Raw genomic sequence first — 113230 nt, 5'->3', positions numbered from 1 at the left:
CTCGACCTTGTCCGCGATCCCCTGGGCCGTCAGCTCGGAGCTTTTTGCAAGCACGGTGACCGCGCGCGTCTGGTTCACTCGCTGGATTGAAGACAGCTGCGGCGCCAACCGAAGCTTGGCCACCTGGCCCAGGGGCACGCTTCCGCTGCCATCCGCCTTCTGGATCGGGAGTGCCTCAAGCTGGCCGATATCCGTGCGCAGTGCCGCCTCTCCGCGGAGGATGACCGGGAGAACGGTGTCGCCCTCACGATAACGGGAGATCGTTGCGCCGGTCAGCAGCATGTCCATGCTCTTGGCGATGTCCGCGCTGCTGATGCCTGCGGCCTGGGCCTTGGGCTGATCGACGTCCACATCAAGCTGGACGACCTGGCGTTCGGCATCGCTGGATACATCCACCATCCCTGGTGTGTCCTGCAGCGTGCGCAGCAGCTTCTCGGCAGCAATCCGATGTGCGCCGTCGCTGCTGGAGATGCGGAACGTCGCAACGCCGGCATCCGAAGACCCCATCGAGAACCGCTTGGGCTCCACCCGCACATCCGGGAAGTGTGTTGCCATCACAGAACGCAGCCGCTCAATGGCCGCTTCATGCTTTACGCCCTTCGCAAGTGACAGCACGGCATACGCGCGGTGTCCTGCAGGAGTAGGGGGATTGAGTGCCAGAATGAAGCGTGGGCCACCATCGCCCATGTACAGGGCGTGGCTGGAGATCTCCGGAACGAGCTTCTCGTCCGCCAGTACCTTGCTGATCTGGTGAGCAACCGCCATCGTATTGGCCGGACTGGAATCCGGGGACAGCTCGATGGCCATCTGCAGCTGATGGCGCTCGGACGGCGGCATCAGCTCGTTGGGGACGGTGGTGAACAACCAGCCGGAGGTTGCCAGCAGTGCAACCATTACGCCGATGTAGATGGCCTTGTGCCCCAGGATCCAGCGGACCTTGCTGCGGTACCAGCCCGTCAGCCGCTCGACCGCGCGTGCGGTGCGGCTGAGTTCGGCATGGTGATGGGCAAAGTACTTGCACAGCAGCGGAATCAGGGTAACGCCGATGACCAGCGACAATAGCAGCGCGATGGCCATCACGATGCCGAGGCTGCGCAGATACTCGCCGGTTTCCGTGCTGGAGATGGCCAGCGGCATGAACGCGAGGATGATCGCGAGCGAAGAAACCAGAAGCGGCACGAACATCGTGCTGCCTGCGTGAGCGGCAGCCTGGTCCGGCGACTCACCCAGCGAGAGCCGCCGCTCCATGTCCTCGGCAACCACGATCGCGTTGTCAACGAACAGACCCAGGGCAATGATGATTGCACCCACCGAGATCATGTGCAGATCGATGTTCAGGATCTTCATGATTGCCATCGTCCCCAGCACCGTGGTCGGCACGATGGCGCTCACGATCAGGCCGGTCCTCATTCCAAGGAACAGCACGACGACCGCCATGACGATGGCCAGGGTCTCCAGGAAAACCTTGGCAACACGCAGCAGCTGGGTGGAAACAACCTCGGCCTGATCCGTGATCTGGACAAGCTGCATGCCGGCCGGCAGCGTTTCCGAAAGCCGTTCAACGTCGCCGCGCAGCAGATCTGCGAAGCTGACTACGTTGAGTCCTGGCGCCATGGAGACCGCTATCACCACGGCCGGCGTGCCATTGACGAATGCACCCGTCATCGGCGGGTCCTGGGTCACCCGTTCCACTCGCGCAAGGGCACCCAGCGGCACCGAGCCACCCTTCGGCAGCGGTATCGGCGTGCTCTTCAGCTGGGAGGGGTTGTCGGCGTCACCGCTCACGTTGAGCGTGATCTCCGAACCTCCGATCTCGACGTAGCCCGCCGGCGCAATGACATTGCGCCTGGAAACCGCATCGGCAATCACATTGGGGTTGAGCCCACGCGCAGCCAGGGAAGGCACGTCCAGGATGATCTGGACCTGCTCGTCCCTCACGCCGTGCAGCGAGACACGTTCCACCCCGGGCAGCCGGAACAGTTCATCGCGCAGGCGGCGGGCTTCTGCCCGGAGCTCGCCTGCGTTATAGCCATCGCCGATCAGGCCCATGGTCATCACCGCAACCCGACCGAATTCGTCGTCCACGACCGGGCCAATCGTTCCCTCGGGAAGCTGGCTCTGGATGTCCCCCATGCGTGAGCGCAACCGTTGCCACACGATGGGAATTTTCTCCGATTCCACGGTGGGATAGAGATCAACGTAGGTGAACGCAAAGCCTGGACGGACAGTCGTCCGGATCCGCTTGACCTCCGGCATGCCACGAATGCTCTCCTCGATCGGGCGAGCGACCAGCTGCTCGACCCGGTCCACGCCGGCGCCCGGCATGAAGCTGAGTACCGTCGCCGTGCGAATGGTGATGGGGGGCTCTTCAGTGGACGGGAAGTCCAGCGCCAGAATGAGGCCGGTGAGGACGATCGCTACGATCGCCAGCAGGGTCAGGCGGGGACGCGCCAATGAGAATGACGAGAGGCTCATTGTTCTGATCCCATCTTCATGTCGACCGGTTTGATCTGCGTGCCCGGGCGGATGGCCTTGGCACCCGCAACCACGACGCGCTGACCGGCGGAAATCTGCCCGCTCACCTCGATCCAGTCACCGTGATACTGACCCAGATCTACTTCCGCCAGCTCGGTCGTCTTGCCATCCTTTGCCAGCCGAAGCACCTGGCCCTTGCCGCCAACGGCAGACGGCAGAACAGCCCGAAATGGCACTTGAAGCCTGGCTGGGCCTGTATCCGTTCCAGTGATCCGGACCGACCAGGTCGAACCCACGGTCGCCGCCTCGGGCACTGCGATGTATGCGGTACGCACGCCGCCTGCATCAACGCGGCCGTCGACACGGAGCACCTTGCTCGCCACGGTGTCCGAGCCGCTGATCAGATTGACCAGCTGCCCAACAGCCAGGGGAGCTGTGCCCGGAATCGCGACAGACAGCTCGCGGCCCGCACCATCGACCTGGATGGCGACAGCGCCCGGGCCCACGGACTGTCCAACCTCAACGTTTCGGGCAGCCACGACTCCGTCAAACGTTGCCTTCAGCGTGGCTTCCCCTTGTGACCAGCCGGCGAGCTCGTGCTGCGCGCGGGCATTGCGGACGGCCGCATTCGCAGCCGCCAGTTCGGCCTTCGCGGCGGTCATCTCCGCCGGGCTGAGCGCATCAGCCTTCTGCGCAACATCCAGTCGCTCGACGCGTCGCTGGACCTCGTCCAGTGCGGCCTGCGCGCGTGCGACGTCGCCGGCAGCGGACGCCTCCTGCGCTGCAAAGGGGACCGGATCCAGTCGAGCAAGCACCTGTCCCTTGCGTACAACGTCACCCGGTTCAACAAGTACCGCGGAGACCTTTCCGGAGACCGGGAAGGACAGCTGTCCTCGCTGCGTGGCACGCACGGTGCCGATGTAAGCGCGCTGATCGCCAGCAGCCTGTCGAACGGAGGCGACATACGCGGTGCGGGCTTCTGCCGTCCCGCTCTCTGGTGTATCGGAACATCCCGTCATCGCGGACAGGGCAATGGCCAGCGCGCTGAGACGAGGCACCAATGACCAGGTCATATGGGTTTTCACGTTCGATTCCTTGTATGGGTGGTCAGTTCCACAGACCAGCGCGGTGTGGTCAGGTCTGCAGGCGGCGTAAATTTAGGGGGACACCTGGACCACGAACAGGACACTTCCGGACATGCCGGGGCTCGTACAGGTCATCTGGGACAGGCGGCGCACTCAAAGCGGCCATCCGGACAACGCAGTCCCACCTGAAGCCAGTCAGTCACATCGACGCTGGATCATCATCCGGACCCATCAGGAGCATTACCGGACACGCGGGGGGCCGTTTAGGCCACGCGCGGTCTCCTGCATTGAAATCAGTCCCCCACGGGATGACTATGGGGACTGCGAAACGCCCCTTCGAAAACGTGATGGCTGCCATCTCCAAGAATCTGCCGACCTCCATGGACTGGCGTGAGCCCGGTGAGGAACTCGCGTTGGACGCGACGTCTCTGAACCCCTCCGACGATCCAGGCTCAACGCACGAATCGCAGATCGCAGAAATCGTGCCGACCGGAGCCAGGGCCATCCTTGGGCTTGTTGAAGAACGGGGTTTCTCGCCGGAAGAGCTGTGCCGCGGGCTTGGTTTCACGTACCGCGATCTCTCGATGAGAGATGTAAGGCTGTCCTACAGGCAGATGCGCAAGCTGTTCATGCGCGCAGAACGATTGCTGGACGAACCTGCATTGGGCCTCGCCCTGGGAGCCCGGCAGACACCCATCTCCTGGGGTGTTCCCGGCCTGGCGATGCTCACCTGCGAGACCTATGGGGAAGCCCTGAACTATGGGCTCAGCCACCAGCAGGCAATCGGCGCCATGCTGATTCACACGATCGAGGAAGCGGGTCGTGAAATCCGGATGGAGGTCCGATTCCGGCGCTTTGATATCCAGCTGGAATCCGTTCTTGTGGAGGATGCATTCGCTGGGTTCGTCGCCGTCAGCAGGTACCTTATTGGCCCCTCGTTTGCGCCGCTACGGGTCGACTTTTCCCTACCCAAGCCCTCCGATCCGGACGTCTACCGGCGGTTCTTCCAGTGCCCGGTGCGCTTTGATGCAGGGATCAACCGCCTGACCTTCGACTCACACTGGTTGAGTGTGCGGCTGCCAGGCTTCGACCGGATCAACTCGAAGATCGTACGCGACCAGCTCGACACGCTGCTGCCAATGCGGGGCGTGCGCAATGAAATTGTCGAGTCGCTGTCGAGCCACCTGCGGTGTGACATCGAGACGACCACCCGGCAGAGCGAACTCGCAAGCCTGATCAATGTAAGCGAGAGAACGCTCAGGCGCCGGCTCAATCGCCAGGATTCGAGTTATCGGGAACTCCGCGATGAGGCCCGGTATGAGCGGGCCCGCGATCTCCTGCTGAACTCAGAGTTGAGCATCGCCGAAATTGCAGACGCGGTTGGATACTCCGACGCCCGTGCATTCCGCCGCGCATTCAAGCGTTGGGCGGGTTGCCTGCCAACCGAGTTCCGGGAATCCAGGTAGACAGCATCCACCCTGGTTCCAGCACGGCGGGTAGCCATCGGTAGAGACCGGGCCACCCAATGACGTCGGGGCTGCCGCCGGGCCGTGCTGCCGGTGGTGGTTGCGCGTCTGTAGTCCATTGCACCAGTGCGTGTGCAGTCCTCTCCAGCCACCCCTCCTTCACCTGGGTAGAACCATGAAGCGCATACGGCTGTTTGAATCGAAACTCGCGGCGAGATTCCTTGAGGTCGATCGATTGGCGCGGGAAGGCGCCACGTTGAAGAACGTGGCTGAGAACATGCGCACGATCACCATTGCGGTGACGATGCTGATCGTGGTGGGGCTTCTGATGGACGTTCCGGCGTCCGTCATTCGTGTGGCGGCCATCGCATGGGGGTGCTGGGCACTGGTCTATGCGCTGCTTGCCGCAGCACAAGCAGGACTTCTCTTTGTCCTTCTGCTTGGCGAGGTGACCCTGTTGAAGCACATCCTCATCCGGATTGGATTTCTCAGAGGCGCCATTGCCACAGGATTCGCGGTGCTTGTCGTGATCATCATGGCAGTGTCGTGCGTGCTGTTCGATCCGAAGCACATGTTGCATTGGTGATTGCCGACATCCTGCCGACACCCTGCAATCGTCGGGCCCGTCATTCCGGACCGGCCAAGGCGAGCCCCGCACATGGGGGATGTTCGACCTCGATTGATTCCGTTCCACTCAACCTGCGAAAGTCATGCACTCTGCAATTCCCTGCTGCCGTAGTCATTCATCAGGCGGCGATCGAACTGCCACTCTGGCCAGAACATCCGGTTCCGGACGCGCCGCGAAAGGCTGCTTGTCGCGGCGGGTTCCGCGGCTCCTCGCAGGAGTGGGAATGCTGTTGCTGGCCGCATGCAGTCCGGTGCATGTGGTCAGGTCAAACCAGGCCAGGACCTATGCGGGTCTCAGCATCCACGGGGAGCGTCGGATGGAGATCGTGCCAGCGGGTAGCACGCACGGGCACTTCCAGACGGTGACTCTCGCCCCCGTCCTGCTGATGCCAGAGGTAGCTGCAACGCTGAGCCCGGGCGTCGGTGATCGCCTCAAGGCTGCCGTAAGCAGTCAGCTGCAGCGGCAGATCGACAGGCGCCTGGGCTGGAGTGGGGCAGGGCGGCCGGGAACGGGGCTGTTGCTGCTTGCAAGGATCACCTCGGTGAAGGAGGTGTCTGTCGGCCTGAACATTGCCACATCGGTCCTGATGGGACCGGTGAGCAAGGGGCAGCTTTCCCTCGAGATCGAGGCGATCGACGCAGGCACTGGCAGGCAGGTAGCACTGCTGCTGCTCGCCGACGAAGCCGATATGAGGGACATCCGGAAAAGCTACACCCCGGACGGTCACGCCAAGGCGATTGCAGGCCGGTTCGCGATTGAGGCGGTGGAGTTCATCGCGCCAATGGTGCGATCACGGCAGCTTCCCGGAGGGCGCAACTGCCGTGCGCTTCACCCCGGTTCCCAGGCCTCATCCGAACCGCGGCTGCAGGAAAGGGAGGGGGTAGGGAGTTCCAATTGCAAATGCCTCTCACTACACTTGCGGCATCCCACCCCTTCCGCCGCCTATGGCGGCCAGAACTCCGGCTCCCGACGTGAATTCCCCGCCCCACCTGTGCAGACCGCTGGCATTTGCCCTGAGGGTGATGTGTCCACGCTAGGCCGGGGCACGGGCAGCAACGCGGATCGGGCCTCGTCCACGGAGGCGGGCATTCCGGAAGACGCCTCGCCAATGGGCGGGAACCTCCTTGCGAAAGCCTATGCCCGCTGGCGCGGGCCCATTCTGCGCAGCCTTGCGCGTGTCAGAGGTGCGGACGGCGAGGACGCCCTGCACGACGGTGCAGTCAAATGGCTGGCGGCAAACCCTGCACTGGCCTCGTGCGACCAGCAAGGCGCCTATTTCCGGCGAACGGTGATGAACACCGTGGCCGATGAGTATCGTGAGCACACCGCAGGCCGCCGTCTCCAGACCCTGCCACTGGCAGATGCCGAGGATGCGGGCCAGGCCATCACCAGCGATGAATCACAGTGCCCGTTGCAGCTCAGCGCCCAGCGGCAGCGCCTGGAGCGCCTGCGAGAAGCGCTGGCCGAGCTGCCGGAACGTCAACGCGAGGCCTTCGTGCTCTGCCGCTTCGATGGCCTGACCCAGGAGGACGTGGCCGCTCGCATGCAGATCTCCCGCCGCATGGTGGTCAAGCACCTGTCGCGAGCGGTTGCCTACTGCGAAGTGCGGGTACGCTATGCGTCTCTGGCACAGATGCAGGAACTGCATCGTCCGACCAAGGCGGGCGAGGCGTTGGCGCCTGCCATCGATGCTGATTTTCCCTGCCGATGACCGATCTCCCTTCTCCCGCAGATTCCGACCCGTTTGCCCTGCATGAGGCGGCGGCCGCGTGGCTGGGACGGCGGCAGGATGCGGACTGGCAACCGAAGGACGAGGCGGCCCTGCAGCACTGGCTGGCCGGGAGCGAAGCACATCGACAGGCGTTCGCCGATGTGACCAGAACCTGGCACGACCTGGGCCAGCTGCCACGCCCCGTACTGGCCTCGGACGCGCATGCGGTGATCACCCCAGCAGTACCTGCACCTGCCGCTCTACGGCGGGGCAGGGCGGCGCGGCGTGCACGCTCGTGGCGCCTGCCACGCGTTGCGGCGGCTGCGGCCGTGGCGATGCTGGCCTTGGGGTACGTCGGCTACGGTTGGTACGCCGCGCCCAGCTACGTACAGGACGTGGCCACCGGCGCGGGCGAGATACGTGATCTGCAATTGCCGGACGGCTCACGGATTTCGCTCAATGCACGCAGCACGCTGGCCGTGCATTTCTATCGATCCCGCCGTGAAGTGGTGCTCAACCAGGGCGAGGCGTTCTTCGAGGTCGCCCCGGCGGCCGACCGGCCCTTCACCGTTGATGCCCAGCGCAGCCGGGTGACGGTGGTCGGCACGGCCTTCAATGTGCGCAATGGGCCGGGCGAAGTCGTGGTCAAGGTGCTGCATGGGCACGTGCGAGTACAGCCGGATCGCGCCGAAGGTGCCGCGCCGGTCAGCCTGCGCGCCGAACAGGGCCTGGCCGTTACCACGCTCACCGCTGCTTATCGCCCCATCGCCGCAAGCGCAGACAGCATTGGCGGTTGGCGCAATGGACGCCTGGTGTTCCGGCGCACCCCGCTGGACGAAGTGGCGCAGGAGGTCGGGCAGTATCTGGGCCATCCCGTCACGTTGGGCCAGCCAGGGCTGAAGTTCCTGCCGGTCTCCGGCTACGCAGCCACCGATGCCCCGGCCACCTTCCTGGAAGCGCTGCCGGATCTGTTGCCCGTGCAGGTGACCCGCAATGCGCAGGGCGGCTATCGCATCGACGAACGGCCTGTTGCCCGCTGACGCCGGAACGAAAATTTCTTCCGGCGCGGGTTCCCACCCCATCGCCATTTTCCGTTTACCCCAGTGAGGCCAGTAGCGGCCAAGCATGATGGAGCGGTAATGGGGTACATGAAGATCAAGCGCGCACTTGTTGCTGGCGCGTTCTCTACGGGGGTACACGCCAAGCGGCTGCCGTTGCTGGCGCTGTGCATTTCCAGCGCGCTGGCAGCGCCGGCCATTGCACAGTCGCAGCCGGCTGCACGCGTACAGTTCAATATTCCGGCGCAACCGCTGGATGCCGCACTGCGCCGCTTTTCCGAGCAGTCCCGGCAGCAGGTGCTGTTCAGCGAATCGGCGGTGGCGGGCCGTCGCGCCCCGGCCTTGACCGGCAGCTACACGCCGCAGGAGGCACTGGCGCGCCTGCTGGAGGGCAGTGGCGTGCGTGTCAATGCCACCCGTCCGGGCGTGTTCACCCTGGCGCAGGAAGCAGCAGCGCCTGCGCGCAGCAAGGATGCCCAGACCACCCTGCAGACGGTGAACGTGACCGCCAATGCCCCAAGCGATGGCGCTTACACGGCACGTGAGCTGAGCCTGGGCAAGCTGGGGCAGAGCATCCGCCAGACCCCGCAGTCGGTCAGCGTGATCACCCGCCAGCAGCTGGACGACCGCAACCTCACCACGCTGGACGAAGCGCTGGCACAGACCACCGGCGTGACCAAGACCGCCCGCAACTTCGGCAACCACAAGTTCTCGATCCGCAGCTTCACCGTGGACGACAGCAACTATCTGGTCGATGGCGTGGCCGGCATTGTCTATGCCCCGGTGGGCTGGCTGCCGATCGACACCGCCGTGCTGGAACGGGTTGAAGTGCTGCGCGGTGCCGGTGGCATGATGCTCGGCGCGGCCGACCCCAGCGGGGCGATCAACATGGTGCGCAAGCGCCCGCGCGACCAGGCCCATCTGGATCTGGCGGCCACGCTGGGCTCGTGGGACAACTACCGCGTCGAGGTGGATGGCGGTGGCCCGCTCAATGCTGCCGGCAGCGTGCGCGGCCGACTGGTCGCCGCCTATCAGGACCGCGACTACTTCCAGCGGGGCACCTCATCGAAGACGCCGGTGGCCTATGGGGTGATCGATGCCAATCTGGGCACGGATACCACGCTGACCTTCGGCCTGCGCCATCAGGCCAGTGACACCGACGGCTACTGGCTGTTCGGCCTGCCGCGCTACACCGATGGCGGTGCGCTGGACATCAAGCGTTCCACCTCGCTCATCCAGGACTGGAACCGGCAGGAGGGCTCCGTCGACGAAGCCTTTGCAGAGGCGGAGCACCGCTTCAACGAACGCTGGAAGGCACGCCTGTCGGTGAACCGCACCGAGTCGGACCTGGACCAGCGTGTCGCGGTTCCGCTGGGTGGGGTGGACCGCGCCACCGGCATCGGTTCGCGCTTCTATGACATCTATTTCAACCGCTCGCGCGTGCGTAGTGATGGCATCGACCTGCACACCACCGGCAGTTTCGACGCCTTCGGCCGCAGCCATCAGCTGCTGCTGGGCGCGATGTGGTCGCGCCAGCGTACCCGCCAGAGCTCGGCGGACCTGGCCATCGACGTGCCGATTGATGTCTACGCACCCGACCACAGCGCCATCGCGCAGCCGCTGCAGCCCGCGTGGGACTGGTCAGAAAACGCCCGCGCCCAGCAGAGCGGCGTGTACAGCAACCTGCGCCTGCAGCTGGCAGAACCGCTGCACCTCACGCTGGGTGGCCGGCTGAGCTGGGTGAAGTACCAGTCCAGCGATGGCTTCACCGGCGCCAAGAGCCGCGACTACGAACAGAAGCACGAATTCACCCCGTACGCCGGCCTCGTCTACGACCTGGGCCCGCAATGGTCGGTCTATGCCAGCTACGCCGATACCTTCCAGCCGCAGAGCTCGTACGTCACCGCGTCCGGCTCGGTGCTGGATCCGGCCATCGGCGCCAACTACGAGCTGGGCGTAAAGGGTGAGTTGAACGATGGCCGCCTGAATGTCTCCGCCGCAGTGTTCTCCATCCGCAAGACCGGCAACGCCGTGGTGGACGAATCCGACCCGGGCAGCTGCCGTGGCTCGCTGGCGTCGTCCGATTGCTACCGCAATGGCGGCAAGCTGCGCAGCAAGGGCTTTGAGCTGGAGGCCAGCGGCGAACTGGCGCCGGGCTGGCAGATGATGGCGGGCTATACCCACGTCACCAGCCGCGACGATGAGGGCGCGACCATCAGCGCCGAGACGCCCCGCCACCTGCTGCGCCTGTCGACGTCCTACCAGCTGCCGGGCAAGTGGAACGCGTTCTCCGTGGGCGGGGGTGTATCGGCACAGAGCAGCTATTCCTATCCGGCCTACGACGACCCGGACTGGCGCATGGGCGCAGCGGGACGTGCCGTGTGGGACCTGCGCGCCGGCTACCGGATCAATCCGCGCTGGAGCGTAGGCGTCAACGTGGCCAACCTGTTCGACACCCGCTACTACGCGATGATCAGCCAGATCCGCCGCGGCAACTTCTTTGGCGAACCCCGCAATGTGATGCTGACGCTGCGCGGCTCGCTGTGATCTTCCGCAGCCGGCGGGGCAACGGCCTGCCCGCCACGAGGCAGGCATGAAAGCGGGCTTCCGGCAGAGCATGTCGTGGCTGCACACCTGGTGCGGCCTCACCTGTGGCTGGCTGTTGTGCGCGATCTTCCTGACCGGCACGCTCAGCGTATTCCGCGAGCCGATCACGCGATGGATGGAGGCCGGCCCCGTGTCGGTCTCCTCGCCAGCGGTGGACACCGCAACGCAGGCGGTGCGTGCGCAGCACTGGCTGGCCGCCAACGCCGCCGATGCCCGGGCATGGCAGATCCGTTGGCCTGCGCAGCACGGCTGGCCCCTGGAGCTGTCATGGGAGGATGGCGACGGCACTGCGCACGAACGCTGGGTGGATGCCGGCGCCGGCATGCCACAGCCTCCACCTCGTCTTCGGGAAACCGAAGGCGGGCGCCACTTCATGTCCTTCCATTACACCCTGCACGGCGGCATGGCCGGCTACTGGCTGGTCGGCTGGATCACGGCCTGCATGCTGCTGGCGCTGGTGTCCGGCGTGGTGGTGCATAAACGCATCTTCAAGGACTTCTTCACCTTCCGCCCGGGCAAGGGACAGCGCAGTTGGCTGGATGCGCACAACCTGAGTGCCGTGCTGACCCTGCCGTTCCTGTTCATGATCGGCTACACCGGGCTGACCTTCTTCTACAGCAGCTATCTGCCGTGGCCGGTGCATGCGGCCTATGGCGATGCCGATGACGCCTATGCGCGCTACGAAGCCGAGCTGGCGCCTGTGCAGCCAGCTCCGCCAGGCATCCTGGTATCCACCGCGCAACTGCCGGACCTGCAGCAACTGCTGGCACGCGCGCACGCCATCAGCGGGCAGCCACCGGCACTGATCGTGATCCAGGCGCCCGGCACCGTGCACAGCGTGGTGGAGGTGATCGGTCGCAAGCCCGTGGGGCGCGCAGACAGGCATCTGCTGACCGAGGCCAGCCGGGCGGCGTTCGATGCTGCCAGCGGCGCGCTGCTGCAACAGCATGGTGCACATCCGCATGTCATTGGCGCCGTACAGGTGCACGAAACCATCGAAGCACTGCACAAGGCCGATTTCGGCGGCTGGCCGATGAAGTGGCTGTACTTCATCAGCGGCCTGCTGGGCACGGCGATGATCGCCATCGGCACGCTGCTGTTCTCCATCAAGCGGCGCAAGCGCAGCGAGCATGAGTTCGGCGCGGCCACGGCGGGCATCTACCGCTGCGTGGAAGCCTTCAACGTGGCATCGCTGGCCGGGGTGGCGCTGGCAAGCATCGTCTACCTGCATGGCAATCGGTTGCTGCCATTGGGAATGAGCGATCGCAGCGCATGGGAAATACGCATTTTTCTTGCTGCCTGCGCTGCCTCGGTGCTGCACGCGCTGTGGCGCCCACCGCGCCTGGCCTGGATCGAGCAGTTGTGGCTGGCTGCAGCACTGTGCCTGGCGCTGCCGCTGGTGAACATGGCAACCACCGGGCAGGGGCTGCTGATGTATCTGCAGCGGGGCGCGTGGCAGCAGGCCGGCGTGGAGCTGGTCGCACTGGCATTCGGGTTGATGCTGGCAAGAATGGCCCTGATGCTGCAGCGCCGCTGGCCCCGGGCACCGGAGGCGGCGCGTACGACCAAGCCTCCGGCCGGGCGAGAAGCGGCCTATCGCTGGCAGGTGGCGAGCCGTGTGCTGGCCGCCTCGCTGGGCGGCTACGTGTTCACCGCCGTTACCGCTGCGGCACTGGCGTTGTTGCTGCCCGCGCTGGTGGGGGTAAGGACGTCCGTTTCGGTCCTGGCCAGTTCACTGCTGGGGTTCGTGCTGTTCATTGCCGTTGCTGCGGGCGTCTTCAGTGCCCGCAGTGTTGGGAGGGTGTGGCTGAGTCTGGCGGCGGGGAGTGCCCTGATGGGGTTGCTGGTGGCGATGCTGCGGACGGGGTGAGGCCAGGGGGGGCGTTGGCCTGTCACATGCTTCCGTCCAGGCTCTTCCGGAAGAACGCTCCCAGCGCTGCAAACGGAATCAGATCGGTGCGGTCGTACAGATCCACATGGCCTGCACCCTTCACCCACAGCAGTTCCTTCGGCTGTCCCGCCAGCCGGTAGGCCTCCTCACTGAATTCCTTTGAATGCGCCTGATCACCCGCAATGAACAACATCGGACGCGGGGAGATGGTCTCGATGTCGTTGAACGGATAGAAGTTCATGAACTTCACGTTGCTGGTCAGCGTCGGGTGGGTGGTGAGCTGCGGTGATGAACCAGTCGGCGTGAACTCGCCGCGCGAAGTGCGGTAGAAGTCGTAGAACTCGCGCTGGATCGGATGAGTATCTGCCTCAAGCCTATGCACCGTGCCGGAGGTGTACTGTGCGGCGCCGCCCTCGGCTTCGACCCAACGCTGGCGCGCGGCAGCAGCAATCACGGCCTTGCGCTGCTCGACGCTCTGCGAGCGGTTGAGGGCACTACGGTTCGCAGCGCCCATGTCGTACATGCTGACGGTAGCAATGGCTTTCATGCGCGGGTCGATCTTGGCCGCACTGATCACGAAACTGCCACTGCCGCAGATGCCAAGCACGCCGATCCGTTCGCGATCCACCTGTGGCTGCGTGCCCAGGTAATCGACGGCTGCACTGAAGGCCTCGGCATAGATGTCCGGCGCAACTGCATTGCGGGGCTCGCCCGCACTTTCACCCCAGAATGACTGGTCGATAGCCAGGGTCACGAAGCCTTGTTCAGCCAGCTTCTGTGCGTAGAGATCCGCACTCTGCTCCTTCACCGCGCCCATGGGATGGCCCACGATGATCGCGGGCAATGCTTGCCCAGGCCTGCGGTTCTTCGGTACGTACAGATTGCCGACGATCTGCATGTGGTACTGGTTGTTGAAGCGCACCTTCTCGCTGGTGAGCTGGGTGCTGCGATAGAAGTTGTCCGCGCCGTGGGCCATGTCCTGTCCAACTGCAGTGAGGGGGATGGCCGCGAGGACCAGAGAAAGCATCAGCGTCTTCATTCGCGCATCTCCGAATACTGTTCGTCGCTTACTTTCTCCAGCCACGTCACCGGGCTGCCATCCACCGCCTCGGCAATCGCGATGTGGGTCATCGCCACTGTGGCACTTGCACCATGCCAATGCTTCACGCCCGGGGCGATCCACACGGTGTCCCCCGGACGGATCTGCTGGCGTGGCTGACCCCACTGCTGCACCCAGCCCACGCCTGCGGTCACGATGAGGGTCTGGCCCAGCGGGTGGGTGTGCCAGGCCGTGCGTGCGCCGCGCTCAAAGGTGACCGTTGCACCTCCTACGCGTGCCGGCGCAGGGCGTTGGAACCCGCCATCGATGCGCACGTTGCCAGTGAAGTAGTCAGCGGGGCCCGCCACGGACGATGCGCTGCCAGCAGGCGTTATGCTCAGATCATCGCTGGCCGGGCCGCCGCCGGTCGCAGGCGCAGCCATGGATATCAACGTACCGAGAAGCATGGACATGGGGAGCACTCCAGGAGTTGGGGGATTACCAGGCGTAGGCATTGGGCGCCTCGCCACCGGGGCCAGGCCAGATCGCATCCAGTCGAGCCAGTGAAACATCTGAGAGCTTCAGCGCAGGGGCCTTCAGGTTCTGCAAAAGCTGGTCCACCGTGCGCGGCCCGCTCAGCGCGGTGGTCACCACCGGGTTGTGCAGCAGCCAGGCCAGCGCCACGTCGGCGGGCGCCTCACCCAGTTCATCGCAGAACGCTTCATACGCTTCCAGCTGCGGGCGCAGCTGTTCGATACGCTGCAGGAGGTGCGGGGTAGCGCGTCGGCCATTGGCGACATTCTTCAGCACGCCGCCCAGCAGGCCCATGCCGATCGGGCTCCAGGGGATCAGGCCGAGCCCGTGGTAGCGCAGGGCCGGGATCACTTCCAGCTCCACCGTGCGCTGGGTCAGGTTGTACAGGCTCTGCTCGGCCACCAGGCCGAAGGTGTGCCGCGCGGTGGCCACGCCCTGTGCGGTGGCGATGTCCCAGCCGGCAAAGTTGCTGCTGCCCACGTAGGTGATCTTGCCTTCGCGGATCAGCTGTTCCATGGCCTGCCAGATTTCTTCCCATGGCGTGGCCCGGTCCACATGGTGCATCTGGTACAGATCGATGTGGTCGGTCTGCAGTCGGCGCAGGCTGGCCTCGCAGGCGCGGCGGATGTGGTACGCCGACAACCGGCGATCATTCGGGCCCAGCCCCATCGGCTGGTACACCTTGGTCGCCAGTACCAGACCATCACGCTTGCCACTGCGCTTGAGCCAGCGCCCAATGATCTCTTCGGAGAGGCCGAAGCCCTGCGCCATGTCCGGCGACTGCGGTCCGCCGTAGACGTCGGCGCTGTCGAAGAAGTTGATGCCTGCATCCACGGCGGCATCCATGATGGCGAAGCTGGTCGGCTCGTCGGCAAGCTCGCCGAAGTTCATGGTGCCAAGACCCAGCCGGCTGATCTTCAGGCCCGAGCGGCCCAGAGAGGTGTAGTGCATGGGGAACTCCTTCAGGAATGGACAGGCAGGCGATGGTGCTGCGCCGAGCGCGCAGCGATGCAAGACGTGACCACCGAGCCCAGCAGCAGGACAGCGCTGAACCAGAACGTGGCGCGGTAGCCCTGGTGGTCCAGCAGCAGGCCGCCCACGGTCGCACCGATGGCGATGGCCATCTGCACCACGGCTACCATCAGGCCGCCACCGGCCTCGCCGTCATCGGGCAGGGTGCGGGCCAGCCACGACCACCAGGCCACGGGCGCCGACGTGCCAAGCAGGCCCCACAGGGCGAACAACACCGCCACCCTCGGCAGCGTGTTGCCGAGCAGGATCATGCACGCCGCCACCACGGCCATCAGTGCGGGCAGCAGCACCAGTGTGCGGAAGAGTGCCTTGTGCACGAAGGGCTCGATCAACAACGTGCCGGCCAGGCCCGCAGCACCCATCAACAGCAGCAACAGCGACAACGTCGAAGGTGATACGTGCAGCGTGCCTTCCACGAACGGGCGCAGGTAGGTGAACAGCGAGAACTGGCCCATGAAGAACAGGCTCACGCCCGCCATGCCCCACGCCACCGGCGGGCGCTTCAACAGCGCGAACACATTCCAGGAAGCGCGACCGGCGGTCGCCTTCATCGATGGCAGCGCGGCGATCTTCCACAGCAGGGCCACCACAGCCACCGGCACCAGCGAGAAGAACGCACCGCGCCAACCGATGATGGCGCCGAAGTAACTGCCCATCGGCGCCGCAATGACGGTGGCAAGCGCGTTGCCGCCGTTGACGATGGCCAGTGCGCGGGGCACCTGGTGCGAAGGAACCAGGCGCATGGCGGTGGCCGCCGACATGGCCCAGAAGCCACCGATGGCCACGCCGATCAGCGCACGGCCCAGCATGAACACCGGGAAGCTGGGCGCCAGTGCCGCCAGCGTGCCCGAGAGGATCATTGCGGTAGTGAGGCCCAGCAGCAGCCATTTGCGGTCCAGCTGTCCGGCCAGTGGCGAGACCAGCAGGCTGGTGACCAGGGCGAACCCGCCGGACACCGCGATGGCCTGTCCGGCCTGGCCTTCACTGACCCGCAGGTCCGTGGCGATGGGCGTCAGCAGGCTGACCGGCATGAATTCGGAAGCGACCAGCGCGAAGGCGCCGAGTGACAGGGCCAGCACGGCACCCCATTCCCTGGGAGATGCCGAGCGGACAGGCGCGGCCGTGCTCGCCCCGGTCGGGGGGAGATTGAGTGAACACATGAAGGTTTCCAGGCCCCAAAAGGGCGATGACGGCGGAAAGCTCCGGCGGCCGGAGCTCCCCTGGTGGGGAAGGGGGCCAGTCTGGACCACGCAGAGGTACTTGATTAGATAATCAATTGTGAATGGGTCAATTAGTTGCGCTAATTAATTCCTGTGACACACTGCACGCATGGCACGACGCAACTTCAATGACCTGCTGGCTTTCGTGACCGTAGCGCGGGAGGGCAGCTTTACCCGCGCGGCGGGCGTGCTGGGAGTTACCCAGTCCGCACTGAGCCAGGCCATCAAGACCCTGGAAGAGAGTCTCGGCATCCGGCTGCTGACCCGCACGACGCGCAGCGTTTCGCCGACCACGGCAGGCGAGCGCCTGCTGCAGTCGATCGGCAACCACTTCGACGACATCGAAATGGAGCTCGAAGCCCTTACTGCATTGAGGGACACGCCAGCCGGGCAGGTCAGGATCACCAGCGGCGACCACGTACTGCGCACAGTGCTGCTGCCCAAGCTGATGCCGCTGCTGCACCGCTATCCGGACATCCGCATCGAGTTCGACGTCAGCTATGCACTGCGTGACATCGTTGCCGACCGCTTCGACGCCGGTGTTCGCCTTGGCGAATCCATCGACAAGGACATGGTCGCCCTGCCCATCGGCCCACGCCTGCGCATGGCCACCGCAGGGACGCCGGGCTACTTCGCTGCGTACGGAATGCCGAAGGTGCCGGGCGATCTGACTGGTCACCGGTGCATCAACATCCGTCTTCCCACCAGCGGTGGACTGTATGTGTGGGAGTACGAGAAGAAGGGTCGCGAGATCAATGTGCGCGTGGATGGCCCGCTGGTGTTCAGCACGTCACCGCACATGATCGATGCCGCGCTTGACGGCCTGGGCCTGGTGCATCTGCCCGTTGATGAGCTGGCCCCCCATCTGGAAAGCGGCCGCCTGGTGCGGGTACTGGAGGACTGGTGCCCGCTGTTCCCCGGCTATCATCTGTATTACCCGAGCAGGCGGCAGCCTTCCCCGGCGTTCAGCCTGGTGCTGGAGGCATTGCGGGTCTAGGTCGATGTTGCCTCGATGACCGTCCGGCATCACAGCCGCGATGGGCTCACTGGAACAGGATCGCCGCCCTGCAGCCGGCCCTCGCGTGCGGGTTCTTCGCTACCGATCCGGAAACGTGCCGCATCCCAACCGATGCAGAACACGGCAAGAGTTTGACCAGGCGGAACGCACGCCTGGACAGCCCACCCGTCAACTGGGCGGCGCACGTTCTAGAGTACCTTGCAATGCGTATTCTGGACCTTCTGGACACACTGCGTTCACGGTCACCGACACCCGCGCTCACCACACTGCACCTTCCTTACGCACGAAGAGGTGCCACATGGCCACCTGTGATGTATGCGGCAACAACTACGACAAGAGTTTCACCCTGCAGCAGGGCGGACGCAGCGGAACCTTCGATTCGTTCGAGTGCGCGATTCATGCATTCGCGCCGCGCTGTGCACATTGCGACTGCGCGGTGATCGGGCATGGCGTTGAAGGAAAGGGCCAGATCTTCTGCTGTGCACATTGCGCCGGTCATGCCGGTGTACAGGGTGTAGCGGACCGGGCCTGAACTGCCTCGATTTGATCCTGCCGATTACGCAGAGACCAGCGACGAAAGTCGGACGACCCGGGCTGCGCCCGAGTCTGCCAGCACTGCCAGTGCACGCCGTTTCTGCGAGGGCATCGCCGCCACAGCTTCCAATGCCACCACGACCTCGAACTCCCTGGCGTTGGCGTCCAGCGCCGTGGCCAGGACACACGAGTCGGCCGTCATGCCAGTGAGGCAAAGACGGCGTACTCCCAGCTTGGCCACCAGAATCGGCAAGGGACTGGCGAGGAACGCCGAGTGCTTGGGCTTGAGCACGAAATAGTGGCCGGGCAGGGGGGAGAGGGATGTGGCAATTCGGGCAGCCGTCCCCCGTCCCGCTGGCACTGCTCCACTTGCTGGCGGAAGTCCCGCTTCCAATCTGAGAAGTTGTCATTGGCATAGATGACTGGCCACCCTTGGTCATCGAAGTGGTCTCTCAGGCGGCGGATCTGCCGGGCCGCGTTCTCTGCCGCTGGCGCCAGCGCGTCTGCACCTGGGAAGTCGAAACGACTGAACATGTCGATGATCAGCAGGGCGGTAGAAGGGCGGCGTGCCATGCCTCAATCTCCTGTCTGCGCATGCGGCGCTTCGACCGGCTTGGACTGTGGCGAATCCTTCTGGCGCAGGAAGATGGTCAGCACAACCAGAGACAGCACGGCCAGAAACTCACTTTGCCAGTTCTGCATCGATTCGAACCAGAACGTGCTGCTGGCCAAGTGCTCGAGAAAGCCCGGCACTGGCAAGCCCTGCAGCCGCTGCTCGGCCTGCTCGGCTCGCCAGCTTCCCAATGCGTGCAGCGTAAAGCTGGCCAGGAACAACAGGCCGAAGGCGATGGCAAGCGAATGGCCATAGATGATTTTCCATGCGCCACCACGCCTCACGGGCCAGGGCGTGGGCCCCGGCTCGACGCGATTCTGTTCCTGCGCAGGGTCCAAGGGCCGCGATTCGGCCGAACCGCGCTGGCGAAGGCTCACTGTCAGAAGGACATACATCCCCATCTGCAGGAATTCGCTCTCCCAGTTCTCGAATGTGGCGCTGACGAAATGCCCGGTTGCCAGGTAGTGCCAGAGATCGATCGGCGTGCGTCCGTGCTGCAGCAGCTCCTGGTTGTGCACGTGATGTCCCGCAATTGCCTGCCCACCAATGAATACAACGGTGAGCACAAGCAGCACCAGCGAGAGACCGTTGCGCTTCCACATGCAACACCTCGTTCAGTCTGTTCCAGAGGCCATGCATGAAGCTTGCGCGGTCGCAGCGCCGTGACTTGTGATTGCTGCGCATCCAGAATGTGATGTGGTCTCAACGTTTCCCTGTTGGATCGGGATCAGGACGCTCGTAGTCCTCGGGTACAGCCTTGGGGCCATCGCCATCGTCGGGCATGTCGTGCTCCTTCCATTTGGCTCGATCATTGCGCCGCTTGTCAGGCGTATGGGCCTTCGACTGATCATCCACGTCCGTGGTCGGATTGAAGGGAAGCTTGTCGGTCATGGGTCGCTCCTGCAGCAGGAGGTTGAAGCGTGCGGCCAGTGCGGTTAACACGATGACGTCGCGAAATGAACACCATGCACACCGGGATGTCACCGCAGGGGGAGGGGGGTGTTGCGATGCTGGAACCCCCTCTTGCTGGAGAACCGCGATGCAGGCATTGACCTACCACGGCCGCAAGGATGTACGCGTCGAGACCGTGCCGGACCCGGTACTGGCGGCTGATGACGACCTGATCCTGCGTGTTACCGCTACCGCCATCTGCGGCTCGGACCTGCATCTCTATCGGGGCAAGATTCCGGATCTGCACGACGGCGATGTGCTGGGCCACGAATTCATGGGCGTCGTGGAAGAGGTCGGCAGCGGCGTTACCCAAGTGAAGCCGGGGGATCGGGTGGTGATTCCCTTCGTGATCGCCTGTGGTGAGTGCTTCCACTGTCGGCTGGCCGAGTATGCCGCTTGCGAAACCACCAATACCGGCAGGGGCGCGGCGCTGAATCAGAAGAGCCTTCTGCCGCCGGCCGCGCTGTTCGGCTACAGCCATTTGTATGGTGGGGTTGCCGGTGGCCAAGCGGAGTTCGTGCGCGTGCCCAAGGCGAATGTGGGCCCGCTACGTATTCCGGAAGGCGTGGCCGACGAGCAGGTCCTGTTCCTGTCCGACATCCTGCCCACCGGCTACCAGGCCGCGCTGAACGCAGGGGTGAAGCCGGGCTCAACGGTGGCCATCTTCGGTGCGGGCCCGGTCGGGCTGATGAGCGCGGCCTGCTGCCGCCTGCTGGGGGCCGAGACCATCTTCATGATCGATCATCTTCGCTACCGCCTTGATTATGCGCGCCGCGCCTATGGGGTGACCCCCATTGATTTCAACGAGATCGAAGACCCAGCCGATTTCATCCTCGCCCAGACCAGTGGGCGGGGCGTAGATGCCTGCATCGAGGCGGTAGGTTTCGAGGCCGAGGGCAGTGCGCTGGAGTCAGCATTGACCGCCGTGAAACTGGAAGGCAGCAGCGGCGTGGCGATCCGGCAGTGCATCGCGGCAGCGCGCCGTGGCGGGGTGGTCAGCATCCCAGGCGTCTACGCCGGCTTCATCCATGGCTTCCTGCTGGGTGACGCGTTCGACAAGGGGCTGACGTTCAAGATGGGGCAGACCCACGTGCAGGGACTGATGCCGGAACTGCTCGACGCAATCATGGAAGGAAAGCTGGACCCGGGTGACATCATCTCGCACCGGATGCGCCTGGCCGATGCAGCGCAAGGCTACGCGATGTTTGATGCCAAGGACGACGACTGCCGCAAGATCGTATTGACACCCTGAGCATGCCGCAATGAGCGCGATCGTCATGGCATGTGTCTATGCGCTCTGGTTGGCCGCCGGTTGGCTCGACTTCCACTTCCACCGGCGTACCGACCTGCCGCACACCTCAGCGTTGCGGGAAAGCGCATTGCACGGGCTGCAGCTACTGCTGATTGGCAGTGGCGTGCTGGCATGGCTCCTGCTGGAGAATACCCGGTCACTCGTCGCGCTCTTGGCGCTTCTGGTCATCGCACACGCGATCACCGGCTATTTCGACACCGTCAGCGCGGACGGTCGCCGGCGTATCAGTCCAGCGGAGCAGCACGTGCACAGCGTGCTCGATGCCGCGCCTTGGGTTCTGCTGGGCTGGGTCGGCTGGCACGCGCAGCCGCGGTGGTCGCTGAGCGTGGATCCTGCGGTGCTTGAGGCCTGGTGGCTCGTTCTGTTGCCGGCGGTGGTACTGGTGGTGCTGCCATGGCTTTGGGAATTGCAGCAGTGCCTGCGCGTGAGGCAGCAACGGCGTGGGACAGGTGCGTGAGGATCACTGCGCAGGGCATTCATGTGCCCGCCACACCTCCAAGACAGTGATGTGACCGCCTGCCGCCTACGTTCATGACATGTCTTCATTGCAGAAGCCCTCATGCCGGATGTGACGCCGCCATCATCGTTGATCAACCGCGCCCGCCAATTACTCGTCCAGCAGCCTGAACTGCCATTACCGGGATGCGGGCAGACACTGGATCGTTGGAGGGCGCTTGCGGCGTTGGGGGGCGAAGATCTCTGCCTGGCCAAGGTGCTGGAGGCACACTACGACGCGCAGGCGATCATCGCCGAGTTGAAGGCCCCGTCGGCTGCTGAAGGCCGACTGTGGGCGGTGTGGGCCGCAGAGGGCCCGGCGAGCACACTCCGCATCGATGCCGAGGGCAGGCTGCGCGGGGACAAGCCCTGGTGTTCGGGCAGCGCCTGGGTGGATGCAGCATTGGTCACGGTTCGCAGTGCTCAGGGGGTGTGGCTATGCCAGGTGGCAGCGGAGCACTGGAGGACGCTGTCGGGTGAACCATGGCCCGCCGTCGGCATGGCCGGGATTCCGTCCACCACCGTGCGCTTTGACGCTGCGCCGATGGTGATACTGGGCGCACGCGATGACTATCTGCAGCGACCTGGCTTCTGGCATGGAGGCGCGGGTATTGCGGCGGTCTGGTTTGGCGCAGCGGTCGCGCTGGCCGAGCGCATGCGATCAGCCTGCACCGAGGGAAATCGCGCACGTCTACTGGGTGAAGTGGACCTCGCGTTGGCGCCGGCCGCGGCGCTGCTTCGCGAGCTGGCGACACGCATCGATGTCGAGCCCGAATCGGCGCATCGCGAGGACGTGGTGCGGGTACGTTGCGTGGTCGAGCGTGCAGCTACGCGCGTGCTGGATCTGGCGGGCCGGGCCCTGGGCCCGGCCCCCATGTGCCTGGAAGACGCCCATGCCCACCGCTGCGCGGACCTGGCCGTGTTCCTTCGCCAGAACCACGCCGACCGCGATTGGGAGTGGTTGGGTGGGCAGCGGGCGGCCCAGGAGGCGACATGGGCGCTGTAGCCAAAGCACCGCTGCAAGGCGAAGGAACCCAGGAGCAGGCATGGCTGCGCTGTAATTGGCTCTGGCAGCAGCCGATCACACCGGCAAGCGCGCTGTGCACCGGGCATGACCGCCTGGTGGTGGTCGCGCCGCACCCGGACGACGAGATCCTCGGCTGTGGCGGACTGCTCCATCACGCAGTGGGGCAGGGCATGGAGGTGAGCGTCGTTGCAGTGACGGACGGCGAAGCATGCTATCCGGGCGAGCCGTGGTGGACGCCAGCGCGCTTGCGGTCGGCACGACGGGCGGAGCTTGCCGCGGCACTTGGCGAACTCGGCATCCCGGCCGGTTGCATATTTCACCTGGGTATCGCCGACGGCGCGGTCAGCGCGCACGAACAGGGCCTGGAAAGCTGGCTGCAACAGCATCTGCAGCCCCGCGACCTGGTCCTGGCACCATGGCGGTTTGATGGCCACCCCGACCACGAAGCGGCAGGGCGTGCTGCCTGCCGCGCCGCCCGGTCGGTGGGGTGCCGCCGCCTGGAGTACCCGGTCTGGGGATGGCACTGGCTGGATCCGGCCTGTGCACATATGGCGTGGGAGGTGCCCAGGCTGGTCGACATTTCAGCAGTAGCGGCCGCGAAACGAAACGCGATCGCGCATTTCCGTACGCAGACGGGCGACGTGCCGGGCTTGAACAGCCCTCCGGTGCTGCCCGCGCATGTACTGACCCGATTCTTCCGAAACTACGAGGTATTCCTGGCATGAGCGCGCAACCGTACTTCGATGACCTGCATGAGCAGGAGGACCCGTTCGGCTACCGAAGCCGATGGTATGAAGAACGCAAGCGTGCGTTGCTGCTGGCAAGCCTGAGCCAGCGGCATTTCAACCGTGGCTGGGAGCTGGGTTGCTCCAATGGCGTACTGACCGAGGCCCTGGCCGCCCGTTGCGAGCGCCTTCTGGCAACCGACATCAGCCCGCGTGCTGCGTTCCAGGCGCGCCGCAACCTGGCCCACCTGCCGCACGTGCAGGTCCACTGCGCCAGCCATCCCGAGCAATGGCCGCCGGGCCGCTTCGATCTGATCGTCTGCGGCGAAATGGGCTACTACCTGGGAGCCGGCGCGCTGCGCGAACTGCGCGCCGGTATCGGGGAAGCGCTTCGCGATGACGGGCTGCTGGTGGCTTGCCACTGGCTGCCCTCGTTCCCGGGGCGCGCGAGCCGCACCGAGGTCGTGCATCGATGCCTGGGTGAAGGCCTGCAGGAGGCCTTCCACTATCGCGACGCGGACTTCGTACTGCAGGGCTGGACGCGCGGCGCGATGTCGTTGGCCCGACTGGAGGGCCTGCGGTGATAGGCGTGCTGGTTCCGGCCCACAACGAGGCCGCCAGCATGGAGCGGTGCCTGCAGTCGATCCGGAGGGCGGCCCTGAATCCCGGGCTGGGTGGCGAAGCGGTGGAGGTGATTGTTGCGCTGGACGATTGTTCGGACGCCACGGAATCCATCTGCGCCCAGCAACGGGTTGATACGCTGCGGTTGGATGCACGCTGCGTCGGCATCGCCCGGGCCGCCGCCGCCGCCGAGCTGCTGGGCCGGGGTGCAAGATGGCTGGCGAGCACGGACGCGGACAGCGAGGTACCTCCTGAGTGGCTGGTCGCACAGCTTGAGGGACGCCAGGACGTCTTCTGCGGGCTGGTGGACATCGCAACGAACTGCAGCGCCGAGGAGCGCCTGCGCAAGGCGTTCCGGAGGCGGCAGCAATGGGGGGACGATCATGGGCGTATCCACGGTGCGAACCTGGGTGTTTCCGCCCAGGCCTATCGTGCGGCAGGCGGCTTTTCGCCACTGCACTGCGGGGAGGACGTCCAGCTGGTGAGGACATTGCAGCGTCTCGGCGCTGATGTACGGTGGGCGGGGGCGCCGCTCGTCATGACCAGTGCCCGCCTGGCAGGGCGCGCGACAGGCGGGTTTTCAGCCTATCTGGCGGAGATGGGCGGGTTGGGCGCCGCACCGGCGGCGGGCCAGCCGATCCTGTTGGCTTGAAAATCAGCCGCTTCGGCGCGCCATGGCGGGATGCAACGGAAATGCTGTTAAAAACACCGGTTCGCCGGGCGATATGTGACCAATTCACGTTTGGCGTTTACGGTCTCTCAACGACACCAGCCTTAGATTGAGCGACCGGGAGAGCAGGAGCGCCACCATGCCGAACAGAGCCATTGTCTATGTCAGCGAAGCCGTCGCTGGATTCACGTCCGCGCGCTTGGAAGCACTGATGGAAGATGCGGCCCGCTTCAACCGATCAGCGGGTGTGACCGGCGTGCTTCTATTCGACGGCCGGCACTTCCTGCAATACATGGAGGGCCCCGCCGACGGGCTGGATGTGGCCTTCTCCCGCGTCAGTGGCGCCGGCAGTCACACCGACCTGATGGAGCTTGCTCGCGGGCGTGTCGGGCAACGGCGGTTGCCGTTCTGGCCAATGCGCTGCCTGCCAGTCAGTGCGGATGAGCTGCGGATGATCGCCCTTGCTGACTGGACCAGTTTCATCCAGCGGGCGGCGACGAACCAGGCGGGAGCTACCGCGATGGAAAAGCTCCTCTCGATCGTCGAACCCTATGCTAAAGCGGCCTGACTGGTCGATGCGTTGCTGTAGGCCGACCCTCCCGAATTTCGCAGGGCGGCGCAGGACAAGTGAAATGGGTTTTCCCTTGCTGACACACCACTGAGTTGACTGCGACGCAGGATCAGTGCGTGGTCAAGGGCGTGCAGGCATCGCCCATCACGCGTTGGACGGCCTGCTGCAACTGGGCGATGTGGAACGGTTTGGCCACGAAGGCCGCGCTTCGGTGGCGCTGCGGCACCAGTTGGTCATAGACCGCAGACACAAACAGGAACGGGATGCCAAGCTCGGCCAAGCGATCGGCAACCGAAAAGACCACGCCGTCACGAAGCTCCACATCCAGCACGGCGCCATCGAACGTCTGCTTCTCCAACAGCCCCATCGCATCAAACACGCTATACGCATGGGTTACCTGGCCCCCTCCGTCTTCGAGCGCCTGCTCCATCAGTGCGGCCAGATCGAACTGATCTTCCACCAGCAGCAGGTTGCACCTGCGCCAGCTCATATCGGGTTGCATGCGCGCATGCCTGTATTGCCTCGGGAACTGCAGTGTGTGCTGTGCTGCATCAACGCTGCGCGTGTGGAATGTCAGCCCGGTGCGAAGCTGGGAAGGTGTCGCCAATGCTGTCGAGGTGGCGTGGAAAGAGCGCGGCGTTCCTTGACGGCATTTTGGCAGCGGCCATGGATTATTGCCGCCATCTTCGACACTGGAGCTTCTGCCATGCATCGACCTGGAACCGATCCCGCTTCGCCACGCGTGCTGCGTGTCGAGAGCATGTCCCTGGACTGCGGTGGCACCGCCGTTGTTGTAGAGCTTGACCGCACACCCGAACGGGTGTGGATGAAGTCGCTGAAGCGAGCCGTTCAGGCCAACACCGCCCTGGAGGGGGCGCAGGCCAAGTTCGATGGCCGTTTTGTGTATTTCGTGGGCATGGAGGAGAGTGGGAATCGCGTCCAGCATCACGTGATGCAGGCGCTGATTTCGGCGGAACCGGGCCGCGACCCGGCCAGGCCCAAGGGTTTCCCGGGCGCAGCACTCTCCAGCTCGATGACCGCCTGAGTGCGACCTGGGCCGATACGGCATTCCGCCTTGATTGCCACTGTCAGCCCATGCCGGCCGCCCTCGCGGCTGAAGCCCGCCATGTGCTGGCACGCGTGCGCACATCTGAAGCGCACGTTGCTTGTAGACGCGATGCGCAGCGGCCACGCCACAGCTCGACGCAACCTCCACACCGGTGTCACCGCGCGTACGATGCGCGTCGCTAAGGTAGGGCTGTCTGCAACAGCCGGTGGTGTCATGCCTCTTCGCGCAATTGCCTATGTAAGTGAAGCGTCCGACAGCCTGACTGCGGAACGACTGCAGCAGCTTGTGATGGACGCGGTGCTGTTCAATGAATCCGCCGATGTCACCGGTACGCTGTTATTTGATGGCAGCCGCTTCCTGCAGTACCTCGAAGGCCCCGAGGCTGGGGTCAACGGCGCGTACAAGCGGATCCTGGCAGCCGGCAGCCACAGCGGCGTGGTTGAGCTCAACCGGGGGAGGGTGGGGCGGCGGCAGTTCCCCCATTGGCGGATGTGCTGCGTGCGGGTGGATGAACTGGCGCTGGGAAAGATCGCCATCTCCGACTGGACAGGCTTCGTGCGCAGCGCATCGGCGCTGGCTTCAGGCACCAGCGCGCTCGATCGCCTGTTGTGGGTGACGCAATCAAATCTGGAAGGCGTTGCCAGCCGCGCTATCGAACCTGACGGCTGGGTGGCGCGATGAATACAACTCCGTCGCCGTCTGGTCCGGTACGCATCGGTTGTGCCGGCTGGTCCCTGTCCCGGTCGGCGCAGGAAGCCTTTGGGCAGGGCAATAGCGTTCTTCAACGCTATGCCACCCGCCTGCCCATGGTCGAGATCAACTCCTCGTCCTATCGTCCGCACTTGCCCAGTACCTATGCGCGGTGGGCTGCGAGCGTACCGGACCATTTCCGTTTCGCAGTGAAGATGCCGCGCTCGATCAGCCATGAACATCGGCTTCGCGATGCAATGCCGCCGCTGCAGCGGTTCCTTGATGGGGTGCTGGCACTGGGTGACAGGTTGGGTCCGCTGTTGCTCCAGTTGCCACCCAGCCTGGCATACGAACCGGCGACGGCGGAGAGCTTTCTGCAGGGTCTGCGCGAACGCGTCCAGGTCGATGTGGCCTGTGAGCCGCGCCATCCCAGTTGGTTCACTACGGAAGCGGACGCCCTGCTGAGCGACCATGGTGTTGCACGGGTTGCCGCGGACCCGGCACGGGCGCCCTCAGCCGCGATTCCTGGCGGGGACCGCTCCTGGAGCTATTGGCGCTGGCACGGCCAGCCACAGATCTATCGCAGTGCGTACTGTGAACAGACCCTGGCGGAGTTGGCGCAACGGCTGCGGCGCGAAGCCGACACGCAACGATCAGTCTGGTTCGTACTGGACAATACCGCGCTGGGCCACGCCACAAGCAACGCCCTGCGCCTGCACGCCTTGCTGCAGGAGGACGAGCATGCCTGAGGGCCCATCCATTGTCCTGCTGTGCGAGGCTGCGAGGCATTTCAAAGGGCACGTCGTCCGCGCGGTTTCAGGGAACAGCCGGATCGATCTGTCGCCACTTCAAGGACGCAGGGTGAAAGCCGTTCGAAGCTGGGGCAAGCATTTCCTGTTGGAGTTCAGCCACCAGACCCTGCGCATCCATCTGATGATGTTCGGCAGCTGGCGCATCGACGAACGGAAGCCAACCCCTGCGCGGGTGTCCCTGGGGTTCGACAATGGCGAGCTGAACTTCTATGCCTGTTCCGTAAAGCTCATTGGCGAGCCATTGGACGACGTCTATGATTGGCGCGCGGATGTGTTGAACGATGCCTGGGATCCGAAGCTGGCCCGGCGCAAGCTGAAGGCAATGCCGGACGTCCTGGTCTGTGACGCGCTTCTGGACCAGACTGTCTTCGCCGGCGTCGGCAACATCATCAAGAACGAGGTGCTGTTCCGCATAGGCGTGCACCCGGCCACTCGCTTGGGTAACCTCCCGCCGCGCGAGCTCACCGCCTTGATCACGCAGGCACGCACCTACAGCTTCGATTTCCTGGAGTGGAAGCGCCGCTTCGAGCTGAAGAAGCACTGGCAGGTACACACGCGCAGGATCTGCCCGGTCTGCGGTGGCCCGATCAGCAAGCTGTACATGGGCACCACCCGGCGGCGCACCTTCTTCTGCCCGAACGACCAGGTGCTGTACGAACCCTGAGGCCGCCTTCCATGGCGGCCGGGCTGCATTCCACGCGGCTCAGGCAGCCTGCGCGGCCTTGGCGTTGCCGCCGCCCTTGGCCAGCAGGGTGAGCTTTTCATCGGTCGCCTTCTCTTCCTCCAGCGTCTCCAGCAGCAAGGGGAGGGCATCCTTGTAGCCCAGCTGTTTGGCCAGCGCGGCGATGGTGCCGTAGGACGCAATTTCGTAATGCTCGACCTTCTGCGCGCCACCAATCAGCGCGGCATCACGCACAGGGCCCATGTCGATGCTGTCAATCACCTCCTTGCCTTCCTCTACAAGACCCTCCATCGCCGCGCACTTGATGCGCTTCAGGCGGATGCCAAGCACCTCCACCACCTGGTCGATGCGCTCGATCTGGCCCTGGGTTTCTTCCAGATGCGTTTCGAACGCCGCCGCCAGATCCGGGTTCTCGGCCGCACGGGCCAGGCGCGGGAGGGCCTTGGTCAGCTGCTTCTCGGCGCTGTAGATGTCCGAGAGTTCGTGGATGAACAGGTCTTCCGCCGTCTTGATAGCCATAGTGGACTCCGCGTTGAGTGGAGCGCTCAGCGTAGGCGTCGCCCGGTTGCGCCAAAGCAGGGGCCAGGTGAAGGCTGCATGGGAACGTCAGCAGAAAGCCTGCGCGCCGTCTTCACGAAGCGGCGCCCGTCACCGTGTGTGGCTGCATTTCGCTGCCGGCAGGCCTTCGGCATGGCTTCACGATGGCATCGCAGCTTGGGACTGCTTGCGTCCCCGGTCGATGGCCTCCGTCGGAACAGCCCTGCAAGGCCCTGCCAGGCAGTGCCTTGCACCAGGACATCCCCACGCGGGTCTGCCGTCGTCGCGGCGCCTTTCAGGCCTCGGCGGCCGCGTCCACCTCGCAGGGCATGCAACGCTCTTTCTTGAACTTGATGTCTGCAGCGGTCTTCGCCAGTGCCTCGTAACGCTGGCGTATCTCTTCAAGGTGAGCGGGCTCCATCGATTCCAGGTTCAACAGCTCCTGGTTGGCATCCTTGCTGACCCGGATCAGTTCATCCAGCTTGATGTGCAGCGCGGCCGTATCGGCGTTCTGCGTGTGCTGGATCAGGAACACCATCAGGAAGGTCACGATGGTCGTCCCCGTATTCACCACCAGCTGCCACGTATCATTGAAGTGGAAGGCCGGCCCGCTGGCGGCCCAGGTGATGATCACCCCCAGCGCGGCGACGAATGCGCCCAGGCTGCCGGACAATCGTGCCGTTGCGGCCGCCACACGGGCAAAACCGCGCCGGATCACGCGTCACCTCCCGCGGCCTCCTTATCCGTGCGGCGGTCTGGCAGCGTGACCCGCTCCCCAAGGCGCTTGGCCTGCTCTTCCGCTGTTGGTGCAGCAACAAAGGGAGAGATCGGGTCACTGGCGGGGAAGGTTTCCTGCAGCGCTTCGTCATGGTTGCTGCGGTTGTGCAGCTTCGCCTGCAGTGGACTGACAGGATCTGGATTCTGCGCTTCCGGGTCCGGGTGGGGAAGGTCTTTCTGATCACGTTGCATGGTGCGGTCTCCAGGTTGGGTGCCACGACTAAGGTGTCGCGCCCAGCATAGGAACTGCATCGTGAGCGGCCCCATCAAGGGCGGAGCAACGTGGCGTCAAGCCTTCAGGCAAAGCGCGTTAACAATCAGCAGGGCGGGGGTGTTCGGGGTCGGCCACGACGGCGCCAGGCCATCACCTGGCCCACCACGGCCGTCAACAGCAACATCGCATTGGTCACCACGAAAACGGTGCTGCCCAGCATCGCGCTGTACACGGTAAACAGCGCGGACGCGGTCATCTGGCCCACGAACAGCCACTTCGATACCACCTCGGGGTGTGGCGACTGCCACTGTTTCACCATCTGCCGGATCAACGTCGCCATCAGGACCGCCGTGGCGACCCAGCCAAGTACATCGGGATGCATGATCGCCTCCTATCGAGCAGATGCCTCACGCTAGCCCTTGGCCGCGCAACGGCGTAGGAAGGGGGGGTGAAGGTGGCATTCCACCTGCTGCGCCCTCACACCATTCACTCCGCAGCAGCGAGAATGGCCTACCGGGCGCGCCCATTGTGCGGCCCGCCCACCGAATGCAGGAACGCTGAAATGTCCAACACCCCCTTTGGTGAATCGTCATGCGCTGCCGCCGCCAGCGGTTGCGTCGAGGTGCGTGGTGCGCGCGAGCACAACCTCAGGAATGTCGACGTCTCCATTCCGCGCAATGCACTGGTGGTGTTCTCCGGCGTATCAGGTTCCGGCAAGTCATCGTTGGCCTTCGGTACCGTCTTTGCAGAGGCGCAGCGGCGCTACTTCGAGTCCGTTGCGCCGTATGCCAGGCGCCTGATCGATCAGGCGGGCGTGCCGGATGTGGACGCCATCGACGGCCTGCCGCCGGCAGTGGCCCTGCAGCAGCAGCGCGGGGCCAGCAATGCGCGCTCATCGGTGGGCAGCGTGACCACCCTGTCCAGCCTGGTGCGCATGATGTACTCGCGCGCAGGCGCCTACCCAGCCAACCAGCCCATGCTGTACGCCGAGGACTTCTCACCCAACACGCCGCAGGGCGCCTGCAGCACCTGCCATGGCCTGGGGCATGTCTACGAAGTGACCGAAGCGCTGATGGTTCCGGATCCCTCGCTGAGCATCCGCGAGCGCGCCATCGCCTCCTGGCCGCCGGCATGGCATGGCCAGAACCTGCGCGACATCCTGGTCACGCTCGGCTACGACATCGACGTACCGTGGAAGACGCTGCCGAAGAAGGACCGGGACTGGATCCTGTTCACCGAAGACGCGCCCAGCGTGCCGGTCTATGCCGGGTTCACGCCCGCAGAGACGCGTGCCGCGCTCAAGCGCAAGCAGGAGCCCAGCTACATGGGCACCTATACCGGCGCGCGCCGCTATGTGCTGCACACCTTTGCCAATACCCAGAGCGCGCTGATGCGCAAGCGCGTGTCGCGCTACATGGAAGGCCGGTTGTGCCCGGCCTGCCACGGAAAGCGCCTGAAGCCGGAGGCGCTCTCGGTCACCTTTGCCGGGGTGGATATCGGTGAGTTCATGCGGCTGCCGCTGGACCAGCTGGCGGCGCTGCTGGAGCCCATCGCACAAGGTGATTTCGGCGCGCACAGCACGGGCGCTCGCACCAACAGGAGCGCGACACCCCGCGATCGCGCCCGGAGGGCCGCGAGTGGCCAGGCGACTCACGAGGGTGCCCCGGACGTGCGGCTGACCTCCGCCCTGTCGGAAGAAAAGCGCCTGGCGGCACAACGCTTGGCAGGCGGGGTCATGGCGCGCGTACGCCAATTGCGTGACCTGGGCCTGGGCTATCTCTCGCTGGATCGCACCACGCCCACACTGTCGGCCGGCGAACTGCAGCGCCTGCGGCTGGCCACCCAGCTCAGCTCGTTGCTGTTTGGCGTGCTGTATGTGCTCGACGAACCCTCGGCCGGCCTGCATCCTGCCGACAGCCAGGCGCTGTACGACGCGCTTGAGCGGCTGCGCGACGGCGGAAACTCGGTGTTCGTGGTTGAACATGACCTGGAGTTGATGCGCCGCGCACAGTGGCTGGTCGATGTTGGACCGGAAGCAGGCGAGCACGGTGGCCAGGTCCTCTACAGCGGCGAACCGGACGGCCTGCGCCAGATCCAGGAGTCGCGCACGGCGCAGTATCTGTTCGACCAGGTGCCGGCACCCGCCAGCCGCCAGCGCAGCGCGAACAGCTGGCTGGAACTGAAGGGCATCCACCGCCACAACCTGCAGGGCGTGGACGCACAGGTGCCGCTGGGGCTGCTGACGGCGGTGACCGGCATTTCCGGCTCAGGCAAATCCAGCCTGATGGCGCAGGCGCTGCCCGAGCTGTTGCTGCTGCACCTCGGGCATGAGCCTGCCGACGACCGCGCCGATAGCGCGCCCACCGACGGACCGACCGTGATCGAAACGACGCGGGGCACATTGGCGGGCGATATGGACGCGATCCAGCGGGTGGTGCAGGTCGACCAGAAGCCCATCGGCCGCACGCCACGCTCCAACCTGGCCACCTATACCGGGTTGTTCGATCACGTACGCAAGCTGTTCGCCGCGACACCCGCCGCGCGCCGCCGTCGTTTCGATGCGGGTCGCTTCTCGTTCAACGTGGCCAAGGGCCGGTGCGATACCTGCGAAGGCGAGGGCTTCGTCAGTGTCGAACTGCTGTTCATGCCCAGCGTCTATGCGCCGTGCCCCACCTGCCACGGCGCCCGTTACAACGACGCCACGCTGAACGTGCAATGGAATGACCGCAACATCGCCGAGGTTCTGCAGATGACGGTTGACCAGGCGCATGCGTTTTTCAGCGAGGAAGAGGCCATTGCCCGGCCGCTGCAGTTGCTGCAGGAGATCGGGCTGGGCTACCTGCGGCTCGGCCAACCGGCCACCGAGCTTTCCGGTGGTGAAGCGCAACGCATCAAGCTGGCCACCGAACTGCAGCGCAGCCAACGCGGGCGCACGCTGTACGTGCTGGACGAACCCACCACCGGCCTGCATGCGTCGGACGCAGACAGGTTGCTGGTGCAGCTGCAGCGGCTTGTGGACGCGGGCAATACGGTGGTGATGATCGAGCATGACATGCGCGCGGTTGCACAGGCGGACTGGGTGATTGATGTCGGCCCCGGCGCTGGCGGGGCAGGGGGCACCATCGTCGCGAAGGGAACGCCGCAACAGGTGGCGCGCGCCAAAGGCAGCAGAACGGCGCCGTTCCTTGCGAAGGAGCTGGCGCCCCTGTAGCGCCGAGCCATGCTCGGCTATCGATGTCCGGCGCCGGAAGGCCAGCATCGAGGCAGCGCCTTTCAACAGGAAATGGGCTCCGGCACATTGCCGGAGCCCGGGTTGCTTACTTTTCCTGCAGGAACGTCAGCAGGTCCTGGTTGACCCTGTCCTTGTGGGTATCGGTCAGGCCATGCGGCGCACCCGGGTACACAATCAGCCTGGCGCCCTTGATCAGCTTCGCCGACTGGCGGCCCGAGATGTCGATCGGCACGATCTGATCGTCGTCGCCGTGAATGACCAGCGTCGGCACATCGAACTTCTTCAGGTCGGCGCGGAAGTCGGTAGCCGAGAACGCGGCGATCGAATCGTAGGTGTTCTTGTGGCCACCCTGCATGCCCTGCGCCCACCAGCCATCGATCAGGCCCTGCGACACCTTTGCACCCGGGCGATTGAAGCCGTAGAACGGCCCGGACGGGATGTCCTTGTACAGCTGTGCGCGGTTGTCCATCTGCGCCTTGCGGATGCCATCGAACACTTCCATCGGCAGACCATTGGGGTTATCGGCGGTCTTCAGCATCAACGGCGGCACCGAGCTGATCAGCACCGCCTTCTTCACCCGTCCGGTGCCATGACGGCCGATGTAGCGCGCCACTTCGCCGCCGCCGGTGGAGAAGCCCACCAGGGTGACATCGTGCAGGTCCAGCATGTTGATCACCGTGGCCAGGTCATCGGCGTAGTGATCCATGTCGTTGCCATCCCAAGGCTGGCTGGAACGGCCATGGCCACGACGGTCATGGGCGATGACGCGGTAGCCGTGGTTGGCGAGGAAGATCATCTGCGATTCCCAGCTGTCCGAGTTCAGCGGCCAGCCGTGGCTGAAGGTGACGACCGGGCCATCCTTCGGGCCCCAATCCTTGTAGTAGAGCTGCACGCCATCGGTGGTGGTGATGTAGCTGGCGGTGCGCGCGATGCTGGTGATTGCAGCCGGCTTGGCCGGTTCGGTGGCCTGCGCGGACAAGCCGGCCTGAACCGAGAGGGCGAGGGCGGCAACGGCCAGGGTACGGGCAAAGGTGTTCATGCGAGGCGTCTCATGGGTGGGTGGTGAGACGTACTTTGCGACCGAAATCAGGCGCCTGGATGATGACATGTACGAATTTCTTGATAGATCGTCCTGCGCGAGCTTGCCCGCGCGAGAGGTCGCCGCGCCACCCGTTGACAGGGTAGAACGCTCGTTCTACCTTGGCGTCGTGAACACAACTACCTCCGATACCCAGCAGAAGATCCTGGCCACGGCCGAGGCGCTGATCTACCAGAACGGGATCCACGCCACCGGCATGGACCTGCTGGTGAAGACCTCCGGCGTTGCCCGGAAGAGCATCTACCGGCACTTTGAAAACAAGGACCAGGTGGCCGCTGCGGCATTGAACGCGCGCGACGTGCGCTGGCTCACCTGGTTCCAGCAGGAGTGCAACAAGGCCGACACCCCGGAAGCGTGCATCCTCGGCATGTTCACCGTGCTCAAGGGCTGGTTCCAGTCCGAGGGCTATCGCGGCTGCGCCTTCATCAACACCGCAGGCGAGGTCGGCGACCCCGATGATCCGATTCGCCACATCGCCAAACATCACAAGCAGAAGCTGCTGGATTACACGCTGGAACTCACCACGCAACTGGATATCCAGCAGCCGGACGCACTGGCGCGGCAGCTGCTGGTTCTCATGGAAGGCGCCATCACCGTCTCGCGCGTGATGGGCGACTACAACGCCGCAGACACTGCAAGGGATGTTGCAGAAGTGCTGTTGGAGCAGGCCAGGCGCTGACGTCTGAGTCATCAAAATCCGTCGAAGCACCCCGTTGATCCATTTGATTGGAGGCCCCACCGTGTCCACTGAAGCACCCCGTCCGCCACTGCCCCCGTTCACCCGTGAATCGGCCATCGAGAAAGTGCGCCTTGCCGAGGACGGCTGGAACTCCCTCGATGCCGACAAAGTCGCGCTGGCCTATTCACTGGACACCGAGTGGCGCAACCGCGCCGAGTTCACCCATGGCCGCGAGGAAGCGCGGCAGTTCCTGGCCCGCAAATGGAAGAAGGAACTGGACTACCGTCTGATCAAGGAACTGTGGGCCTTCACCGACAACCGTATTGCCGTGCGCTACGCCTATGAGTGGCATGACGACTCTGGCAACTGGTTCCGTTCCTATGGAAACGAGAACTGGGAATTCGGCGCCGATGGATTGATGCAGCGCCGGTTCTCGAGCATCAACGACATGCCGATCAAGGAAAGCGACCGCAGGTTCCACTGGCCGCTGGGGCGCCGCCCCGATGATCATCCGGGGCTGTCTGATCTGGGTATGTGATTCGCATTGCTTCCTGGAATGCAACATCACGTCCCCCTCCACGGGCCTACCGCAGCAAAGGTGTGCTGCCTAGGCTGATCGCACACGGCACATGCCGTGTTCCGGGCCCACCGCTTGCGCAGTGGCCCGCCTTCCCATGAACCCTGCAGCGCTGGCCTGCCAGGCATCGTGCCCTGGCAACGCCACGCCCTGCGCCGCGGGAAAACGCCCGGAATCGTTCCGCGCCAGCCTTGCATCGCTGCCCGCCCAATGCCCCTTCGTGGAGATCCCTCATGTTCAGTCTGGAAAACACCGCCGCGCCCATTGCCCCCGCCCTCGATGAACTGGTGCCCTCGCGCTACGCCCTCAAAGTGGGCGACGTCGAAGTGCTGGTGATCAGCGATGGCGTCCTGCCGTTGCCCACCCAGATGCTCGGCCACAACGTTCCGGCCGCCGACCGTGCCGAATGGTTCGAAGAGATGTACCTGCCGCAGGATGCCTTCGACTGGGCATTGAACGTGATGGTGGTGCACAGCGGTGATCGCACCATCCTCATCGATGCCGGCCTGGGCATGGACCCGGACCTGCAGCTGCCGCGCGCCGGCCAGTTGATCCGCCGCCTCGGTGCCGCCGGTATCAACCTGGGCGAAATCACCGATGTGGTGATCACCCACATGCACATGGACCACGTCGGCGGGCTGCTGGTTGAAGGCGTGAAGGAACAGCTGCGCCCGGACCTGAAAATCCACGTGGCCGCGGCGGAGGTGGAGTTCTGGAAGTCGCCGGACTTCAGCCGCACCAACATGCCGCAGGGGTTCCCCGATGCGCTGCGCGCCACGGCCAAGCACTTCTGGGCCGAGTACAGCAGCTACGTGCACACCTTCCAGGACGAACAGCAGATCGCGCCGGGCGTGATGGCCCGCCGAACCGGAGGGCATACCCCGGGCCACTGCGTGGTGCGCGTGGCGTCTGCCGGGCAGGCCCTGACCTTCGCCGGTGACGCGGTGTTCGCGGTAGGCTTCGACCAGCCGAACTGGCACAACGGCTTCGAGCACGACCCGGAGGAATCCGCGCGCGTCCGCATCGCCCTGCTGAAGGAACTGGCAGGCACCGGCGAAATGCTGGTGGCCACGCATCTTCCGTTCCCGTCAGTGGGCCGGGTGTCGCTGGAGGGCGAGACCTTCCGCTGGGTGCCGGTGTTCTGGGACTTCTGATCGGGTCCTGCGGCCGTTGCGCAGGCAGACGTTCACGATCGGGGCGCATCGGCGCCCCGGTCGAATCCCGCAAGAACGAGGTCGACAATGGATGCCATCCACGCGTGGCGCGGATCTACTGGATGGAGGTGGGCAGTGCCAGCCGCTGCAGCTTGTGCGGGTTGCGCTGCACCAGGATCTGCGTGATCCGTTCGCCATCGGTCTCGAAGGCCATCGCCGCTTCCAGCTCGCCATCGAAATAGCGCAGCAGTCCCAGCCGTCCGTTGAGCATGGCCGGCACCATCCGCAATTGCGCGCTGCGCCGCAGGTGCGGGGCATACAGCAGCTGGGCAATGCGTGCGCCCCCGACCATCGGCTTGGGGAAGCTGGTGACGATGCCACCGCCATCACCCACCAGCTCGGCCGACTCGGCCATCAGCGCCTTCATCGTACGGAAATCGCCGCTGGATGCGGCCTCAGCGAAGCGGCGCAGCAGTTTCTGGTGCACCTCCTGCGGAACGTTGTAGCGCGGGCGCTCCTGCCTGAGCTGCAGGCGTGCGCGATGTACGATCTGCCGGCAGGCGGCTTCTGTCTTGTCCAGGGTGCGCGCGACCACCGCGTAGTCCTGATCGAACACGTCGTGCAGCAGGAAGGCTGCACGCGCATCCGGGGCCAACCGCTCCAGCACGCTTAGGAAGGCGACCGACAGATCGCTGGCGGTTTCCAGCACATATTCAGGGGTGCTGGTGTCATCGGTCAGCAGCGGTTCGGGCAACCACATGCCGACATAGTGTTCGCGCGTATGCCGTGCCAGGCGCAGGCCATCAATGGCGCGACGGGTGGTGGTGGCCACCAGCCAGGCTTCCGGATTCTCGATCTGTGACGGGTCGGCGCCATGCCAGCGCAGCCAGACATCCTGCACTACGTCCTCGGCTTCGTGCGAAGACCCGAGCATGCGGTAGGCCACGCCGAACAGGCGCGGGCGGAGGCGGGAGAACAGCGCAGTGGAATCGTCCATGCCAGCGTAGACGGGACAGGTCCCCGGATTGTGACACCCGGGGACCTGTCGTTGGTGCCAGCGCCGGACGTGCGATCAGTGCGGCGGCAGAACCGCCGGCTTGCCGATGTCCTTGATCAGGAACACCACGAACTTCGCCGGCTCGGTAGCGCTGGCGTTACGACCCACGGTGTGCAGATCGGCCGGGCCTTCATGGAAGGCCTCGCCCGGGCCGAGGGTGACTTCCTTGCCGCCGGCCACGCCCATCACGATCCGTCCTTCCAGGACATAGACGAAGCCATGGGCATCGTGGCGGTGCACCGGATCGGCGCCACCCGGCGGGTATTCCACGGTAAGGATCAGCGCTTCCTTGCCGGGCTGCTCCGGCAGGGCGCGGGTCATCACCTCGCGTACCAGGGGCTCGGGCGAAGCAGGGGGCGGGGAGGCGGCAGCGCTGCACAGTGGCAGCAGCGCAAGCAGGGCCAGAACAGAACGACGCATGGCAGGTCTCCAGTGCGGTAGGGGAGGGCCGCTGCATGGGGCAGCGGCGGATCGATCAGGCCAGGCCGGCCTTGTCCAGGCCAAAGGCCGCGTCCAGGATGCCGGGCGTGGTACGGAAGGCGACGTTGGCGCGGTTCCATGCGTTGATCGCCATCACCGCATGGGTCAGGTCGACGATCTCCTGCTCGGACAGCTGGCCGCGCACCCGCGCGTACAACTCGTCGGGCACACCCTGCGCCGGCAGCTGGGTCAGCACTTCGGTCCAGGCCAGGCAGGCGCGCTCGCGCGGGCTGAACAGCGTCGATTCACGCCATGCCGCCAGGTGGTGCAAGCGCAGTGGGCGCTCGCCGCGCAGGGTGGCCTCCTTCACGTGCATGTCCAGACAGAAGCCGCAGCCGTTGAGCTGCGATGCACGGATGTTGACCAGATCGATGATGGCCGCTTCGATCGAGGCGGTATGGGCGGCATGCGAGTACAGGCCGAGCTTCTTGAACAGTTCCGGCGATTGCGCGGCGTAATCCAGACGTGCGGTCATGGCGTGTTCCTGTAGCGAGTGAAGGACACAGCGAGGCTAGGCCTGCGCCCGCGCTGCCGGTAGGCCGTGGCCGGGCCGCACGCTGTTGCATGAAAAACACCAATGGCCTGTCACAGCGGCCGATGCTCGGCCGTCTGCCGGGCATGGACACCGCATCGCACCTGCGCACCGCATTCCGCCCTGCCAGCGAACAGGTCTGGCAGACCTTCCTGGCCGCACTGCGTGAATTGCCGCCCGATGCACGTGCGGTGCTGTTGCTGCACGACGTGCTGGGCGCTGGGTTCGAGGACATCGTGCCCCTGCTGGGGCTCGACCTTTCCGCATGCAGGCAGCGCCTGGCGCTGGCGCGGAACCACCTGCACGCACACCGTGCCCGCCTGGAGCCAGGCCGCCCATGAACACCGCACAGCCCAGCCCGGCCAGCGACGGCCACGATGCGCTCAATGCATCCTTCTCCACCAGCTACGCCGGCGTGCTGGCATTCATTGCAGTGGCGGCCGAGGGCAGTTTCGCGCGCGCGGCCGACCGCCTTGGCATCGGCCGTTCGGCCGTCAGCCGCAGCGTGCAGAAGCTGGAAAGCCAGCTGGGCGTTCGGTTGTTCCTGCGCACCACGCGCTCGACCACGCTGACCCGCGAAGGCGAGCTGTTCCTGGAGGGCTGCAACCCGGGCGTGAACTGCATCCTGCAGGCGCTGGAGGAAATGCGCGACCTGCGCGAGGGCCCGCCGCGCGGGCACCTGCGCATCAGTGCCAGCCACGGCTTCGGCCGGCGGGTGATCGCCCCACTGCTGGCCGCCTTCCGCGCCGAGTATCCGCAGGTCTCGGTAGAACTGCTGCTGGACGAGCAGGCCCCCGACCTGGCCGGTGACCGCATCGATGTGGCGTTCCGCGACGGCCTGCTGGAAGACAGCCAGGTGATCGCCAAGCAGCTGGTGCCGATGCAGCTGGTGGTGTGCGCGTCACCGGCGTACGTTCAGGCGCAGGGTCTACCGTCGTCGGTGGATGCGCTGTCCACGCATGCCTGCATCGGGCGGCGCCTGCCGGGTGGGCGCATGCAGCCCTGGGAATTCCGGGTCGACGGCACCGATGTGCACCTGCAACCCCCGGCCGCACTGGTGTTCAACGATGCCGACCTCGCGCTGCAGGCGGTCATCGACGGGCTGGGCATCGCCCAACTGCCCAGCTATCAGGTACGCGAAGCGTTGTGGGCGGGCAGGGTGGTGACCTGCCTGGATCGGCATGCGCCGCTCGATCGCGGCCACTACCTGTGCTACCTCAGCCGCCGCCAGCTCCCCAAGCGCGTACGGGCCTTCATCGACTTCAGCACGCAGCGGGTGCGCGCGCTCGAGCTGGATGTGATCTCGCATTGGGAAGCGCGCCAACAGGCCACGTCCATGAAGCCAGAGGCACAGCCCGCCTGGGCCTGAAGCATTGGTGCGTGCCGGGCAACAGTGCGCGCCCCAGCGCGGACCTACTGCCCCGCGCCCACGCTGCCTACGATTCCAGCATGCCCGGCCACAGCCGGTCGCCCCTTCTACATTCCAGGAGACACGTCATGAAATTCCTCGTCATCGGTGGTACCGGCCGCATCGGCAGCAAGGTGGTTGAGCGCCTGCGCACCGCCGGGCATGACATCGTGGTGGCCGCGCCCTCCACCGGCGTGGATGTGCTGACCGGTGAAGGCCTGGACGCCGCCATGGACGGGGTCGACGTGGTGGTGGACCTCGCCAACTCGCCCTCGTTCGAAGATGCGGCAGTGCTTTCGTTCTTCGTGACCGCTGGTCACAACATCCTGACCGCCGCCGCCCGTGCCGGCGTACGCCACCACGTTGCGCTTTCCGTCGTAGGCACCGACAAGCTTGCGGCCAGCGGCTACTTCCGCGGCAAGATCGCCCAGGAGCGCCTGATCCGCGATTCGGGCCTGCCGTACACCATCATCCATTCCACGCAGTTCTTCGAGTTCCTGCCGGGCATCATCCAGTCCGCCGGCAATGGGGCGACCCTGCGCTTGCCCGCCGCCGACGTGCAGCCGATTGCCGCTGAGGATGTTGCCGAAGCGGTGGCACGCATCGCGCAGCAGCCACCCCGCAATGGCGTCGCGGAAATTGCGGGCCCCCAGCGCGCCGCGATGGCGGATCTGGCCAGGCAGTATCTGCAGCAGACCGGCGACCCGCGGCAGGTCGTGGCAGACGCCGAGGCCCTGTACTTCGGTGCGCCGCTGCAGATCGATACGCTGGTGCCGGTGGGGAAGGCGTGGCTGGGGCAGGTCGGCTTCGAAGCCTGGCTGCAGCAGTCCGGCCTGTTGCAGCGGCAGCCCGCCTGAGCAGCGAATCGATTGCCTGCCAATGATCGAGCTGAAGCCACCTTCGCCCGCCATGCTGGACCGCTACCAGGGCGACGACGTGCAGCCGCTGTACACCGGCCGCGTGCGGGTGAGCGGTGGCCAAGCCCAGCACGGGCGCGCGTCCGGCGTGGTGCGATCGGACGACGGTGCACTGGCGGTGGACCTGCGCCTGCCGCCGGAATTCGGCGGGCCCGGCGGTGGCTCCAATCCCGAGCAGCTATTGGCCGCAAGCTACGCCGGTTGCTTCCACGGCGCCATGGTACTGGTGGCCGCGCGTGCCGGCCTGCTGCTGCACAACCCCAGCGTCGAAGTGGCGGTCACCTTCGCCCGTGATCCGGCAGATGGGCTGTACCTGCTGTCGGCCGAGATCGTGGTCCATCTTCCCGGCATGGATGCGGACCTGGCCGGCGAACTGGTGCGCAATACCGAACGCGTCTGCCCATACGCCAAGATGTTCCATCGTGGCATCAGCCATGTGGTGCATGTTCGGGTCGGCTCGCAGGGTGCGCCTCTGTAGAGTCGAGCCATGCTTGTATGTTCCTCCCGGCTCCTACGCGGTATGTAGGAGCCAGGGTGGAGGGACCGTCAAGCATGCATCTGCGGATACTAGCCGACAGACGAGTCGAGCGATCCCCATCCCGCACACGAACGTCGATAAAGGATCGTACGGCCCCCAAAGGGGATCGTCGATGTAGGCAAGCTAACGTCGGTGCGGTACCACCCCAGCCCCTTAAAGATAGCTGGGAGCCGTACAAATGTCTGATTCTCTCGATATTGGCGTGGACGTGGACTCCAAGGAGTTCGTACCGGCAGTGGCCGACCGCAAGGCCGGCGACAGGATCGCCAACACCCGGGCCGGCATAGCCCAGTGGCTCAACACCTTGCCCCAGCGATGCCGGATTGGCATGGAGGCGACGGGGCGGTACTACGAGTTGTTGGCTCGGATGGCTGGCCAGGCAGGCCACGTTGTCTATGTGATCAATCGGCGCGCCAGTGCTGCGCCAGATGCTCTACATGGCCGCCATGGGGCTCAAGCGGTGTCGCCGGGGGCAACCGCTCTACGACGAGCTGTCAAAACGCGGTCACCCCAGCACCGCCGTCTTCAACATCCTGGCCAGAAAGCTGGCCAGGATCGCCTGGGGTGTCTTCAAAAGCGGCCGGGACTTCGATCCGGCCATGCTGAAGGTGGGTCAAGCCTGCTTCCAGCAGGCTTGACCACGAACATAGGATCTCGACTATTGCCTGCCATGGGCCTGACCCTGGGGGCGTTGGCCTGCTACTGCTCATCCTTCTGGCGTCTTCCCGCAGCCGATCCACACGGCAATGAGTCCAGCATCGTGCACGGCCGTGGCAGCTCGCCCGGACCACAGCGCTTGCTGACCACCGACGCAGCACCGTATCCGAGCGCCGCATGGCGCAGTTCCGCAGACCAGCCCACGGCGCGCTTTGGGCCTGTCTGGGCGGCTTTACCTGGGCATCAATACGCTGTCCACCAGGCCCACGTTTGCCAGAGGCGGCGCTGAAGATGACCGGCCAGCAGGCTCGGCCGTCGATATCGGCACGCCATGGACAGGCTTCACAGATCTGTACTACCCAGACGGGCATAGTGCCCCTTGGGTAGTCTGAGCGCGTCCATCCAGCCACGGGGTTTCCCCGAACGCCAGGAGGTCACTGTGCCAAGTTGGGACGAAGGAATGAAGTTGACGCGTCGCCAGGTGATCGCCGGCGGCGCCACGACCATGGCGATGTCCGCCGCACCGGGGGCATCATCGCTTGCCGCCGAACTGGCGGCGTCCCCGCCGCCCAGGCCGCCGGTCATCAGCACGGTGGCGTTGACGGTCAACGGCACGCATCGTGAGCTCGAGCTGGACACGCGGACCACGCTGCTCGACGCCCTGCGCGAACATCTGAAACTGACCGGCACCAAGAAGGGCTGCGACCACGGTCAGTGCGGCGCCTGTACCGTGCTGGTCAACGGTGAGCGCATCAATGCCTGCCTCAGCCTGGCGGTGCAGCACCAAGGCGATACCATCACTACCATCGAAGGCCTCGGAACCCCGGATGACCTGCATCCGATGCAGGCCGCCTTCATCAAACATGACGGCTACCAGTGCGGGTACTGCACGCCGGGGCAGATCTGTTCGGCGGTGGCGGTACTGGACGAGATCAAGCGCGGCGTCCCCAGCCATGCGCAGGCCGATGTCAGCGCACGGCCCCAGGCCACCAACATGGAAATGCGTGAACGCATGAGCGGCAACCTGTGCCGCTGCGGCGCGTATTCCAACATTGCCGAGGCGATGCAAGAGGTCGCTGGCGTTACCTCTGGAAGGGAGCGCTCATGAAAGTCTTCAGTTACGAGCGCGCGAAGTCCCCGGCCGAGGCCGCCAGGGCCGTCGCCGGGACCGAGGGCGCGAAGTTCCTGGCGGGAGGAACCAACCTGCTCGACCTGATGAAGCTGGAGGTCGAGACGCCCGTGCACCTGGTCGACGTGCAGGACATCGGCCTGGACAGGATCGAACCCACGGACGGCGGCGGCCTGCGCATCGGCACGCTGGTCACCAATACCGCGCTGGCCTCGCATGAGCGCGTGCGCCGCGACTACGGTGTGCTGACCCGCGCAATCGTGGCAGGCGCGTCCGGGCAGCTGCGCAACAAGGCCACCACCGGCGGCAACCTGCTGCAGCGCACGCGCTGCCCGTACTTCTACGACCCCCATCTGCCCTGCAACAAGCGCCTGCCCGGATCCGGCTGCGGCGCGCTCGAGGGGTTCTCCCGGCAGATGGGCGTGATCGGCACCTCGGACAGCTGCATCGCGACCTATCCGGGCGACATGGCGGTGGCCTTGCGTGTGCTGGACGCATCGATCCAGACCATCAAGGCCGATGGCAGCACACGCAGCATTCCAATTGCCGAGTTCCATCGTTCCCCGGGCGACACGCCACAGCAGGACAACGTGCTGCAGCGCGGTGAGCTGATCACCCACGTCACGCTGCCGGAACCGCTGGGCGGCCGGCACGTGTACCACAAGGTACGTGACCGCGCGTCCTATGCGTTCGCACTGGTGTCGGTCGCCGCGGTCGTGCAGCGTGACGGCTCGGCGCGATTCGCGTTCGGCGGGGTCGCGCCGAAGCCGTGGCGCATCGAAGCAGCCGAACCCCTGCTGCGCGACGGCGTCAAGGCCGCGACCCGGCAGGTGTTCGCCGGTGCCCGTCCAACGCAGGAGAACGCGTTCAAGATCGCGCTTGCCGAGCGCACCCTCGCAGCCGTTCTGGCCGAAGGAGAGCGCTGATGCCCCTCGAATTCAACGCCCCCGCCGGTGACAACCTGTTCGACAAGGCCAAGGTGGTCGGCAAGTCGACGCCGCGCATCGACGGCCCACGCAAGACCACCGGCACCGCCCCCTATGCCTACGAGCGCCATGACGTGGCGCCGAACCAGGCCTACGGCTACATCGTCGGCGCGGGCATCGGCAAGGGGCGCATCATGTCGATGGATGCCTCCCGTGCACGTGCCGCCCCCGGCGTACTGGCGGTCATCACCGCACCGGAGACCAAACCGGTCGGCACATCCAACTGGAACAATGCGCCACTGTTCGGCGGGCCCGAGGTCGCCCATTACCACCAGGCCATTGCCTGCGTGGTGGCCGAGACCTTCGAGCAGGCCCGCGCCGCTGCGGCGTTGATCCGCACCCGTTACGAGCGCGGCAAGGGGCGCTTCGATTTCCCAGCGCTTGCGCCGTCCGCGCCGCTGGCAAAGGGGCGCGGTGGCAAGCCCGACCGGCAGGCGCTGGGAGATTTCGACAGCGCCTACGCAGGCGCCGCGGTCAAGCTCGACGCGACCTACCACACAGCCGACGAAAGTCATTCGATGATGGAGCCGCACGCCACCATCGCCACCTGGGAAGGCGACAAGCTCACGCTGTGGACCTCGAACCAGATGATCGACTGGGCCAAACAGGGCATCGCTGCGATCCTCGGCATCGATCCCGACAAGGTGCGTGTGGACTCGCCCTATATCGGCGGCGGCTTCGGCGGCAAGCTGTTCATCCGCGCCGATGCAGTGCTGGCCGCACTGGCCGCCAAGCAGGTCGGGCGGCCGGTGAAGATCGCGCTGCAACGCCCGTTGATGCCCAACAACACCACGCACCGGCACGCGACCATCCAACGCGTCCGGATCGGTTGCGCGAAAGACGGCACGATCTCCGCCATCGCCCATGAGAACTGGTCGGGCAATATCAACGGCGAGGACGGCGAGAACGGCACCCTGCAGACGCCCAAGCTCTATGCAGGCGCCAACCGCCTGGTGGCCAACTACATCGCCACGCTCGACATGCCCGAAGGTAATGCGATGCGCGCGCCGGGCGAAGCACCGGGCCACATGGCGCTGGAAGTGGCGATGGACGAAATGGCCGAGAAGCTGGGCCTCGACCCGATCGCGTTCCGCATCCTCAACGAGCCCGAGGTCGTGCCCGGTGATCCGTCCAAGAAGTTCTCCGACCGCAACCTGGTGCGCTGCCTGCGCGAGGGCGCGGAACGCTTCAACTGGAACAAACGCAACGCCAAGCCGGCGCAGGTAAGGGAAGGGCACTGGCTGGTCGGGATGGGCGTGTCTGCGGGCTATCGCGGCGCACCGACGATGAAGTCGGCGGCGCGAGTGCGGCTTGACGGCCAGGGTGGGGTGATCGTGGAAACCGACATGACCGACATCGGCACCGGCTCCTACACGATCATCGCGCAGACCGCGGCCGAGACGATGGGCGTGCCGCTGGACCAGGTCCAGGTGACCCTCGGCGACTCCCGCCATCCGGCCTCCGCCGGTTCCGGCGGCCAGTGGGGCGCGGCAAGCTCCACCGCAGGCGTATACGCGGCGTGCGTCAGCCTGCGCCGCAAGGTGGGCGAGAAACTGGGCTTCGACGGCGACACCGCAAACTTCGCCAATGGCCGTATCCAGGCGGGTGCGCGGACCATCGACCTGGCCGAAGCGGGGACGCTTTCGGCAGAGGACGGCATTGCCTTCGGCAACTTCAAGCAGGGCTACGACGTCGGCACCTATGCAGCGCATTTCTGCGAGGTCGCCGTGCATGCCTACACCGGAGAGACGCGCATCCGCAGGATGCTTGCCGTATGCGATGGCGGCCGGATCCTCAATCCGCTGTCTGCACGCAGCCAGGTCATCGGCGGGATGGTGATGGGTGCGGGCGCGACCCTGATGGAGGAGCTGGTGGTCGACAAGCGGCTTGGTTTGTTCGTCAACCACGACCTTGCGGGCTACGAGGTTCCCGTACACGCCGACATTCCGCACCAGGAAGTGGTCTTCCTCGACACGCTGGACCCGGTGATCTCGCCGATGAAGGCCAAGGGTGTGGGTGAACTGGGCATCTGCGGGGTTGGCGCCGCGATCGCCAATGCGATCTACAACGCCACCGGTGTGCGCGTGCGCAACTATCCCATCACCCTGGACAAGCTGTTGCCCGGCTTGCCCGACGTGGGCTGACCCTTGCGCATGGACCGACCCGTGGCCTGGCCCACTCTGGAGGCCCCCGCGATCAGCGGAGGGGAGCTGTCCGCAGCGCCGGGCTTCCTCACCGAAGGCAGCCCGCGCGGCGTGCTCGAAGCGGCCGTGACGCGGCTGCGCGCAGGGGAGCACGCCGTGCTCGCGCTGGTGCTGGAAACCGATGGCTCCACCTACGCCGGTGCCGGCGACATGGTGCTGTTCTGCAACGGCAGCCAGGTCGGCTGGCTGAGCGGCGGATGCCTGGAGCCCGAGCTCGCGCGACGCGCGGAGCAGGTGAGCGCGGCAGGGCAGGTCGACTGGATCGAGATTGACACCCGCAGTGACGACGACCTGTTGAGTGGGTCCGCGCTCGGCTGCCGCGGCCGGCTTCGGATTGCACTTCTGCCGTTGCGCGCCATGACCGGTATCGACGCCGTGATCGAGGCTTGGCTGCGCGACGGCGTGTCACTCCAGCGCGACCTTCGCACGTCGGGGCAGATCGTTTTCCGCGCCGGCCATCGCGAGCAGGCATGGCAGCTGAACCCGATGGACGGGGCGCAGCCCTTTGGAGAAGCAGCGTGGCGTTTGCCATTGCCCCGGCTTCCACGGGCCCTGGTGTTGGGCGGCGGTCCCGAAACGCCCTTCCTGGTTCCGTTGCTGCGGGGACTGGGATGGCGGGTCAGCGTAGCCGAACGACGAGCGCGCTGGTCCTCAGCGGGGCAGGGCGCGGATGCACAGCTCCAGGTGAGCCCGGCCGAGGCCCTCCATGCCGACCCGTGCGACGCGGTGCTGGTGATGCACCACGATTTCGAGCTGGACCGCGAGGCGCTGGTGGCCCTGGTCGATACCGAGGTTGCCTTCATTGGACTTCTGGGTCCGCGGCGAAGGCGTGAGGACCTGTTCAAGCTGCTGACGCTGGATCAGCGCCACCGCCTGTCTTCCAGACTTCGATCACCGGTCGGCCTTAACATCGGCGGCCGAGGGCCAGAGGCGATCGCGCTCAGCATCGCCGCACAGCTGCAGCAATGGCGCAGCACGGCCGGCAGGTGACGTCCGCGCATGCGGTCGTGGTGCTTGCTGCGGGCGGCAGCACCCGGCTTGGCCAACCCAAGCAGCTGCTAACCCGGCAGGGCGAGACCCTGGTGCATCGCGTGGTTCGGCTGGCGCTGGAGCTCGCGCCAGTGCAGGTGCTGGTCGTGGTGGGCGCGAACGCACAGGCCGTCACATCCAGCATTGCCGGGCTGGATGCCACCCCGGTAACCAACCACCACTGGGAACGCGGCCTGGCCAGCAGCCTGCAGGTTGCTGGCACACACCTGCTGCCCGCGGTGGCTGCCGTGATGGTCGTGGCATGCGACCAGCCCGCGATCGAGCATGCTCATCTGCAGGCGTTGCTTTTGGGTGCCCGCGCTTCGGCGTCAGAGTGCGCTGGCACCCGTCACGGAAACGTCCTTGGCGTTCCTGCAGTAGTGCCGCGTGCATGGTTCAACGCTGCGGGCGCAACCGGTGACCGCGGCTTCGGAGCGCGCTTGAGGCAGCTTCCCATCGATGCCGTGCATGCCCTTCAAGCGCCGGAGCTGGGCCTGGATATCGACACGCCAGAAGATCTCGCGCGTGCGCGCCTTGCGGGCTGGATCGATGCCGGGAGGTGAGTCGTCGGCTACGATGGTGGCGCCGGCATCTGCGCCGGCGGGCAGGGGGACGCAATGGATATGCAGGCAGAGGGCGGATTCGATTCGTCGGACAGGACGAAGCACCAGGAACTGACCTTCCACTGGCTCTACCAGCGGGTGCAAGGGCTGGTTGAACATAGCATCTATCGTAAGGCGGGCAGGGTGGAGACCTGGTCGTTTCGCATCGGCATGGGTGCGGCGATCATCGGCATACTTACTGCTCAGCTTCCGGATCGATGGCTGCCTATTGGCGCAGTACTCCAGGTGGTTACTGCCTGCCTGGCAATCGAAATCGGGGGCTTCATTGTTGGGGGCGCCCTGGCGGCCCGCAGAGGCATCCGCCAATTCAGTCAGCCACGGCTGTCGCACGCCAAGGAGATGGACGGTGACTTCGCCCACTGGCAAGCGGTGGTTACCGAGCTTCGCCGTTTCCCTCGCATTGAGCGCGAGCGCCGCCTCAAGTATGTCAGTCAGCTGCGCAACAACATGATCGAGCGCATGGGCCTGATGTACGGCGGTCTGCAACGCCTTGGGCCATTCCCGCTGCTCATTGCGTTCTATTTGCAGTTCCGGGGATGGAAATGGGGCGACTGGGCAGGCGCCTTCGACGTCAGCCTGGTCGGCGGGTTGTTGATCCTCGCCATGGTGCTTCTGTACCTGTTGGGCTGGATGCTGATCAGCATGCGCATCCGCCTGGACACCTACGTCGCCTTGCTCGAAGGCTCCATCCACGAACCCGAACCCCCGCAGCCCGCGGCTCTGTAGAGTCGAACCACGCTCGACTACGGCACGCCACATCGCGCGCCCTCAGGCACATCGCCAGCGAGAACCTGCAGCATCCGGTCCATCAGAACAGGCTCTGGCACACCAGCCAGCACCTGTTCCAGATGATCCAATGGCTCCAACTGCCATTGGAGGAGCGCCCGCAACTGCACAACGGCGGGCGCCCGCTGCTCCGCGTCCAGTGAGACACGCAACAGCAGATGTCGCGAGCGCCTCTCCAGCAAGAGCACCGGAACGCCGTTGCAGCGAATCTGGAAAGAGACATCCCGTTGCCGTTCAACGAACTGGAAGCCCTGCCGAGGCCGAGCCTCCACGAACTGCACCGCTTGGCGGCGCAGCTGTGAAAAGCGATTGTCGGTGATGCTCTGGAACGCGAGCGCCTCGGGCACAGGCGGCGCCGACCACCAAGGTTGTGCCGCGACCACTGCCGTGAGGAGCAGCGCTGTGGCCGCCCAGCGGCAGCAAGCCACTCAGCCCTCCGGGCGCACCCGATCGATGGCATGCGCCGTGAGTCCCAACCCAGCCATGATCAGCCCTTCCATGACGCGCGGGCCGACGTATTGCTCCAACTCGCCGTTCTCGCGGGCACGCTGTGCGGCCAACAGGATTTCCAGCACCACACGAAGGCCGGCCAAGGAGCAATCGGTGTCTGCCAGAGCAATGCGCCGCCCAGGCATCTGATGGCGCTCAGGCCAGGGCTGGCCATCGGACGCGGCGCCGGAGCCGATGCTGTGCAGCAGGGCGATGAGCGTGTTCGGATCCAGCGCAGGACCGTTGGCAGGCGCGTCGTGGATCGGGTGCGGGGCAGGGGAGTGGGGCTGGTTCATGGCTGGGCTCCTTGCGTGCGTGCAGAAGCCGCCACCGATAAAGGTGGCGGACGATGCGTGGCTCGAAATCCGGTACGCGACTAGGCCCGGTGGGCACAAGGCCCCCACGCACCGCCCGCCATAGCCGGCCGACGGATTGCCAGCCGGCACCACAAGGCGTGGTGCCGGCTGGCAAGCGCAAACTACAGTCGCGTTACCGGGATTTCGAGCCCCGGCCACCGATGTATTGGTGGCACGAAAAGGAATACGCGCGGTCATGCGTGATGCCAATGCAGTAAGGCCGATGCCGACACCACTTTCAACATTTTCAGAATCGTTGCATGCGGCGCAATGAGGCTGGAGCCTTGCGCTGCAATGCTATCGGCGATGTCGGTAGTGCAGGCCTGCGGACTGTCGGCATCCGCACGCAGGGATCATGAGCGAGGCGGATGCGACAGGATTGCCAAAGGCCGCCAGGCGTCAGTAGCCCTTCAACGCGGCCTTGGTCCGCTCCAGCCAGGCGGCATTGTGGCTGCGCGCGTGGCGCGACCAGTGCTGGGCATCGTCGATGATGCTGGCGAACAGGCTACGGGCCTGCTCACGATCGGCGGGCTGCGGTTGCGCCATCAGCCACTCGGCGTAGAGGCAGCGGGCCGCCGCATCGTTTCCGCATTCAACAGCGCGCTCGAACGCGGCGCGGGCGTCGGGCGACTGGGTGGCTGCCAATGTCTGCGCATAGAGCAGGGTCTGTTCTGGCTTGCGGCGCACATCCGGATGGCGGGCAAACAGGCCGTCCAGCGTCCCGACTGCAAGTGCGGCGTGGCCGGACTCCAGGCGGGCACGGGCAAGGCCGGTCAGGATGTAGGGGTCGTCGCCCAGTGGCGAGCTTGCCGCCTGCTCGAGCAGGGTTCTGGCTTCCTCGGCTTGGCCGGAATCGAGCAGCGTCATGCCCAGGCGAACACGGTTCTGCACGGTAGGCGTGCGCGCCAGCTCGGCGCGAGCGTTGCGCAGGTCCTGGCCCGGGTCCATGAGCTGCTTGGCGGAACGGACGACCTGCCGGGCGCCGCGTGAGTGGCGGACTTCCGGGAAATAGATCGCGAGGAAGTAGACGACGCTGCCGAGCAGCGGGAACGAGAAGAGCAGGATGAGCCAATAGAGGCTCTGGCCCGAGCGGATGGCGTGCACCGCGAAGTAGATGGCCGCCAGTACGTGAAGTCCGATTCCGATATAGGGCATGTGTGCCGCCTCGTCCTTGTGGGGGCTGGAACTATAGTGGGGGAGGGGTGGGGCGCCAATGGGGTGGGGTGATCGGGCGTGACCCGTCACGTTAATATGATTGAATCCGGCGGGGGCGACCAAGATCCTTGCCCCTGGAGCCAAGATCCTCATCATCGGCAGAGACCACGCCGCCGGCTACGGACTCGCGCTACCATCTATCGGCAAACCACAGGGGGATATGGAATATCCACAGATCCTGATTCAGACTCAGTAGCGCCTGGGTTAAGGCCTGCCCGGGACAAGGCAATGAAGCCCATTTCCTGAGATCGAGGATGGAACCATGAAGAAGATCGCTCTAGCGCTTTTGATGGTTGCTTCAGGTGGTGTGAGTGCGGGGAATTTCACCAAGCCGATTACAGTGAATCTCCTGCCCGGCGGCATGATCGAACTGGCTAGCGATGTCATCTATACCGATGATGCAGGCCGAAAGTGGCACGCTCCAAAGGGCTCTATTGCAGATGGAGCGTCAATTCCGCGCATGTTCTGGAGTGTCATAGGCGGTCCGCTCGATGGCGACTATCGAAACGCGTCCATCATCCACGATGTCTACTGTGTTAGCCGCAGCATGCCGTGGAAGGAGGTGCATCGCGTCTTCTATGAGGCGATGCTTGCGAGCAAGGTCGACCCTTACAAGGCTAGAGTCATGTATGCCGCCGTGTACCATTTCGGACCACGCTGGAATGTATCAGTTCCGATAAAATCCAAAGATGTCGCCGCCGTTAGGCATGAGCTTGCGGATAAATCAGAGCAGCTTGGGCTTCCAGACCGAACCTCCGAGGTAAAGTTCACCCTGCCTGGGAACTCGGACATGCTGGGTAGCCTGAAGGGCGGCACTTCCAAGTCCATCCTTGTTTCATATTCTGCCCGGGATGTGATGGATCTTGATGGGGCCACACTGAAGAAGCTCCTCGCGTCCTCCGACTCCGTTCAATTTTTTGCGACGGCAGCTCCAGCGTCTTCGGCCAGCGCTGAAGACCTAGAAAAGATTAAGGAGTACGTGAAAAACGATCGCAGCCTTGACGATATCGAATCATTGACCTTTGAATAGGCTCGATAAAAGGCCCTAGGAGTCCGAAACCGGCCCCCGGGCCGGCCAGGTCAATTCGGTGCGAGGTTCGGCTCACAGTGAGTTCGTTCGAGACGTTCGCCACGGCGTGGCCGCGTGGCCGAGGGAAGCACCCCGGCGCGAGGAAGAGCCAACGTTGTACCGCCTGGACAGTGACCGTGCTGCCGCTGATTCTGCGAGCGTAGCGAGTGGAAGCGGCGGCGGCGCGGGCGCGGTCATGGCGGCATGCAGCGGGGGCGCCATCGTGCGCCTAGGTGAGCGCGCGCACGATGGGCACGTTCCCAGAATCCAAGCCCTACCCGCCGAGCTTCTGATTAACCTGACGCATCACGGGCAGCGGTCGCGCGGCGAAAACACCCAGCCGCCGGCTGCCGCCATCTGCCGATAGGGCTTCCCTGCGAAGCACTGTACGTTGCTCGATAGCAGGTCACCGCAACGGGAGCCGGGCAGGTTCTCCCAGCCACCGTCGATTCGGCGGATCGCCAGAACACGCGCTAACGGAATTCCGCTCAACCCAGCGATGGTTGCACACACCACAGGGTCGGGCAGGGCCCTCGCATGCCTGTAGTTGCTGATCGCTGAGCGGCCTACGCCAAGAGCTGCTGCGAGGAATTGATGCCCTGCATGTTCATGCCCCTTGACAGGCTGTGTTCAAGGGGAAAATGCATGCACCTGATGTTCATTGGCCTTGAACATTCCCGTCACCGCCCCCCCCACGAGGCCGCTGGCGGGTTCTTCTGGAGCTAGGAGGGGGGAAGGTGCAAGTGACATCACCGCGGATCCAGTGCGAGCGCAGCATCCATGTCCGCGTCAACGAGCGTGAGGCAGTCCTCAGCGACGACTGCCAGCCTCTTGAGATCTTCCGCAGCACTGCGGACAAATACCACAAAGGTGTCGCCCTCGTCCTTAATTGCCATATCAATAAGCTGAGCTACGAGCTGGGTTTGAAGCTCGACAATTTTGTAGCTTCTTCTGGCATCTTCCTCCAGGAGGACAAATTCTTCGGGAGCGAATCCGGCGCTACCGAGACGATGCAACAGCGCCACGCTCCTTGCTTCGATAGTAAATCGGTTCAAATCATCAAACGACGCAGCATCATTGGTGGCGCAGAATGCGTCGTGCTCGTATGTCAGTCCTATGAGCTTCAGCTTCATGACGCTGTAGCGTCGCCGCAACGCATCGCGCTCCTGCTTATCCTGGGCAGCTCGCTCGGCCACTCTTTGAAGATGTGCCTCGCGGGCATAGTTGTTGGCACCGATTCCGATCGCCCAAGTACCAAGCGCAGCTACCGCTCCGCAGAGGGCTGCGAGCCAATCCGCCGCGTTTCCTTTGGTACTAAAGATGCCGGTTGCCCAGCCGGCGCAGACTGCACCGATAGAGAAAGCAAACACAACAATTGCGCACAGCGCCGTTGTGGACACTTTATGCAGCTCCGTCTTCATTCCCCCTCCCGAGTCGCTCCTTTGAGGATGGGAATTCTGGCATGACCGACCGGGTGGTATGGGCATCGCGATATCGTTGAATTCCGTGCGCAGGGTGGTGGCCAGGTGCTTGACCGCTTCACCACTGAGCAGCTTTGGGCCTTGGGTTGGTCCGTCAAACGGACGGAGTTCGGCGTACTGCTGTCAGCGAAGGGCCATGAGATCATCGCGACCACCTGGCCCGTTGATCCGTTCGGCGAACACTCCGATTCGACCACAGAGCGCATCAGGGCTGCGGCGGGGGCGCCTGTGACGAGCGGGAGCGAGACACAGCCGACCACCGCCGCGGCGAACGGGAGCACCCTGATTGCAGTTGGTAAGCGCCCGCTGGGCACGTTCCCCGAGATGCCACCATATCCGGCCACCTTCTAATTATCGTGATGCGTCACACCCCCCCCTCTACGCGCGGCCCATCAACTACAATCCGCTCACCGATAAAGGACTGTTACTGGGCAGGGGGAGGGGCAGATGTTGGACGAAGTCATCAAGAGCGCCAGGGAGTACTTCTTGGATAGAGTGGCAAGCCCTTTGACTGGAGCTTTTGTTTTGTCATGGTGCATTTGGAACTACAAATTCATCCTAATTATTCTTTCAGATGAGCATGTAGTTCGAAAATTGCACCTTGTACGAGCAATAATATTTCCTGACTGGACGGCGACAGCCATCCAGGGATTTGCCGCTCCCCTGGCGACCGCGCTCATCTATTTGTTCTTGTACCCACGTCCAGCCAGACTTGTCTACGAACATACGCTTAAGGAAAGGCGGCGGACGACTGAAACGAAGAGGAAGGTCGAGAATGAAGACGTCCTTACGGTCGGCGACTCGCAAAGGCTGCGCGAGCAATACGCTCAGCGCCAAATAGCCCACCGGGCGGAAATCTCAAAACTTACAGCGAACATCGAGAGTCAGGAGGATCAAATCAAGCTACTTGCGGACAGAGCCGAGAAGGCTGTCCAAGAGCTGGCCGAAGCGCGAGTCGCCTCGGATCCAGAAGGAAGACTCGCTGCATTTGATGCAGCGGAGATGTTCAACCTGGAGCACGAACTGGCAATTGCCAATGGAAAGATCGAAGAGCTCCAGAGTCAAATAGACTCCGCATCCAGCCAGCGCAGCCAAGAAGGGCTGTTTGACGAATGGTCCTCCGAGGAAAAACCAAGCCCCCCCAGTAATTTCACTTGGCCACATCCAGATTCCCGCGTCTATCACGCCATGCGTCGTGCACTGCAGAAGCTGGCCGAGTCGGAATATCTTGTCTTTCCCTCTGACTACAACAAGGAAGCTGGAATCTCAATCGGGTTCGCGCGATACATATTTGACTTGCTCGCTGATGCGCACTTGGCCACTTGGGAGGCAACGAACTCGGAAGGGGATTCCAAAGGATTCAGAATTTCCCCCAACGGAATTGAGGTGCTTCTGTCAGAAGGCTGGACCGGAGCGAGCAGGGCAGTGTAGGGGCGACGCCCCTACGGAAGCGCTTCACACGCGCTGGCGCGGCCTCGGCCCACGGCTCAAGTAGACCACATTGGACACCTCGGCGTCGGGGCCGGGATCACGCATGCCGAACCGTCGTTCTCGGCGAATTTTGAGCGCTTCGGCTAGGCAGATTACGCTGGATTTCGACGTGGTCGAGGCTTTCCGTGCAACCAAGGTCCGGGGAGCCGCCTCCGCCATCATCAGTCGCCATTCCCGCGCGATGTTGCAGGTCAGGGACCACCAGGTCATGTCGCAAGGCTCCAACTGGTGACCCTCAGAGGTGAACATGTGCCCAGCTTGGAATCCGAAACCGACCCAAGGGCCGGCTCATCCTTGTCGGGGGAACCAACAGGGAGGCAAGAGCCAAGCCAGATGTCTGCCGCACCGAAAACGCCCGGCCTCTAACGCATTGATTTTAGAAGATATGGATGGGGTGAGCTTAGCCTCTTCCTGGCAGCTTCCGTCCACCAAAGATGCCCGATATTTCCGGAAGTCCACCAAAGATGCCCGATATTCCCGGAAGTTCACCAAAGACGCCCGGCATTTCCAGAAGTACATAAATAACGCCCAACAGTTCCGGAAGCCCATAAAACACGCCCACGACTGCCGGGGGTTCATTAGAATTGCCAATTAGCCCACGCGGCGGCAAAGCCTCCCCTTGTGTTGCGTACTCGCATGAAGGCTACTGCCGTTCGCAGTCCGGCACGAGACAGTGCCGTTGCCCCAATGATGGCAAAAATTGCTAAGAACTGCCTGCCTTAGGATTTCTGCTGGATTCTAGCTGTTTTTCGAGGTGTCACCCAGGCGACCCGGACTTCTCTCAAGGAACGGGCGGAACCCTGAAGCTCGATGACCGGATACCCACCTGAAGGCAGTACATCCTTCGGATTCAGCTTGAACACCCTTGCAAGCGTCAACGCCAAGCCTTCCTCATAAGCGGTTGCCAGAACCCACACAAGCGCGTCGACCAAGGCGGATCTTCCCTTAATGCTGTCCAATACCGAAGCGACGATTACGGAAGGGGACCTATCCGGCTTGTCGTTCGCGATACCAAAGGCCGCAGCGGCCAGCTCCAGCGCTGTGCCGCACGCTAACGTTACCATCGGGTCGACAACCGAGAGATTGAGCCAAGTCGCGCCGCTGGCAGAAACACCATAGGGAGCTAGGAACGACTCGTGCCGCTCTACCTCAGTGGGTCCTTGGGTGTCGTAGTGCGTTGAGCGGAAGCTCAGGACAGATAGGCCTTCAAGTCCGACCCTGGCGCATGCCGCTGCAGTGGCCCGCGTCAAAGCATCGTAGGCCATCAATGGGAGCGGAGCGCACATGAGGCCCGAGTTGCCGCCAATCATTGCCCAGCCCCAGAACGCCCCTGGCTCCGGATCGTCAGCGGATGGCTGGAAAGCCTCATACCTTACGTGAGCATTGCCATCGTCCTGGTGGACGGGCGGCATAGGAGTCGTTCTATCAATCAGGCGCGCCAGAGCTGAAGGCCAGCTTTGCGCATCACTGGGGAAGTGAATCACTCGGCCTGCCCGCTGGCGTGATGCCCAATGAAGGTAGTCATCCACCCACTGCGACACTTCACGAGCGGGAAATTGCCTGACGTCCAGTAGCGCTGTGTGGGCGTCGATTGGCTGAAATCCACAAGTACAAGTCCCGAGACCACCGGAGTGGTCAAAACTGGTGCCCAGCGTCCTTCCGCATGCCTCGCAGTGGCTGATGAGCTTCTCGCCATGCCAAGGGCACGCAGAGATGGAAGGAAGGAGAAATAGTGAACAATGGTAGCCGTGAAGTGCGCATGCGGGGCACCGCATATATGGAAGCTCACTACCCGCGAGAAGTCGAAGTGATTGAACTGGAAGCCACGCGGCCGGATTCCATAGATTCTTCGTTGTGACGTCACGGACTTCGATGGCTGACGCAAAAGTATCCTGCACCCGGCCCGGCAGAAGCAAAGGGCGGAGCATGGAGCGCCCAGTCTTACGCCTCACCCCCATGATCATGAGTTGCTCACTTGTTGGCATGCCCAGTGCAACGATCCGCTGCAGCACGCCGTAGCCCGATATGTATGGATAGAACTCATGCTCTGCGCCGACAATCCGAGGCGTAGAAGGATTTACGGCGCGAGAGCTATTCATTGCTTCCCCCTACCTGGTTTGCCGTATTCTGTATCTTCTCAATGATGGCGATTGCCTTGTCGGACATCTTCTCGCGCATGCGAATGAACTCGGTTCGCAGGTACCCGACATGCACAAGCGCAGCACGGACGTCAGATGGAGTGAAGCGTTCGAAACTCTGCTGAAACCAAGCGTTCGTTAGCAGATTCCGCACGGTCGATGTGAAGGAGCACATCGGCCAGCCACTATGTTCGGGAAGTCCCACCTCCCTCCGGAGGGCGGACACAGCATCGCAAATCATCTCCGTTTCAGATTCCAGCCGCCATCCGCGATCAAATGCGTCGGTGGCGAAGTATCTAGAAAATGGCATGTCCTCTGTCGGCCACCATGCTGCGCCGTCGTAGCGCGACAGGGCATGCCTGACCTCATCTCGCGCCGCAAGAGGAAGAAATGGGGCTGAGTCCAGAAACCACCGGCGAACAACATGTGACGGATGGTGCTGCCACATGTCGCCAAGCTCGATGCCCTGCTGGTCACTTTGGTACACAAAGACCAAAAAGAGAGTAAGCCTGTCCTTGCTCATCAAGTTATCAAGATCTTCTAAGCACTGAAACTCAAGATTGGTGAGCCGTTGAGCACTGTCGATGAACAATACGTACCTGCGTACGTCGGCGTGCCCACACGCGGCGCGCATGTGATTGTGTATTCGTGCCCTCAGCTCGTGAGGCCTGGCCGATGACCAGCGCGGCATTCCCAGTTGATGTGAAAGCGCGTGCCAGAAGCTCAGCGGGCTCCTGCATGCATCTGAGGTTGCGACGATTGCCCTGGCCACACCTGCGCGGCGTCCGTCCTCCACGAGCCAGCGCCAGTCGGTTTCGACTAGATAGTCTTGCGCCGTGGATTTGCCAACCCCGCTCTCTGAGTAAAGAGAGCACCCATGATGACCCTGCTGAATGTTGTACAGAACGAAATCCGCCATGCGTTCGACAGGCTTCGTGTTGATACGGTAGCCAGACTCAATGAAAAGTGGATGGTCGGGGTCAAGGCGACGGACGGCCATGATGGCCTCCGCAAGGTCCGATCTAGTCATCAAGATTCACCTTGCCTCCCCGGGGGACTCTTACCGGGATGTGAGCTGGCTGGGACCGAATGTCGGGCAGACGGCCGAAGTGCAACTGCTGCAAGCGCGCAAGTTGGTCGACTGCGGGTTGGGACGTGTCTGCAGTAGATCGAAGATGCGCTATGAAGGCTTCAATTGCACACTCCACGCCAGCGATTGAGAAATCACTGCGCTGTTTGGACCAACGACAGATGATCCTTCGCGTCCTCTCGTCATGCGGCGCGCGCGACCAAGGCGCTCGCGCGGTAGCCACTCCGAATGGCACGGTGGCACTTTGAAGTAGCACGATTGAACGAAGATCGCGCCTATTCACGCGCGCAAGAATCCTGGTGCCAATCAGTCCCCATTTATCGTTAAGGGAAGGGGATCGGTAGTCCGCATACAAGTAGGTGACATGGGGCAACTCCCCATTATCCTTGTTGCCTTTTACGGGCAGGCTTACGATTGTCGAAGCCATATCTGCAGCATCCAGGCCACAGGTTTCCGGCGCAAACGCAAACGCTGACTCTTTGCGATTCGTGAGATACGCTAGCGGCGTCATCTGTCCGAGTGCGGAGTGAGGCGTCGCGTTGTAGTTGGCTATGATGACGTCCAGGAGCTCCTCGAGAAGGTGCATCTGGATGGGATGGGCATCCGGAGAGAAGTTGCTGATCCTGATCTTGTTTTCCCCCAGCCGTTTGGCGGGCTCAAAACCGCCGGGGATCTTACGCAGCGCACCACGTTCCAAGCGCGAGAAGAATTGCTCTACAATGGGTCGTGAGCGCGGTGTGTGCGACTTTCCGAAGATCATCACACCTCCCCGAGCCCTGCAGAATGCTGCTTCGAGTGCATGGGCCGAGTGCGCAAGGAAGTTGTCCAGTGCGACAGCGGCCGAGCGCGTGACTATCGGCGTTGCTGCCTGATAGACGGGCATTCCAGCGCCAGGTGCGTAGAAGAGGTCCGGGATCGTCAGGTCCCTGGGAGCCCAGGGTTCCATTGACTTGGACAAGCAGAGCGCTACATCAAGATTGTCATAGCTCTGGCCGACACAGAGAAGCCATCCCGTTACCGCCCTGGATTCAGTCTCTATTTCGATGAGAAGCCATAGCCGTGACACTTTGCGCGTAACACGCGCGCCATTGGGCATATCGATGGAGATCTTGCATTCAACATCGATTTGGTGCGCGTCAAACTCCGTTCTGGCGAACAGGCCCATCCGTACTGCTTGCTCCAAAGCGACAGGAGCGTTCGATGCCGATTGAGGTTCATAAAGGTCCACGTCGGCTACTGCCGACTGCCGCCGCTTGAGCAAAGCAAGCAGCGAGCGCTTCCCCTTGCCAGGATCGTTCAGGGGGAATTTGTCCTCCAGGTTGTGCTGCTTCAGCTCCGCAAGGACTCGTTGGTGCAATTTTACGAACGCGCTTGGAGGGCGGCCCGGCGGCAGATGGGTTGCAAAGCCATCGATCAAGGCTTTAACACTCGGCACAGCTTCGGAGACTTTGTGCCACGCAAATCTTCCTGGAACCAGCGGCAATTCCGCGGGTTCGAAGGAAAGCTCAGTCGAGTAACTGCCCCATGGAATGCATACGCGAAATCCGTGCGGCATGCCATCGTGGGCTATCGTGGGCGCTTTCATTGCCATGCGCTTCAGGCGTTTGTGGCAGATTCCATATCTCCGGGATATAGCGGTGATGGTGGAACGGCCCAGAAGCAAGGCGGTGAGTGCTTCCTTGGCCACGCGGAACTTGGAGAGATGATCTGGTGCAATATCAACCGGATGTGGGGAGTACCACTCGTCGAGTGTCGCCTGATCATAGATTTCGTACCTAGCCATGACGCACCTCCACGAGGGCATCCGGATCCCCTGGGCGATAGTCCACGAGTTGTACGCGGCCGGTGTAGACGAGGCTTGCCACTGCGCAAGCCACTGCGAACCGGGCCTGGCCCGTCTGCAGTTGTAATGCGCTCATGGTGAGGCGCTCAACGTTCTGGAGCATGTCCTCAATCCTCACTTCCAACTGCCTGGCCCCCGCGATCTTTGCATTGGCCCAGACAAGCGGAAGTAGTTCGTAGGCAACAGCGACCTCGCTGGCGCGAGATGCCAGAGAGTTTTCGTGGACAAGTCGCAATACGAGCCCTTGATTCAAGGCCATGTGGATGAGCTCGTCATCTGCGGGAAGCTTGACTAAGCCAACGCTCAGTGAAGCCACCCGTTTTGTAGGGATTACAAACTGGTAGTGCTGGGTGCCATCCCTCCGCCCGACCCAGAAGCTCAACTCAAGGTCGCGCTTCTCGCCTACCGTGATTCGACGCGGCCTCTCAACATACATCTCCACCTGGGGGTCAAATTCGAGCATCAGCGCCTGGCAAAAGTTGACCAGGTCGGCCACCGTTACGGTCCGCCCATTCTTCGGGGACTGAAATACAAAGATTTCGCGGCGGTCGCGCTTGCCGCGTGCTAGCTCGAGAGGGGAATGGGGCAGATGCCCCTCACGGCGGTCTTCGTCCGTCGGTTTGGCGGTCGCGCTTTTTCCTGCGGTCATCATCCTGCTCCTCAGCCGTCGGCTTGCGAACGTCTGCCCGGTCTCGAGATTGGAACAAGGTGCCCATTCAGGTTCGCCTCCGCCATATGAGATGGGGAGGAAATGGGCGCACCCCTCCGCGCGAACGGGAAGTCGCTTGACTTTGTCAAGGAAAAGGGTGAGCCTCAGGGTACAGGCTGAGTTTCACCACCATCTGCTCCAACAGATGTCACTTGCCCCCGCGCCAACGGGGGCAAGTCATTTCCAGGGTTCGGAGATGTTAGTTTCCGGCTCTTGGTACTCTCCTCGGCGCTCGGCGAGCGCATCTTCGGGGACGTCTTGAGTCTGTTCTTGAAACGCTACAAGCCCGGCCCCTTGAGTTTGGGTTGTGGGGCGTCATTCCTGGTTGGGCTTCAGAGCAGCCGCTTCATCTTGCGGGGTGCCAGATACTGCCGGCGGACTGATTGCGGCCCTCAGCCCAACCATCCAGTCGGCGATGTCCATCGCAAAGGCAAATTTGCCGCGGCGGCCGGGCACTTTGAATATCTTCACGGGCAAGGTTCCGCGTGCCTCTGCTTGGCGGAGCGCGTGGCTGGAGCGATAGCCAAGAGCTCGCGGCAAGTTTTCATAGCCGATGAGAGGCCCGAAATGAAAGGTCAATTCTCTTTCGATCTCACGGCGTTCCGGGGCCAGGATTGATTCGTTGGTCCGCTCCGTCATGGCGTGGTCACACCCCGTCGCTTGTGTCCTCCTGATTCTGCCCCTCTAATACGGATGGTGGAAGGAGTAACAAACTCGCGTTTCGTTACCCATCAAAGGTGAATGGGGAGGGGCACGGCCATGGCGCTCAAAGAGATACCCTTTTACGGCGAGGCGCGACTTGCCCGCATGCGTGCAAGCACGAGCATACTTCCCGCCAACCGAGCCGTGCCGTACTGCCTGCGATCACTCAGTGTCGGATTGTGGTTTGAATGCTTGCGAAGCCGAATGGGCCTATCCAGCGCATACGCGCTCGGACAGTCGATATCCCCGGAGCGTCCCGGCTGCCACTCCAATGTGTGGGTGAAATATGCCCATGCGGAACACGTCCCGTCCCAGGCGACGCAGGCAGCAGCCGAGGCGCGCTATCCCGGCTCCCGCATGGTTCTATGTTCACCGGTCTGGGCCGCTCTGAATGTCCACGAGGCACTTGGCGGTTGTGGAGAATCAATACTCATGTCGCTCAGTGCACCTGTGCAACTGGAAGTGTTCAGCGGAGCGAGCTTGCGAGCCGGCATGTTTGTCCGCCGAGACCGTCGGTTACGAGAGATCACCGAGGGCTTGTGCGGGCTGGGCACTCTGGATAGCCTGGCGGCACTAGTGGTGATGTTGAGGGTCGCCCATGAGCAGGGCAGACGGCATGACTGCTTTGCCTTGGGGCGTGCACTGCACGATTGCCTGCTACTGGTGGGGCAGGATAGTCCCATCCAGCTTATTGCCGAAGAGCTGTTCTGGTACTTCAGCCATTTCGTGCTTCCTTTCACAGGGTGCCGGGGTGTTCGGATTGCATCGTCGCGACGCCGCTTGCTCCTGCAGCATGAGGTTCTCTCCCGCCTCGTACTTGAGCTTGAAGACAGCGGGTTCGACTATCTCCCAGGCATGCGTCACCCGCTCTTGCGGGTAGTCCGCAATCAGCAGCATGCTCCGTCTTTGCGCTTCTTCTCGCCCGGCGTCGGACCCTGCAGCGCAACATCGCGGCAGATGGCGCGGTAGCGCTATCAATACAGAGTCTTGTTGAGACGAGGAGGCATCCAGGATGGTGAGCGCAGAGACTAAAGGCTCGACCGATTACGAAATGAGCCGCTTGTGGTGGGCGGCACGGCTGTCGCAGTCGAGTAGAGGCTCAAGATGATTGCCTATCTTGGTTGGGGGTCGCTGGTATGGCAACCCGACGGTCTACCGGTTCGTGGACAGTGGCTGGCAGACGGGCCAACGGTTTGCGTAGAGTTTTTAAGGCAATCCGGCAATGGACGGCTTACGTTGGTCATGCATGCGGCCGCGTCTGCTGTCACCTCCTTCTGGGTTGAGGCTGGTACCGACGACGAGGGCGACGCCAAGCGAGCCTTGCGTGAGCGGGAAGCCATTCCCTCAAAGAACATGGAGCGACACTTGGGGGTCTGGACACATGGCTGTCCAGCACCGGCGAGTATTCCTGGGCTCGCTGACTGGGCCGCTGCTCGCGGGATTACCACTGTGCTATGGACGGCGCTGCCACCGAAGTTCAACGGGGAAAATCAACGCGTCCCATCAGTGGAAGAAGCAGTTGCCTACCTCGCAAGCCTCTCAGGGCAAACTGCGACGCTCGCAGAAGAGTACGTCCGGCGAGCCCCGCCCCAGATTGACACCGTCTATCGTCGTGAGTTTGCTGCACGTCTAGGCTGGCATCCCCTTCCGAAAGGGAGCTAACTGCGACGTGCGTGTGATAGCCGATGGCCAAACTCCGGCAATGGCCAGCACCGTTTCTCACCTTGGGCCGACTTGGGCCGGAAGGCCCGGCCCTGTCAGCGCTGCCCGGGGCTCCGGCTCAACAACTGGATGAGCAGAAGCCACTTGTGTGTCACTTTGCCGGCGGAGGCAGCACAACGATGAGTGCCATCCATGGGGCGATTGCCAGAACAGTGGCAATGTACGCGTACTTCAAACAGCTGAATTTTGACGAGAGAATCTTGGAATTGCGCCAACATTGACCCAGGAGGTCTTCCTCGAACTCCATCAGCGTACGCTCCGCGCACTTCTGCAAGAACTCGTGCTCGGCCATGCTCGACACCCGTTCAAAGAAGATGAGCGAATTTGACCCGCCTCGCAGTTCCGGAAAATATCCGTACCACAGGTGCCAGAAGCTAACAGTAAGCGGTGTAAGGAACAAAACGCCCACAACCGAGATCAGGGCCGTTAGTTCATCAAGTTTCGGCAGCCGCGTCGCGATCATGGCAAGCATGCCCAGGTTGATACCCAGGCCGACCGAGAGTTTTGTGTCTACACGGGAGAAGAAGCCCAAGACCAAATTCAGCTGCTGCCAAGCGGCACTAACGCGGTCGCTTTGATTTGGCGGGTGGCCGCCAGAATTTTGAGGTTCTTGCACGGGGTGAGTTCTCTGTCTTGAGGGATACGGTTTGTGTTCGTTTGATGGCAGATCGAAGACCGCAGATGTCCAGCGTTCCGCAGCAGCGCGCTCCTGCAGCCGCACAATCCTCAAGGAAAGCTGTGTCGGCCAGCGCACATCGGTGCTGTTCCAAGATGAAAGTGACCAGGGCCGCAGCGTGGTCGCCACATGCAGTGATCGCACCGTCAGGATCGCGGCCACATGGGCAGACTGGGGGTCTCCCGACCAAGGTTTCAGTGCGCGTCGACACCCGAGCAAGGAGTAGTTTGCCGTGCCAGAGCTCGAGCCTCCGCTTCTGAGGGCGCGAATCCTTGCGGACCATGAACTGCCCCGCGAGCACATCTGCCTTGAATGCCGGACCCAGTCGTTCGGCTGCCTGCTCAGCATTGGCCTGATGCTGCGCAGCACGACCGTGCGCGCGGCCGTTCTCCGCTCCAGGAAAGACCCGGCGGGCGTTCGCGCCGATCTGGTAGGTCAGGTACTGGTAGACCGTGGCCCACCAATGCCTCGCTGCTGCTTCGTCTTGGATCCGGCTCGGATTGTCTTCTCCCCAGCCGAGGCAGAAGCTACGGTCACCGTTGATATGCCGATCGGGACAGAACCCCGGCAGCATGCCGGGGTCGGCGATCTCGCGCACTGAGACGTGCTCGCCTGCAACGGAGACGAGCAATCTAAATGCGTACTCGGCTCCGCCGGCCCGAACCACTGTGATCCCAACCAGCCCCCCGACAGGGTCTACGATCAACGTGGCACCGTAGTCCGGTGCCACGCGCTGCAGCAGCTCCAAAGGCCTTGGCGTCACGTCGCGGCCACATGAGGACGGATCGGCTGCGCGAGCGCAGGAGCCACTGCGGGTGCCACTTCAGCGTAGTGTGCCTCCAGTGTTGCCTTCGCCACGCGGTCCCCGGATGCGGCGAGTTCCTCCACCGCTGCGGCATAGTCTAGGTTCGCCGCCTTTCGCTTGTCGGTAAAGACGGTCCGTATCGCGGCGCTGGCGGCCTTGTAGGCATTTTCACCAATGGCCGTCTCCACACCGTCGCAGAGTCGTTGTTGGGCTTCAGATTCCAACACCGCTCGCCCCGTGGCACACCGCGGAAGGCTCCCCTTCATGCCCAGGCGGGAAATGGCAAGGGGGCCAAGTTCGAAGCCAATGGCCAATCCCAGCTCTGCCACTTCCGCGCCTTCGGCGCTCAGTTGCTCCAGGGCAGTGGAGAAACTGCTGCGCAATGCACCCGCGCACTGGGCAGCGGTGCTGACCGTGTCCTGCGCATCTGTCGTCTGTGACGTGCCCTCCAGCAGCACCCCATGAAGGCAGTCGCCAATAAAACGGACACGACGCCCTCCAAAATCCTCGTGTACGACCGCATCCAGCTCAGAGCGCAATACGTGCAGTGTTCGAACCAGATGTTCGGGATCCTCCTCTAAGTGCTTGTCCACGAAGTCGGTGAATCCGTCAATGTCGGCATAGATCGAAACGCCATCAAATCGCCTTGAGTTCGCCGCGCTGAGCAGGGAGAAGTCCAGATCAGAAAGCGGAGGCGTCGGTCGACTGAACTTGAATTCGCCGATAGGGAGCTCGGCCTGTTCATCTTTCCAGAGTTCGATGATGCGCGACTTGGAAATGCCGAGTGCAGCGGCCTCGACGCATGCGGAAATCTGAGCATCGGTCAGCGAAGTGGTGCGGTCCTTGTTGCCGGTCAAGGTAGGCAGTTCAAGCACGGCACGTGCGCCGTGCGTCAGGTAGATGCCTTCAGCCCCTCCATGCCCGGCACACTTGGCCGCCTGATTGGCTGGGGAGCCTAAGAAAAGAGGTTCTCGGCTGGCGCGACGACCATTGTTGACGGCCAACGCCATCCCGCTGTCAATGCCGACACGAACCTGGGCATTGGGGATGTGCGCGTCCGAGTCGCCCGTTTCAGCCAGCACATCGATGGCGAGCTGGGCGATCGCAACCGCGCGCTCGATCCGGGCGCGTTCGTTGGCATCGCCGTACGGCTTGGTCACAACCGCATGCAGCCGCTGGTTGTGAAAGTCCACACGGATGGCATCACTTTCAACGAGGATGCGATGGACGGCGCGGTAGTGCTGATTCAGGAATCGAAGGGCCCGCTTGTGGCAGGTTTCGCCTTCGATGTCAGTGCAGCTAAGCATGTCCGCCAGATTGACGATGTCGATGTAGACATGCGCCCCTTGGACGCGATAGGCGCGATTGACTGGAATATCCACCAGCGAGGTTTCCCGCTTGTAATCGCGGATGTCCACGTCGCGGACTTCGGCGTAACGGGTGGCAATGCGCTTCTTGGTGCGATCTTTTTTCCAGCTGTGTCCCATCGTGCTACTCCCTGCGCCCAAGAGGAGGCCAGGCCGGGCGGGTCGCGTCGCCTACGGCGTGGCTGGCAGCCGGATTCATTCCAGCTCCTTTGGGCGTATATTGGGACCCAGTTCACACTTTCAAGGGGGCAGTATGGGGACTGGGATCGTCGAGCGCCTCGCGGCGGATGATGGCAGGCGACTGATCGCCGCCTTGGCTGAGTTCCGCCTGCTGGCCGGCTTGGACGCGGCCGCAGCCCAGCTGGCACAGGCCGGGGAATTGCTCGACGTGGGGACAGGGCAGGCCTTTATCACTCAGGGCGCCCCAGAGACCGACGTTTTCTTCATTGTCTCCGGCTCCGTGGACGTGCTGGTCAACGGCAAAGTGGTTAATACCCGAAGGGCTGGGGACCACGTCGGCGAAATGGCAGCCATCGAACCGGCGCAACTGCGGGCGGCAACTGTTACTGCACGCGAGCCGACCGTAGTGCTAAAGGTGCCGGAAATCGATTTCAGCAGGATTGCGGATTCACACCCCGTCATCTGGCGGCGGCTGGCCGCGACCCTTTCGCGCCGTCTAAAAGAGCGCAATCACATGATTACCCAACCTCGCGGACAGGTCCGGGTCTTTGTGATGTCGTCGGTGGAGGCGCTCCCTGTCACGCGGTTGCTGGTACAGCACTTCGAGCACGACCCGTTCCTGACGGTGGTATGGGACCACGGGGTGTTCCGCGCCGCCAACTACACACTTGACGAGCTCGAGCGCCAGCTGGAACAGGCAGACTTTGCCATTGCCGTGGCCCACGCGGATGACATGGTCATCAGCCGCGGTGACGAGTGGCCTGTCATGCGCGACAACGTCGTCTTTGAACTGGGTATGTTCATTGGATTCCTGGGGCGTCGGCGCGCCTTCTTGATGGAGCCGCGCGAAGACAAGCTGAAGCTTCCCAGTGATCTCACGGGGCTCACGACCGTCCCCTACCGATACACCCCTGGCCCGGACGCCCGGGCTTTGATTGCACCGGCATGCGAACAAATTCGCTCCCGCATTCTCGAAGCTGGGCCGAGGGACTGACGGTGGCACTGCTGGAAGAGATGACGGCCGCCGTGCAGGCGATAGCACAAACCCGATGGTCTACACGGAGAGGTCAAGTTGTACCCGATCCAGAAGATCTGCGATTGGGCAATGACGCAGTGGAGTTTGATCGTGCCACTGTTTTGTACGCGGACCTGAACGGCTCAACGAATATGGTCGACACCGAAGCCTGGCAGTTGAGTGCAGAGATCTACAAAGCGTTCCTGCACTGTGCAGCGACGATCATCAGGAAAGAGGGCGGCAAGATCACCTCCTACGACGGAGATCGTGTCATGGGCATCTGGGTGGGTGACCGGCAAGCCACGCCGGCGGCTAAGGCCGGGTTGAAAATCAACTATGCGGTCAAGATGATCGTCATGCCAGCGTTGAAAAAGCAGTACCCCGACTGGACAGGTACCGTGAGGCATGTCGTCGGAATCGACAGCAGCCCAATCCGAGCTGCTCGCACGGGTATTCGAGGCGGCAACGACATCGTCTGGGTTGGACGCGCGGCCAATCATGCGGCCAAGCTCACGGACCTGGACCTTGCCCCGTCAACCTGGATTACCGATGAGGTGTTCATCCGGTTGGCTGATGAGTTGAAGTACGGTGGAACGCCGCCGACTCTGATGTGGGAGGCGTTCCGCTGGAACCGGCAGGGTGGTCGCCGCATTCACGGATCAGACTGGGCTTGGCGCGTCTAAAGCGCCCTCTGCGGACCCGGCATTCGCAGGGCCAGCATGGCAGGGAAAGGGCGCACTGTTAGAGGCCGATTTCATGGCGCGGGAGTCAGGCAGCCGAGTCCTGCCCTCCGATGAGTGCGCGCCGGGAGAGGAACCCGCTGCCATTGCGGAGCTCTGGCAGAGGTTCATCTACGCACCGGCCCCTAGCGCCGCATTGATCTCAGCGAAGGCCTTCTCAAAGCGCTCCAGCGTTTCATTGATGGCCGTAGTTTCCGCGGCCAGCACGTGCTGATTCTGGATGAGCCAGTTGGCGGGAGTGAAATGATCCAGGGGCGGAACGGAAGCCCCCATGACATTAAACAGTGCTTCGGCCTGTTTGACCTGGCGCGTCAGGGCACCGTCTTGGCTGAACTGCCGGGCGGAAATTTGCCCTTTTCCCTTCAGACCGTAGGCACCGTTGAGGATGTCGGCGAAGACGGCGGGTGCGAAGAAGTCCTCAATGTCGCTCTCCGCCTTTCCGGTGAAATCCGTGGCTACCAAGACGCCGGAAGTCTTCATGATCTGAGACTCCCTCAGCCGCTGCACCTTGCCTTTATCGCCATTGCCGTAGTCACACAAGGCGACCATGTGGATGCCCTTGCCAGAGAAGAGCGAGGCGAACGATTGCACTTTGTCTATGCCGCCTGTGGGGCAGATCACCCACCGGCTGTCCAAGCCTTGGCGCTTGCGTTGCTTGAGCGCGTGCGATGCCGCCTGAAGATAGAGCACATCCGAAGGTCCTTCGACCAACAGGGTATGCGCTCCCACAAACAGGCTTTGGGTAACCTCGTAACCGAGATGGGCCTGAAGGGGGAACAGCGTGTCCTGATCGACGCTCAGGACGTCCGCGGAGACCTGTGTGCCCTTAACGGTGGGGCGGCGACGCTGGTCGTAGGTGACAACGTCCTCGACGACGCGAACGTCCGCAAGACGATCGGCCGGCACCATAAAGGGCGAGTGGGTGCTGTAGATGACCTGGTGGTCGGGGAGTAGACGCTCAATGATGTAGCGGAGCAGATCAGCTTGCGCCTTTCCATGTAGCGTCAATCCAGGCTCATCCAGAAGGATGATCGCACCGGGGTTCCTCTTTCGCATCTGCTTGAACTGCGACAGGAAGGAGAAGAACCAGACGAATCCGGCGCTGCGCTCAGACAGGGGCACCGAAACCTTGTGGTTGTCATTCCGAATGCGGATTTTGGCAACAGTCCCGCTATTGAAGGGGGCGGGATCCTCGGAGAGGCCTTGGGCAAGCGCTATCTCTACACTGAGCGCGTCGTTCTGACTCCAAAACTCGAAGATCTCATCGGTAATTTCATTGGAGGCGGCTTGGCAACGTGCGTTGAGCTCTTCCAGGCGTGTGCTGGACTGCAATTCGCTGACCGACGTCCCGGCGTACTCGAGGAAGTCGAGGAAAATCTGGTCACCCGGGGAGATCGTCGCGCCGCTTTGGGTGTCACGAGACAGCTTGTCCAGCGATATCTCCCCGGACATGCGATCAAAGTGAGAGGTATAGAAGAACGCCGGCATCCTTTTCTGCAGGATATCGATGGCCGCCAGCACTGGTTTCCCCTTGCGGAAGCCGCTGATGGACCGCTTGACCGCCTGCAATTGGTCAGACGGCTCGGGGTGCGCATCTATCTCGACCACGAGTCGATCCAGCAATATCTTGGAAAACTTCTCCCGCTCTTCGCCTGCCACACCGTGCTGGTCGAGCAGAAACGCGCGCACCACGTTGGGATCGACGTGAATGCTCCAAGTGCTGTGGCCACTGTAATCTGTCGTTACGTCAACGGTCGTACTACTTAACGCGCCGGCACCCAGGACGTCGGCGACCGCCTTTTGGTCTTCGTGGCTGAGCTCCCAGGTCAGGGTGGCAACCGGTGCGGGTTCGTCGTCGTGGCGTTCCTCATACCGCGTGAGGAAGCGGCGGGGGTAATCGCGCACCGTGTCGTAAGCAAACTGGTCGGCGATGGGACGGGTACCAAACAACGCCGTCAGAATTGCAGTCTTGCCCGCCTCGTTCTTACCGACCAAGCAGGTCAGCTCTCCGACATCGAACGTTCCGGAATCCTCTGCAGAACGGAAGTTTCGGATCCGTGCCTTGACTAGCTTCATGCTGCCCCCTGATTCCTGCCGTGGATGGTGCGCGTCTTGTGCAGGATAGGGCCCGAGCGGGGCACATTCAACGCGCACTGCTGGCCGCTCGGGCCGGAGGCTCAGTCCTCATCCATCAGGCGCGCGGCGGGGTTGCTGCCGACGCCGCCCTGCTGGAAATATCCGATCACGCTGGCCACGGAGCGGTGATCGGTCATCGCCATCAGCGCCGGCAGGGCCACCCCACGCCGCGCACCTTCGGTAACAAAGCCCGAGCGCAGGCTGTGGCCGGCAAAGTCCCCGTCCAGACCGGCCAACCGCGCCCGGTCCTTAACGATGGCGGCGACCGCCTTGCCGCTGAGCGCGCCGCCCAATGACCGTGGCCAGACGCGCCGGAACAGGGGGCCGTCGGTAATCTCGGCCACGTCCAGCCAGTCCTGCAGTGCGGTGGCTGCCTCTCCCAGGATGGGCTTGTCGGGGCTGCTGCCAACCACTGGCCCGGACTGCAAGGTTTTTCCGTGATCCAAGCGATAGGTGTAGCCGCCTTCGGGCAGTCGGGTGAGGTGATTCACCGTCGCCTCGGCGACTTCGCTGCGGCGGCGCCCGCCGCTAGCAAAGGCAAAGTAGAGCAGGGCGCGATCGCGCTTCCCCTTGAGCGAGGTGTCGCAGGTGGCCGCCATTGCGCGCAGATCTGCGGCTGACAGCGCGGTCTTCTTGGCCGGGCGCTCGCCTCGTTTGTGAGAAGCCCTGCGCCCCTTGGACAGTAGGGTCCTCACGGCGCGATTCTCGCAAGGGTTGTCTTGGCGGGCCTGCTTGTGGGCCGCCGACAAGACCGCCACCCGGTGGACCAGGCTGGAGAACGCCAGCGGCCCAGGCTTCTTCTTCAGGCCCGCATGCACCAAGGCACTATCCAAGTCTGCAGGCAGATCCCAACGAAGCCCCAAATCGCCTGAGCGCCCCATGTGATCCACGATGAACTGAACCACTGCCGCCGGGGGGACGGGTAGGGCGATGGGCCTGCCATAGCGCCCTTCGAACCAGCCCGCCCAATAGCGCAGGGCGCCGGCGTAGCTGCGAATGGTGTTAGGCGCTTCGGCCTCCTGCAGGATGTCTCGCACCGCTTCTGCGGCGGAAGTGGCCAGCCGCTCCGGAACCAGCCCCGAAACGAGTTCCCCTGACGCAGCAGTGATATTATTCATATGTACTATGTATTGTGCACTATGATTAGGTTGAGCTACATCTGATAAATATGCCTTATCAGATCTAGCCTGCCAATTCCCGCCGTTTCGCAGGAGGACACCCCCGTGGCCAAGGGCATCAGGGAACTCGACGTTCACCAAGCGGCTGACGACATCGTCGCAAATGGCGAGCGCCCCACCGTCGAACGGATCCGCGCCCATCTGGGTACCGGGTCACCCAATACCGTCACGCGCTGGCTTGAGACCTGGTGGCAGACCGTAGGCCTTCGCCTGCGTCAGCGTGCTATTGAGGCGTCCGTGCCCGGCGTACCGGAGCAGGTGGCGATCCTGAGTCGGCGCCTGTGGCACGCCGCGCTGCAGGACGCCGGCGAACTTGCTCAAACCCAGCTGGAGTCCGCCAGACATGCACTGGAGGAACGAGAGCGGCTGCTCGAGGGCCAGCGGGCCGACCTGGATAAGGAGCGCGAGGCAAGCCAAAAGCGCGAGAATGATGCCAAGTCCCAAGCCCAGGCCGCCGTCGCAACCGCGGAGCACTTGGCCGCGCAGGTCTCACAGCTCGCCGCACAGGTCCAAGACCTGCTGCGCCAACGCGATGGAGCCTACGGACGGGCGGAACGACTGGAGCACGAGCTGGACTGCATTCGCACACGTCTGGGTGAGGCCACTGCCGCGCACGAGGAGGAGAGGAGGGTGCTTCAGACGCACGTAAGGGCAGTCGAGGATCGTGCACATGCCGAGGTCGACCGGCATCGCCTGTTGTTGCGTTCAGCCGAGCAGGAATGGGGTCGGGAGCGCGTCAGCCTGACCACCGCACTGGGCGAAAGCGAACAACAAGGCATTGCGGCGGCCAACCGCGAACAACAGGCCCTGCGTCGCTTGGAAGGCGTTGTCGCGCGGGCCGATAGCCTGGAGGCGCAACTGACTTCACTGAAGGAAACCACCAACCGACTCGCTGAGGCGCTAAGACACACCGCGCCCTCTACGCCTAATCTGCCCGAGGAAGGCAAGCGGCACCGGGCACTCAAAAATGGGTCGGCCTCACGTTTATCGCGCAAGTCACGCGGAGCTTAAAACTTAATGCCGAGCGATAGATTAGCTGCGGAAGAGTTGAATGCGAACGCTTGAATTTTGCCAAGCTGCAGATAGCCCACTGCAAGATGTGCACCGGCAATGCTCGTTGCTTTAAGCAGACGAAGCTCATCGCTTCCCGAGCGTGCGGTATTTTCTCACGCTCGAGGGAGCCGGGAGACCGACCCGTCACCGAAGGATGTAAATCAGCACTGAGTGCAACGAGCCCGCAAATCAGCTCCGCTTCAGCTTCGAAAGGCCTGATCTCCCGCCATCTCCAACAGATACCACGATCAATGCCCAGAATCTGTCGATTTTCAGGGCAGTTGTGGCAGCAGTTGGCATCTTAAGCTAGCACTTCAACCGCTTTCTGACGAACCAACTTGTGCTGCCAATTGATTGCGCTCATCACGTAGCGCACATCAAAACTACCGGCCTGATCCGCCCCAATCGCCATTGCGGCGACATGAATCCAGACCTGCCGCGCTTCCCACGTTTCTCTGACCAATCCCGATCTCATCGTCCGATGTCGCAGCCATTCATACCTTCTTGCGCGGCACCAGGCAGCGCCGAGAATTAGAGCGTCAACTTGTCGGCGGGTCGTTGTCGGAATCTGCGTCCGATGGCTTTATGCCCTTTCTCGTGATGCTTGGCCATGTGGCAGCGTATGCTGCGTTCAGCAGCCGCCATTTCTCCGGACCGGAATGGGCGTCTGGAACAATAGCCGGGCTGCAGAAAGCTCCTATCGAAGCAGCGGGCGAAAAATAAGGCTCATCGCTGGCAGGCCCCGCTTAAAACGCCACCGCGTGGGCATGGCAATCAACCCAAGATCTTGCGCAGCCACTGCGGCACAGTGCAAGGCGTGATCCCCAGCCGCTGCTGTGCGCTGGAGATAGGGATGATCGTGTTGGCAGGAACAGTGGAAAGGGCCTGATACAGGCCAATCACAGCGCCCGTTGCTGGCCCCAGTATCGGCTGCACTAGTTTTCCGAAATCTTCCGGCTGAATGCTTTCAAACACTACTTCGCGTCCAAGATGGCGGGTAAAGCCTTCGGCCAAGTCGGCACCCGACAGGCCGGGCAACTGGCCAACACCAACGACGCCGGTGATCAAGGAATCGGTGAGCAAGCGCTCGGCAACTTCGGCTACGTCCAGGTGAGAACTCCACGACACCGGGAAGTCCGCACGCAGGGGATACCGTAGCATGCCTTCAGCTTGAACAGGCCCGAGCACCATTGGCAAGAGCAGGTTCTCAAGATAAAGGCGCGGCGCAATGACTGCAGTGGACACGCCAGTTTGTTGCACGCCATCGATCAGTAAGGAAATGGCCGAGTTGGCCGGAGCGTGGAGGGGCGAATCCGGCTCATCGACAATGAGTCCGCTGGTAGAGATGACCACACGTCCGGGCTTTGCGATCTCCACTGCCTTGGCAATGTTCCGTGCGAAGTTCACGCGGTTTTCCTCCACGGTCTGTGGCAGATGGACGAACACACCGTCCGCTCCGCGGTAGGCCGCGGCCAACGAGTCCACAGACGCGTTGTCAAGATGAACATAGGCGATACCGCCACGGTTGCCGCCGTGCCGGGAACCGGCAACGCCACGCCGACCGGCTTGCGTCAGGCGTCGAAGCACAGGGCCGCCTTGTGCGCCTGTTGCGCCATGAATGATGTAGGTCATCAAGACTCTCCAGAGTTGGTTGGAAGCAAGAGAACAACTAGAATCGTTCCAATGGTGCAGCCTCTGCACCGGTTACTTCAACTGCACTAATGGGGGCGGAACAATCGGAATCGGGGCTTGGTCTTGATCGTTATTCGTGCGTCAACTTCTTCACATTCGTTAAATGAAATATCTTGATGACCAAGAACAATGGGCTGCCGCAGTGTGGCGTCGCGCGTTTCCTAATCTTGTTGGAAGGGCCTTGGGCAACATTGATCGTCCGAGAACTCCTGCATGGGCCTTTGCGTTTCACGGAACTGCGTGATCGTCTGGAAGGCATTAGCGCACACACACTGACCCATCGGCTGCGCAAGTTCGAGCAGTGCGGCCTTGTGACGCGCACGGCCTATGCAGAAACTCCGCCGCGAGTCATCTATGCACTGACGTCTTTGGGAGAGAGCCTGCGAGACGTGCTTGAAGCCATGCAGCGCTGGGGCGACTCATTGCCTGAAAGCGCGATGGCGGACGCAGCTTTGCTCTCTGCGGCTAACAACTCAACTGGAAGGTGATAGCGTCACATGCCGCAAACGCAAGCAGTGGAAGTGGGACTGGTCCTCTACCCAGGAGTGCAGCAGGCGGCTGTGCTGGGCTTGACGGACCTGTTCTGCATGGCCAATCGCATCGTTGCCTCGTACCAAGACAAGCCAGTGCTCGCCTTGAAAGTCACCCATTGGCAGCAGCAGGTGTCTGGCATGCCTCCCGAACGCATCTTCGACAGCGAAGAGAATTCGTCTTCTGTTTTGTCTGCCCTGATTCTTCCGCCCACGCTCTCGGAGCCGCCGGCCGTATCCCCGGAACCGTCCTTGGCCACATGGCTGAGCGAGCAACATTCCAACGGGATTGTCTTGAGTGCAGTGTGCGCTGGGGCTTTTCTGCTGGCTGGAACCGGATTGATGGCAGGACGCCCAATGACGACACATTGGGCCTACGCACAGCAATTGCAGGAACGCTTCCCGCAAGTTCGTGTGGATGCCGACCGCCTCATCATCGATGACGGTGACATCATCACCGCCGGCGGCCTGATGTCCTGGACCGATCTCGGACTGCGGCTGGTGGATCGGCTGCTGGGACCTTCGGTGATGATTGAAACAGCGCGCATGCTGCTCGTCGATCCGCCCGGCCGAGAACAGCGTTACTACAGTGTCTTCGCCCCGCGGCTCACGCATGGCGATGCGGCAGTGCTCAAAGTGCAGCATTGGCTGCAAGCGACTCAGGCCAAGGATGTTGCCTTGGCGACGCTGGCCGCCCAAGCCAAGCTCGAAGAACGCACTTTCCTCCGTCGGTTCCAGAAGGCCACCGGCATGACGACCACCGAGTACTGCCAACGCCTGCGCGTGGGCCGTGCACGCGAACTGTTGCAGTTCAGCACCGACTCCATCGACCGTGTGGCCTGGGAGGTCGGCTATGGCGACCCGGGCGCCTTCCGCAAGGTGTTTACCCGAATCGTCGGCTTGCCACCAGGCGAATATCGCCGTCGATTCTGCGCGACTCGGAACACCGCGCAGTCCACCTACGCAGATTAGGTTAACGCTCGATCTGGCCGGTGGTGTTGCATGTCGATATCGACATGAAAGATGTCGTTGCCGCCACTTTTCGGGATCTCTGACTCCTGTGACCATTGAGGTTCATCAATGAACCATCCAGGAGAATTCCATGAAAAAGCGTGGTCTGATCGTCGTCGATCTGCAAAACGAGTACCTGCCCACCGGCAAGCTGCCTCTGTCGGGCATCGAGGCCGCTTCCGACAACGCCGCCAAGGTCATTGCCGACGCGCGCGCCAAGGGCGTACCGGTCTTCCACATCCGTCACGAGTTCGCCAACAACGAAGCGCCGGTGTTCGTTCCGGGCACCGATGGCGTCGAGATCCAGCCTGCCGTGGCCCCCGTCGGCACTGAGCCCGTCATCGTCAAGAACTACATCAATTCGTTCCGCGAGACAGACCTGAAGCAGCAATTGGACGCGCGCGGGGTCGAGGAGGTCGTGGTCGTTGGTGCCATGAGCCACATGTGCGTCGATGCAGTCGTGCGCGCGGCGGCCGACATGGGCTACCCCGTTACGGTGCTGCATGATGCCTGCGCCACGTTGGATCTGGAGTTCGATGGCGTGAAGGTGCCTGCTGCTCAGGTTCATGCCGCGATGATGGCCGCTTTCGCCTTCGGCTACGGCACCGTGAAATCGACAGGAGACTACCTGTCTGCGTGAAGGGTTTGCCGGCCCGCCTGGTGAGCTTCTACCAGCGCGAGCCGGCCATGTGTTGCTAAGCGTGCGGGCCTGGCCCGCACCTTTACTGTTACTGCGCCACGGACAGCGTCAACCGTTGAGCAAGGGCGCTAACGTAGCCGTCCTCGATGCCGTGCTGCCGCAGAGCCTTGTCGAGCTGCAACACGTAGTCCCGGTTGCTCCCCAGGCTCCCCCGAGCCTGAGCGATGATCGGCGCGATGACTTCGGGCAGCGCGTGCGCCTCATACAGCGGGTTGTCCCGGTTCGCGGTGAATATGATGGCTTGGGCAGTTCGGCCGTCCTTGAAGGTGATGGGCGCCCATTGAGGCCTGTACACGCCCCCCACCATTTCCCGCATCCAGACCATGCGCAGTTCTTGCTCCAGGTCATCTTCCCGCAGCCGGAGCGCAACGCCCTGAGTGCGGTGGCCCGGCTCAAGCGCCAGCATGCGTCCGGGCTGCTCGACACTGCCTCGGGCCAGCACCAGGCGGATGCAGAAGCTGCGTTGCCAGCCATCCAAGGTCGCCAAGTGGCATTCCTCGAACGCGAAGACCGGGTTCCAGATCAGCGACCCATAGGCAAACAGCCAGACCGGCTCACGTTCAGGACGTCGGGCCAACACCTCTTGCATCGAGGCTTCGATCTGTTCCTCGGACCACCACTCGATGCCGGGGACATCCTTGAACGCATTGAGGAACGCGCCGCTGCTCAGATTCTGCCGATCCAGTACCGGCACCCCTTTCGTCGTCATGCTGGTGCCCGCATGGTCGAACCACCGAGTGATGCGCCATCGGCCATGACGGCCAGCCGCCGCAGGGCCTGGGCAATGTCTCCATCAATGCCGATGGACTTGCCGGCGATGTCGCCTGGGATATACACCTCGGCGCCCCGGTTGAAGCAGAGATAGCTGGCCTGCGGCTCGCGTTCGGCGAGCCGCATGAGCGGCGCCTTGATTAGCTGGTTGCGGGCACCCACACCCAGCTCAATGAAGACGATCCTCTTGCCATGCGCACCCTCCAGAAACTCGGAGAAGGCACGGCGGCGTGCTTGCCACTCGCTACCCTTGAGGAACATCCGATCCACCTCGATATGCACCTGCATCGGCCCGCCGCACTGGGGGCACTTCGGTATCAGATGTTCGGACACTGTGCCGTCGCGCATTGTGGCAGCCATCTCGTTGAGCATCTCGACGCCGAGGTAGAGATGATCGTGACAGGCATTGGCGCATTGCAACTGCTGGCAGTTGCCCTCGATCTCGAATAGGTGTGCCGGGTCGAACCCAGCCAGACGGAAGTGTGCGTCGATGTTGGAGGTCACGACAAAGTGCTGCTTATTCTGCACCAGATCGCGCAGATTCCGCATGACCTCACCAGGCGCCTTGTCGCGCGTGAAGTAGGCATGCATCCGGCTGAAGAAGGCCCATTCCTGCGCCTCTGACGGATAAGGGTGGAAGCACCCCTGGATGATGCAGTGAAAACCGTGCTGTCTGCGGAACTCGCTGAAGTGTGCGGCGAAGTCCTCGTTCTCCGCGAAAATGTGGATGCCCTCGGAGATCGACAAGCCATTGCTGGCACCGATCACTACGGCATCGGCTGCCTGGATACGTTCCAAAGCGGCTCGCAGTTGTTCTGTCATCGCGTGGATCCTAGGGTACTCAGGCGCTCAGGCCCGCTACGGGCGTGTGCATGTGTGCGCGCAAGTCGTGCAGTACTTGCGCAATGTCGGCGTCGAGCGTGATGGCTTTGTTGCGCAGCAGCGCATGCGTCGGCAGCTCTCCCTTGTTGATGCGAAGTAGGAAAGCCTGCGGCCAATGGAGGGCGGCCACCGAGAACGGATGCTTGATGATGTTTGGCGTCATGGGCCCCACGCCAAGCTCAATCAGCAAAATCTTCTTGTGCGAGTTCTGCTCGATGAAGTCCTGGTATCGGCGCATACCCGCCTTCCAGAACGCGCCTTCCAGAAAGACCGGAGAACGGAACCAGGGCTCCATCTCGGCGCCGCAGCGTGGACACTTGGGGATCAGCGTCTTGGGTACGCGCGTGTCGGTGATGCTGGCCGCCATCTTGCGCACCGCGTCTTCTGAGGGATAGACGTCGTCATGGCAGGGAATGCCGCACTGCAGGTAGTGCGAGGTGCCCTGGGGATAGCACAGTTTCTCCTCGGGAAACAGCTTGGAGAACTGCAAGTCCTGGTTGGTGGTGACGATGAAGTAGTTCTTGTCCTTGATCAGCGCGTGCAGATCGACATACGTCTTACCTGGTGGCTCGTCGTACAGCAGCGCGCCGTGCTTGGACAGATAAGCCCAGCGTTCTTCGCTGGTCTGGTAGCGGTAGTAGAGCGCGTCGCAAAGATTGCGGATGCCGTAGGCATCCCGGAACTCGCCAAAGTTGTCCCGGAAGTACTTGCTGTAGCCATAGAAGTCATGCTGGTTGGCCGTGGACATACCCGATGCACCACCCACGAGGACGGCATCGGCTTCGTCCAGCTTCCGGGCGATCGTGGCCAGATGGTCCTGATGGTGCTGGGCGGTCATGCGCTGTCCTTGCCGAGCACATTGTCGGGCATGCCATAGGCATCGGCGATGAGCTCGGTCGATCGGTAAATGGCCCGCTGCGAATGGCCGAGGTTCAGGATCATCAGCTCGCCCGCCAGGACGCGCTGCTGCCAGGCATCGAGCTTTTCGGCGACCTGGGCGCCGGTTCCGCTCATGATCTTGGCGTTCCACATCTGCATGACCCGCTGCTCGGTGGGTGAGTAGTCGTAAACCTCGGCCTCCTGCGGTGTCGGCACCACGAAGGAGCGGCGCGTGGTCATGCGCATCATGGCGTGGGAGTACGCCCACGCTTGGCGCCGGGCTTCCCGCTCGTCGTCGGCCGCCATGACGCCGAAGCTGGCGATGACATAGGGGCGGTCCAGCACGGCCGAGGGACGGAAGTTCTCGCGGTAAACCTCAAGCGCGATCATCACGTTCTGGTCCGCCAAGTGGGCAGCGAAGGCGAACGGAAAGCCAAGTTTGGCGGCCAGCCGCGCGGAGTAGTCGGACGAGCCCAGCAGCCACACCGGCGGGCGCTCGAATGAACGCGCAATCCCGTTTTCCTGATCTTGGATCGGGCCGGGCACGGCATAGACCTCGCCCTGCTTGTAAGGGTGTCCGTTGGGAAAATCGCCATCCAGGAATTGCAGAAGCTCCTTGAACTGCGCTGGGAAATCTTCCGCGCCGATCTGGCCCCGACGCAGCGCGGCAGCGGTGTTCATGTCCGTGCCTGGCGCGCGACCGATGCCCAGGTCGATACGCCCCGGCGCAAACGAGGCCAGCAAGCCGAACTGCTCGGCCACCACCAACGGGGGGAAATTCGGCAGCATCATGCCGCCGGCACCGAGCCGGATGCGTTGGGTCTCCCCGACCAGCCGGGCTAGCAGCATCGCCGGCGATGAGGTGGTGACGCCCGGCATGGAATGGTGCTCGGCCACCCAGTAACGGGTAAAGCCTCGGCGATCCACCAGACGGGCCAACTCGATGCTGTCCGCCAAGGCTTCGCGCGCCGAAACGCCTCTGCCCGCCATAGCGAAATCAAGAACGGAAAGCGGCACGGGGGCCTTGCCACAGCGCGTGCCGAAGATGGACTGGGTCATTGGGTTTCTCACTTGTATGGACTGCCCGCACAGAGAGGCAATTCTCCAGAGTGAAATTCTGGTGATCCTGAGACAGCACGACAATTGACCTGAATGACGATGAGCGTTATTTTTGGGCCATACAGCAATTCTCGAGCCCATGTCCTCAATTCGCGTCACAGTGCTGACCTTCGAAGGCGTCAGCCTTTTCCAGCTTTCGGTGCCTGCTCTAGCGTTTGGGGTGGTAAACGCGCCAACGGACTTCCCTCCCTATGAAGTGCGTCACTGTGCGCTGAAGCCAGGCAACATTCGCAGCGACCAAGGGCTTGTGATTGAAGTGCCAGATGGGCTCTGGGCGATGTACGATGCCGACATCGTCGTAGTGCCGGCCTGGTCTGATCCGGAGATCCCGGCACCTACCGAATTGATCGAAGCACTGCGCCGAGCGCACGACAAGGGCGCGGTGATCGTGGGTCTGTGCCTAGGTGCCTTTGTACTGGGCGATGCAGGCCTATTGGATGGTCGCGAGGCCACCACCCACTGGGTAGCTCGGGATACCTTCGCCCGCCGCTTTCCCCAGACACTGTTCCGGCCAGACGTGCTCTACGTGGCTGACGGCAACGTCGTCACCTCAGCTGGCACTGTGGCCGCCATCGACTGTTGTTTGCACCTGGTCCGCCAGCGTCATGGCGCAGATATGGCCAATCACATGGCCCGCGTGCTGGTGACACCACCACATCGCCAGGGGGGGCAGGCGCAGTACATTGAGCGCCCAGTCCCCCAGATTGCTAGTGAAGACCGTTTGCCCGGCGTGCTGGAATGGGCGCGCGAGCACCTGTCGGAGCCCCTGTCGGTCGATCGCCTGGCTCACGTCGCGATGATGAGCCGGCGCACCTTTACACGGAGATTCCGAGAGGCCACCGGCACCACCTTCATCAAATGGCTCAACGCTGAGCGCGTTGCTCGCGCGCAGCAGTTGTTGGAAACCACCGAGATGGCCATCGAGCGCATCGCATCAGAATCTGGATTCCGCACGCCGTTATCGCTTCGCCAGCAATTCAGCGTGCAGTTGGGTACATCGCCCTCAGCCTATAAGCGGGTTTTCTGTAAAACTAGCCGAGCGACATAGTAAGCGCCGAACTGATTGCGCGACGCCATTGTCACGTTGCGGCACAGCGCTTAACCCCATGCCGTCGTCGAGCATCGCATAGTGCCCGCTGGCGAGCATGAGGTAGCGCCAAGGTATGCCGGCAACTCGCAGGCAGTCGACCACTGGTCGATGGTCAGGTCTGCTCCCAATGGTAAAGCCCTTCGCGGCGCGCGCCATTTACCAGTTGGGCAAATTGCTTAACAGGTTCTGGGCGAGGATCAGGCGCTGCCTCCGCCTCTCGGCACCCCCTTGTTCGACCAAGAAGACGGCGCGCTGCTGCATCGCCTGCTTAACCTCGCCGCCAAAGCCGAGGTCGCTAAGGCCAAGCCGCCAGCGACAACTACTGGTCGTGCGACGTGGCTCCTATGACGCGGGCCTGCCCCTCGAACGGTAGGTGCGATTTCAGCTCCGCGGCCACGCCTCCCGGGCGTTACTCTCGTAGCGGCGACCTGGGCGAGCAGGTCACCTCGATCAATCGGCCGCAGTCACGGGCACCGGCATCACGCCTTAGCAACCACAAACGTCCTTGACAGCGGTGCCCTTCGCCCACTTCTTCCAGCCGTCTCTGCACAGAATGTACACATGGCCGCCAGGGCGTTGAAACCAAAACTGGATTTCCGTCGGGTAGCCACTGGTCGGAGGCGGGGCTGCTGGGGAGCTGTGGACCTTCACGGGCACCTTGCGAACGCTTGCATCAGACATAGCCATCTCCGAAAAGTTGCTGTACATTTCAATGGTACATGAATCGTCGTAATGTTGCTCAGGTGTGCTCGCCTCAATGATTTGCGGCGGATTGAAGCGTTAATGCACCTCCAATGCCGACAGCGCAACCCGCCTCACGCGCGCGCCAACTGCGCGCGGAGCTACACCGAGGCGTGGCGACCGCGGCGCACCGACGTTCCTGCAGCACAGCTGCAGCCCAAAATTTTCAATCACACAAGAAAGCTGAACCATGTCACCTATGACGACAAAGATCTCAATACTAGACCGCTACCTCACTGTATGGATCCTGCTGGCCATGGTGCTTGGAGCGTTAGTAAGTCACTTCTTCCGCGGCCCCGTGGAGCAAATCAACAGTGCGTTGACTGTGGGGGGGCACACCAATCTGCTCATTGCCATCGGTCTTATTTTGATGATGTATCCACCGCTGGCAGAGGTGAAATTTGACCTGTTGCCCAAGGTGTTCACCGACACCAAGGTTCTAGGCGTCTCACTGCTGCAAAACTGGCTTCTGGGTCCGCTGCTGATGTTCGTGCTGGCGATTGGCTTCTTCGGCTTCTTCGCGCCCACGCTGGCCGGGCCAGACGAGCGCTGGCCGGCTTACATGGCGGGCCTGTTACTGGTTGGCATTGCCCGGTGCGTGGCCATGGTTCTGATCTGGAACAGGTTGGCAGGTGGCAGCAGTGAGTATGGGGCAGGACTGGTAGCCATCAACAGCGTGTTCCAGATCCTGACGTTCGGCCTCTACGCCTGGGTGTTCATCGCGGTCCTGCCCTCGCTGGTGGGGCTGCAAGGCACCGTCATAGAAGTGGGCTTCTCTGAGATCTTTAACAGCGTGCTGATCTACTTGGGTATTCCCTTTGCCCTGGGCATCCTCAGTCGTGTGCTGATTTCTCGCCTAAAAGGCCATGCATGGTATGAGAAAGTTTTCCTCCCCAAGGTTGCTCCACTGGCGGTAATCGCGCTTGTGTTCACCATTTTCGTCATGTTCTCTCTCCAGGGCGAGCAGATGATCGAACGGCCGTTTGACGTGCTGTGGATCGCCATCCCCATGTCGCTCTACTTTGTCGTCATGTTCTTGGTAAGCTTCTTCATCGCCCATCGCCTCGGCGTGGACTACAAGCGCAGCGCCACCTTGGCCTTCACCGCTTCCGGCAACAATTTCGAACTCGCCATTGCCGTTGCGATTTCGGTGTTCGGAATTGCATCTCCAATCGCATTCGCCACGGCCATTGGGCCGTTGATCGAGGTGCCCGTGCTGATCGGGCTTGTCAATGTGAGCCTCTATTTCAAGCGGCGGTTCTTCAATGAAAAAGACGCCGACACCGCTGAGGCTGAAGGGCATTCCGATCAAGGGTGCAAGACTGCTCAAGTAGTTGCCGCATCGGTGAAGCAACGATGAGCAAACGGCGTGCGAGTTCCGTGCTCCTCGCGCGCCGATCACACGTGGTCATCGAATAGACCAAATCCCTGGTTGGGGTCAAGAAGGAGGGCAGGGGATGGGCATACGGTGATGCGAAACCTGCTGCCTGCTTTCGAAAGCTGCCTGCGTCAAGCATGCACTGGCCCACGACAGTTGCCACGCCTTGACATTCTAGTGGGTAGAGGGTTCATAAAGGCGATTGAATCCCCTCTCAAGCCCGGGCCAGCCCGGCGGACTCTTCCATAGACCAGCCACAACCGCTAGGTGCTGCAAACCCTTGCCCGGCAGGGCGCGCAACGCCGCGTGCTGGTGCCGGCACCTTTCATCAACCTTGTAAGGGGCGGGCTAGGTCGCACACTCCCGCGCTCTGCCTCCCAACGTGATCTAGATGCCGGCTCTGGACCGGTCCATCACAAGGCACCGCCTAGCGATCCAGTAGCTTGTCTACTGCCATTGCTTGATTCCACAATGAGAGCATCCGGCCTTTTCTGCCAGAAGCGGCCCTGTGGTAACCAGACTGATATGGGCAATGGGTGAGCAGACCATGGGCCAAATCTTGGATAACGACTCGCAATCGCCACGACGTTTCCCCCGACCGCACTCTGCGTTGGTCAAAGGTTAAAATGAGTGAAAGCCGCATGACGGACCAAAATACGGATGCTGCACAGCGGAAGGCATTGGTCAAAGTGTTGACCATCAATGCTGGCTTGGCAGTGGCTCTTTTCATCGTAGGGCAACTTGCAGATTCCAGCGGATTGATGGCAAACGCATTGGACAACCTGTCTGACGCGCTGACCTACGCCGTGAGCTACTTTGCGGTCACTCGCTCACTGCGCTGGAAGGCAGGTGCAGCAGGCGTGACCGGCATCATGCTTTTGATACTGGCGATCGGCGTGCTCGCGGACGCCTGGCGACGGTTCGTCGTGGGCTCTGCACCCATTGGAGCCACCATGGTCGTGATGGCCTTCGCCGCAGTAGCGCTGAACTACTGGTGCATTCGCATTCTTCGCTCACATCGCTCGGCCGATGTAAATCTGCGCGCAGCGTGGACCATGAGTCTCAACGACTTTGTCTCCAATTTTGGCATTGTGCTAGCAGGAGCACTGGTCGCCTGGACTGGCTCTCGCATGCCTGATCTGATTGTGGCAATCGCGATCGCCGCGGTGGCCGGCTACGGTGGCTGGAAGACCCTCAAGGACGCTCATGCGTCGCGCCGCGTGAAGTAGAGGCGTCAACGCGAGTTGCGTTCAAGTGTCTGCCCATCCGCCCTTCTCAGATCATTGTGCAGTGTGGTTGCGGCCACTGCCGCATGTCCCATCGCGACGCTGATCTGATCAAGCGCATCTACGATATCGCCGATTGCATAAACACCGGCCAAGCTGGCGCGCTGGTGGCGATCAACAACGATGCAGCCTTCCCCGCTGCGCTCCAAGCCCAAGCCAAGCAAAGGTGCGTTGTTCACGTCCGAGCCTAGTGCCGGATACAGCGTGTCAAAGCATAGGACGCTGTGGTCGTGTAGCGTTGCGATCACCTGAGGACCGCTAAAATCCAGATGCGCTACGGGCGAAGAAGCCAAGGCAATGCCGGCTTGAGCAAGCGTGGAGTGCGTATGCGCGTCAAGCTCTAGAGGCTGCTGGGCCAGTAGTGTGACCTTCGACGAGAAGCTGCGTAGGAACAGTGCCTCGGCCACGCCATGGTCGTCGTTGCCAAGCACGGCAACGGTCGCATCAGTTGCTTCGTAGCCATCGCAAATGGGGCAATAGCGCAGAAGGCAACGCTTGAGCGCGTCGCTATGCACCCCTTCATCGAGCGTTGGCCGTCTATTCCGCACGCCAGTCGCGATGACGAGGGCGCGGCACTCGATGGCGGCATCTGCGGACGTAGCGATGAACCCGTCCAAGCGAGCTTTAACGGTCTCGACCTTGGCCTCGATAAAATGGACACCGTGCCGCGCGGCTTGCTCCCGCATCCGGCCTAGCAATTCAGCTCCACCGATACCATCGGGGAAGCCGGCGTGGTTGTGCGATCGCGGGATCCACTTCGCGCGGCTGTTGCCATCGTCGATCACTACCACACGACGATGAAAACGGGCTAGATAGATAGCCGCCGTGAGCCCAGCAGGGCCCCCGCCGACGATCAGCACTTCAGAGTCCAAGTGTTTGAGCATGCCAGGACAGTAGCACGTCGTGCCCCAACCGATGTCGGTGCGCGTGGTTACCGGTCGCTGCAACCACAACTGGATTTCCCACAGGCATCCGACTGTCTGTGAGGCGGCTGTCGGTGAACGCCGCACTCGGCGTTCGAAATTGACCCCATCCGATCCGCCACTGCCACTGGCAACAGTAGGGGGGCGTCCTCGTCTAGCCGGTGAACGTGAGCCGTTTTTCAAGCGGCGGTTCCTCAGTAACAAGGGAACGGGCAACACTGATACTGAGGGGAAACCCAACCAAGGGTGCAACGCTACTCAGGTAGCTGCCGCGCTGGCCAAGCAACGATCAGCCGGCGGCTCGCGAGCTCCGCCGTCCTCGGCCGCCAAGTGCGCCCGGTCATTGAGCAGATCTGGCCTTTCCAGAGGGACAGGACCAAGCGCAGGACGCGGCTGGGCAGGTGGCGACAACGCACACCCGCTCTCGACAGTACGCTGCCTCAAGAGGCGGTGGCTCGTGCAGGCTGCAAGGCTCCCAAGACACGACAGTCAGCCACCCGTCCGCCCGAGCAGTTTGCGAGCATGCACTGCAGTTCGACTTGCAGTGCAAGCAGATCGCTTACCTTGCGCTTGATGTCGTCGATATGGGTCTTGACGACCTCGTCGACCGAACTGCACTGGTGCTCGGCCTGCTCGCCAAAGGCAATCAGTTCGCGGATCTGCTCAATAGAGAACCCAAGTTCGCGGGCGCGGCGGACAAAGGCCAGACGGCGCCGCGCCGCCTGGCCATAGTGGCGGTAATTGCCTCCCGAGCGAGCGGGGGCCTCCAGCAGTCCGATCTTTTCATAGTAGCGGATGGTCTCTGCCTTGGTGCCAGTTTCGCGCGCGAGCTGGCCGATTGTGAATATCTCAGACATGTCTTGACCTTCTAGTGGGTACAGGGTTCATAAAGGCGCCTGAATCCTTTTTCAAGTCCGGGCCAACCCGGCGGAGTCATTCATGGACCACTGTTGTGGCAACAAGCGCCAGGAGCTGCAAAGCCTAGCTCTACACGGCGCACAGCGCCGGGTGCTCTTGCTGGTGCTCTTCATCAACCTAGCAATGTTTTTCATCGAGTTCGGGGCTGGCCTGATCGCACGTTCCAGCGCTCTGCAGGCAGATGCGGTCGACATGCTGGGCGACGCCATTGTTTACGGTCTGAGCCTATGGGCAGTCAACCGCGGTGCGCGCTGGGAGGCGGGGGCCGCCTTGGCCAAGGGGTTCCTGATCCTAGGCTTCTTCGTGTTCATCGTGATTGAGGTCATCAACAAGCTGATTAACGGGGTGCCCCCATCCAGCACGTTGATGCTGATCTTCGGCGCGGTGGCGTTGGTCGCCAACGTGAGCTGCCTTGTGCTGCTGTGGCGCTTCAGAAAGCTGAACATCAACATGAAGAGCACTTTCGAATGCTCGCGCAATGACGTCGCCGCCAACCTGGGCGTCCTGGTCGCTGCAGGCGGCGTCGCGTTGACCGGACAGGGATGGCCAGACGTACTTGCCGGAGCCGTGATTGCCGCGCTGTTCCTGCGCTCAGCCATCAATGTCATCGCTGAAGCTTGGCCCGCATGGAGGGCCTCACGGCCCCTCTAGTCCGCCGCTTCTTTGGAAAAATAGAATGAAATCATGTGTGTTCTTCATCGCCCTCGGCCTGGGCGTTGCTTGCGTGCCTGCGAGGACGATTGCGGCAGAGCCATTGACTCTGGATGCCGCAATTTCCCGTGTCGCTCAAGGTCACCCCGAACTTCGCTTAATTGAGGGCCAGCGCAGCATCCTTGATGCACGCGCAGAAGTCGCCGCCCAGCACCCGCAGATGTCCGCCGGGGTGGGGATAGAGAATGCGATGGGAAGCGGGAGCTATACCGGTATCAAGCAAGCCGAACTCAGTGTCAGCTTGGCTGGCACGTTGGAGCGGGGCGGCAAGCTCGATGCACGTCGAATCCTGGCCAGCGCCAACATCGATCGTCTGGCACCACAGCGGGAGATGACCCGACTGGACCTGCTGGCTGAGACGGCGCGCCGCTATCTGGCAATTACCGGTGCCGCGCAGCAACACCGCATTGCCAATTTGGACATCGTCCAGCGCCAACGCGCAGTGGAGGCAGCTCGACGCAGGCACCAGGCTGGAGGAGCACCTGAATCGGTCGTTCTGACCGCGCAGGCGTCCTTAGCCGAGGCCGAGCTCGACCGGGATCGTGCCGTCCAAGCCGAACAGGCTGCAAGGCAGAGCCTGTCTGCTCTGTGGAACAGCACCAGCCCGGCGACGGGGGAGGTGACGGGTGATCCGCTGGTGCTGCCAGCCGCTGGTGAATTTGCGCCGCTCGCCGATCAGTTGCAGCGCTCTCCGGAGCTTGCGCTCCTGCAAGGCGATGCGAGAGTTCGCGAAGCCGAGGTGCGACTGGCGCGGAGTGCCTCCCGGGCTGACCTGGGCTGGCAACTGGGCGTACGCCGCTTGCAGGAGTCGGACGATACGACACTGTTCGCAGGCGTCTCGCTGGGCTTGGGCGCTGCCAGCCGAGCAGCGCCTGGAATACGGGCAGCGGAGGCCGAATTGGCACTGATACCGGTGCAACGCGAAGCGCTGCAAACCCGCCTGTACGCTGCCGCCGCGCAAGCTTTTGGCGAGTATCAGTCTTCACGATTGGAAGCAACACGGCTGGGAAGCGATGTGCTGCCGCGACTGGACCGTGCCGAAAAGGCCGCAGCGGCGGCATGGTCAGCCGGTGCGACCAGCTATCTCGAATGGGCCCAACTACAAGATCAACAGGCGCAAGCGCGGCGGCGGCAGCTGCAGGCGGCATTGGCCGCACAACAGGCCCTGATCGAGCTGCAGCGCCTCACCGGTCAGCCCGTGCTGGATCTCAGCTCTTCTTCTTCCTCCGCACAGGACTCCAACACGCCATGACTTCTTCTCTCAGCAATGCCCCGCGCTGGCTCCTTGTAGCGACGCTGGCAGCAGCCCTCAGCGCCTGCGGCGGCGAAACGACCAGTGTAGACAGCCAGACAGAGGCCGATCCGCACGGGCACGCCGAAGAAGGGGGCGCAGATGCGCACGCGGATGAGCATGCCGACGTCGAGGAAGAGGGCGCTCTGGAGAGCACTACCATCGCAGCGCAGGATGCCAAGGAAAACGGCATCAAGGTCGCTGCGGTGGGGCCGGGAGCGATCCGCACGCAGCTCGAAGTGCAGGGCACGATCGTTCCAAGCGAGAGCGCGCAGTCGCAGGTGACGGCACGCTTCCCGGGGACCGTGCGCTCTCTGACTGCCAACGTAGGCGACAGCGTGAAAGCCGGCCAAGTACTCGCGACCGTGGACAGTAATCTCAGCCTGAGCCGGTACAGCATCACCGCGCCACGCAGTGGCGTCGTCATCACGCGTCCCGCACAGGTGGGCAGTGGTGCCGCAGAGGGCGAAGTCCTGTTTGAAATCGCCGACCTGTCCCAGGTATGGGTGGACGTCCACGTATTTGGCGCTGACGCATCGCTGCTGCGTCCAAGTGAGGAAATTGAAGTGGTCGACCTATATGGCGGCGAGCCGACGGTGGGGCGTGTGCAGCGCATCCTTCCAGGTACGGCCGCATCTAGCCAAAGTGTTGTAGGCCGGGCCGTTCTGGACAATCAGTCTGGAAAATGGAGGCCCGGAGCAGGCGTAAACGTACGCATCACCACCGCCAGCGAAAACGCGGGGCTGATCGTGCCGCTGTCGGCTGTGCAGAGCATGGACGGCGGCGATGCGGTGTTTGTCCGCGATGGGGAAACGTACGCCTCCCATCCAGTCAAACTCGGAGCCCGCGATGCCACTAATGTACAGGTGTTGGAAGGACTGAAGGCCGGCGATGAGGTGGTTGTGGCTCAGAGCTATCTGATCAAGGCCGACATCGAAAAGTCGGCGGCCGGTCATGACCACTGAGGATTCACGCATGCTTGAACGCCTGATTCGGGCCTCAATCAACCATCGCTGGTTGGTAATGGCACTCACGCTAGTCTTGGTCGCCGTCGGTGCGTGGAGCTTCCGGCATCTCCCCATCGATGTCACTCCCGACATCACCAATGTCCAGGTGCAGATCAACACCGCCGCGCCGGGCTATTCTCCACTTGAGGTCGAACAGCGCATCACCTTCCCGGTGGAAACGGCGATGGCCGGTCTGCCGAAGATGGATTCGTTCCGCTCGTTCTCGCGCTATGGTCTTTCCCAGATCACGGTAGTGTTCAAGGACGGAACTGACATTTACTTCGCTCGCCAGCAGGTAGCTGAACGCCTGCAGCAAGCCAAGTCACAGATTCCGCAAGGGATGGAGCCGATGCTCGGGCCAATTGCCACGGGTATGGGAGAGATTTTCTCCTACACGGTGGATGCCGACCCCAGAGCTCGAAAGCCGGATGGGTCGCCTTACAACGCTACCGACCTTCGGACCCTACAGGACTGGGTCATCCGTCCGCAGCTTCGCAACGTACCCGGTGTCGCCGAGGTCAATACCTTGGGTGGTTTCAAGCGCGAGTTCCACGTCACGCCCGATCCTGCTCGCTTGCGTGCACTGGATCTGACGCTGGAAGATGTCTCGCGTGCACTGCAGGCCGCCAACCAGAACATTGGCGCTGGTTACATTGAACGCAGCGGCCAGCAATACCTGGTCCGCGTTCCTGCGCAGGCCGAACCTGCGCAGATCGGCGACATGCTGGTCAGCCGGCGGGAAGGGGTGTCCATCCGTATCCGCGACGTGGCCACGATCGGGGAGGGCCAAGAACTGCGAAGCGGTGCCGCGTCCCAGAATGGACATGAGGTTGTGCTCGGCACCGCCATCATGCTGATGGGCTCAAACAGCCGTGATGTCTCCCAAGCAGTGGCTAAACGCCTTGAAGAGGCCGCCAAGAGCTTGCCAGAGGGCGTGACGGTGACCCCAGTCTACGACCGCACGCTGCTCGTGGATCGCACCATTGCGACGGTGGCTAAGAACCTGACCGAAGGCGCTTTGCTGGTCATCGTGATCTTGTTCTTATTGCTGGGCAACTTCCGCGCAGCACTCATCACCGCGCTAGTGATTCCTCTGGCCATGCTCTTTACTCTGACCGGCATGGCCCGTGGCGGGGTCTCGGCCAACCTGATGAGCTTGGGTGCGCTGGACTTCGGCCTGATCGTTGACGGCGCGGTCATCATCATCGAGAACTGTCTTCGCCGCTTTGCCGATCGCCAGCACGAGCTGGGTCGGACGCTCTCGCTTGAGGAGCGCTTTGAGCTGACCGCTTCGGCAACAGCCGAAGTGATTCGCCCCAGCCTGTTTGGACTCGGCATCATCACTGCGGTCTACCTGCCGATCTTTGCGCTCACCGGCGTGGAAGGCAAGATGTTCCACCCGATGGCCATTACTGTTGTATTGGCCCTGACCGGCGCGATGGCCTTGGCGCTCACCTTTGTGCCGGCAGCCATCGCCCTGGCGCTCGGCGGGCGGGTTCAGGAGAAAGAAAACCGACTGATGTCCTGGCTGCGCAGGCGGTACGAGCCGCTTCTAGATGGCAGTCTGCGTCATGGGCGCATCATTGCCGGCCTGGCCATCCTACTGGTCGCAGGCAGCGGCGTGATCGCATCGCGAATGGGAAGTGAGTTTGTTCCCAGCCTCGACGAAGGGGATCTCACCATTGGTGCGATGCGCATCCCCGGCACCAGCCTAACGCAGTCGGTCCAGATGCAGAGCGTCCTCGAGACGCGCCTTTTGGCCGTACCTGAGGTCGAACGCGTATTTTCCAAGGTCGGCACGGCAGAGGTCGCTTCGGATCCGATGCCGCCCTCGGTGGCCGACACTCTGGTCATGATGAAGCCGCGCTCGCAGTGGCCAGATCCTCGCAAAACCAAGACTGACCTTGTCCAGGAAATTGAGACTGTTGTTGCACGCGTTCCGGGCAACAATTATGAGTTCACCCAGCCCATTCAGATGCGTATGAATGAGCTGATCTCGGGCGTCCGCGCTGATGTGGCGATCAATCTCTACGGAGATGATCTTGAAGTCCTCGCCAAAACTGCGAAAGATATCGAAGCGGCGACCAAGAAGGTGCAGGGGGCCTCAGACGTTCGCATGGAGCAGGCCAGCGGCCTGCCGTTCCTCTCTGTCATTCCTGATCGAGCCTCTCTGAGTCGACTTGGCCTTACCCCAGAAGATGTTCAGAACGTTGTGGCGACAGCCGTGGGGGGAGAGGTGGCCGGGCAGATTTTTGAAGGCGACCGTCGTTTCGACATCGTCGTGCGTCTGCCGGAAACGCTCCGCCAAGATCCTGACGCATTGGCACGCTTGCCCATTGCACTGCCGATAGCTGCTACAAGTCAAACGCACGGTGGCCTTGACTCGGCACGGACGGTACCGCTGGCAGCCGTGGCCCGCATTGAACTGAGTGAGGGCGCAAATCAGATCAATCGCGAAAACGGCAAGCGACGCCTGGTAGTCACTGCTAACGTCCGGGATCGCGACCTGGGCAGCTTTGTGGAAGAGCTTCGTAGAACCTTGGATTCACAGGTGAAGGTTCCAACTGGCTACTGGATCGAGTTCGGCGGCAGCTTTGAGCAGTTGGCGTCAGCTAGCCAGCGCTTAGCAATCGTTGTGCCGATCACCCTGTTGCTGATCGTGGCGCTTCTCTACTGGGCAATCGGCTCCTTCAAGGACGCCATGGTCGTCTTCACCGGTGTGCCCCTCGCGCTTACTGGCGGTGTGCTGCTACTTGTGCTGCGTGGCATTCCGCTTTCGATCTCGGCGGGCATTGGGTTCATCGCATTGTCTGGAGTGGCCGTGCTGAACGGATTGGTGATGATCAGCTTCATTAAGGATCTTCGACAGCGCGGCGAAGGGCTGAATGAAGCGGTGCGCCAGGGTGCCCTGAGTCGGCTGCGCCCGGTCCTGATGACGGCGCTTGTCGCCTCGCTGGGCTTCGTTCCGATGGCACTTAATGTTGGTCCTGGTTCAGAGGTGCAGCGACCTTTGGCCACGGTAGTCATCGGCGGCATCGTCTCATCGACGCTGTTGACCCTGATGGTGCTACCGGTGCTCTACCGCTGGGTCCACCGCAAGCACGCGTAAATGCCTGCGGCGTTCCGATTCTTAAACATTCAACTGGTGACTTCCAATGAAACCTAGCTCTACTTGTGCCACGCTCCTGGCAGGCCTGATCGCAGCCATCACACTGACCCATGCATCGCCCGCCATGAGTGCCCCCTCCGGACAATCCGTTGCCGATGCGCAGGCACCTCAGGGCGTCGTCGTACGCCCTCACTCCCCCGTGCTTGGGCCGAAGGCGGCCCCCGTCACCATCATCGAGTTCTTTGATCCTGCCTGCGAGGCGTGCCGGGCGATGTACCCCGAGGTCAAGAAAGTGCTTGCGGAAAACCCACGTACGACTAGGCTGGTCTTGAAGTACGTTCCCTTCCATGGCCATATCTCAGTGACGACTATTGGAATCCTGGAAGCTTCGCGTCGTCAGGGAAAGTTTGAGCAAGTCCTGGATGCGCTGATGGAAGATCAGCCAAAGTGGGCCACGCATGGTCGCTTGAATGCGGAAGCCGCCTGGGCCGTTGCCGCCCGCGCCGGTTTGGATACTGCAAGGGCACAGCGATTTCTAAGCGAGAACCCCGTAGAAGGCTTGATCGCTCAGGATCATGCGGACGCGAAGGCTGCGGCTATTCGCGGAACACCAACTTTCTACGTCAATGGCAAGCCCCTTATGTCTCTTTCCCCCGCTGCGTTGCGCGAGGCTGTCTCACGTTGCTTGCCTGATGGAAAGTGCACGCGCTAACGAGCACACGCTGACCCAGTCGGCCGCGCATCTGCGTATGCGCGGCCGGCAATTGGAATGGAGGACGACCGGCTCCCGCCCTCATGCCGATTGTGCCTGCCGCGCAGACTCGATGCTGTCGATTCAAGCGTCCGCCGCAGCCAAGCGGTACCGACACGTCTGCGCCCATTGTCACTAACTCGGACTGACTTCTGCTCGATCGCAACGCCACCTCTTAGTGTTTTGGTTCAACACGACGAGTTCGATGGGCCCGGCGGCATCGCTGCGGCCATCGCCCTTGGCGTGGAGGGCTATCGAGCAGTGGAGCATGACTGCAAGGTGGTCTGGCAAGACGCCGCCAATTCCAGGGAGAGGGCTGGCACAGCGTGACTGTGAAGCAACCATGTTAGCGAGCGGCGTTTCGCCCCCGCAATCAGTTGGTACGCGCAAAGCACCGCTTGGCGAGGATGCTATGCCGTGACCATCACCGAACACCGGCAAGATGAGCCTTCCGTTCTATGCTTTCATCTAACAGGAAGTCTCCGCCGATCCGTTCGGACGGTGGACGCCGCCAGATACCGCAACGCTACGGTTTCAGGCATGGTGCTCAGCGAACCGGAAATCGTTATCTAGTAGCCAGTCCCATCCGATACGCGTTGTGTGTGGCTGACATCGAAACGTCTGCTCTCAGAATCTATGCGACGGAAGTGTCAAGCGGGAAGAACGCTGCCATTCTTCTCCGGAGAGGATGCGCGCAGCCCATAGGTAGCCACCGACGCGACATCCGCCTTCAAACCAGCGAGAAAGGCACGCTCACAGGTGATGAACTGCTGTTCAAGGTAAGCACCGTACACAAAGCGCAGGCGCCGGTACGGCCCCTGCGTTTTGTTCACCAGGAGCCACCAGCGACGTCCAGGTCAACGCCGGCATCAAAATGATCGGCTGCCCGGGGGTCATGGCACCTGGCTTGGCGAACTGGATCGCTGAGCACGCCAGAAGCCAACTGCCAGAATCACTGCAACTAGCACCTGGGCCGCAATTCCCTCGACGGTGGGGTACAACCCTAATACTTCGATGCGCAGAGCATTGTCCAGCCAAGAGATTGGCAGATACCCCGCCTCCTGCAGTGCAGACACTGCCTTACCAATGAGAACAGTAGCCAGCACCGCAATCAGTACGGCGCTGTAGCGGAAGAACTGACTGATCGGCAGGCGTCGGCTAAAACGCATCATCAGCCACCCGATGACCACGAGGACCAGAGAAGCACTTGCACCACCCGCGACGACGCTATTGGCATTGCCTTGGCTCCAGATGGCGGCATAGAACAAGATCGTTTCAAATACTTCGCGATAGACCACCACAAAGATCAAGCCGAATAGGAACACCCCCGACTTGCGGCTCAATGCGTGCCCAAGCTTCTCGCGAACATATCGTTGCCAGTTCTCAGCGTGACTCTTTCCATGCATCCAGATGCCAACCCATACCAGCACGACGGCAGCAAGAAGCGAGCCAAACCCTTCCGAGAGCTCGCGGCTGGCTCCACTGATGGCAATGACCCATGTCGCCAAGATCCAGGTGGCTAGGCCGGCCGCCAGTGCCGAGATCCATCCGGCATGAACCCACGGTAGCATCTCAGCCCTCTCAGCCTTACGCAGCAGTGCGATCATCGCAACTACAATCAGCAGAGCCTCCAAGCCTTCCCGCAGCAAAATCGTGAACGCTGCGGCGAAGCTTGCGATCGCGGAGGTTTGCTCCTGCCCCAGCACCTGCTCGGCCTGAGCAAACAGGCCGTCGAGCGCCTCGACTTGATGTTCAAGTTGATCAGCCGCAACATTGCCCGCGATGCCCGAGCGCACGCGCGCCATAGCCGCCTCAATCTGAACCATCAAGCCGTTCTCGCGCGCGGCCAGCAGCGGCTCCACCGGTTCAAATCCGTCCAAATAAGCTGAAAGTGCCAATTCTTTCGCCTTGGTCGCCTGCCCGAGCCGGTACGCTTTCATTGACTGTTCCAGCAGTCGTCGAGAAGTCGCAAGCGCTGATTCCATAGCCTGAGACTGGGCTGCCTCAGGCTGGCGGCGTAGGTATGCAACGATGGCCGCTGCCTGCTCTGCTGAACGAACGTTGTTGGCCAAAGCGGCCGGGGTCATGCTGATGTAGGTGTCGAAATTCAGCTCGGAGCGCAATTTGGGATTACCCTCAATCAGAGCCTTTCCCTCATTTGCTGCGGCTTCGGGATATGCCAACGCACCGACATAAGTGGCCAAAGCCCAGCGCTCATCCACGGGAAGGCTCGAGTAACTGACCATGGAGGTTCCTTCCAGGCCTTGATCGATCACCTGATACAGACCAAAGACGCTGCGCTCATCGGCGCGACCACGGTCCGTGAAATCGATCGGTGGAGGGTCCAGCCCCGCCGCGGCAGGTCCGTCGCCGGCACCAGTAGCGCCATGACAACTGGCACACAATTGACCGTACAGTTCCTGTCCGCGCGCGTAGTCGGGCGCCTTGCTGGGCCTAAGTGGAATTGGGTGTGCCTTGACCAGAACACCGGCGAGCGAACGAGCACGATTGGCGACAACTTCCGGCTCGGCTTTGGCTTGGATCGCCTGCTGAAGCGCCAACGCGCCTTCTTTCAGCTGTTCGGACTCGGAGCTGAGCGGAAGCTCGTTGATGCTCTGCGCAGCGGTGGCGGAAAACTCCAGCATCTCCGCGTACTCCGTCTCATTGATCACTTCACCATCACGAACGGCCTCACGGTAGTCCACCGCAATGTAATCGAGCAGACGCCACGTCGTCGGCACCTTGCTCTCATTGGCCGAAGCAAAACCTGCCTGTAGCAGGGCGAACGCGGCGGCTAGCGTAAATGCAATAGAACGAAAATTCATGGGCGGACGCCGGCAACGAGGAGAAGAGGACTAGCGGATGAAAGGCGCGACCTAGTCAGAGACATCGGTAAGCGTAGGGCGGCCAGTACATTGTGCGAAGAGCTTGATCGCCTTGTCGCAGTAGACGCAGTGCCCCTGACAGCAGTCGTGCATCAGGAACGCGACCAAGTCAGAGAGCGCAGGGAAATCCGCGCTATAGATGATCGACTTTCCTTCTCGACGCGAGAGCGCTAGACCCGACTGCTCAAGTTCCTTGAGATGAAATGAGATGCGTGAGGGCGGGGCATCGTCGAGTGCCGCGGCGATAGCGCCGGCAGACATACCTTCGGCACCTGCTACGACCAACATGCGTACGATCCGCAGGCGATCAGCGTGAGCGATCGCGCCGAACCTCCGCACTGCTTTAGCCTCATTCATTTCAACATTTCACGATATGATGACACGAAAGGATGACTCAAGCCTAGGAGGCCGTCAATGGCCCTGCGGTCGCGCGGACACGGGCGCCGGAGGGTAAGCGTGCCGGCACCTTTTAAGTGGGTCCGATTCCTCTTTTCAATCCATTCGGACCTACGCAAAACCTAGCTCGGGTCAAGGCGGTCGTGCACCGCATCTGCAAGGTAAATGATGCTTGGCACAACAGAGTCGATATTAGATAGAAGGTCAACGATCTGTTGGCGTTGCAGACAGATCTGCAACGGATGCATGAAAGACAATCTCGGGGCACCTCTCCGGTTGCCGGGTCCTTGAAGCTCGGCAGCCAGCAAGGTCGACGAACACGACAATCTCGCCCGCGGCCAATAGAAGCTTCACAAGCGGCGGGCTTATAGAAACGCTACTTCCTACGCCTGTGAGCCAACACGGCCAACCATGCTTTGAGGTTGCCCCAAGGACCGGTTCGTGGAGTGAACCATCGAAGCCGATCCTCTCTGTACAGTTCGCCGGTGGGTGCCCAGGCCTCATGCTCGAAGGCACCCAAGTGATAGTGCGTTTCCCTCGGCAATCGCGTATTGCTGCAGGTCAGTGTCGAGCCGCACCTCGCACAGAACCCCCGCAGTACACCGGGCGAGGAGGCGAAGTACGTTATCTCCCCGTGCAGGATTTCGACAGACGCGTCATCGAATGAGGCGTAAGCTGATGCGGGTGCCCCCGTATGCCGCCGACAGCTCTGGCAATGGCACCAGAGCACCCACTTGGGCTCGCCCTTGGCGTGGAACTTTACTTCGCCGCACATGCAGCGGCCAACGGCAATGGTGGTCACGGACCTTGGTCCGCCGTGTGGTCATTGGTGTAGGGCTCTGTCACCACCTGCAGGCCCGCCGCTTTCCATTCGGGGAAACCGTCTTCCAGGCGCCGTACGTTGAAGCCAAGCTCCCTGAGCTTTGCGACAACCTCGAAGGACATCACGCAGTATGGACCACGGCAGTACGCCACGATCTCCTTGTCCCGAGGCAGACCGGCCAACGCCTTTTCCAGCTCCGACGCCGGGCAATTCAATGCGCCAGGAAGATGGCCCAATGCGTATTCCGCCGAGGGACGGACATCCAGAAGCATTACGCCATCGCTTGCCATCCGTTCCAGCAGTGTCTCGCGCGACACCGGTTCCAAGGCATCGCGCTGCTCGAAGAAATCGCGCATGACGCCTTGCACTTCAGCGACGTTGCGTTCGCCGAAGCAGCCGAGTGCGCGCAACAGCGCAACCACCTCAGACTCGCCCGACAGGCTGTAGAAAATGCGTTTGCCCTGCCGTTTGGGCTCCACCAGGCGAGCGCGGCGCAGCAACTGCAGATGCCGCGAGGCATTGGCCACACTCAATCCGGTCGCCTCAGCCAACGCTTCAACGCTGCGTGGCCCTTGGGAGATCGCCTCCAGCAGCTCCAGGCGGTGCACATGGCCGATCGCCTGAGCAACCTCGCTCAGGGCTTGGTAGATCGCTTGCTTCGGCTGGGGGATTGACTTTGCGTTTTCCATACTCAAACATTCTGCGCATTGATTGAATGAAAGTCCAGCCAACCGACTGAACAGGAGTGGAGATGCTCATCCTAATCAACGATTCACCCTACGGCAGCGAGCGCATGTACAACGCACTGCGCTTGGCGGGGGCAGCGATCAAGGCCAAGCAGAAGGCAATCACCGTCTTCCTGATGGGCGACGCGGTGTCGGCTGCGAAGACGGGGCAAAAGACCCCGGATGGGTACTACAACACTGAGCGTATGCTCAAGCGCTTGGCCGCTGCGGGGGCGGATGTGCTGCTATGCGGCACCTGCCTGGATGCCCGCGGCCTGGTCGACGCCGAGCTTGTTGTGGGCTCACGGCGCTCGACGCTGGATGAGCTTGCCGCAGCGACGGTCCGTTCCGAGAAAGTGCTCGTCTTCTGACGGCCTTCAGTCCACCTCATTGAAGAAGAGCCCCAATGCTCAGCAAGCCCATGCACCGCCAGGTGCTCCTGTTGGCCAGTGCCCAGGCGCTGTTCCAGATCGTCTCGGTCATCGTCATGACGGTTGGCGGCCTGGCCGGCGCCCGTCTGGCGAGCGCGCCCCAATGGGCGACGCTGCCGATTGCCACCATGTTCCTCGGCACCGCACTGGTCACGTTCCCTGCCGCCATGTGGATGGCCAAGGCCGGCCGCCGCATCGGCTTCATCTGCGGTTCGCTGCTGGGTTTGGCCGGGGGCTGCATCGCTGCGCTCGGCATCGCTCAACAGTCGATGGCATTGCTGGCCACCGGCACGTTCCTGGTGGGTGCTTACCAAGCCTTTGCGCAGTTCTATCGCTTCGCGGCGAGCGAAGTGGCGGATGAAGCATTTCGCCCTCGGGCCATTTCGCTGGTGATGGCAGGTGGCATTGTCGCAGCGCTGGTTGGGCCGTCGCTGGCCCGCCTTGGAGGGCCGATCTTCGCGGCAGAGTACCAGGGCTCCTTCATCATCCTCGCCGTGGTTGCGCTCGTGGCTGCCGGCCTTCTGATGGGATTGAAGATGCCATCTACACCGATCGCTGAGACGGATGGGCAGCCGGGCCGCCGATGGCAGGAAATTGTGTTTCAGCCGGCCTACCTGGTGGCGCTGCTCGGTGCCGCGACCGGGTACGGAATCATGATCCTCGCCATGACCGCGACCCCCATCGCGATGGTCAAGCATCATCACGAACTCGCCAATGCCGCGACCGTAATCCAGTTGCACGTCCTGGGCATGTTCCTTCCGTCGTTCTTCACCGGTTCCCTGATCGCTCGATTGGGGGCGATCCGCATCATGCTGGCTGGCGCCGTGATCTTCATTGGCCACATACTGATGACGACCACGGGGACCGGGTTCGGCTCGTTTGCTGCAGCGCTGGTCATGCTCGGGGTGGGCTGGAACTTCATGTATGTGGGTGGCACTGCGTTGCTCACCACCACCTACACCCCGTTTGAGCGCGCGCGCGCCCAGGCCATCAATGATATGACGATCTTTATTGTGGGCCTGAGCTGCTCCTTCAGCGCGGGAGGTCTATTGGATACACTCGGCTGGCAGAAGATGAATCTAGCGCTGATCCCTTGGCTGCTGGCCGCCGCCCTGGCGCTCGCATGGCTCGGCTGGAGACGGCGCGGAGCAGCAAATCTCTCAAACTCATGACCTCATCCCCGCTGTCCCATAACGGGTCGCTTACGGCTTCCCCCTATGTTTGCAAGGTGGGCCGCATGTTTGAAAACTCCCCGATTGGGTGGGGGCTCTGCCAGTTGACTAGGGGCCTTCGACCACCTCCTATCGCAGCACGCCCTTCAGACTTCCGATCTTTTGACGATCGCTTTCGCGGTGTGGCGGTCTAAGCATTCAGCCCGCTAGATGGCGGCCGGCATCACTTCGTCATTGCCAATTATCAGAGGTTCTCCGCAACGTTCAGTGGCTTGTGGCCACCGACGTTGTGGGGCCGTGCCCGCCCACCTGCTGACGTGCGGCGTTCGGAGGGCGGGTGGCCCGGGTCCTCTTCACCGGCGTCCGCCGGAAACGCGACGCTTCATGCCGATCCAGAATCCATGGCGGCTCCCAAGGCCAAGCCGACAACCCGCGAACAGCTTGCGGACCGTTCGATGTTGAAGGTGAACATCAACGGTACTTAGTCCACGGTGCTAAAGGAGCATTGCGAAGCGCAGACAGCGCCATAGACGAGAACAAATTTACTGGAGTCTATCGAACGTGCAGGCAATACAGGCGGGTTCGTCACTCCTAGCTGAGCAATGGCAGGCGTACACTCGGCCCGATACCCAGAATGCGGGCAGAGGGTCCCGCGAGTTGGAGCTGCCAACAAGTTAATACTAGGATAACCCCATGCTCGAAGTACTGAGTCATCCAAAGTTTCGCCGCCTACTTGGTGCGCAGATCGTGGCACTGATCGGAACCGGCTTGGCGACTGTCGCCCTTGCCCTTCTAGCCTACGACCTGGCGGGTGCACAGGCGGGCGGGGTACTGGGTACCGCACTGGCCATCAAGATGGTTGTGTATGTGACCTTGGCACCCGTTTCGGGAGCACTAGTGCCAGCACGGCTTCGAAAGCAAGCTTTGATTGCGCTCGACCTAGTTCGTGCTGCAGCCGTTGCCTGTCTGCCATTCGTAACCGAGATCTGGCAGGTGTACATTTTGATCGCTGTGCTGCAATCGGCTTCCGCATGCTTCACCCCACTGTTCCAATCCACTATTCCCGAAATCCTTAAAGATGAGCGCGATTACACCCGCGCGCTCTCGCTGTCCAGATTGGCATACGACCTTGAGAGTCTGCTGAGTCCGACTCTCGCTGCCGCACTACTCACGATCATCAGCTTCCACTGGCTGTTCGCTGGCACCTCGGTAGGCTTCATGCTGTCGGCGGCCCTTGTCGCGTCCACTAGGTTTCCCGCCCTCGTCACGGCGTCGTCCAAGGACGGTCCTTTTGCCCGAGCCATCCGCGGAATGCGCATCTACTTTCGCACCCCTCGTTTGCAGGGCCTGCTTGCACTGAGCCTTTGCGCCGCAGCCGGTGGCGCGATGGTGTTCGTCAATACAGTAGTCATTGTTCGCACGGTTTTAGGAGGGGCTGAGAAGCAGGTTGCGTGGGCGCTGGCCGCCTTTGGCGGAGGCTCAATGTTGGTAGCTCTTCTTCTTCCGAAGGTTCTTGACCGCATTTCAGAAAGGACAGTTATGCTGACTGCCGGTCTGCTCATGTTAATTGTTCTGGTCACGTTCCTCTGCATCTGGTTCGCACTGAGTGGAGATCTTGGATGGGTGGCAGTCCTTCCGACCTGGACGCTGTTGGGCGTGGCGTATGCCGGGTTGGTTACGCCTGGCGGAAGGCTACTGCGACGCTCGGCTGAGTCCGCTGATCTTCCATTTCTCTTCGCCGCCCAATTCTCCCTCTCCCACGTTTGCTGGTTGATTGCCTACCCACTGGCTGGCTGGGTTGGTGCCCGCTACGGCCTACATGTTGCGTTGTCCGCCTCAGTGACTCTGGTAGCGCTCGGCTTCATCGCAGCGTGGCGAAAATGGCCCACGTTGGATCCAGAGGAGATCGCTCATCAGCACCAACACCTCGCTCCGGACGATCCACACCTCTCGGCACATCGCAGCGCAGATGGCACGCACCGGCATCGGTTCTTTATCAATCAGCTCCATTCACGTTGGCCGAACTGACGAGCACGTCAGGCCGGCAGGGAGGGCGGGCGGGCTACTTACCTGCGAATTTTGTGTTGTAGAAGACCACGTCCAAGCAAACGCCGTACCGACACACGAACCCGCAGCCAAGTGTCGAGGTCAGCGGGGCAGGGCAGTCACATGCCCCCCTTTGTTGGGAAATCCAAACACCGGAACAGGTCGGGGAATCTACCGCCCTCCAGGCCGCCCCAGGCTGAGCTCTTGGCGATCCGGCCGGCCTTGGTGCGCAGATTTGAGATTGCGCCGGTTTGTTCTTACCAAAGGAAAGCTCATGAGGCTGAAAAGAGCGCACAGTGCACCCAGACCAAATCCGGAGACGGTACCACCTGCAGCCGGATCCAATCGCGGCACCACCCACGCTGAGAGCAACGCAGACGCCCAGGAACGCGACTAGCGGGCCGGGCTTGAAGCGGATGCCATCCAACTTGATGATGCTAGCCTCCAACTCCTTGTAACTACGCTCCGTTTCCAGGCGACTCGCCTCCAAGGGGGGCAGGTCGACGCAACGGAACGGTCGAGCCCCGTCTGGATCGCCATCGCGGTACATCTGCTCTGCCACAGTCTTGGCGTCCGGCCAATTCTCTGGCCAGCGAGATGCATCAAGGACCCCGTACTCGCGCAACACAGGAGTGCCAATGCGAGGAATCAGGATGGGCCGTACCCAGCGACGATCCAGGACTGCCCAGACCTCATCGCGACCAAAAACACGCTCTTCGAACAGCTCGATACGGTCTGGCGCTGGGTAGCTGTAGGCCGTCAGGTTTGCGGGAATGTAGCTCAACCCTCGATCTCGTAAAAACTGGACCCGATTTTTGCCCTCGTGAGCCCAGTAGATGCCAAGCGCCGCGACAACGCAGTAAATGGCGGGACCCTTGGCCTCTCGGTCACTTCTGTCCCGGTGACTGAGCCATGCCGCCAGTCGATCTTGATCGGACGCATCAACGCAAACCGTCGTCCGAAGTTGCGGAAGCAACATGCACCGCAAGCGTCTCGGTCAATTCTTGGTTGCTCATCCAGGAGATAGCGCTTAGAGGAAGGCTCCTGCGAGACTAGGCCTCCGGGCTCGTCGCTGGTATCGGGAGCCTCCTGACAGATGCAGGCACTTGAGCTGGCCTATTCCCCCTTGGCCAGGACCCTCACGGCTCTTCCCTTGTGGAGCACTCGGCCCGTCAACGCTTGATGCGCTTCTCAAAATCAGCAATGAGATTGGCTAGGGACAGACCCGTCAATCGCGCAATATCTCTCAACTCAACGACATCGATCCTGCGCTTGCCAGTCTCAACGTCACTGATGAATGACTGGCTACGGCCAAGCTTGGCTGAGACTTGAGCCTGTGTAAGCCCGGCCGCCACGCGGGCGTCCCGCACAGCCTCGATCAGGGCCACGTACTCTTTGCGATGAATAGACTTGGCCACGGCCGCACCTAGGTTGAGCGGCTCTAGAAGCTATATCCAGTTCTCTGATATCTAAAAACCCGATAATCTAGGCCTTCAAAAGACCGCGGGGCCTCGTACGATGCGCACTAGCCTGAGTCATCCACTGATCATCGCCGAGCTCACGGTGGGAGATAGGGGGGGCGCTATAGGGGTGACCTTCGCGCCTGGCAAACACCAACAGACGGCGATGACAGGAGCATGGTCGAGAGACCTGCATCTGGATCTGGAGGCGATTCGACAATGGAAGGCCACTAGTCTGATCTCGCTGATTGAACCCTGGGAGTTCAACGAGCTTGATATCGAAGACCTGCCCGCAATCGCCGAGGCTAAGGAGCTCCAGTGGTACGGCCTGCCGATCACGGACGGCGCAGCCCCCGATCAACGCCTACTAGCGAAATGGCCTGCGCTGAGTGCAGCTTTCGTCCAAGATCTGTATCAAGGTGGCCGGCTTGTGGTGCATTGCAAAGGAGGGCTAGGGCGCGCGGGCACAGTAGCGGCGATGCTATTACTGGACTCAGGAGCTTCTTTGAGCGCTGCAGAGGCTATCAGCAGGGTTAGGGGCGTCCGACCTGGCGCCATCGAGACTGTCGAGCAGGAGGAATTTCTCATCCACTGGCATCAGCGCCTAGCGGGCAAGGGCAGGACTGGATGAAAGGTTGTCACATCCTTGACGAGCCAGCCCCTCATCACGCCCGCCTCTGCAGCGAGCACCCATTCCACAGTTGTGCTTGGCAGTAGGCCGCTGCTGCGCTATCCCATTTCAGACCTAAGCCGCGAGCCGCGCACACCTCTCTCAAGCAGATGCAGAAGCTACTCCATGCGAATGCGTATAGCGTGGTGAACCCCGTCAAGAGCACAGTGCTGCCGCCGCTACTCTGGTGAGGGAGATCCTACGTGGGGAGTAATTGGCCGCCAAGCTGGAACTAATGCGGGCTATCGCGCACCACTGAACGTGACCAAGCAGATCACCGAGGCGGGTGTCCACACAGCGCCTCGGGGGTGAGACCAAGGGCACTCTGACGCCGCGGCCGCCATAGGCACGCATATGCCTAGCCAGGCCAAATCAGGGGTAATACCCAGCTACGATGCCGACAGGATGCCTCCCGTGTCATCCATCGCGCTATGGTCTCGAAAACTGGCCAAGACCAGGCTCGACCTTCTAGATGTCAGAAATATGTTGTAGTACCGGCCTGACACCCAACTCTAGCAAATTAACCTTTCCGACCAGGGGTCGTAGAAACGTCATAACCGATAGGGGAGGGCGAAGGAGTCACCTCAGATACCCCCCGATTCTGGTGTTTTTCCCGCTCCGATCATGGACAATGCGACGACCGACGTGCCCACAGAATAGACGTCGTCTACCCTCAAAGCCTGTTTTTCTCGTCCAATGCACCAAGGTTCTTCTCCGATCATGCGGCTCTTGGTTGCACTGCTTCTAGCAGTGCTCTTGGTCGTGCCGTCGGTTGAAGCCTCAATGTGCACAGATCAGGTGGACCTGACTGCCTCGCAGGAAAATTCGTCACCAGCCAATCAGGGGAAGGACCGGGTTGCCGCGCATGGACACTGCCACCACGGAGGCGTGTTCCAAGCGCCCATCCCGCTGACGGTGGACGACGTCGCAACGGTGGCTGGCCCGTTGGTAGTTGCGGCTACCCGCAATCTTCCTTCGGAGCGGCGCGACGGCTTGATTCGCCCTCCCAGAGAGTGTTAGAGCCGGTCTCCCTCTCAAATTGAGCGACTGAGCCGCTGCTTTTGTTCTGTGCAGAGGGAGCGGCACAGCGAATTCGCATTGCTGGCAGATCGGATCCCGCATTTTGCGGATCGCCGTGCGCGCCCCACTTCCTTGATACGCCACCTGACATCTCGGGTACATCCATGTCCATCTTCCTGACTCGGGCGCTCATCGCACCTGGGGATTCTTCACGTTTCGGTACGCATGCAGTCGGGCTGCTGCGGGGATACGTATGACCGGTGTCTTGCGGTGGCGCAACCGTCCAGAAGTCGGTCAAACAGCTCTGATTCTCACGTCGTCGCTCTACTTCACGGCGGTGTTCAACAATGCGTTCGCTCGATTCGTTATCGACGCCACTAACCTGGAAGGCTTGGCGCAGGCACTTGTACTGTGCGCGGCCCTGATCTTCGTCACCGGCCTTCACGTGCTGTTGCTGACGCTGATCGGTTGGCGCTGGACGCTGAAGCCCTTTCTATTTCTACTGGTTCCCGCGTCTGCGGCAGCGGCTTACCACTCTGACAGCTACGGCATCGTCTTTGACGCCAGCATGCTGCGCAACGTGTTCAAGACGGACACGGTTGAAGCTGCGGAGTTAATGACGCTGGGCATGATGGGCACCCTGCTTTTGAAGAGCGCGCCGCCACTGCTTGCACTGCTTTGGATTCGCATTCGTCCAGAGGTCAGCACGCTGCGATTGATTTGCAAGCGTCTGCTGCTGGCCATCGCCGCGGCTTTGGTTGCCGGCGGTGCGGCCATGTCACAGTTCGATGATCTGTCCTCACTCATGCGCAACAACAAGTCGGCGCGATACCTGATCACCCCGGAAAACTTCATCGCATCAAGCATCCGTGTACTTCAGCAAGATCGCCGAGGCTCGCGCGGGCCACTTGCCAAAGTGGCTGAGGATGCCCGTCTCGGGCCGCATCCGGCCGGCTCCAAGCCTCATCTTCTGGTGATCGTGGTAGGGGAGACCGTCCGCGCGCAGAACTGGGGATTGAGCGGATATGCCCGGCAGACGACACCCCAGCTGGCCAGGCGCAATGTGGTGAACTACGACGACGTGACTGCGTGTGGATCCAATACCGAGGTATCAGTGCCGTGCATGTTCTCCATTTATGGAAGGCGTGCTTACGACCGGGGTAAGATCAGGAACTCCGAGTCTCTGCTGCATGTATTGGAGCGCGCGGGGGTCAAGACACTGTGGCGCGATAATCAATCTGGTTGCAAGGGTGTCTGCAAGGACCTTGCATTTGAGTCCTACAGAGAACCACCACAGCACCCTCTCTGTACGGATCAGGCGTGTCGTGACGAGGTGATGCTTAGTGGGTTGCATGACGCCATAGACGATAACCCGGGGGATGTCGTCGTTGTTCTGCACCAAATGGGAAATCACGGCCCTGCGTACTTCAAGCGCTACGGCGAGGAGTTCAGGACATTTACGCCGGACTGTCGCAGCGCTGATCTTGGTAAATGCACTCGAGAGGAGATCGTCAATGCATACGACAACGCAATTGTCGCAACTGATGACTTCCTCGCAAAAACCGTCGACATGCTCGCGGCGGACTCGTCGCACGACACTGCCATGATCTACCTGTCAGATCATGGCGAGTCCCTCGGTGAAGGAAATCTATACCTCCACGGACTTCCGTATGCGATCGCACCGGCTACCCAGGTCAAAGTGCCTATGGTTGTGTGGCTGTCGGAGGGCCTGCAGAAGGCGCGTGGGATTGCCCCGTCCTGCCTCCGGGAACAGGCAAGTATGCCCTTGAGTCACGACAACCTATTTCATTCGGTGCTCGGACTCATGGAGGTGCAGAGCCGCTCAAGGGACGAAGCACTGAATCTGTTCGGACGATGCGAGAGGTCGCTCGTTAGGATCGCAAGCTGAGGGCGCTGAGTTTGACGTTCAGAAAATACGACAGAAAAGGAAACATACATGGCTGACACCTATGGTCACCGGCCCCGCGGGCCGCTGGGCGTGCTGAAGGCGTTCCGATGGTCAATGCTGGGAATTCGCGCAGCATGGCTGCACGAGTCCTCGTTTCGGCTTGAAGCTGTTCTGACACTGCTACTTGCTCCGCTATCTTTCTGGTTAGCCGAAACTCCGGTCGAGCTTGTACTGTTGCTGGGCTCATTGCTGATGGTACTGGCGGCAGAATTGCTCAACTCTGCTATTGAGGCCATCATTGAAAGATATGGATCGGAACACCACGAGCTAGCTGGACGGGCAAAGGACATGGGTTCGGCCGCTGTGTTGATGACGCTCGCCAGTTCGGCACTGGCCTGGGGCGCGATCGCACTCATGTAAGCCGCGTGGCCGGATCCCACCTGCGCTGGCTGCGGGGTCGTAGCTGTCCAGAAAGTGAACGGAGCGCCGCCGCAGTTCCCTGGCTTCGATTGTTATTGTATCCATGCTCAAGTCGTTGATAGTCTTCCCAGATGCGCCAAATCTCCCGGAAAATTGGGCTCTGCCTCCTGATGCTGCTAATTGCGGCGCTGGTGGTCGTGCCTGTTTCCGATGCATTTGCCTGCGCAGTAGAACCTCATTCGACGGCAAGCGCCCCTCAGGACGTTCCAGATGACCGCGACGGGAAGTTGGGCCATGAAGTCCTAGCGGCGGGTTGCAGCCACGGCCACTGCCACCATTCCAGCGCCAGTCTGCCACTGGAAGCGGTGAATACACCCCAGCCATTGGCCGGGTCGGTATGGAACGCTTCTTCCGACATCGGCGCCTACGCCGTTGTTCTCGATGGGCTGACGAGGCCACCCCAGGGCTGATCAGAGCTTGACCCGTGTAACGCGGGATCTCGTTTCTTTTCACCTCTGGAAATCTCTAAATGTCGACCTCCACACGTCGGCCGCTCCAAGCGGCCGGGCTGTTCGTGGCTGTCCTGCTGGCGCTCGCGTCGGCGGGACCTGCGGCAGCGCAAGCTTCGCCCTCTTATGACGACCTACTGGGTCGTCTTGATCAGCTGTCAGGCACCATTCAAGGCGTGGCATTGTCTGAAGCCGCCAATGCCCGTGTTCAACAGGCTCGTGCGCTCAAGAATCCGACGCTTTCCTACGACCTGGAGAACGCGCAAGGCACCGGTGCCTATCGCGGAACCAGCAATTCCGATTCAATCATCACCCTCTCTCAGCCGCTGGAGCTATTCGGCCAGCGAGGTGCCCGTGTGCGTGCAGCACAGAGCGAAGCGCGGGCCGCAGGGTTGCGTAGCGAACTGAGCCGGAGCGAAGTGGCCGCGCTGCTCGCAACGACCTATGCGCAGGCCGAAAGCGCACTTCGACGGTATGACTTGGCCAATGAGGCACTTCAGCTGATCCAGGAAGATGCCGACGCGACCAGCGCCATGGTCCAGCAAGGGCGGGAGCCTCAGCTCCGTGCCGTTCAGGCTCAAAGTGAAGTGTCCAATGCGAAGGCGGCGCTGGACGAGGCATTGGCTTACCGCGACGCAGCCCTTGCTCGGTTGGCCGGTGCAGCGCAGCTGGATGCGCCTGTGAACTCGATCAGCCAAAGCCTGCTGGATCGCGCGCCCCCTCTGCCGACAGGTGATGCCCGCGCAGCATTAGCGGTTCAGATCGCCGAGGCCGAAGCTGCAACGGCGAGCCGGTTGGTGGACGTAGAACGAAAGCGCGCGCTCCCCGATCTGAGCGCCACCGTGGCGCAAACGCGCTTCCGTCAGGCTGGAGAGCGCGCCTACAACGTCGGGATAAGTCTCTCCATCCCGCTCTTCGATAGGAACAGAGGCGGAATTCGGGCGGCATACGCTGAGCAAACTGCGGCCGATGCGCGGCTGGAGCTGCAGAAGAGGGAAAGTGAAGCGAACCGGCTTTCGGCGATTGCCTCGCTAAAGGCATCTAACAGTCGGACGCGGGCCGCCGACGATAGCGTCACGGCTGGTGAGGAGGCCTACCGACTCGCTCGAATCGGTTTTGAAGCCGGCCGCATCTCCCAGTTGGAGCTGCGCAGTACCCGCTCGAGCTTGATCGCCGCGCGCGCCTCTGCCGTCGATGCAAGGCTCGCGCGCGTAGCCGCCGAAATTGACCTCGCCCGTCTCGAAGGACGCGCCCCCTTTCTGGAGCAGAAATGAACAAGCCCCGTAACCCCATTCTCGTTGGCGCCCTACTGCTGTCCGCCTTGGCCATCACCGGTGGATTGACCGGCTGCAAGGGAGCCAGCGAAGCGCCCGCGACCGAAAAGGACGCATCGGCAAAAGATGATGGCCATGACCATAAGGAAGCTCAAGGAGAAGGTGAAGGCAAGGACGGCGCCAAGCAGGCTGATGACCATGCCGGCGAGGAGCCTGGGGCACACGCAGAAGAAGAGGCTCCGGAAGGGGTGGTCCAGCTAACTGCTGACCAGATCAAGGCGTCCGGCGTGGGTGTGATCGCCGTAGGGCGGGGAGGCGGCGCTTCCACACGCATAGCCGGACGTGTCGAGCCCTCCATTGGCGCGCGTTCATCGGTCGCGGCGACAGTAACCGGTCGCGTTGAGCGTGTCCTGGTTGCACCGGGTTCTCACGTGAAGGCCAATCAGACACTTGCTGTCGTGGTGAGCGGTGATGCCGCCACATTCCGCGCGGCCGCGGTCTCCGCAGGTGCCGAGGCCGAGGTGGCGCGGCTGGTGTATGGCCGCGACAAGGCACTGGTCGATCAGGGTGTCGTTGCGCGCCAGGAAATGGAAACATCGCGCGCACGCTCGATCGCCGCGGAAGCAGCGGCTGCAGCTGCACGCGCCCAGGCCGCCGCAAATGGCTCGCCTGACAGCTCAGGGCGGGTGAGCATCTCCAGCCCGGTTTCGGGGATCGTTGGCAACGTGCAAGTCACACCGGGCGGGGTGGTGTCGGCGGGCAGTGTGGTGGCTGACGTCTCCAACCCCGACATGAACGAGCTGGTCTTTACCGCACCTCCCGCGTTGGCCTCACAGGTTGCTGCTGGAATGAAGCTTGAAGTGACTGCACCTGCGGGATCGTTCCAGGCTGAAGTTACGGGCGTGGCTGCGGATATCCGCCAGCAGGGCGGCACCACGATCATCCGTGCGAAGCCGCTCACAGCGGCATTGCCACCTGCAGGCTCGCCGATCTCAGCGCTGGTAGTGGCCGACGGCGACGCCGGCTCGCTGAGTGTTCCGGCCGATGCCGTGCAGACGGTAGACGGGGCCAATGTGGTGTTCGTCGAAACGGCCGAAGGATTCAAAGCGACCCCGGTCATGATCGGGCGCCGTGCTGGCGGCAACGTCGAGATCGTAAACGGCCTCAAGGGCGACGAGCGCATCGTCGGTATCAATGCTTTCCTGCTCAAGGCCGAACTGGCCAAGGGTGAAGCCGAGCACGGCCACTAAGGAATCCACACATGTTCAATATCATCATTGAATCAGCGGTTCGTTTCCGCTGGTTGGTGGTGTTCCTCGCCGCAATGGTGGCCAGCTGGGGCCTGTTCCAGCTGAGCAAACTGCCCATTGACGCGGTACCGGACATTACCAACAGACAGGTACAGATCAATTCGATCGCGCCGGCGCTGACGCCTGAGCAGATTGAGCGTCAAGTGACATATCCGCTTGAGACCGCATTGGCCGGCATTCCCGGGCTGAACACTACCCGCTCGCTATCGCGAAATGGTTTCTCCCAGGTCACGGCGATCTTTACCGACCAGACCGATATCTATTTCGCACGCCAACAGGTGGCCGAGCGCATGCGCGAAGCGGCCGAGGACTTGCCGGAAGGCGTGTCCCCGGTCCTTTCGCCGGTGACCACCGGCCTGGGCGAAGTTCTGATGTGGACGGTGGACTTCACCGACTACGACCCAAACAACCTCGCACCGAAGGGCCAAGCCGGCTGGCAGGAGGGAGAGGTCTACCTCACCCCTGAGGGCAACCGACTTACAACCGCACAGGAGCGCGCCACCTACCTGCGCACCGTGCAGGACTGGATCATCGCCCCTCAGATGCGCTCCAGCCCGGGCCTAGCCGGCGTCGATACAGTGGGCGGCTATGTAAAGGAGTACGGCGTCCATCCGGACAGCGCACGCCTGGCTGCGTATGGGCTCGGGTTGTCCGACCTGGTCCAGGCACTAGAGCGGTCCAACGTGCAAGCAGGTGCAGGCTTTGTGCAACGTGCCGGTGAGGGCCTCGTAGTGCGTGCAGATGGCCTCGCACTGACGACCAGCGACCTCGCACAGTCCCCAGTGGCGACCAAGGATGGGGTGGTTATCCGTGTCGCCGACGTTGCCAAGGTCGAGCTGAGCCGCGCGCCGCGCCTGGGCGCCGCAAGTCGCAACGGACATGAGGCCGTGCTAGGTACGGCGCTGATGATCGCCGGAGGCAACAGCCGCACCGTGGCGCAGTCTGCGGCGGACCGGCTGGTAGAGGTGAACAAATCGCTTCCGCCAAACATTTTCGCCGTTCCGGTGCTCGACCGCAGCCAGCTCGTCAATTCCACCATTAAGACCGTCGCCAAGAACCTGACCGAAGGCGCACTGCTGGTCGTGGTGGTGCTGTTCCTGCTGCTGGGCAACCTGCGAGCGGCAACCATCACGGCGCTCGTGATCCCGCTGTCCTTCCTGTTTGCCGTGATCGGCATGAACCGGTTCGGGATCAGTGGCAACCTGATGAGCCTAGGCGCGCTGGACTTCGGCATTCTGGTCGACGGTGCGGTCATTGTCATTGAATCAACGCTACTGATGCTGGGTCAACGCCGCGCGGAACTGGGCAGGCCGTTGACGGCGATGGAACGAATGAAGGTCGCCACGGAATCAGCCAAGAAGATGGCACGGCCTGCGGCTTTCGGCCAGTTGATCATCCTGCTGGTCTTCCTGCCAATCATGACCTTGGAAGGCGTCGAAGGAAAAACCTTCCAGCCCATGGCCGCCACCTTCATGCTGGCGCTGATGGGTGCGTTCATTTTCTCCTTCACCCTGGTCCCGGCATTGACCGCCCTGTGGGTACGCGAGCCAAAGATGAAGTCGGGCGAGGAGCTCCATCACGGCGAGCATGAGACCAAGCTCATCAAGGTGTTGCGCACCCGGATCGAGCCCGTGATCGAGCGCGCCGTCGCCATGCCGCGCGTGGTATTGGGGGGCGCGATTCTTACGCTGGCGGTTGGCGTGACTTCCTTCATGATGCTGGGGCGCGAGTTTATGCCCACGCTGGACGAGGGCAACGTGGCTATGCAGGCGCTACGCGTACCATCTACTTCGCTGGAGCAGTCACTGGCAATGCAGTTGGGACTGGAGAAGGAGATCGCCAAGCAACCGGAAGTGGAGACAGTGTTCTCGCGGACCGGTACGGCGGAGGCGGCCATCGATCCGATGCCCACCAATATCTCCGACAGCGTGATCGTGCTGAAACCGAGAAGCGCGTGGCCAGATCCGAAGCTTCCCAAGGATGAACTGGTCGCTCGATTCGAGTCCCTCGCGTCGAAGCAGCTGGGCAACACCTTTGAGTTCAGCCAGCCGATCGAACTGCGCTTCAACGAGCTGATCTCCGGCGTGCGCACCGATCTTGCGGTGATGATCTACGGCGACGACTTCGGCGAGCTGCAGAAGGTTGCAGACCAAGTGGCACTGAAGCTGCGAGGTGTGCAAGGCGCTGCGGACGTTCGGGTTGAGCAGATCTCCGGCCTGCCCACTCTCAACGTCAAGATCGACCATCTGGCAGCAGCGCAGTACGGATTGACCGCTGGGGATGTGAGCGAGGCCCTGTCCACCGGAATTGGTGGTACCGCGGCAGGCAAGATCTTCGAGGGCGATCGCCGATTCGACGTTGTCGTGCGACTAGACGACGCAGCGCGCAATGATCCGGACCAGCTCAGCTCACTGCCTGTCGCCACCCCCTCAGGGGCAGTGATTCCGCTTTCGTCCGTCGCAAGGATCACTATCAGCGAAGGACCCAACCAGATCAGCCGCAACAACGGCAGCCGTCGTGTCGTGGTGCAGGCCAACGTGCGTGGGCGCGACCTGGGCGGATTTGTTGGCGAAGCACAGGCCGCAGTAGCGGATGTGAAGCTGCCAGCAGGCTCCTATCTCACCTGGGGTGGGCAGTTCGAGAACCTCCAGAGGGCGGAGAAGCGACTGGCGGCAGTGGTTCCGGTTGTGTTCCTGCTGATTGGTGCACTGCTGTTCATGGCGCTCCGCAGCGCCAAGGAAGCCATTCTAGTGTTCAGCTGCGTTCCGCTGGCGCTGGTGGGTGG

General features: G+C 62.5%; 108 protein-coding genes and 1 pseudogene (2 of these 109 cut by a window edge). 60 read left to right on the top strand and 49 right to left on the bottom strand.

Features of this window, described 5'->3' with window-relative positions; translation table 11 throughout:
* A protein-coding gene (locus tag ACSYS9_RS12635; protein ID WP_071228268.1) for an efflux RND transporter permease subunit crosses the window boundary here: on the bottom strand, nucleotides 1–2475 show its 5' portion. The gene continues 573 nt to the left of window position 1, outside the view; the window shows 2475 of its 3048 coding nt (coding positions 1–2475); its start codon is at nucleotides 2473–2475; its stop codon lies off the left edge, out of view.
* Nucleotides 2472–3560, bottom strand: coding sequence for an efflux RND transporter periplasmic adaptor subunit (locus ACSYS9_RS12630; protein ID WP_256200921.1), 1089 nt, complete (start codon nucleotides 3558–3560; stop codon nucleotides 2472–2474). Before ACSYS9_RS12630 ends, ACSYS9_RS12635 begins: the two co-directional genes overlap by 4 nt.
* 347 nt (nucleotides 3561–3907) lie before the next feature.
* Between ACSYS9_RS12630 and ACSYS9_RS12625 the strand changes: the two genes are divergently transcribed.
* The 6 genes from ACSYS9_RS12625 (at nucleotide 3908) to ACSYS9_RS12600 (ending at nucleotide 12900) form a co-directional block, all read left to right on the top strand.
* The gene (locus tag ACSYS9_RS12625) at nucleotides 3908–5026 is read left to right on the top strand and encodes an AraC family transcriptional regulator (protein WP_256200920.1); all 1119 of its coding nucleotides are present in this window, start codon (nucleotides 3908–3910) and stop codon (nucleotides 5024–5026) included.
* Between the two features lie 175 nt (nucleotides 5027–5201).
* The gene (locus ACSYS9_RS12620; RefSeq protein WP_071228266.1) at nucleotides 5202–5612 is read left to right on the top strand and encodes a hypothetical protein; all 411 of its coding nucleotides are present in this window, start codon (nucleotides 5202–5204) and stop codon (nucleotides 5610–5612) included.
* A 265-nt stretch (nucleotides 5613–5877) separates the two neighbouring features.
* Nucleotides 5878–7365, top strand: coding sequence for a sigma-70 family RNA polymerase sigma factor (locus tag ACSYS9_RS12615; RefSeq protein ID WP_256200919.1), 1488 nt, complete (start codon nucleotides 5878–5880; stop codon nucleotides 7363–7365).
* The gene (locus ACSYS9_RS12610) at nucleotides 7362–8405 is read left to right on the top strand and encodes a FecR family protein (protein WP_440567954.1); all 1044 of its coding nucleotides are present in this window, start codon (nucleotides 7362–7364) and stop codon (nucleotides 8403–8405) included. Before ACSYS9_RS12615 ends, ACSYS9_RS12610 begins: the two co-directional genes overlap by 4 nt.
* A 108-nt stretch (nucleotides 8406–8513) precedes the next feature.
* Nucleotides 8514–10970, top strand: coding sequence for a TonB-dependent siderophore receptor (locus ACSYS9_RS12605; protein WP_256200918.1), 2457 nt, complete (start codon nucleotides 8514–8516; stop codon nucleotides 10968–10970).
* A gap of 46 nt (nucleotides 10971–11016) precedes the next feature.
* Nucleotides 11017–12900 carry a PepSY-associated TM helix domain-containing protein gene (locus ACSYS9_RS12600; protein ID WP_071228263.1) on the top strand — a complete coding sequence of 628 codons (1884 nt, stop codon included), beginning with the start codon at nucleotides 11017–11019 and terminating at the stop codon, nucleotides 12898–12900.
* 22 nt (nucleotides 12901–12922) lie between these two features.
* Here the strand turns inward: ACSYS9_RS12600 and ACSYS9_RS12595 are convergent, their stop codons facing one another.
* Genes ACSYS9_RS12595 through ACSYS9_RS12580 form a run of 4 tightly spaced genes read right to left on the bottom strand, consistent with a single transcriptional unit; the run spans nucleotide 12923 to nucleotide 16686 of the window.
* Nucleotides 12923–13960 carry an alpha/beta hydrolase gene (locus ACSYS9_RS12595; protein ID WP_049422285.1) on the bottom strand — a complete coding sequence of 346 codons (1038 nt, stop codon included), beginning with the start codon at nucleotides 13958–13960 and terminating at the stop codon, nucleotides 12923–12925.
* Complete coding sequence (locus tag ACSYS9_RS12590) at nucleotides 13957–14433, bottom strand: (R)-mandelonitrile lyase (protein ID WP_081352295.1); 477 nt, start codon at nucleotides 14431–14433, stop codon at nucleotides 13957–13959. The genes ACSYS9_RS12595 and ACSYS9_RS12590 overlap by 4 nt, the downstream gene beginning before the upstream one ends.
* A 25-nt stretch (nucleotides 14434–14458) precedes the next feature.
* Nucleotides 14459–15445 (bottom strand): aldo/keto reductase, encoded by a 987-nt coding sequence (locus ACSYS9_RS12585; protein ID WP_071228261.1) that lies wholly within the window; start codon nucleotides 15443–15445, stop codon nucleotides 14459–14461.
* Between the two features lie 11 nt (nucleotides 15446–15456).
* A complete protein-coding gene (locus ACSYS9_RS12580) occupies nucleotides 15457–16686 on the bottom strand; it encodes an MFS transporter (RefSeq protein WP_071228260.1) in 1230 nt (409 codons plus the stop codon).
* Nucleotides 16687–16855: 169 nt separating this feature from the next.
* Between ACSYS9_RS12580 and ACSYS9_RS12575 the strand changes: the two genes are divergently transcribed.
* Entirely contained in the window at nucleotides 16856–17743 is an 888-nt protein-coding gene (locus tag ACSYS9_RS12575) for a LysR family transcriptional regulator (RefSeq protein ID WP_049422289.1), read from the top strand.
* Nucleotides 17744–18062: 319 nt separating this feature from the next.
* A complete protein-coding gene (locus ACSYS9_RS12570) occupies nucleotides 18063–18296 on the top strand; it encodes a hypothetical protein (RefSeq protein ID WP_049422290.1) in 234 nt (77 codons plus the stop codon).
* Between the two features lie 24 nt (nucleotides 18297–18320).
* Here the strand turns inward: ACSYS9_RS12570 and ACSYS9_RS12565 are convergent.
* The 3 genes and pseudogenes from ACSYS9_RS12565 to ACSYS9_RS12555 form a co-directional block, all read right to left on the bottom strand.
* A pseudogene (locus tag ACSYS9_RS12565) lies at nucleotides 18321–18871 on the bottom strand (cysteine hydrolase family protein).
* A gap of 3 nt (nucleotides 18872–18874) precedes the next feature.
* The gene (locus tag ACSYS9_RS12560; RefSeq protein ID WP_071228258.1) at nucleotides 18875–19513 is read right to left on the bottom strand and encodes a DUF6766 family protein; all 639 of its coding nucleotides are present in this window, start codon (nucleotides 19511–19513) and stop codon (nucleotides 18875–18877) included.
* Nucleotides 19514–19613: 100 nt separating this feature from the next.
* A complete protein-coding gene (locus ACSYS9_RS12555; RefSeq protein WP_081352294.1) occupies nucleotides 19614–19802 on the bottom strand; it encodes a hypothetical protein in 189 nt (62 codons plus the stop codon).
* A gap of 148 nt (nucleotides 19803–19950) precedes the next feature.
* Here ACSYS9_RS12555 and ACSYS9_RS12550 point away from each other — a divergent pair, with 148 nt between their 5' ends.
* The 7 genes from ACSYS9_RS12550 (at nucleotide 19951) to ACSYS9_RS12520 (ending at nucleotide 25280) form a co-directional block, all read left to right on the top strand.
* Complete coding sequence (locus ACSYS9_RS12550; RefSeq protein ID WP_071228256.1) at nucleotides 19951–21114, top strand: zinc-dependent alcohol dehydrogenase; 1164 nt, start codon at nucleotides 19951–19953, stop codon at nucleotides 21112–21114.
* 10 nt (nucleotides 21115–21124) lie between these two features.
* Complete coding sequence (locus ACSYS9_RS12545) at nucleotides 21125–21631, top strand: hypothetical protein (RefSeq protein WP_071228255.1); 507 nt, start codon at nucleotides 21125–21127, stop codon at nucleotides 21629–21631.
* A 102-nt stretch (nucleotides 21632–21733) separates the two neighbouring features.
* Nucleotides 21734–22675, top strand: a complete 942-nt coding sequence (locus tag ACSYS9_RS12540; protein ID WP_071228254.1) for an acyl-CoA dehydrogenase — start codon at nucleotides 21734–21736, stop codon at nucleotides 22673–22675.
* Nucleotides 22663–23421 carry a PIG-L deacetylase family protein gene (locus tag ACSYS9_RS12535; RefSeq protein WP_071228253.1) on the top strand — a complete coding sequence of 253 codons (759 nt, stop codon included), beginning with the start codon at nucleotides 22663–22665 and terminating at the stop codon, nucleotides 23419–23421. The genes ACSYS9_RS12540 and ACSYS9_RS12535 overlap by 13 nt, the downstream gene beginning before the upstream one ends.
* On the top strand, nucleotides 23418–24005 hold the full coding sequence (locus ACSYS9_RS12530) for a class I SAM-dependent DNA methyltransferase (protein WP_071228252.1): 588 nt from the start codon (nucleotides 23418–23420) through the stop codon (nucleotides 24003–24005). The genes ACSYS9_RS12535 and ACSYS9_RS12530 overlap by 4 nt, the downstream gene beginning before the upstream one ends.
* Nucleotides 24002–24694, top strand: coding sequence for a glycosyltransferase (locus tag ACSYS9_RS12525; protein WP_071228251.1), 693 nt, complete (start codon nucleotides 24002–24004; stop codon nucleotides 24692–24694). Before ACSYS9_RS12530 ends, ACSYS9_RS12525 begins: the two co-directional genes overlap by 4 nt.
* Nucleotides 24695–24851: 157 nt before the next feature.
* Entirely contained in the window at nucleotides 24852–25280 is a 429-nt protein-coding gene (locus ACSYS9_RS12520) for a BLUF domain-containing protein (RefSeq protein ID WP_049463400.1), read from the top strand.
* Between the two features lie 112 nt (nucleotides 25281–25392).
* Here the strand turns inward: ACSYS9_RS12520 and ACSYS9_RS12515 are convergent, their stop codons facing one another.
* Nucleotides 25393–25785, bottom strand: coding sequence for a response regulator (locus ACSYS9_RS12515; protein WP_071228250.1), 393 nt, complete (start codon nucleotides 25783–25785; stop codon nucleotides 25393–25395).
* Between the two features lie 204 nt (nucleotides 25786–25989).
* On the opposite strand from ACSYS9_RS12515, the gene ACSYS9_RS12510 reads away from it, so the two are divergent.
* The 4 genes from ACSYS9_RS12510 (at nucleotide 25990) to ACSYS9_RS12495 (ending at nucleotide 28518) form a co-directional block, all read left to right on the top strand.
* Nucleotides 25990–26328, top strand: a complete 339-nt coding sequence (locus ACSYS9_RS12510) for a hypothetical protein (protein WP_053091051.1) — start codon at nucleotides 25990–25992, stop codon at nucleotides 26326–26328.
* Between the two features lie 237 nt (nucleotides 26329–26565).
* Nucleotides 26566–27033, top strand: a complete 468-nt coding sequence (locus tag ACSYS9_RS12505) for a BLUF domain-containing protein (protein ID WP_071228249.1) — start codon at nucleotides 26566–26568, stop codon at nucleotides 27031–27033.
* Nucleotides 27030–27791 carry a DUF72 domain-containing protein gene (locus ACSYS9_RS12500; protein ID WP_071228248.1) on the top strand — a complete coding sequence of 254 codons (762 nt, stop codon included), beginning with the start codon at nucleotides 27030–27032 and terminating at the stop codon, nucleotides 27789–27791. The genes ACSYS9_RS12505 and ACSYS9_RS12500 overlap by 4 nt, the downstream gene beginning before the upstream one ends.
* A complete protein-coding gene (locus ACSYS9_RS12495) occupies nucleotides 27784–28518 on the top strand; it encodes a DNA-formamidopyrimidine glycosylase family protein (protein WP_071228247.1) in 735 nt (244 codons plus the stop codon). Before ACSYS9_RS12500 ends, ACSYS9_RS12495 begins: the two co-directional genes overlap by 8 nt.
* A gap of 39 nt (nucleotides 28519–28557) precedes the next feature.
* On the opposite strand, the gene ACSYS9_RS12490 is transcribed toward ACSYS9_RS12495, so the two are convergent.
* The 4 genes from ACSYS9_RS12490 to ACSYS9_RS12475 all read right to left on the bottom strand — a co-directional run bounded on the left by ACSYS9_RS12490 (nucleotide 28558) and on the right by ACSYS9_RS12475 (nucleotide 30446).
* Nucleotides 28558–29055, bottom strand: coding sequence for a YciE/YciF ferroxidase family protein (locus ACSYS9_RS12490; protein ID WP_049463394.1), 498 nt, complete (start codon nucleotides 29053–29055; stop codon nucleotides 28558–28560).
* Nucleotides 29056–29368: 313 nt separating this feature from the next.
* Complete coding sequence (locus tag ACSYS9_RS12485; RefSeq protein WP_071228246.1) at nucleotides 29369–29791, bottom strand: low affinity iron permease family protein; 423 nt, start codon at nucleotides 29789–29791, stop codon at nucleotides 29369–29371.
* Nucleotides 29788–30042 carry a hypothetical protein gene (locus tag ACSYS9_RS12480; RefSeq protein ID WP_071228245.1) on the bottom strand — a complete coding sequence of 85 codons (255 nt, stop codon included), beginning with the start codon at nucleotides 30040–30042 and terminating at the stop codon, nucleotides 29788–29790. The genes ACSYS9_RS12485 and ACSYS9_RS12480 overlap by 4 nt, the downstream gene beginning before the upstream one ends.
* Nucleotides 30043–30167: 125 nt before the next feature.
* Nucleotides 30168–30446 (bottom strand): hypothetical protein, encoded by a 279-nt coding sequence (locus ACSYS9_RS12475; RefSeq protein WP_071228244.1) that lies wholly within the window; start codon nucleotides 30444–30446, stop codon nucleotides 30168–30170.
* 180 nt (nucleotides 30447–30626) lie between these two features.
* Between ACSYS9_RS12475 and ACSYS9_RS12470 the strand changes: the two genes are divergently transcribed.
* Nucleotides 30627–33275: an excinuclease ABC subunit UvrA gene (locus ACSYS9_RS12470; RefSeq protein ID WP_071228243.1), complete on the top strand. Its 2649-nt coding sequence runs from the start codon at nucleotides 30627–30629 to the stop codon at nucleotides 33273–33275.
* 106 nt (nucleotides 33276–33381) lie between these two features.
* Here ACSYS9_RS12470 and ACSYS9_RS12465 read toward each other — a convergent pair whose 3' ends face one another.
* Nucleotides 33382–34335, bottom strand: a complete 954-nt coding sequence (locus ACSYS9_RS12465) for an alpha/beta fold hydrolase (protein ID WP_071228242.1) — start codon at nucleotides 34333–34335, stop codon at nucleotides 33382–33384.
* A 169-nt stretch (nucleotides 34336–34504) separates the two neighbouring features.
* Between ACSYS9_RS12465 and ACSYS9_RS12460 the strand changes: the two genes are divergently transcribed.
* From ACSYS9_RS12460 to ACSYS9_RS12450, 3 genes are all read left to right on the top strand, one after another.
* On the top strand, nucleotides 34505–35074 hold the full coding sequence (locus ACSYS9_RS12460) for a TetR/AcrR family transcriptional regulator (protein ID WP_071228241.1): 570 nt from the start codon (nucleotides 34505–34507) through the stop codon (nucleotides 35072–35074).
* A 61-nt stretch (nucleotides 35075–35135) separates the two neighbouring features.
* Nucleotides 35136–35612, top strand: a complete 477-nt coding sequence (locus tag ACSYS9_RS12455) for a nuclear transport factor 2 family protein (protein ID WP_071228240.1) — start codon at nucleotides 35136–35138, stop codon at nucleotides 35610–35612.
* Nucleotides 35613–35884: 272 nt separating this feature from the next.
* Complete coding sequence (locus ACSYS9_RS12450; RefSeq protein WP_071228239.1) at nucleotides 35885–36805, top strand: MBL fold metallo-hydrolase; 921 nt, start codon at nucleotides 35885–35887, stop codon at nucleotides 36803–36805.
* 115 nt (nucleotides 36806–36920) lie between these two features.
* On the opposite strand, the gene ACSYS9_RS12445 is transcribed toward ACSYS9_RS12450, so the two are convergent.
* From ACSYS9_RS12445 to ACSYS9_RS12435, 3 genes are all read right to left on the bottom strand, one after another.
* A complete protein-coding gene (locus ACSYS9_RS12445) occupies nucleotides 36921–37802 on the bottom strand; it encodes an RNA polymerase sigma-70 factor (RefSeq protein WP_071228238.1) in 882 nt (293 codons plus the stop codon).
* 75 nt (nucleotides 37803–37877) lie between these two features.
* The gene (locus ACSYS9_RS12440; RefSeq protein ID WP_071228237.1) at nucleotides 37878–38282 is read right to left on the bottom strand and encodes a cupin domain-containing protein; all 405 of its coding nucleotides are present in this window, start codon (nucleotides 38280–38282) and stop codon (nucleotides 37878–37880) included.
* 55 nt (nucleotides 38283–38337) lie between these two features.
* Nucleotides 38338–38817, bottom strand: a complete 480-nt coding sequence (locus tag ACSYS9_RS12435) for a carboxymuconolactone decarboxylase family protein (RefSeq protein WP_071228236.1) — start codon at nucleotides 38815–38817, stop codon at nucleotides 38338–38340.
* An 89-nt stretch (nucleotides 38818–38906) separates the two neighbouring features.
* Here ACSYS9_RS12435 and ACSYS9_RS12430 point away from each other — a divergent pair, with 89 nt between their 5' ends.
* From ACSYS9_RS12430 to ACSYS9_RS12380, 11 genes are all read left to right on the top strand, one after another.
* A complete protein-coding gene (locus tag ACSYS9_RS12430; RefSeq protein WP_071228235.1) occupies nucleotides 38907–39215 on the top strand; it encodes a sigma factor-like helix-turn-helix DNA-binding protein in 309 nt (102 codons plus the stop codon).
* Nucleotides 39212–40243 (top strand): LysR family transcriptional regulator, encoded by a 1032-nt coding sequence (locus ACSYS9_RS12425; RefSeq protein WP_071228234.1) that lies wholly within the window; start codon nucleotides 39212–39214, stop codon nucleotides 40241–40243. The genes ACSYS9_RS12430 and ACSYS9_RS12425 overlap by 4 nt, the downstream gene beginning before the upstream one ends.
* 128 nt (nucleotides 40244–40371) lie before the next feature.
* Nucleotides 40372–41139 (top strand): SDR family oxidoreductase, encoded by a 768-nt coding sequence (locus ACSYS9_RS12420; protein ID WP_071228233.1) that lies wholly within the window; start codon nucleotides 40372–40374, stop codon nucleotides 41137–41139.
* A 22-nt stretch (nucleotides 41140–41161) separates the two neighbouring features.
* Nucleotides 41162–41677, top strand: a complete 516-nt coding sequence (locus ACSYS9_RS12415; RefSeq protein ID WP_071228232.1) for an OsmC family protein — start codon at nucleotides 41162–41164, stop codon at nucleotides 41675–41677.
* Nucleotides 41678–42174: 497 nt separating this feature from the next.
* On the top strand, nucleotides 42175–42375 hold the full coding sequence (locus tag ACSYS9_RS12410) for an IS110 family transposase (RefSeq protein WP_134951230.1): 201 nt from the start codon (nucleotides 42175–42177) through the stop codon (nucleotides 42373–42375).
* A 479-nt stretch (nucleotides 42376–42854) separates the two neighbouring features.
* Nucleotides 42855–43502, top strand: coding sequence for an aldehyde dehydrogenase iron-sulfur subunit PaoA (paoA, locus tag ACSYS9_RS12405; RefSeq protein ID WP_071227340.1), 648 nt, complete (start codon nucleotides 42855–42857; stop codon nucleotides 43500–43502).
* Nucleotides 43499–44449 carry an FAD binding domain-containing protein gene (locus tag ACSYS9_RS12400; RefSeq protein ID WP_071227341.1) on the top strand — a complete coding sequence of 317 codons (951 nt, stop codon included), beginning with the start codon at nucleotides 43499–43501 and terminating at the stop codon, nucleotides 44447–44449. Before paoA ends, ACSYS9_RS12400 begins: the two co-directional genes overlap by 4 nt.
* A complete protein-coding gene (gene paoC, locus ACSYS9_RS12395) occupies nucleotides 44449–46653 on the top strand; it encodes an aldehyde oxidoreductase molybdenum-binding subunit PaoC (protein ID WP_071227342.1) in 2205 nt (734 codons plus the stop codon). The genes ACSYS9_RS12400 and paoC overlap by 1 nt, the downstream gene beginning before the upstream one ends.
* 9 nt (nucleotides 46654–46662) lie before the next feature.
* Complete coding sequence (locus tag ACSYS9_RS12390; RefSeq protein WP_071227343.1) at nucleotides 46663–47703, top strand: XdhC family protein; 1041 nt, start codon at nucleotides 46663–46665, stop codon at nucleotides 47701–47703.
* The gene (locus ACSYS9_RS12385) at nucleotides 47679–48305 is read left to right on the top strand and encodes a nucleotidyltransferase family protein (protein WP_071227344.1); all 627 of its coding nucleotides are present in this window, start codon (nucleotides 47679–47681) and stop codon (nucleotides 48303–48305) included. The genes ACSYS9_RS12390 and ACSYS9_RS12385 overlap by 25 nt, the downstream gene beginning before the upstream one ends.
* A gap of 54 nt (nucleotides 48306–48359) precedes the next feature.
* On the top strand, nucleotides 48360–49091 hold the full coding sequence (locus tag ACSYS9_RS12380) for a hypothetical protein (protein ID WP_071227345.1): 732 nt from the start codon (nucleotides 48360–48362) through the stop codon (nucleotides 49089–49091).
* A 17-nt stretch (nucleotides 49092–49108) separates the two neighbouring features.
* Here ACSYS9_RS12380 and ACSYS9_RS12375 read toward each other — a convergent pair whose 3' ends face one another.
* The 3 genes from ACSYS9_RS12375 to ACSYS9_RS12365 form a co-directional block, all read right to left on the bottom strand.
* A complete protein-coding gene (locus tag ACSYS9_RS12375) occupies nucleotides 49109–49498 on the bottom strand; it encodes a hypothetical protein (RefSeq protein WP_256200870.1) in 390 nt (129 codons plus the stop codon).
* Between the two features lie 81 nt (nucleotides 49499–49579).
* Nucleotides 49580–49936, bottom strand: a complete 357-nt coding sequence (locus tag ACSYS9_RS12370) for a hypothetical protein (RefSeq protein ID WP_071227347.1) — start codon at nucleotides 49934–49936, stop codon at nucleotides 49580–49582.
* A gap of 459 nt (nucleotides 49937–50395) precedes the next feature.
* Entirely contained in the window at nucleotides 50396–51151 is a 756-nt protein-coding gene (locus tag ACSYS9_RS12365) for a tetratricopeptide repeat protein (RefSeq protein WP_071227348.1), read from the bottom strand.
* A 322-nt stretch (nucleotides 51152–51473) separates the two neighbouring features.
* On the opposite strand from ACSYS9_RS12365, the gene ACSYS9_RS12360 reads away from it, so the two are divergent.
* Entirely contained in the window at nucleotides 51474–52241 is a 768-nt protein-coding gene (locus tag ACSYS9_RS12360) for a DUF1353 domain-containing protein (RefSeq protein ID WP_071227349.1), read from the top strand.
* Nucleotides 52242–53029: 788 nt separating this feature from the next.
* Here the strand turns inward: ACSYS9_RS12360 and ACSYS9_RS12355 are convergent.
* Nucleotides 53030–53701 carry a hypothetical protein gene (locus tag ACSYS9_RS12355; RefSeq protein ID WP_071227350.1) on the bottom strand — a complete coding sequence of 224 codons (672 nt, stop codon included), beginning with the start codon at nucleotides 53699–53701 and terminating at the stop codon, nucleotides 53030–53032.
* Nucleotides 53702–53806: 105 nt separating this feature from the next.
* Here ACSYS9_RS12355 and ACSYS9_RS12350 point away from each other — a divergent pair, with 105 nt between their 5' ends.
* A complete protein-coding gene (locus tag ACSYS9_RS12350) occupies nucleotides 53807–54112 on the top strand; it encodes a hypothetical protein (protein WP_071227351.1) in 306 nt (101 codons plus the stop codon).
* Nucleotides 54113–54208: 96 nt separating this feature from the next.
* A complete protein-coding gene (locus tag ACSYS9_RS12345; protein WP_071227352.1) occupies nucleotides 54209–55192 on the top strand; it encodes a hypothetical protein in 984 nt (327 codons plus the stop codon).
* Between the two features lie 24 nt (nucleotides 55193–55216).
* Here ACSYS9_RS12345 and ACSYS9_RS12340 read toward each other — a convergent pair whose 3' ends face one another.
* The 10 genes from ACSYS9_RS12340 to ACSYS9_RS12295 all read right to left on the bottom strand — a co-directional run bounded on the left by ACSYS9_RS12340 (nucleotide 55217) and on the right by ACSYS9_RS12295 (nucleotide 66424).
* Complete coding sequence (locus ACSYS9_RS12340) at nucleotides 55217–55462, bottom strand: hypothetical protein (protein WP_177179475.1); 246 nt, start codon at nucleotides 55460–55462, stop codon at nucleotides 55217–55219.
* A gap of 509 nt (nucleotides 55463–55971) precedes the next feature.
* Nucleotides 55972–56517 carry a hypothetical protein gene (locus ACSYS9_RS12335; RefSeq protein WP_126412179.1) on the bottom strand — a complete coding sequence of 182 codons (546 nt, stop codon included), beginning with the start codon at nucleotides 56515–56517 and terminating at the stop codon, nucleotides 55972–55974.
* 826 nt (nucleotides 56518–57343) lie between these two features.
* A complete protein-coding gene (locus ACSYS9_RS12330) occupies nucleotides 57344–58390 on the bottom strand; it encodes an ATP-binding protein (RefSeq protein ID WP_072167141.1) in 1047 nt (348 codons plus the stop codon).
* Between the two features lie 22 nt (nucleotides 58391–58412).
* Complete coding sequence (locus tag ACSYS9_RS12325; protein WP_024956856.1) at nucleotides 58413–60263, bottom strand: hypothetical protein; 1851 nt, start codon at nucleotides 60261–60263, stop codon at nucleotides 58413–58415.
* On the bottom strand, nucleotides 60256–60972 hold the full coding sequence (locus ACSYS9_RS12320; protein WP_049401583.1) for a hypothetical protein: 717 nt from the start codon (nucleotides 60970–60972) through the stop codon (nucleotides 60256–60258). Before ACSYS9_RS12320 ends, ACSYS9_RS12325 begins: the two co-directional genes overlap by 8 nt.
* Before the next feature lie 375 nt (nucleotides 60973–61347).
* Nucleotides 61348–61671 carry a hypothetical protein gene (locus ACSYS9_RS12315; RefSeq protein ID WP_024956858.1) on the bottom strand — a complete coding sequence of 108 codons (324 nt, stop codon included), beginning with the start codon at nucleotides 61669–61671 and terminating at the stop codon, nucleotides 61348–61350.
* 720 nt (nucleotides 61672–62391) lie between these two features.
* Entirely contained in the window at nucleotides 62392–62631 is a 240-nt protein-coding gene (locus tag ACSYS9_RS12310; protein ID WP_126412177.1) for a hypothetical protein, read from the bottom strand.
* Between the two features lie 916 nt (nucleotides 62632–63547).
* Entirely contained in the window at nucleotides 63548–63919 is a 372-nt protein-coding gene (locus ACSYS9_RS12305; protein ID WP_228756380.1) for a Pycsar system effector family protein, read from the bottom strand.
* 97 nt (nucleotides 63920–64016) lie between these two features.
* Nucleotides 64017–64799, bottom strand: coding sequence for an E2 domain-containing protein (locus tag ACSYS9_RS12300; RefSeq protein WP_369332838.1), 783 nt, complete (start codon nucleotides 64797–64799; stop codon nucleotides 64017–64019).
* Nucleotides 64800–64891: 92 nt separating this feature from the next.
* The gene (locus ACSYS9_RS12295) at nucleotides 64892–66424 is read right to left on the bottom strand and encodes an adenylate/guanylate cyclase domain-containing protein (protein ID WP_071227354.1); all 1533 of its coding nucleotides are present in this window, start codon (nucleotides 66422–66424) and stop codon (nucleotides 64892–64894) included.
* Between the two features lie 133 nt (nucleotides 66425–66557).
* Between ACSYS9_RS12295 and ACSYS9_RS12290 the strand changes: the two genes are divergently transcribed.
* Entirely contained in the window at nucleotides 66558–67478 is a 921-nt protein-coding gene (locus tag ACSYS9_RS12290; protein WP_088428977.1) for a TIR domain-containing protein, read from the top strand.
* A gap of 2 nt (nucleotides 67479–67480) precedes the next feature.
* A complete protein-coding gene (locus ACSYS9_RS12285; RefSeq protein WP_197621874.1) occupies nucleotides 67481–68182 on the top strand; it encodes an adenylate/guanylate cyclase domain-containing protein in 702 nt (233 codons plus the stop codon).
* A 168-nt stretch (nucleotides 68183–68350) separates the two neighbouring features.
* Here ACSYS9_RS12285 and ACSYS9_RS12280 read toward each other — a convergent pair whose 3' ends face one another.
* Both ACSYS9_RS12280 and ACSYS9_RS12275 read right to left on the bottom strand, forming a co-directional pair.
* Nucleotides 68351–70315 (bottom strand): AAA family ATPase, encoded by a 1965-nt coding sequence (locus ACSYS9_RS12280; RefSeq protein WP_024956865.1) that lies wholly within the window; start codon nucleotides 70313–70315, stop codon nucleotides 68351–68353.
* A gap of 101 nt (nucleotides 70316–70416) precedes the next feature.
* A complete protein-coding gene (locus tag ACSYS9_RS12275; protein ID WP_043033496.1) occupies nucleotides 70417–71493 on the bottom strand; it encodes a site-specific integrase in 1077 nt (358 codons plus the stop codon).
* A 105-nt stretch (nucleotides 71494–71598) separates the two neighbouring features.
* Between ACSYS9_RS12275 and ACSYS9_RS12270 the strand changes: the two genes are divergently transcribed.
* Nucleotides 71599–72564: a DNA-binding protein gene (locus ACSYS9_RS12270; RefSeq protein WP_021201888.1), complete on the top strand. Its 966-nt coding sequence runs from the start codon at nucleotides 71599–71601 to the stop codon at nucleotides 72562–72564.
* A 581-nt stretch (nucleotides 72565–73145) separates the two neighbouring features.
* Here the strand turns inward: ACSYS9_RS12270 and ACSYS9_RS12265 are convergent.
* Both ACSYS9_RS12265 and ACSYS9_RS12260 read right to left on the bottom strand, forming a co-directional pair.
* Complete coding sequence (locus ACSYS9_RS12265) at nucleotides 73146–73241, bottom strand: DUF3470 domain-containing protein (protein ID WP_440569408.1); 96 nt, start codon at nucleotides 73239–73241, stop codon at nucleotides 73146–73148.
* Between the two features lie 139 nt (nucleotides 73242–73380).
* On the bottom strand, nucleotides 73381–74238 hold the full coding sequence (locus ACSYS9_RS12260) for an SDR family oxidoreductase (protein ID WP_031269145.1): 858 nt from the start codon (nucleotides 74236–74238) through the stop codon (nucleotides 73381–73383).
* Nucleotides 74239–74414: 176 nt separating this feature from the next.
* Between ACSYS9_RS12260 and ACSYS9_RS12255 the strand changes: the two genes are divergently transcribed.
* From ACSYS9_RS12255 to ACSYS9_RS12245, 3 genes are all read left to right on the top strand, one after another.
* Nucleotides 74415–74786 carry a winged helix-turn-helix transcriptional regulator gene (locus tag ACSYS9_RS12255; protein WP_021201885.1) on the top strand — a complete coding sequence of 124 codons (372 nt, stop codon included), beginning with the start codon at nucleotides 74415–74417 and terminating at the stop codon, nucleotides 74784–74786.
* 9 nt (nucleotides 74787–74795) lie between these two features.
* Nucleotides 74796–75800, top strand: a complete 1005-nt coding sequence (locus ACSYS9_RS12250; protein WP_031269143.1) for a GlxA family transcriptional regulator — start codon at nucleotides 74796–74798, stop codon at nucleotides 75798–75800.
* Between the two features lie 130 nt (nucleotides 75801–75930).
* Nucleotides 75931–76479, top strand: a complete 549-nt coding sequence (locus tag ACSYS9_RS12245) for a cysteine hydrolase family protein (RefSeq protein WP_021201883.1) — start codon at nucleotides 75931–75933, stop codon at nucleotides 76477–76479.
* Between the two features lie 88 nt (nucleotides 76480–76567).
* Here ACSYS9_RS12245 and ACSYS9_RS12240 read toward each other — a convergent pair whose 3' ends face one another.
* The 4 genes from ACSYS9_RS12240 to ACSYS9_RS12225 are packed head-to-tail and all read right to left on the bottom strand — an operon-like array spanning nucleotide 76568 to nucleotide 80130.
* A complete protein-coding gene (locus ACSYS9_RS12240; RefSeq protein WP_021201882.1) occupies nucleotides 76568–77248 on the bottom strand; it encodes a gamma-glutamylcyclotransferase in 681 nt (226 codons plus the stop codon).
* Nucleotides 77245–78132 (bottom strand): Sir2 family NAD-dependent protein deacetylase, encoded by an 888-nt coding sequence (locus tag ACSYS9_RS12235; protein ID WP_021201881.1) that lies wholly within the window; start codon nucleotides 78130–78132, stop codon nucleotides 77245–77247. Before ACSYS9_RS12235 ends, ACSYS9_RS12240 begins: the two co-directional genes overlap by 4 nt.
* A gap of 19 nt (nucleotides 78133–78151) precedes the next feature.
* The gene (locus tag ACSYS9_RS12230) at nucleotides 78152–79030 is read right to left on the bottom strand and encodes a hypothetical protein (RefSeq protein WP_021201880.1); all 879 of its coding nucleotides are present in this window, start codon (nucleotides 79028–79030) and stop codon (nucleotides 78152–78154) included.
* Nucleotides 79027–80130, bottom strand: a complete 1104-nt coding sequence (locus ACSYS9_RS12225) for an LLM class flavin-dependent oxidoreductase (RefSeq protein WP_031269137.1) — start codon at nucleotides 80128–80130, stop codon at nucleotides 79027–79029. Before ACSYS9_RS12225 ends, ACSYS9_RS12230 begins: the two co-directional genes overlap by 4 nt.
* Nucleotides 80131–80269: 139 nt before the next feature.
* Between ACSYS9_RS12225 and ACSYS9_RS12220 the strand changes: the two genes are divergently transcribed.
* Nucleotides 80270–81238 (top strand): GlxA family transcriptional regulator, encoded by a 969-nt coding sequence (locus ACSYS9_RS12220; protein ID WP_021201878.1) that lies wholly within the window; start codon nucleotides 80270–80272, stop codon nucleotides 81236–81238.
* Nucleotides 81239–81436: 198 nt separating this feature from the next.
* Here the strand turns inward: ACSYS9_RS12220 and ACSYS9_RS12215 are convergent, their stop codons facing one another.
* Nucleotides 81437–81541: a hypothetical protein gene (locus ACSYS9_RS12215; RefSeq protein ID WP_021201877.1), complete on the bottom strand. Its 105-nt coding sequence runs from the start codon at nucleotides 81539–81541 to the stop codon at nucleotides 81437–81439.
* A gap of 679 nt (nucleotides 81542–82220) precedes the next feature.
* Here ACSYS9_RS12215 and arsB point away from each other — a divergent pair.
* Complete coding sequence (arsB, locus tag ACSYS9_RS12210) at nucleotides 82221–83381, top strand: ACR3 family arsenite efflux transporter (RefSeq protein WP_021201876.1); 1161 nt, start codon at nucleotides 82221–82223, stop codon at nucleotides 83379–83381.
* A gap of 644 nt (nucleotides 83382–84025) precedes the next feature.
* Nucleotides 84026–84628, top strand: coding sequence for a cation transporter (locus ACSYS9_RS12205; RefSeq protein ID WP_218141868.1), 603 nt, complete (start codon nucleotides 84026–84028; stop codon nucleotides 84626–84628).
* Nucleotides 84629–84633: 5 nt separating this feature from the next.
* Here the strand turns inward: ACSYS9_RS12205 and ACSYS9_RS12200 are convergent, their stop codons facing one another.
* Both ACSYS9_RS12200 and ACSYS9_RS12195 read right to left on the bottom strand, forming a co-directional pair.
* Nucleotides 84634–85545 carry an NAD(P)/FAD-dependent oxidoreductase gene (locus tag ACSYS9_RS12200; RefSeq protein ID WP_202961495.1) on the bottom strand — a complete coding sequence of 304 codons (912 nt, stop codon included), beginning with the start codon at nucleotides 85543–85545 and terminating at the stop codon, nucleotides 84634–84636.
* A gap of 503 nt (nucleotides 85546–86048) precedes the next feature.
* Nucleotides 86049–86465 carry a MerR family transcriptional regulator gene (locus ACSYS9_RS12195; protein WP_021201873.1) on the bottom strand — a complete coding sequence of 139 codons (417 nt, stop codon included), beginning with the start codon at nucleotides 86463–86465 and terminating at the stop codon, nucleotides 86049–86051.
* Between the two features lie 82 nt (nucleotides 86466–86547).
* On the opposite strand from ACSYS9_RS12195, the gene ACSYS9_RS12190 reads away from it, so the two are divergent.
* The 5 genes from ACSYS9_RS12190 to ACSYS9_RS12170 all read left to right on the top strand — a co-directional run bounded on the left by ACSYS9_RS12190 (nucleotide 86548) and on the right by ACSYS9_RS12170 (nucleotide 93356).
* Nucleotides 86548–87177, top strand: coding sequence for a cation transporter (locus tag ACSYS9_RS12190; protein WP_021201872.1), 630 nt, complete (start codon nucleotides 86548–86550; stop codon nucleotides 87175–87177).
* 25 nt (nucleotides 87178–87202) lie between these two features.
* The gene (locus tag ACSYS9_RS12185) at nucleotides 87203–88489 is read left to right on the top strand and encodes a TolC family protein (RefSeq protein ID WP_050584612.1); all 1287 of its coding nucleotides are present in this window, start codon (nucleotides 87203–87205) and stop codon (nucleotides 88487–88489) included.
* Nucleotides 88486–89493, top strand: a complete 1008-nt coding sequence (locus ACSYS9_RS12180; protein ID WP_021201870.1) for an efflux RND transporter periplasmic adaptor subunit — start codon at nucleotides 88486–88488, stop codon at nucleotides 89491–89493. The genes ACSYS9_RS12185 and ACSYS9_RS12180 overlap by 4 nt, the downstream gene beginning before the upstream one ends.
* 10 nt (nucleotides 89494–89503) lie before the next feature.
* On the top strand, nucleotides 89504–92644 hold the full coding sequence (locus ACSYS9_RS12175) for an efflux RND transporter permease subunit (protein ID WP_021201869.1): 3141 nt from the start codon (nucleotides 89504–89506) through the stop codon (nucleotides 92642–92644).
* 124 nt (nucleotides 92645–92768) lie between these two features.
* Complete coding sequence (locus ACSYS9_RS12170) at nucleotides 92769–93356, top strand: DsbA family protein (protein WP_021201868.1); 588 nt, start codon at nucleotides 92769–92771, stop codon at nucleotides 93354–93356.
* Between the two features lie 689 nt (nucleotides 93357–94045).
* On the opposite strand, the gene ACSYS9_RS12165 is transcribed toward ACSYS9_RS12170, so the two are convergent.
* The 5 genes from ACSYS9_RS12165 to ACSYS9_RS12145 form a co-directional block, all read right to left on the bottom strand.
* Nucleotides 94046–94228, bottom strand: a complete 183-nt coding sequence (locus tag ACSYS9_RS12165; RefSeq protein WP_143048135.1) for a hypothetical protein — start codon at nucleotides 94226–94228, stop codon at nucleotides 94046–94048.
* A gap of 60 nt (nucleotides 94229–94288) precedes the next feature.
* Complete coding sequence (locus tag ACSYS9_RS12160) at nucleotides 94289–96220, bottom strand: cytochrome c/FTR1 family iron permease (RefSeq protein WP_021201867.1); 1932 nt, start codon at nucleotides 96218–96220, stop codon at nucleotides 94289–94291.
* Nucleotides 96221–96271: 51 nt separating this feature from the next.
* Nucleotides 96272–96637 (bottom strand): ArsR/SmtB family transcription factor, encoded by a 366-nt coding sequence (locus ACSYS9_RS12155; protein WP_031269126.1) that lies wholly within the window; start codon nucleotides 96635–96637, stop codon nucleotides 96272–96274.
* 415 nt (nucleotides 96638–97052) lie between these two features.
* Nucleotides 97053–97451: a GFA family protein gene (locus ACSYS9_RS12150; protein WP_428992361.1), complete on the bottom strand. Its 399-nt coding sequence runs from the start codon at nucleotides 97449–97451 to the stop codon at nucleotides 97053–97055.
* Nucleotides 97452–97474: 23 nt separating this feature from the next.
* Nucleotides 97475–98188 carry an ArsR/SmtB family transcription factor gene (locus tag ACSYS9_RS12145; RefSeq protein ID WP_021201865.1) on the bottom strand — a complete coding sequence of 238 codons (714 nt, stop codon included), beginning with the start codon at nucleotides 98186–98188 and terminating at the stop codon, nucleotides 97475–97477.
* A gap of 62 nt (nucleotides 98189–98250) precedes the next feature.
* Here ACSYS9_RS12145 and ACSYS9_RS12140 point away from each other — a divergent pair, with 62 nt between their 5' ends.
* The 3 genes from ACSYS9_RS12140 to ACSYS9_RS12130 all read left to right on the top strand — a co-directional run bounded on the left by ACSYS9_RS12140 (nucleotide 98251) and on the right by ACSYS9_RS12130 (nucleotide 101855).
* A complete protein-coding gene (locus ACSYS9_RS12140; protein WP_021201864.1) occupies nucleotides 98251–98595 on the top strand; it encodes a DsrE/DsrF/TusD sulfur relay family protein in 345 nt (114 codons plus the stop codon).
* A gap of 35 nt (nucleotides 98596–98630) precedes the next feature.
* Nucleotides 98631–99827 carry an MFS transporter gene (locus ACSYS9_RS12135; protein ID WP_021201863.1) on the top strand — a complete coding sequence of 399 codons (1197 nt, stop codon included), beginning with the start codon at nucleotides 98631–98633 and terminating at the stop codon, nucleotides 99825–99827.
* Between the two features lie 693 nt (nucleotides 99828–100520).
* Complete coding sequence (locus tag ACSYS9_RS12130; protein WP_021201862.1) at nucleotides 100521–101855, top strand: MFS transporter; 1335 nt, start codon at nucleotides 100521–100523, stop codon at nucleotides 101853–101855.
* A 1190-nt stretch (nucleotides 101856–103045) separates the two neighbouring features.
* Here ACSYS9_RS12130 and ACSYS9_RS12125 read toward each other — a convergent pair.
* Entirely contained in the window at nucleotides 103046–103291 is a 246-nt protein-coding gene (locus tag ACSYS9_RS12125) for a helix-turn-helix domain-containing protein (RefSeq protein WP_021201861.1), read from the bottom strand.
* 172 nt (nucleotides 103292–103463) lie between these two features.
* Between ACSYS9_RS12125 and ACSYS9_RS12120 the strand changes: the two genes are divergently transcribed.
* The 6 genes from ACSYS9_RS12120 to ACSYS9_RS12095 form a co-directional block, all read left to right on the top strand.
* Nucleotides 103464–103964 carry a cyclin-dependent kinase inhibitor 3 family protein gene (locus ACSYS9_RS12120; protein ID WP_238558815.1) on the top strand — a complete coding sequence of 167 codons (501 nt, stop codon included), beginning with the start codon at nucleotides 103464–103466 and terminating at the stop codon, nucleotides 103962–103964.
* A 1312-nt stretch (nucleotides 103965–105276) separates the two neighbouring features.
* Nucleotides 105277–106932 carry a phosphoethanolamine transferase gene (locus ACSYS9_RS12115; RefSeq protein ID WP_021201859.1) on the top strand — a complete coding sequence of 552 codons (1656 nt, stop codon included), beginning with the start codon at nucleotides 105277–105279 and terminating at the stop codon, nucleotides 106930–106932.
* Between the two features lie 48 nt (nucleotides 106933–106980).
* Entirely contained in the window at nucleotides 106981–107352 is a 372-nt protein-coding gene (locus ACSYS9_RS12110) for a diacylglycerol kinase (protein WP_021201858.1), read from the top strand.
* A 529-nt stretch (nucleotides 107353–107881) separates the two neighbouring features.
* Nucleotides 107882–109135 carry a TolC family protein gene (locus ACSYS9_RS12105; RefSeq protein ID WP_021201857.1) on the top strand — a complete coding sequence of 418 codons (1254 nt, stop codon included), beginning with the start codon at nucleotides 107882–107884 and terminating at the stop codon, nucleotides 109133–109135.
* Nucleotides 109132–110385, top strand: coding sequence for an efflux RND transporter periplasmic adaptor subunit (locus ACSYS9_RS12100; protein ID WP_021201856.1), 1254 nt, complete (start codon nucleotides 109132–109134; stop codon nucleotides 110383–110385). Before ACSYS9_RS12105 ends, ACSYS9_RS12100 begins: the two co-directional genes overlap by 4 nt.
* 11 nt (nucleotides 110386–110396) lie before the next feature.
* A protein-coding gene (locus tag ACSYS9_RS12095; RefSeq protein ID WP_021201855.1) for an efflux RND transporter permease subunit crosses the window boundary here: on the top strand, nucleotides 110397–113230 show its 5' portion. Its footprint extends 394 nt past the window's final position; 2834 of the gene's 3228 nt are visible here — the first part of the coding sequence; its start codon is at nucleotides 110397–110399; its stop codon lies off the right edge, out of view.

Source organism: Stenotrophomonas sp. STK17_22 (assembly GCF_051983905.1).
GTDB lineage: Bacteria > Pseudomonadota > Gammaproteobacteria > Xanthomonadales > Xanthomonadaceae > Stenotrophomonas > Stenotrophomonas maltophilia_A.
Note: the sequence above shows the minus strand (reverse complement) of the source record. Positions and strands in the feature narration are given on the sequence as shown.

Coding starts and splice junctions, on each gene's coding strand:
- ACSYS9_RS12540 (WP_071228254.1), top strand. CDS start 21,734: ATGCCGGATGTGACGCCGCCATCATCGTTGATCAACCGCGCCCGCCAA.
- ACSYS9_RS12330 (WP_072167141.1), bottom strand. CDS start 58,390: ATGGCCGTCCGTCGCCTTGACCCCGACCATCCACTTTTCATTGAGTCT.
- ACSYS9_RS12305 (WP_228756380.1), bottom strand. CDS start 63,919: ATGATCGCGACGCGGCTGCCGAAACTTGATGAACTAACGGCCCTGATC.
- ACSYS9_RS12360 (WP_071227349.1), top strand. CDS start 51,474: ATGAAGAAGATCGCTCTAGCGCTTTTGATGGTTGCTTCAGGTGGTGTG.
- ACSYS9_RS12250 (WP_031269143.1), top strand. CDS start 74,796: ATGCCGCAAACGCAAGCAGTGGAAGTGGGACTGGTCCTCTACCCAGGA.
- ACSYS9_RS12425 (WP_071228234.1), top strand. CDS start 39,212: ATGAACACCGCACAGCCCAGCCCGGCCAGCGACGGCCACGATGCGCTC.
- ACSYS9_RS12530 (WP_071228252.1), top strand. CDS start 23,418: ATGAGCGCGCAACCGTACTTCGATGACCTGCATGAGCAGGAGGACCCG.
- ACSYS9_RS12490 (WP_049463394.1), bottom strand. CDS start 29,055: ATGGCTATCAAGACGGCGGAAGACCTGTTCATCCACGAACTCTCGGAC.
- ACSYS9_RS12335 (WP_126412179.1), bottom strand. CDS start 56,517: ATGGCCTACGATGCTTTGACGCGGGCCACTGCAGCGGCATGCGCCAGG.
- ACSYS9_RS12575 (WP_049422289.1), top strand. CDS start 16,856: ATGGCACGACGCAACTTCAATGACCTGCTGGCTTTCGTGACCGTAGCG.
- ACSYS9_RS12365 (WP_071227348.1), bottom strand. CDS start 51,151: ATGCCCTATATCGGAATCGGACTTCACGTACTGGCGGCCATCTACTTC.
- ACSYS9_RS12585 (WP_071228261.1), bottom strand. CDS start 15,445: ATGCACTACACCTCTCTGGGCCGCTCGGGCCTGAAGATCAGCCGGCTG.
- ACSYS9_RS12310 (WP_126412177.1), bottom strand. CDS start 62,631: ATGCTGCTGATTGCGGACTACCCGCAAGAGCGGGTGACGCATGCCTGG.
- ACSYS9_RS12225 (WP_031269137.1), bottom strand. CDS start 80,130: ATGACCCAGTCCATCTTCGGCACGCGCTGTGGCAAGGCCCCCGTGCCG.
- ACSYS9_RS12625 (WP_256200920.1), top strand. CDS start 3,908: ATGGCTGCCATCTCCAAGAATCTGCCGACCTCCATGGACTGGCGTGAG.
- paoA (WP_071227340.1), top strand. CDS start 42,855: ATGAAGTTGACGCGTCGCCAGGTGATCGCCGGCGGCGCCACGACCATG.
- ACSYS9_RS12325 (WP_024956856.1), bottom strand. CDS start 60,263: ATGGCTAGGTACGAAATCTATGATCAGGCGACACTCGACGAGTGGTAC.
- ACSYS9_RS12495 (WP_071228247.1), top strand. CDS start 27,784: ATGCCTGAGGGCCCATCCATTGTCCTGCTGTGCGAGGCTGCGAGGCAT.
- ACSYS9_RS12450 (WP_071228239.1), top strand. CDS start 35,885: ATGTTCAGTCTGGAAAACACCGCCGCGCCCATTGCCCCCGCCCTCGAT.
- ACSYS9_RS12315 (WP_024956858.1), bottom strand. CDS start 61,671: ATGACGGAGCGGACCAACGAATCAATCCTGGCCCCGGAACGCCGTGAG.
- ACSYS9_RS12580 (WP_071228260.1), bottom strand. CDS start 16,686: ATGTGTTCACTCAATCTCCCCCCGACCGGGGCGAGCACGGCCGCGCCT.
- ACSYS9_RS12410 (WP_134951230.1), top strand. CDS start 42,175: ATGGCCGCCATGGGGCTCAAGCGGTGTCGCCGGGGGCAACCGCTCTAC.
- ACSYS9_RS12550 (WP_071228256.1), top strand. CDS start 19,951: ATGCAGGCATTGACCTACCACGGCCGCAAGGATGTACGCGTCGAGACC.
- ACSYS9_RS12615 (WP_256200919.1), top strand. CDS start 5,878: ATGCTGTTGCTGGCCGCATGCAGTCCGGTGCATGTGGTCAGGTCAAAC.
- ACSYS9_RS12470 (WP_071228243.1), top strand. CDS start 30,627: ATGTCCAACACCCCCTTTGGTGAATCGTCATGCGCTGCCGCCGCCAGC.
- ACSYS9_RS12505 (WP_071228249.1), top strand. CDS start 26,566: ATGCCTCTTCGCGCAATTGCCTATGTAAGTGAAGCGTCCGACAGCCTG.
- ACSYS9_RS12390 (WP_071227343.1), top strand. CDS start 46,663: ATGGACCGACCCGTGGCCTGGCCCACTCTGGAGGCCCCCGCGATCAGC.
- ACSYS9_RS12535 (WP_071228253.1), top strand. CDS start 22,663: ATGGGCGCTGTAGCCAAAGCACCGCTGCAAGGCGAAGGAACCCAGGAG.
- ACSYS9_RS12275 (WP_043033496.1), bottom strand. CDS start 71,493: ATGAATAATATCACTGCTGCGTCAGGGGAACTCGTTTCGGGGCTGGTT.
- arsB (WP_021201876.1), top strand. CDS start 82,221: ATGACGACAAAGATCTCAATACTAGACCGCTACCTCACTGTATGGATC.
- ACSYS9_RS12150 (WP_428992361.1), bottom strand. CDS start 97,451: ATGTGCGGCGAAGTAAAGTTCCACGCCAAGGGCGAGCCCAAGTGGGTG.
- ACSYS9_RS12380 (WP_071227345.1), top strand. CDS start 48,360: ATGGATATGCAGGCAGAGGGCGGATTCGATTCGTCGGACAGGACGAAG.
- ACSYS9_RS12430 (WP_071228235.1), top strand. CDS start 38,907: ATGAAAAACACCAATGGCCTGTCACAGCGGCCGATGCTCGGCCGTCTG.
- ACSYS9_RS12260 (WP_031269145.1), bottom strand. CDS start 74,238: ATGACCTACATCATTCATGGCGCAACAGGCGCACAAGGCGGCCCTGTG.
- ACSYS9_RS12385 (WP_071227344.1), top strand. CDS start 47,679: ATGGCGCAGCACGGCCGGCAGGTGACGTCCGCGCATGCGGTCGTGGTG.
- ACSYS9_RS12185 (WP_050584612.1), top strand. CDS start 87,203: ATGAAATCATGTGTGTTCTTCATCGCCCTCGGCCTGGGCGTTGCTTGC.
- ACSYS9_RS12255 (WP_021201885.1), top strand. CDS start 74,415: ATGACCAAGAACAATGGGCTGCCGCAGTGTGGCGTCGCGCGTTTCCTA.
- ACSYS9_RS12590 (WP_081352295.1), bottom strand. CDS start 14,433: ATGTCCATGCTTCTCGGTACGTTGATATCCATGGCTGCGCCTGCGACC.
- ACSYS9_RS12195 (WP_021201873.1), bottom strand. CDS start 86,465: ATGTCTGAGATATTCACAATCGGCCAGCTCGCGCGCGAAACTGGCACC.
- ACSYS9_RS12220 (WP_021201878.1), top strand. CDS start 80,270: ATGTCCTCAATTCGCGTCACAGTGCTGACCTTCGAAGGCGTCAGCCTT.
- ACSYS9_RS12415 (WP_071228232.1), top strand. CDS start 41,162: ATGATCGAGCTGAAGCCACCTTCGCCCGCCATGCTGGACCGCTACCAG.
- ACSYS9_RS12555 (WP_081352294.1), bottom strand. CDS start 19,802: ATGACCGACAAGCTTCCCTTCAATCCGACCACGGACGTGGATGATCAG.
- ACSYS9_RS12500 (WP_071228248.1), top strand. CDS start 27,030: ATGAATACAACTCCGTCGCCGTCTGGTCCGGTACGCATCGGTTGTGCC.
- ACSYS9_RS12465 (WP_071228242.1), bottom strand. CDS start 34,335: ATGAACACCTTTGCCCGTACCCTGGCCGTTGCCGCCCTCGCCCTCTCG.
- ACSYS9_RS12155 (WP_031269126.1), bottom strand. CDS start 96,637: ATGAATGAGGCTAAAGCAGTGCGGAGGTTCGGCGCGATCGCTCACGCT.
- ACSYS9_RS12560 (WP_071228258.1), bottom strand. CDS start 19,513: ATGTGGAAGCGCAACGGTCTCTCGCTGGTGCTGCTTGTGCTCACCGTT.
- ACSYS9_RS12480 (WP_071228245.1), bottom strand. CDS start 30,042: ATGCAACGTGATCAGAAAGACCTTCCCCACCCGGACCCGGAAGCGCAG.
- ACSYS9_RS12620 (WP_071228266.1), top strand. CDS start 5,202: ATGAAGCGCATACGGCTGTTTGAATCGAAACTCGCGGCGAGATTCCTT.
- ACSYS9_RS12115 (WP_021201859.1), top strand. CDS start 105,277: ATGACCGGTGTCTTGCGGTGGCGCAACCGTCCAGAAGTCGGTCAAACA.
- paoC (WP_071227342.1), top strand. CDS start 44,449: ATGCCCCTCGAATTCAACGCCCCCGCCGGTGACAACCTGTTCGACAAG.
- ACSYS9_RS12160 (WP_021201867.1), bottom strand. CDS start 96,220: ATGAATTTTCGTTCTATTGCATTTACGCTAGCCGCCGCGTTCGCCCTG.
- ACSYS9_RS12280 (WP_024956865.1), bottom strand. CDS start 70,315: ATGAAGCTAGTCAAGGCACGGATCCGAAACTTCCGTTCTGCAGAGGAT.
- ACSYS9_RS12520 (WP_049463400.1), top strand. CDS start 24,852: ATGCCGAACAGAGCCATTGTCTATGTCAGCGAAGCCGTCGCTGGATTC.
- ACSYS9_RS12215 (WP_021201877.1), bottom strand. CDS start 81,541: ATGCAGCAGCGCGCCGTCTTCTTGGTCGAACAAGGGGGTGCCGAGAGG.
- ACSYS9_RS12445 (WP_071228238.1), bottom strand. CDS start 37,802: ATGGACGATTCCACTGCGCTGTTCTCCCGCCTCCGCCCGCGCCTGTTC.
- ACSYS9_RS12240 (WP_021201882.1), bottom strand. CDS start 77,248: ATGACGACGAAAGGGGTGCCGGTACTGGATCGGCAGAATCTGAGCAGC.
- ACSYS9_RS12105 (WP_021201857.1), top strand. CDS start 107,882: ATGTCGACCTCCACACGTCGGCCGCTCCAAGCGGCCGGGCTGTTCGTG.
- ACSYS9_RS12340 (WP_177179475.1), bottom strand. CDS start 55,462: ATGACCTGGTGGTCCCTGACCTGCAACATCGCGCGGGAATGGCGACTG.
- ACSYS9_RS12510 (WP_053091051.1), top strand. CDS start 25,990: ATGCATCGACCTGGAACCGATCCCGCTTCGCCACGCGTGCTGCGTGTC.
- ACSYS9_RS12545 (WP_071228255.1), top strand. CDS start 21,125: ATGAGCGCGATCGTCATGGCATGTGTCTATGCGCTCTGGTTGGCCGCC.
- ACSYS9_RS12245 (WP_021201883.1), top strand. CDS start 75,931: ATGAAAAAGCGTGGTCTGATCGTCGTCGATCTGCAAAACGAGTACCTG.
- ACSYS9_RS12130 (WP_021201862.1), top strand. CDS start 100,521: ATGCTCGAAGTACTGAGTCATCCAAAGTTTCGCCGCCTACTTGGTGCG.
- ACSYS9_RS12605 (WP_256200918.1), top strand. CDS start 8,514: ATGAAGATCAAGCGCGCACTTGTTGCTGGCGCGTTCTCTACGGGGGTA.
- ACSYS9_RS12440 (WP_071228237.1), bottom strand. CDS start 38,282: ATGCGTCGTTCTGTTCTGGCCCTGCTTGCGCTGCTGCCACTGTGCAGC.
- ACSYS9_RS12355 (WP_071227350.1), bottom strand. CDS start 53,701: ATGAAGACGGAGCTGCATAAAGTGTCCACAACGGCGCTGTGCGCAATT.
- ACSYS9_RS12170 (WP_021201868.1), top strand. CDS start 92,769: ATGAGTGCCCCCTCCGGACAATCCGTTGCCGATGCGCAGGCACCTCAG.
- ACSYS9_RS12420 (WP_071228233.1), top strand. CDS start 40,372: ATGAAATTCCTCGTCATCGGTGGTACCGGCCGCATCGGCAGCAAGGTG.
- ACSYS9_RS12140 (WP_021201864.1), top strand. CDS start 98,251: ATGCTCATCCTAATCAACGATTCACCCTACGGCAGCGAGCGCATGTAC.
- ACSYS9_RS12110 (WP_021201858.1), top strand. CDS start 106,981: ATGGCTGACACCTATGGTCACCGGCCCCGCGGGCCGCTGGGCGTGCTG.
- ACSYS9_RS12135 (WP_021201863.1), top strand. CDS start 98,631: ATGCTCAGCAAGCCCATGCACCGCCAGGTGCTCCTGTTGGCCAGTGCC.
- ACSYS9_RS12570 (WP_049422290.1), top strand. CDS start 18,063: ATGGCCACCTGTGATGTATGCGGCAACAACTACGACAAGAGTTTCACC.
- ACSYS9_RS12515 (WP_071228250.1), bottom strand. CDS start 25,785: ATGCAACCCGATATGAGCTGGCGCAGGTGCAACCTGCTGCTGGTGGAA.
- ACSYS9_RS12175 (WP_021201869.1), top strand. CDS start 89,504: ATGCTTGAACGCCTGATTCGGGCCTCAATCAACCATCGCTGGTTGGTA.
- ACSYS9_RS12190 (WP_021201872.1), top strand. CDS start 86,548: ATGGACCACTGTTGTGGCAACAAGCGCCAGGAGCTGCAAAGCCTAGCT.
- ACSYS9_RS12145 (WP_021201865.1), bottom strand. CDS start 98,188: ATGGAAAACGCAAAGTCAATCCCCCAGCCGAAGCAAGCGATCTACCAA.
- ACSYS9_RS12600 (WP_071228263.1), top strand. CDS start 11,017: ATGAAAGCGGGCTTCCGGCAGAGCATGTCGTGGCTGCACACCTGGTGC.
- ACSYS9_RS12370 (WP_071227347.1), bottom strand. CDS start 49,936: ATGAACCAGCCCCACTCCCCTGCCCCGCACCCGATCCACGACGCGCCT.
- ACSYS9_RS12180 (WP_021201870.1), top strand. CDS start 88,486: ATGACTTCTTCTCTCAGCAATGCCCCGCGCTGGCTCCTTGTAGCGACG.
- ACSYS9_RS12345 (WP_071227352.1), top strand. CDS start 54,209: ATGTTGGACGAAGTCATCAAGAGCGCCAGGGAGTACTTCTTGGATAGA.
- ACSYS9_RS12230 (WP_021201880.1), bottom strand. CDS start 79,030: ATGACCGCCCAGCACCATCAGGACCATCTGGCCACGATCGCCCGGAAG.
- ACSYS9_RS12235 (WP_021201881.1), bottom strand. CDS start 78,132: ATGACAGAACAACTGCGAGCCGCTTTGGAACGTATCCAGGCAGCCGAT.
- ACSYS9_RS12610 (WP_440567954.1), top strand. CDS start 7,362: ATGACCGATCTCCCTTCTCCCGCAGATTCCGACCCGTTTGCCCTGCAT.
- ACSYS9_RS12295 (WP_071227354.1), bottom strand. CDS start 66,424: ATGGGACACAGCTGGAAAAAAGATCGCACCAAGAAGCGCATTGCCACC.
- ACSYS9_RS12475 (WP_071228244.1), bottom strand. CDS start 30,446: ATGCATCCCGATGTACTTGGCTGGGTCGCCACGGCGGTCCTGATGGCG.
- ACSYS9_RS12595 (WP_049422285.1), bottom strand. CDS start 13,960: ATGAAGACGCTGATGCTTTCTCTGGTCCTCGCGGCCATCCCCCTCACT.
- ACSYS9_RS12320 (WP_049401583.1), bottom strand. CDS start 60,972: ATGACCGCAGGAAAAAGCGCGACCGCCAAACCGACGGACGAAGACCGC.
- ACSYS9_RS12290 (WP_088428977.1), top strand. CDS start 66,558: ATGGGGACTGGGATCGTCGAGCGCCTCGCGGCGGATGATGGCAGGCGA.
- ACSYS9_RS12205 (WP_218141868.1), top strand. CDS start 84,026: ATGAGTGAAAGCCGCATGACGGACCAAAATACGGATGCTGCACAGCGG.
- ACSYS9_RS12100 (WP_021201856.1), top strand. CDS start 109,132: ATGAACAAGCCCCGTAACCCCATTCTCGTTGGCGCCCTACTGCTGTCC.
- ACSYS9_RS12435 (WP_071228236.1), bottom strand. CDS start 38,817: ATGACCGCACGTCTGGATTACGCCGCGCAATCGCCGGAACTGTTCAAG.
- ACSYS9_RS12400 (WP_071227341.1), top strand. CDS start 43,499: ATGAAAGTCTTCAGTTACGAGCGCGCGAAGTCCCCGGCCGAGGCCGCC.